The 115,343-nt window shown below is 42.0% G+C and carries 99 protein-coding genes (2 of these 99 cut by a window edge); 52 read left to right on the top strand and 47 right to left on the bottom strand.

Annotation, left to right across the window (positions count from 1 at the left end):
- The 13 genes from AC570H_RS15375 to AC570H_RS15315 all read left to right on the top strand — a co-directional run.
- Positions 1-131: the 3' portion of a cytochrome c oxidase subunit 3 gene (locus AC570H_RS15375; RefSeq protein ID WP_497356360.1), read on the top strand. Its footprint begins 577 nt before the window's first position; the window shows 131 of its 708 coding nt (coding positions 578-708); the start codon falls outside the window, past its left edge; the stop codon is at positions 129-131.
- Positions 132-153: 22 nt separating this feature from the next.
- Complete coding sequence (locus tag AC570H_RS15370; protein ID WP_497356358.1) at positions 154-519, top strand: cytochrome C oxidase subunit IV family protein; 366 nt, start codon at positions 154-156, stop codon at positions 517-519.
- 68 nt (positions 520-587) lie between these two features.
- Positions 588-1,292: an SCO family protein gene (locus tag AC570H_RS15365; RefSeq protein WP_497356356.1), complete on the top strand. Its 705-nt coding sequence runs from the start codon at positions 588-590 to the stop codon at positions 1,290-1,292.
- A gap of 30 nt (positions 1,293-1,322) precedes the next feature.
- On the top strand, positions 1,323-1,865 hold the full coding sequence (locus AC570H_RS15360; protein WP_497356354.1) for a DUF420 domain-containing protein: 543 nt from the start codon (positions 1,323-1,325) through the stop codon (positions 1,863-1,865).
- A gap of 73 nt (positions 1,866-1,938) precedes the next feature.
- A complete protein-coding gene (locus AC570H_RS15355; protein WP_497356352.1) occupies positions 1,939-2,535 on the top strand; it encodes an RNA polymerase sigma-70 factor in 597 nt (198 codons plus the stop codon).
- A 92-nt stretch (positions 2,536-2,627) separates the two neighbouring features.
- The gene (locus AC570H_RS15350) at positions 2,628-3,587 is read left to right on the top strand and encodes a FecR family protein (RefSeq protein WP_497356350.1); all 960 of its coding nucleotides are present in this window, start codon (positions 2,628-2,630) and stop codon (positions 3,585-3,587) included.
- A 38-nt stretch (positions 3,588-3,625) separates the two neighbouring features.
- A complete protein-coding gene (locus tag AC570H_RS15345; RefSeq protein ID WP_497356348.1) occupies positions 3,626-7,270 on the top strand; it encodes a SusC/RagA family TonB-linked outer membrane protein in 3,645 nt (1,214 codons plus the stop codon).
- 12 nt (positions 7,271-7,282) lie between these two features.
- On the top strand, positions 7,283-8,764 hold the full coding sequence (locus AC570H_RS15340; protein WP_497356346.1) for a RagB/SusD family nutrient uptake outer membrane protein: 1,482 nt from the start codon (positions 7,283-7,285) through the stop codon (positions 8,762-8,764).
- Between the two features lie 6 nt (positions 8,765-8,770).
- On the top strand, positions 8,771-10,189 hold the full coding sequence (locus tag AC570H_RS15335; RefSeq protein WP_497356344.1) for a substrate import-associated zinc metallohydrolase lipoprotein: 1,419 nt from the start codon (positions 8,771-8,773) through the stop codon (positions 10,187-10,189).
- 10 nt (positions 10,190-10,199) lie between these two features.
- On the top strand, positions 10,200-11,549 hold the full coding sequence (locus tag AC570H_RS15330) for a DUF4302 domain-containing protein (protein ID WP_497356342.1): 1,350 nt from the start codon (positions 10,200-10,202) through the stop codon (positions 11,547-11,549).
- Positions 11,550-11,662: 113 nt separating this feature from the next.
- On the top strand, positions 11,663-11,914 hold the full coding sequence (locus AC570H_RS15325) for a hypothetical protein (protein WP_497356340.1): 252 nt from the start codon (positions 11,663-11,665) through the stop codon (positions 11,912-11,914).
- A 160-nt stretch (positions 11,915-12,074) separates the two neighbouring features.
- On the top strand, positions 12,075-12,740 hold the full coding sequence (locus AC570H_RS15320) for a DUF2461 domain-containing protein (RefSeq protein WP_497356338.1): 666 nt from the start codon (positions 12,075-12,077) through the stop codon (positions 12,738-12,740).
- 104 nt (positions 12,741-12,844) lie between these two features.
- On the top strand, positions 12,845-13,687 hold the full coding sequence (locus AC570H_RS15315; protein WP_497356336.1) for an OmpA/MotB family protein: 843 nt from the start codon (positions 12,845-12,847) through the stop codon (positions 13,685-13,687).
- A 176-nt stretch (positions 13,688-13,863) separates the two neighbouring features.
- Here AC570H_RS15315 and rfbC read toward each other — a convergent pair whose 3' ends face one another.
- From rfbC to AC570H_RS15300, 3 genes are read right to left on the bottom strand one after another with little or no spacing between them, the layout of a single operon-like run.
- Positions 13,864-14,418 carry a dTDP-4-dehydrorhamnose 3,5-epimerase gene (rfbC, locus tag AC570H_RS15310; RefSeq protein WP_497356334.1) on the bottom strand — a complete coding sequence of 185 codons (555 nt, stop codon included), beginning with the start codon at positions 14,416-14,418 and terminating at the stop codon, positions 13,864-13,866.
- Complete coding sequence (locus tag AC570H_RS15305) at positions 14,419-14,721, bottom strand: DUF4286 family protein (protein ID WP_497356332.1); 303 nt, start codon at positions 14,719-14,721, stop codon at positions 14,419-14,421.
- 14 nt (positions 14,722-14,735) lie between these two features.
- Positions 14,736-16,544, bottom strand: a complete 1,809-nt coding sequence (locus tag AC570H_RS15300; RefSeq protein ID WP_497356330.1) for a tetratricopeptide repeat protein — start codon at positions 16,542-16,544, stop codon at positions 14,736-14,738.
- Positions 16,545-16,779: 235 nt separating this feature from the next.
- On the opposite strand from AC570H_RS15300, the gene AC570H_RS15295 reads away from it, so the two are divergent.
- The 3 genes from AC570H_RS15295 (at position 16,780) to AC570H_RS15285 (ending at position 21,130) form a co-directional block, all read left to right on the top strand.
- The gene (locus AC570H_RS15295) at positions 16,780-18,672 is read left to right on the top strand and encodes a S9 family peptidase (protein ID WP_497356328.1); all 1,893 of its coding nucleotides are present in this window, start codon (positions 16,780-16,782) and stop codon (positions 18,670-18,672) included.
- Positions 18,673-18,678: 6 nt separating this feature from the next.
- Positions 18,679-20,355 (top strand): sensor histidine kinase, encoded by a 1,677-nt coding sequence (locus tag AC570H_RS15290; RefSeq protein ID WP_497356326.1) that lies wholly within the window; start codon positions 18,679-18,681, stop codon positions 20,353-20,355.
- An 85-nt stretch (positions 20,356-20,440) separates the two neighbouring features.
- Positions 20,441-21,130, top strand: coding sequence for a response regulator transcription factor (locus AC570H_RS15285; RefSeq protein ID WP_497356324.1), 690 nt, complete (start codon positions 20,441-20,443; stop codon positions 21,128-21,130).
- Between the two features lie 425 nt (positions 21,131-21,555).
- On the opposite strand, the gene AC570H_RS15280 is transcribed toward AC570H_RS15285, so the two are convergent.
- The 9 genes from AC570H_RS15280 to AC570H_RS15240 form a co-directional block, all read right to left on the bottom strand.
- On the bottom strand, positions 21,556-22,446 hold the full coding sequence (locus tag AC570H_RS15280) for a UbiA prenyltransferase family protein (RefSeq protein ID WP_497356322.1): 891 nt from the start codon (positions 22,444-22,446) through the stop codon (positions 21,556-21,558).
- 89 nt (positions 22,447-22,535) lie between these two features.
- Positions 22,536-23,786, bottom strand: coding sequence for a metallophosphoesterase (locus tag AC570H_RS15275; protein WP_497356320.1), 1,251 nt, complete (start codon positions 23,784-23,786; stop codon positions 22,536-22,538).
- A 23-nt stretch (positions 23,787-23,809) separates the two neighbouring features.
- Positions 23,810-25,294 carry a P-loop NTPase family protein gene (locus AC570H_RS15270; RefSeq protein WP_497356318.1) on the bottom strand — a complete coding sequence of 495 codons (1,485 nt, stop codon included), beginning with the start codon at positions 25,292-25,294 and terminating at the stop codon, positions 23,810-23,812.
- 89 nt (positions 25,295-25,383) lie between these two features.
- Positions 25,384-26,475: a vWA domain-containing protein gene (locus tag AC570H_RS15265; RefSeq protein ID WP_497356316.1), complete on the bottom strand. Its 1,092-nt coding sequence runs from the start codon at positions 26,473-26,475 to the stop codon at positions 25,384-25,386.
- Between the two features lie 375 nt (positions 26,476-26,850).
- On the bottom strand, positions 26,851-27,744 hold the full coding sequence (locus AC570H_RS15260) for a CbrC family protein (protein WP_497356314.1): 894 nt from the start codon (positions 27,742-27,744) through the stop codon (positions 26,851-26,853).
- Between the two features lie 15 nt (positions 27,745-27,759).
- Positions 27,760-28,425, bottom strand: a complete 666-nt coding sequence (locus AC570H_RS15255; protein ID WP_497356312.1) for a suppressor of fused domain protein — start codon at positions 28,423-28,425, stop codon at positions 27,760-27,762.
- Between the two features lie 3 nt (positions 28,426-28,428).
- Positions 28,429-28,812 carry a ribosomal maturation YjgA family protein gene (locus AC570H_RS15250; RefSeq protein WP_497356310.1) on the bottom strand — a complete coding sequence of 128 codons (384 nt, stop codon included), beginning with the start codon at positions 28,810-28,812 and terminating at the stop codon, positions 28,429-28,431.
- Position 28,813: 1 nt separating this feature from the next.
- Complete coding sequence (locus AC570H_RS15245) at positions 28,814-29,776, bottom strand: XAC2610-related protein (protein WP_497356308.1); 963 nt, start codon at positions 29,774-29,776, stop codon at positions 28,814-28,816.
- Positions 29,773-30,573 (bottom strand): carboxypeptidase-like regulatory domain-containing protein, encoded by an 801-nt coding sequence (locus tag AC570H_RS15240; RefSeq protein ID WP_497356306.1) that lies wholly within the window; start codon positions 30,571-30,573, stop codon positions 29,773-29,775. The genes AC570H_RS15245 and AC570H_RS15240 overlap by 4 nt, the downstream gene beginning before the upstream one ends.
- Before the next feature lie 101 nt (positions 30,574-30,674).
- Between AC570H_RS15240 and AC570H_RS15235 the strand changes: the two genes are divergently transcribed.
- Together AC570H_RS15235 and AC570H_RS15230 are read left to right on the top strand one after the other, a co-directional pair.
- Positions 30,675-31,106, top strand: coding sequence for a YybH family protein (locus AC570H_RS15235; RefSeq protein WP_497356304.1), 432 nt, complete (start codon positions 30,675-30,677; stop codon positions 31,104-31,106).
- A 44-nt stretch (positions 31,107-31,150) separates the two neighbouring features.
- Positions 31,151-31,699, top strand: a complete 549-nt coding sequence (locus tag AC570H_RS15230; protein WP_497356302.1) for a hypothetical protein — start codon at positions 31,151-31,153, stop codon at positions 31,697-31,699.
- Between the two features lie 155 nt (positions 31,700-31,854).
- Here the strand turns inward: AC570H_RS15230 and AC570H_RS15225 are convergent, their stop codons facing one another.
- The 7 genes from AC570H_RS15225 to hemW all read right to left on the bottom strand — a co-directional run bounded on the left by AC570H_RS15225 (position 31,855) and on the right by hemW (position 37,715).
- Complete coding sequence (locus AC570H_RS15225; protein WP_497356300.1) at positions 31,855-32,472, bottom strand: sugar O-acetyltransferase; 618 nt, start codon at positions 32,470-32,472, stop codon at positions 31,855-31,857.
- Between the two features lie 60 nt (positions 32,473-32,532).
- Positions 32,533-33,177: a hypothetical protein gene (locus AC570H_RS15220; protein ID WP_497356298.1), complete on the bottom strand. Its 645-nt coding sequence runs from the start codon at positions 33,175-33,177 to the stop codon at positions 32,533-32,535.
- A 37-nt stretch (positions 33,178-33,214) separates the two neighbouring features.
- Positions 33,215-34,093: a cupin-like domain-containing protein gene (locus tag AC570H_RS15215; RefSeq protein WP_497356296.1), complete on the bottom strand. Its 879-nt coding sequence runs from the start codon at positions 34,091-34,093 to the stop codon at positions 33,215-33,217.
- A 198-nt stretch (positions 34,094-34,291) separates the two neighbouring features.
- Positions 34,292-34,843 (bottom strand): fasciclin domain-containing protein, encoded by a 552-nt coding sequence (locus tag AC570H_RS15210; RefSeq protein ID WP_497356294.1) that lies wholly within the window; start codon positions 34,841-34,843, stop codon positions 34,292-34,294.
- 113 nt (positions 34,844-34,956) lie between these two features.
- Positions 34,957-35,742 (bottom strand): SDR family oxidoreductase, encoded by a 786-nt coding sequence (locus AC570H_RS15205; RefSeq protein ID WP_497356292.1) that lies wholly within the window; start codon positions 35,740-35,742, stop codon positions 34,957-34,959.
- The gene (locus tag AC570H_RS15200; protein ID WP_497356290.1) at positions 35,732-36,529 is read right to left on the bottom strand and encodes a sterol desaturase family protein; all 798 of its coding nucleotides are present in this window, start codon (positions 36,527-36,529) and stop codon (positions 35,732-35,734) included. Before AC570H_RS15200 ends, AC570H_RS15205 begins: the two co-directional genes overlap by 11 nt.
- A gap of 52 nt (positions 36,530-36,581) precedes the next feature.
- Positions 36,582-37,715 (bottom strand): radical SAM family heme chaperone HemW, encoded by a 1,134-nt coding sequence (gene hemW, locus AC570H_RS15195; protein WP_497356288.1) that lies wholly within the window; start codon positions 37,713-37,715, stop codon positions 36,582-36,584.
- Positions 37,716-38,405: 690 nt separating this feature from the next.
- On the opposite strand from hemW, the gene AC570H_RS15190 reads away from it, so the two are divergent.
- Complete coding sequence (locus AC570H_RS15190) at positions 38,406-39,053, top strand: response regulator (RefSeq protein ID WP_497356286.1); 648 nt, start codon at positions 38,406-38,408, stop codon at positions 39,051-39,053.
- On the opposite strand, the gene AC570H_RS15185 is transcribed toward AC570H_RS15190, so the two are convergent.
- Entirely contained in the window at positions 39,050-42,010 is a 2,961-nt protein-coding gene (locus AC570H_RS15185) for a ligand-binding sensor domain-containing protein (protein ID WP_497356285.1), read from the bottom strand. The genes AC570H_RS15190 and AC570H_RS15185 overlap by 4 nt on opposite strands.
- Positions 42,011-42,310: 300 nt before the next feature.
- Between AC570H_RS15185 and AC570H_RS15180 the strand changes: the two genes are divergently transcribed.
- The 8 genes from AC570H_RS15180 to porN all read left to right on the top strand — a co-directional run bounded on the left by AC570H_RS15180 (position 42,311) and on the right by porN (position 62,439).
- Complete coding sequence (locus AC570H_RS15180) at positions 42,311-54,367, top strand: Calx-beta domain-containing protein (RefSeq protein WP_497356283.1); 12,057 nt, start codon at positions 42,311-42,313, stop codon at positions 54,365-54,367.
- Positions 54,368-54,379: 12 nt separating this feature from the next.
- Positions 54,380-55,297, top strand: a complete 918-nt coding sequence (locus AC570H_RS15175) for a PorP/SprF family type IX secretion system membrane protein (RefSeq protein ID WP_497356281.1) — start codon at positions 54,380-54,382, stop codon at positions 55,295-55,297.
- Between the two features lie 432 nt (positions 55,298-55,729).
- Complete coding sequence (locus AC570H_RS15170; protein ID WP_497356279.1) at positions 55,730-56,695, top strand: DUF4271 domain-containing protein; 966 nt, start codon at positions 55,730-55,732, stop codon at positions 56,693-56,695.
- Between the two features lie 15 nt (positions 56,696-56,710).
- Positions 56,711-57,481, top strand: coding sequence for a uroporphyrinogen-III synthase (locus AC570H_RS15165; RefSeq protein WP_497356277.1), 771 nt, complete (start codon positions 56,711-56,713; stop codon positions 57,479-57,481).
- A 275-nt stretch (positions 57,482-57,756) separates the two neighbouring features.
- Positions 57,757-59,091, top strand: coding sequence for a T9SS ring complex lipoprotein PorK/GldK (gene porK, locus AC570H_RS15160; protein ID WP_497356275.1), 1,335 nt, complete (start codon positions 57,757-57,759; stop codon positions 59,089-59,091).
- Positions 59,092-59,129: 38 nt separating this feature from the next.
- Positions 59,130-59,936 (top strand): type IX secretion system motor protein PorL/GldL, encoded by an 807-nt coding sequence (gene porL / locus AC570H_RS15155; protein ID WP_497356273.1) that lies wholly within the window; start codon positions 59,130-59,132, stop codon positions 59,934-59,936.
- 40 nt (positions 59,937-59,976) lie between these two features.
- On the top strand, positions 59,977-61,509 hold the full coding sequence (gene porM / locus AC570H_RS15150; protein WP_497356271.1) for a type IX secretion system motor protein PorM/GldM: 1,533 nt from the start codon (positions 59,977-59,979) through the stop codon (positions 61,507-61,509).
- 6 nt (positions 61,510-61,515) lie between these two features.
- Positions 61,516-62,439, top strand: a complete 924-nt coding sequence (porN, locus tag AC570H_RS15145) for a type IX secretion system ring subunit PorN/GldN (RefSeq protein ID WP_497356269.1) — start codon at positions 61,516-61,518, stop codon at positions 62,437-62,439.
- A 149-nt stretch (positions 62,440-62,588) separates the two neighbouring features.
- Here porN and uvrC read toward each other — a convergent pair whose 3' ends face one another.
- The gene (gene uvrC / locus AC570H_RS15140) at positions 62,589-64,388 is read right to left on the bottom strand and encodes an excinuclease ABC subunit UvrC (protein WP_497356267.1); all 1,800 of its coding nucleotides are present in this window, start codon (positions 64,386-64,388) and stop codon (positions 62,589-62,591) included.
- A gap of 269 nt (positions 64,389-64,657) precedes the next feature.
- Between uvrC and AC570H_RS15135 the strand changes: the two genes are divergently transcribed.
- A complete protein-coding gene (locus tag AC570H_RS15135) occupies positions 64,658-64,930 on the top strand; it encodes a hypothetical protein (RefSeq protein WP_497356265.1) in 273 nt (90 codons plus the stop codon).
- Positions 64,931-64,979: 49 nt separating this feature from the next.
- Here AC570H_RS15135 and AC570H_RS15130 read toward each other — a convergent pair whose 3' ends face one another.
- Together AC570H_RS15130 and porW are read right to left on the bottom strand one after the other, a co-directional pair.
- Complete coding sequence (locus AC570H_RS15130) at positions 64,980-67,202, bottom strand: transglycosylase domain-containing protein (protein ID WP_497356263.1); 2,223 nt, start codon at positions 67,200-67,202, stop codon at positions 64,980-64,982.
- A 99-nt stretch (positions 67,203-67,301) separates the two neighbouring features.
- Entirely contained in the window at positions 67,302-70,079 is a 2,778-nt protein-coding gene (porW, locus tag AC570H_RS15125; protein ID WP_497356261.1) for a type IX secretion system periplasmic lipoprotein PorW/SprE, read from the bottom strand.
- Positions 70,080-70,215: 136 nt separating this feature from the next.
- Here porW and AC570H_RS15120 point away from each other — a divergent pair, with 136 nt between their 5' ends.
- The 12 genes from AC570H_RS15120 (at position 70,216) to AC570H_RS15065 (ending at position 79,958) form a co-directional block, all read left to right on the top strand.
- Complete coding sequence (locus tag AC570H_RS15120; protein WP_497356259.1) at positions 70,216-70,443, top strand: AtpZ/AtpI family protein; 228 nt, start codon at positions 70,216-70,218, stop codon at positions 70,441-70,443.
- A gap of 394 nt (positions 70,444-70,837) precedes the next feature.
- On the top strand, positions 70,838-71,224 hold the full coding sequence (locus tag AC570H_RS15115; RefSeq protein ID WP_497356257.1) for a hypothetical protein: 387 nt from the start codon (positions 70,838-70,840) through the stop codon (positions 71,222-71,224).
- Between the two features lie 17 nt (positions 71,225-71,241).
- A complete protein-coding gene (gene atpB, locus AC570H_RS15110; protein WP_497356255.1) occupies positions 71,242-72,375 on the top strand; it encodes a F0F1 ATP synthase subunit A in 1,134 nt (377 codons plus the stop codon).
- Between the two features lie 39 nt (positions 72,376-72,414).
- Positions 72,415-72,615 (top strand): ATP synthase F0 subunit C, encoded by a 201-nt coding sequence (gene atpE, locus AC570H_RS15105; RefSeq protein ID WP_136876209.1) that lies wholly within the window; start codon positions 72,415-72,417, stop codon positions 72,613-72,615.
- 88 nt (positions 72,616-72,703) lie between these two features.
- On the top strand, positions 72,704-73,198 hold the full coding sequence (locus AC570H_RS15100; RefSeq protein ID WP_497356253.1) for a F0F1 ATP synthase subunit B: 495 nt from the start codon (positions 72,704-72,706) through the stop codon (positions 73,196-73,198).
- Between the two features lie 110 nt (positions 73,199-73,308).
- On the top strand, positions 73,309-73,854 hold the full coding sequence (gene atpH, locus AC570H_RS15095; RefSeq protein ID WP_497356251.1) for an ATP synthase F1 subunit delta: 546 nt from the start codon (positions 73,309-73,311) through the stop codon (positions 73,852-73,854).
- Positions 73,855-73,946: 92 nt separating this feature from the next.
- Positions 73,947-75,521 (top strand): F0F1 ATP synthase subunit alpha, encoded by a 1,575-nt coding sequence (atpA, locus tag AC570H_RS15090; RefSeq protein WP_497356249.1) that lies wholly within the window; start codon positions 73,947-73,949, stop codon positions 75,519-75,521.
- 78 nt (positions 75,522-75,599) lie between these two features.
- On the top strand, positions 75,600-76,493 hold the full coding sequence (atpG, locus tag AC570H_RS15085) for an ATP synthase F1 subunit gamma (protein ID WP_497356247.1): 894 nt from the start codon (positions 75,600-75,602) through the stop codon (positions 76,491-76,493).
- A 203-nt stretch (positions 76,494-76,696) separates the two neighbouring features.
- Positions 76,697-77,824, top strand: a complete 1,128-nt coding sequence (locus tag AC570H_RS15080) for an ATP-binding protein (protein ID WP_497356245.1) — start codon at positions 76,697-76,699, stop codon at positions 77,822-77,824.
- An 18-nt stretch (positions 77,825-77,842) separates the two neighbouring features.
- The gene (locus AC570H_RS15075) at positions 77,843-78,610 is read left to right on the top strand and encodes a 5'-nucleotidase, lipoprotein e(P4) family (RefSeq protein WP_497356243.1); all 768 of its coding nucleotides are present in this window, start codon (positions 77,843-77,845) and stop codon (positions 78,608-78,610) included.
- 57 nt (positions 78,611-78,667) lie between these two features.
- Positions 78,668-78,889, top strand: coding sequence for a hypothetical protein (locus AC570H_RS15070; RefSeq protein ID WP_497356241.1), 222 nt, complete (start codon positions 78,668-78,670; stop codon positions 78,887-78,889).
- A 223-nt stretch (positions 78,890-79,112) separates the two neighbouring features.
- Positions 79,113-79,958, top strand: coding sequence for a DUF4349 domain-containing protein (locus AC570H_RS15065; protein WP_497356239.1), 846 nt, complete (start codon positions 79,113-79,115; stop codon positions 79,956-79,958).
- A 44-nt stretch (positions 79,959-80,002) separates the two neighbouring features.
- On the opposite strand, the gene ruvC is transcribed toward AC570H_RS15065, so the two are convergent.
- Complete coding sequence (gene ruvC, locus AC570H_RS15060; protein ID WP_497356237.1) at positions 80,003-80,566, bottom strand: crossover junction endodeoxyribonuclease RuvC; 564 nt, start codon at positions 80,564-80,566, stop codon at positions 80,003-80,005.
- Between the two features lie 42 nt (positions 80,567-80,608).
- Here ruvC and AC570H_RS15055 point away from each other — a divergent pair, with 42 nt between their 5' ends.
- The 3 genes from AC570H_RS15055 to AC570H_RS15045 are packed head-to-tail and all read left to right on the top strand — an operon-like array spanning position 80,609 to position 83,855.
- Positions 80,609-81,586, top strand: coding sequence for a hypothetical protein (locus AC570H_RS15055; RefSeq protein ID WP_497356235.1), 978 nt, complete (start codon positions 80,609-80,611; stop codon positions 81,584-81,586).
- A complete protein-coding gene (locus tag AC570H_RS15050) occupies positions 81,564-82,706 on the top strand; it encodes a glycosyltransferase family 2 protein (RefSeq protein WP_497356233.1) in 1,143 nt (380 codons plus the stop codon). The genes AC570H_RS15055 and AC570H_RS15050 overlap by 23 nt, the downstream gene beginning before the upstream one ends.
- Positions 82,707-82,709: 3 nt before the next feature.
- Positions 82,710-83,855, top strand: a complete 1,146-nt coding sequence (locus tag AC570H_RS15045; protein ID WP_497356231.1) for an ABC transporter permease — start codon at positions 82,710-82,712, stop codon at positions 83,853-83,855.
- Between the two features lie 12 nt (positions 83,856-83,867).
- Here the strand turns inward: AC570H_RS15045 and AC570H_RS15040 are convergent, their stop codons facing one another.
- The 3 genes from AC570H_RS15040 to AC570H_RS15030 all read right to left on the bottom strand — a co-directional run bounded on the left by AC570H_RS15040 (position 83,868) and on the right by AC570H_RS15030 (position 86,591).
- Entirely contained in the window at positions 83,868-84,464 is a 597-nt protein-coding gene (locus AC570H_RS15040) for a carboxypeptidase-like regulatory domain-containing protein (RefSeq protein WP_497356229.1), read from the bottom strand.
- 51 nt (positions 84,465-84,515) lie between these two features.
- Positions 84,516-86,000, bottom strand: a complete 1,485-nt coding sequence (locus AC570H_RS15035; protein ID WP_497356227.1) for a collagen binding domain-containing protein — start codon at positions 85,998-86,000, stop codon at positions 84,516-84,518.
- 252 nt (positions 86,001-86,252) lie between these two features.
- Positions 86,253-86,591, bottom strand: coding sequence for a TfoX/Sxy family protein (locus AC570H_RS15030; protein WP_497356225.1), 339 nt, complete (start codon positions 86,589-86,591; stop codon positions 86,253-86,255).
- Positions 86,592-86,636: 45 nt separating this feature from the next.
- Between AC570H_RS15030 and rnhB the strand changes: the two genes are divergently transcribed.
- Together rnhB and AC570H_RS15020 are read left to right on the top strand one after the other, a co-directional pair.
- Positions 86,637-87,248: a ribonuclease HII gene (gene rnhB / locus AC570H_RS15025; RefSeq protein WP_497356223.1), complete on the top strand. Its 612-nt coding sequence runs from the start codon at positions 86,637-86,639 to the stop codon at positions 87,246-87,248.
- A 30-nt stretch (positions 87,249-87,278) separates the two neighbouring features.
- Positions 87,279-88,481 (top strand): glycosyltransferase family 4 protein, encoded by a 1,203-nt coding sequence (locus tag AC570H_RS15020; RefSeq protein ID WP_497356221.1) that lies wholly within the window; start codon positions 87,279-87,281, stop codon positions 88,479-88,481.
- 1 nt (position 88,482) lies between these two features.
- On the opposite strand, the gene AC570H_RS15015 is transcribed toward AC570H_RS15020, so the two are convergent.
- Positions 88,483-89,163, bottom strand: a complete 681-nt coding sequence (locus tag AC570H_RS15015; protein WP_497356219.1) for an aspartate/glutamate racemase family protein — start codon at positions 89,161-89,163, stop codon at positions 88,483-88,485.
- Positions 89,164-89,406: 243 nt separating this feature from the next.
- On the opposite strand from AC570H_RS15015, the gene gcvT reads away from it, so the two are divergent.
- Positions 89,407-90,486 (top strand): glycine cleavage system aminomethyltransferase GcvT, encoded by a 1,080-nt coding sequence (gcvT, locus tag AC570H_RS15010; protein ID WP_497356217.1) that lies wholly within the window; start codon positions 89,407-89,409, stop codon positions 90,484-90,486.
- A 96-nt stretch (positions 90,487-90,582) separates the two neighbouring features.
- A complete protein-coding gene (locus tag AC570H_RS15005) occupies positions 90,583-91,299 on the top strand; it encodes a 2-phosphosulfolactate phosphatase (protein WP_497356215.1) in 717 nt (238 codons plus the stop codon).
- Between the two features lie 169 nt (positions 91,300-91,468).
- Here the strand turns inward: AC570H_RS15005 and AC570H_RS15000 are convergent, their stop codons facing one another.
- The 3 genes from AC570H_RS15000 to gldB form a co-directional block, all read right to left on the bottom strand.
- Entirely contained in the window at positions 91,469-91,771 is a 303-nt protein-coding gene (locus AC570H_RS15000) for a GIY-YIG nuclease family protein (protein ID WP_497356213.1), read from the bottom strand.
- 126 nt (positions 91,772-91,897) lie between these two features.
- The gene (locus tag AC570H_RS14995) at positions 91,898-92,686 is read right to left on the bottom strand and encodes a patatin-like phospholipase family protein (protein ID WP_497356211.1); all 789 of its coding nucleotides are present in this window, start codon (positions 92,684-92,686) and stop codon (positions 91,898-91,900) included.
- Between the two features lie 98 nt (positions 92,687-92,784).
- Positions 92,785-93,822: a gliding motility lipoprotein GldB gene (gene gldB, locus AC570H_RS14990; protein ID WP_497356209.1), complete on the bottom strand. Its 1,038-nt coding sequence runs from the start codon at positions 93,820-93,822 to the stop codon at positions 92,785-92,787.
- 160 nt (positions 93,823-93,982) lie between these two features.
- Between gldB and AC570H_RS14985 the strand changes: the two genes are divergently transcribed.
- Both AC570H_RS14985 and AC570H_RS14980 read left to right on the top strand, forming a co-directional pair.
- A complete protein-coding gene (locus AC570H_RS14985) occupies positions 93,983-94,657 on the top strand; it encodes a porin family protein (RefSeq protein ID WP_497356207.1) in 675 nt (224 codons plus the stop codon).
- Positions 94,658-94,699: 42 nt separating this feature from the next.
- The gene (locus tag AC570H_RS14980; protein WP_497356205.1) at positions 94,700-96,340 is read left to right on the top strand and encodes an NAD+ synthase; all 1,641 of its coding nucleotides are present in this window, start codon (positions 94,700-94,702) and stop codon (positions 96,338-96,340) included.
- Positions 96,341-96,488: 148 nt separating this feature from the next.
- On the opposite strand, the gene AC570H_RS14975 is transcribed toward AC570H_RS14980, so the two are convergent.
- A complete protein-coding gene (locus AC570H_RS14975; RefSeq protein WP_497356203.1) occupies positions 96,489-98,690 on the bottom strand; it encodes an alpha-N-acetylglucosaminidase in 2,202 nt (733 codons plus the stop codon).
- 206 nt (positions 98,691-98,896) lie between these two features.
- Between AC570H_RS14975 and AC570H_RS14970 the strand changes: the two genes are divergently transcribed.
- A complete protein-coding gene (locus tag AC570H_RS14970; protein ID WP_497356201.1) occupies positions 98,897-99,481 on the top strand; it encodes a DUF4136 domain-containing protein in 585 nt (194 codons plus the stop codon).
- Positions 99,482-99,545: 64 nt separating this feature from the next.
- On the opposite strand, the gene lspA is transcribed toward AC570H_RS14970, so the two are convergent.
- The 5 genes from lspA to rsmI all read right to left on the bottom strand — a co-directional run bounded on the left by lspA (position 99,546) and on the right by rsmI (position 103,855).
- Positions 99,546-100,061: a signal peptidase II gene (gene lspA / locus AC570H_RS14965; protein WP_497356199.1), complete on the bottom strand. Its 516-nt coding sequence runs from the start codon at positions 100,059-100,061 to the stop codon at positions 99,546-99,548.
- An 8-nt stretch (positions 100,062-100,069) separates the two neighbouring features.
- Complete coding sequence (locus AC570H_RS14960) at positions 100,070-100,564, bottom strand: hypothetical protein (RefSeq protein WP_497356197.1); 495 nt, start codon at positions 100,562-100,564, stop codon at positions 100,070-100,072.
- A complete protein-coding gene (gene lnt, locus AC570H_RS14955; protein ID WP_497356195.1) occupies positions 100,549-102,171 on the bottom strand; it encodes an apolipoprotein N-acyltransferase in 1,623 nt (540 codons plus the stop codon). The genes AC570H_RS14960 and lnt overlap by 16 nt, the downstream gene beginning before the upstream one ends.
- 93 nt (positions 102,172-102,264) lie before the next feature.
- A complete protein-coding gene (locus AC570H_RS14950; protein WP_497356193.1) occupies positions 102,265-102,906 on the bottom strand; it encodes a PH domain-containing protein in 642 nt (213 codons plus the stop codon).
- Between the two features lie 235 nt (positions 102,907-103,141).
- Positions 103,142-103,855, bottom strand: a complete 714-nt coding sequence (gene rsmI / locus AC570H_RS14945) for a 16S rRNA (cytidine(1402)-2'-O)-methyltransferase (RefSeq protein ID WP_497356191.1) — start codon at positions 103,853-103,855, stop codon at positions 103,142-103,144.
- A gap of 102 nt (positions 103,856-103,957) precedes the next feature.
- Here rsmI and serS point away from each other — a divergent pair, with 102 nt between their 5' ends.
- Positions 103,958-105,229, top strand: a complete 1,272-nt coding sequence (gene serS / locus AC570H_RS14940; protein ID WP_497356189.1) for a serine--tRNA ligase — start codon at positions 103,958-103,960, stop codon at positions 105,227-105,229.
- Between the two features lie 143 nt (positions 105,230-105,372).
- Here serS and AC570H_RS14935 read toward each other — a convergent pair whose 3' ends face one another.
- The 7 genes from AC570H_RS14935 to ileS form a co-directional block, all read right to left on the bottom strand.
- The gene (locus tag AC570H_RS14935; RefSeq protein ID WP_497356187.1) at positions 105,373-105,684 is read right to left on the bottom strand and encodes a hypothetical protein; all 312 of its coding nucleotides are present in this window, start codon (positions 105,682-105,684) and stop codon (positions 105,373-105,375) included.
- 168 nt (positions 105,685-105,852) lie between these two features.
- Positions 105,853-106,563: an SIMPL domain-containing protein gene (locus AC570H_RS14930; RefSeq protein WP_497356185.1), complete on the bottom strand. Its 711-nt coding sequence runs from the start codon at positions 106,561-106,563 to the stop codon at positions 105,853-105,855.
- Positions 106,564-107,236: 673 nt separating this feature from the next.
- Positions 107,237-107,770, bottom strand: coding sequence for a GNAT family N-acetyltransferase (locus AC570H_RS14925; protein ID WP_497356183.1), 534 nt, complete (start codon positions 107,768-107,770; stop codon positions 107,237-107,239).
- A gap of 71 nt (positions 107,771-107,841) precedes the next feature.
- Positions 107,842-108,534, bottom strand: coding sequence for a 3-keto-disaccharide hydrolase (locus AC570H_RS14920; RefSeq protein ID WP_497356181.1), 693 nt, complete (start codon positions 108,532-108,534; stop codon positions 107,842-107,844).
- 125 nt (positions 108,535-108,659) lie between these two features.
- A complete protein-coding gene (locus AC570H_RS14915) occupies positions 108,660-109,262 on the bottom strand; it encodes a lipoprotein signal peptidase (protein WP_497356179.1) in 603 nt (200 codons plus the stop codon).
- The gene (locus AC570H_RS14910; RefSeq protein WP_330108271.1) at positions 109,262-109,645 is read right to left on the bottom strand and encodes a TraR/DksA family transcriptional regulator; all 384 of its coding nucleotides are present in this window, start codon (positions 109,643-109,645) and stop codon (positions 109,262-109,264) included. The genes AC570H_RS14915 and AC570H_RS14910 overlap by 1 nt, the downstream gene beginning before the upstream one ends.
- A gap of 91 nt (positions 109,646-109,736) precedes the next feature.
- On the bottom strand, positions 109,737-113,132 hold the full coding sequence (gene ileS / locus AC570H_RS14905) for an isoleucine--tRNA ligase (RefSeq protein WP_497356177.1): 3,396 nt from the start codon (positions 113,130-113,132) through the stop codon (positions 109,737-109,739).
- 276 nt (positions 113,133-113,408) lie between these two features.
- Between ileS and AC570H_RS14900 the strand changes: the two genes are divergently transcribed.
- Complete coding sequence (locus AC570H_RS14900; protein WP_497356175.1) at positions 113,409-113,669, top strand: isoleucyl-tRNA synthetase; 261 nt, start codon at positions 113,409-113,411, stop codon at positions 113,667-113,669.
- 205 nt (positions 113,670-113,874) lie between these two features.
- Here the strand turns inward: AC570H_RS14900 and AC570H_RS14895 are convergent, their stop codons facing one another.
- The 3 genes from AC570H_RS14895 to AC570H_RS14885 form a co-directional block, all read right to left on the bottom strand.
- Positions 113,875-114,357: a GNAT family N-acetyltransferase gene (locus AC570H_RS14895; RefSeq protein ID WP_497356173.1), complete on the bottom strand. Its 483-nt coding sequence runs from the start codon at positions 114,355-114,357 to the stop codon at positions 113,875-113,877.
- A 78-nt stretch (positions 114,358-114,435) separates the two neighbouring features.
- On the bottom strand, positions 114,436-114,960 hold the full coding sequence (locus AC570H_RS14890) for a DUF4269 domain-containing protein (protein ID WP_497356171.1): 525 nt from the start codon (positions 114,958-114,960) through the stop codon (positions 114,436-114,438).
- A 2-nt stretch (positions 114,961-114,962) separates the two neighbouring features.
- On the bottom strand, positions 114,963-115,343 hold the 3' portion of the coding sequence (locus AC570H_RS14885; RefSeq protein WP_497356169.1) for an efflux RND transporter permease subunit. 1,908 nt of this gene lie beyond the right edge of the window; the window shows 381 of its 2,289 coding nt (coding positions 1,909-2,289); its start codon lies off the right edge, out of view — the gene reads right to left on this strand; its stop codon occupies positions 114,963-114,965.

Below are 115,343 nucleotides of genomic sequence, written 5' to 3'. Positions count from 1 at the left end.
TTTTATGTATGACCATTAATGGTACTTTCGAAAGACGCGGCCATTATTTAATGGTAGAAAAAGTAGGTTTATACTGGCACTTTGTAGACTTGGTTTGGGTATTCGTATTTACTTTCTTCTATCTAGTTTAATTATCTTTTAAAATAAAATATTATGTCAGAGCACAACGAACATAACGTACATACTTCAGATGATCATGCACATGGCGAGCATGAGGGAATGACCAAAGGAAAGATTTGGAAGGTTTTTGGTATCCTTTTGTTGATCACTGTGATCGAGTTCATCATCGCTTTATGGGCAATCCCTAGCGGAAAGATGTCTCAGCATGTAGGCAATTATGTGTACATCTTTTTAACCTTGCTTAAAGCCTTTTATATCGTTTCTTATTTTATGCACTTAAAATTCGAGAAACTGGGCTTGCAGCTAGCACTTACGGTGTCATTTATTTTTATCATCTATTTTATTGTTTTGATGCTGATTGAGGGTGGTTATTTACACGCCCACATGCCACGAGTTTAACAAACGATTACTACACTTGTCCAGCAAGTTGTAATAAACGTTAAGCACAGTTCAAACGAAATAGACGGATGAAATACAATCCAATAAAAAAAATATTAATCCTGGTCACCATATTAGCGGTACCGGGATTTTTATATTATCTGCTACAGGAAAAGGGCAAAAACAGGTATAAGCCATTGGCGATCTACGGCCCTAAAAAAGTAGCCCCCACCTTCCACTCGGTAAGGGGAAAACAAATACCGGATACCATTTATCATATCATCCCCGATTTTAAACTGCTTAACCAGGCAGGGCAAACAGTAACCTGGGCAAATTATAAAGATAAAGTGGTGATCTTAAACCTCTTTTATACCAGGGGCACCAATGGGATAGATTTTGCCAATCGGGCAGTGCAGGCTTTTGACAAGACCTACGAACGAAATACCATGGTCCACTTTGTTGGCCTAAGCATGGACAGCGAGTATGATCAGCCACAAATTTTGGCTCCTTATGCCCAAAAGCTCGGTGCCAAAGCCGGCAAATGGGATTTGTTGACTGGCGACAGTACGCAAGTGAAACAATTGATTACAGCAGGCTTAAAGCTCGACGCGCTAAAAACGCTGGAGAACGGTGTGCCGAAATTTACTTTTAGCAATATGTTTGTGCTCATCGATTCCCAGCATCGCATCAGGGGATATTATGAAGCCACGAACCAAGAAGCGCTTTCAAAGCTGGATGATGAAATTAAGGTACTGATTGCCGAAGAATTAAGAAATGTGAAAGATGGGCGTTAAGCAACGCTTTAATTAAAAGGAATTCGAATAATGGAAAATAATCAAGTAGAACAGAAATACAACAAGTGGATCATATTGCTTTCGGTAGCTATACCGCTGGTAGTAGCCTTGCTGTTTGGCGTTAATTTGAGGAAACTGGGCTATGATGTAAAGCCTCTACATTTTTTGCCACCTATTTATGCTACAATTAACGGTATTACCGCGGTAGTATTGGTAACGGCAGTTTGGGCCATCAAAAACGGCAAAAGAAAGCTGCACGAGAACCTGATGAAATTTGCCATCTTTCTCTCGGCTTTGTTCTTGGCCATGTATGTAGCTTACCATATGACCTCAGATTCGACCAAATTTGGCGGCGAAGGCGCAATCAGGTATATCTATTACTTTATCCTGATTACCCATATCTGTTTATCGGTTATTATCATTCCTTTTGTTTTGGTCACTTATGTAAGAGCCTTGGCGCAGAAGTTCGACAGGCACAGAAAATTGGCCAGAATTACATTTCCAATGTGGCTATACGTAGCCGTTACCGGCGTAATCGTGTACCTGATGATCGCTCCTTATTACAATTTTTAAAACAATGTAAAAATAGCGTTGCGGTTTATTAACTAGATGTTTATCTTAGAAACTGAGAATAAGCATAGTTATAGTGGTTAATATAATTACGGGGCAGGATTTAGTTGATATCATACAGGAAGGCCAAGTGAAGGCTTTTACCCGTTTCTATACGCTTTTTTTTCAGAAGCTTTTGCTCGAAAGCGACAAATACGTAAAAGACATTTCTATTGCTGAAGAGCTTGTACAGGATGTTTTTATGAAAGTTTGGGAAAATCCGGGCAGCTTGGAAGACGTGAGATCGGTTAAGTCTTACCTCTATAAATCAGTGATCAACTCTTCTATTAATTACATCAACAGGCAGAAAAATATTGAGCAGCACCATCAAAAAATAGCAGCTGATTTTAGCGAAGAATACCTGATGGAACTGGATGAAGAGAACGAATTGGTGGTAATGTTGCGCCTTGAAATCGAAAAACTGCCTCCGCAATGCAAAAAAGTTTTCAAATTGAACCGGTTTGAAAAGATGAAATACAAAGAAATCGCAGAACTGCTGGAAATTTCAGAACGGACCGTCGAAAACCATATCGCCAACGCATTAAAAGTGCTCAGAGAAGCCTTGTTAAACAAAAAAGGCGTCGATAAAAACTCAAAAGAGTTTCAAAAAATCGTTACCCTCTATCTTTTTTAGGCCTTTTTTAATAAAAAGCATTTTTTTTTCATTTTTCACTAGGGGTTTTTTGTCAGTTGTTTGTCATAGCTTAAACCTACTAGACAAACTGTATGCCTAACCATCCTGAATCCTTGGTTCTTATTACCAGGTATTTGAATAATCCTATTGACGAAACTCTTCAGCAGGAAGTAGAAAGATTCCGTGCCGAATCCCCGGCAAATGAAGCTTATTTTCTCGAAACACAAAAATTATGGACACTTTCATCAAAAGCTGCCAGGCTTGAATATGTTAACGAGAAAAGGTCGGTTGGTGAATTAAAGGATTATCTAGAAAGGAGTAAGCCCAAGCGTACCTTAAAACTCGTATGGTTCAGGAACATCGCCGCCTCAATTTTGATATTGGGAACCGCTTACTGGTTATACCACCTCAACACCAAAATTACCTATCTAACAAAGCTGACAGGCAAGAACCAGGTTGATTCTGTAAAGCTGGCAGATGGTTCTGTAATTGTACTGGCCGAAAACAGCGAGCTTAAATATCCAGAGAAATTTGATGAGGTAAGGGAAATCTTCTTTCCAAAAGGACAGGCATTTTTCTATATCGCAAAAGATCCAACCCATCCCTTTAAAGTAGTGATGAACAAGTCTGATGTAACCGTTTTGGGTACCTCTTTCAATATCAAGGTATCGGCTACGCAAATAGATTTGAGCGTAAAAACCGGAAGAGTAATGTTCTCGCCATTCCAAAACAGCACCAAATCCATCCTTAGCGAAGGGCAAGCCATTACCTATAATAAAGAAAAGAGCGAAATTATAGCTAGAACTGCGCAAAATGCAGACGCCTGGCTAACCAAGGAACTCATTTTTGTGGATACGCCGCTAGAAGATGTTTGCAAACAATTGAGCACTTATTATAATGCGGATATCAGGTTGCAGAACAATAAGCGTAATAAAAAGCTCAATGCCACCTTTAAGAACCAAACATTAGAACAGGTTTTAGAAATATTGAACGAAACCTATAATATCAAAATCAAAAAAGAAAAAGACCAAATTACCCTAATAACACCTTAAACAACCCCTAAACAACCAATTAATTTAACTAACAAACTATGAAGAGAAATTTTTACAAAAGAAGAGTTGGAATAAGTCTCTGCCAAATGGCAATGCTTGTTTGCGCAATCTTTTGGACTTCGCTAGCCAAAGCCGATGCGCAACAAGGCAAATGGAAGCCTGAAAGATTGGAAAGCTATCTGAAGAAAGTGGAACAGGCTTATAAAGTAAGTTTTGTTTACGATGCAGCCGAGATTAGCAAATCATTAGTGCTTGATGTGCCAGAAAAAACCAGTACCATCCAAGAATCCCTAGAACCGCTAAGACAAAAGAACATCGGTTATAGGCTTGTGGGTACGCAGGTAATTTTAAAAGTGCAGCTGCCAACACCAGTAGAGCGGAGAGATGTGACCGTAAAAGGTGTTGTAAAAGACAAAAAAGACGGGAAGCCGGTTCCGGGAGTAAGCGTATTCGTAAAAGGCTCTGGACAAGTGGTATCTACCAACGAACAAGGAGAGTATTCGCTTACCATTAAAGATGAAAAAGCGATCTTGGTGTTCAGGTATCTCGGCTACAAAACGGTTGAAACCCCTTTAAACGGCAGGACTAAGATCGATGTCGAGTTAGAAGAAGATGCCAGCCAATTAAAAGAGGTAAACATCGTATCAACAGGATACCAAACCTTAGAAAAGAAAACATTTACTGGGGCAGCAGTTCTGGTAAAAGCATCAGATGCCGAAAGGGCAGGTGTTACCGATGTAAGTAGAATGCTCGAGGGACAGGTTGCCGGGGTAACCATCCAGAACGTTTCTGGTACATTTGGTGCAGCGCCTAAAATCCGTGTTCGTGGTGCAACATCTTTTTCTGGAGATAATAAGCCACTATGGGTTGTAGATGGTATTATTCTAGAAGACGTAGTTAATATTTCTAACGAAGCCCTAACCACTGGTGATGCCAGTACCTTGATCGGTTCATCTGTAGCAGGCTTAAACCCTGACGATATTGAAAGCTTTAATATCTTGAAAGATGCAGCGGCTACCGGTATGTATGGTGCCCGCGCGATGAACGGGGTAATCGTAGTAACAACCAAAAAAGGTAAGTTAACTGAAGGAGCTGCAAGAATCAGCTACAGAGGTAACTTTACCACCTATGCAAAACCAAGCTATTCTGATTTTGACATCCTTAACTCGGCCGACCAAATGGCGGTTTTGACTGAGATGCAAAATAAGGGATACTATCAGATTCCTGAAGCATCGAGAGGTGTAAGCGGAGGTCCTTTTTATAAAATGTACAACATGTTGTATAACTATGACCCAAACACCAAGACTTTTGCCCTAAAAAATACAAGTGCAGATAAGGTGGCTTTTCTTTCGAGGTATGCCAATGCCAACACCGATTGGTTTGATGTGTTGTTTAAAAACTCCTTGCAGCAAGAACACTCTTTGAGTATCAATTCGGGTACCGAGAAATTTAAAAGCTATGCTTCTACCTCTTTTACAAAAGACAATGGTGTAACTATTGGAAATAGCGTGAGCAGGTTTACAGGTAACTATCGTGCCAATTTTAACGTAACCGATAAGTTAAGTGCCGAATTGTTAAGTACAGGTTCTGTGCGTAACCAGCAGGCGCCGGGAGCTACTGCATTACAATCAGATCCGGTTTACGGCAACTATTTCCGCAACTTTGATATCAACCCTTATTCTTATGCCGTAAATACGAGTCGTATGCTTACTGCTTATGATCAAAACGGAAACTATGAATATTTTAGGCAAAATAGCGCACCTTTTAGTATCTTAAATGAATTGAATACCAACTATTTAAAGCTAGGTGTATTGGATTTTAAAGTACAGGGAAATTTAACCTATAAAATTATTCCAAGTTTAACTTACTCAGTTGACGGGGCTTATAGGTTTGTGAAGTCAGAGACCCAGATTTCTGTTTTGGAGAGCTCTAACATGGCCACTTCATTTAGAACAGTTGATGATGCAACTTCGTCTCAAGGCAATAACAACTTGTATACCGATCCTGATTTTCCAGGTAGCTTGCCGATTAGCGTATTGCCAAGCGGTGGATTTTATAAGACATCAACAGATAACCTGAAAAGTTATTACTTCAGACAAAACTTGTCGTTTAACAAAACTATTAACACCAAGCACAATATTGCTGCTTTTGGTGCCATGGAGGTACGTTATATCGATCGCCAAAGAGAAGCTTTTGATGGTGTGGGCTATCAGTTTGATAATGGTGGCTTGGTTACGCCATATTATAAATATTTTAAGGAAGGTGCTGAAGAAGGCAAGCCTTATTTTAGTATGGGCAACAATTACGAAAGATATACCGCTTTCTTCGCCAATGCATCTTATACCTACAATGAAAAATATACCTTAAGGTTATCAGGCCGTTATGATGGTTCAAACCTTTTAGGCAAAACTGCAACTGCCAGATGGTTGCCAACCTGGAACGTAGCTGCCAGCTGGAACATCAGTGATGAGGATTTCTGGCCAAAGAGCGATATCTTGACCGGAGCTAAATTGCGCGGATCATACGGTTTGGTAGCCAGCATTGGTAATGCAACCAACTCTGCAGCCGTATTTTATAACCAAGTTTCTAGAAGACCAAACTTAGGCGATCAGGAAGCACAGATCTTTATTTCAAACCTAGAAAACTCTGAGTTGACTTGGGAAAAAACCAAAGATTTAAATATTGGATTGGATTTAGCCTTGTTTAAAAACAGAATCAATTTCACAGTTGATTTATACAAGAGAAACATCTATGATTTGATTGGTGCAATCCAAACCTCAGGTATTGGTGGCGAGTATACTAAGATTGCCAACTATGGCGCAATGTCTGGAAGAGGTATTGAGTTGGCCATTACAGGTAAGGCAATAGATAATCCAAACTTTAAATGGACAACCAATTTTAACTTTGGCTACAATACCAACAAAGTAAAAGATTTGCAGGTTGATCCAAATATCTTCAGGTCAACCTCTAACAATGGTTCGGCAGTATTGGACTATCCGCAACGCAGCTTGTTCTCGGTACAATTTGCTGGCCTAAACCATGACTATGGCTATCCGATGTTTGTAGGCGTAGACGGAAGAGCAACCACTTACATCAATTTACAGGATGATAACCTGCTTAGACTGAAATACGAAGGACCGATTGACCCTACATTTGCCGGTGGTTTTTACAACCAGTTTAGCTATAAAAACTTTACTTTATCGGCTTTGCTTGGTTTCTCTGCAGGTAACGTAATTAGGTTAAACCCAAATATCAAACCTAACTTCAACGATATTTCTTCAATGAGTAGAGATATGCTCAACAGATGGGTAATGCCTGGCGACGAAAAATTTACGACCATACCGGCTATTTTAGATCCGCTTTCTGCATCTAAAATTGTAGATGCAAACGGAGCCTCGGTTGATGTTAGAAATGCCTACAATTTGTATAATTTTTCTACAGAAAGGGTAGCATTTGGAGATTACATCAAGCTTAGACAAGTTTCAATAAGCTATAACCTGCCTAAGAGCTTCTTCTCTAAATTGGGTATGTCTGCAGCCTCTGTATCTGTAGTTGGCAATAACTTATTGTTGCTGTACTCGGATAAAAGATTAAACGGCCAAGATCCAGAATTTTATAATACTGGTGGTGTTGCCTTACCAGTTTCCAGACAATATACCTTATCATTAAAAGTTGGATTTTAATTGACAAACGTTATGAAATTAAATAAAATAATAGTTGGCATTTGTGGCATTACATTGTTGTTTTCGATGCCATCATGCAAGAAATTTTTAGAGCAAACACCAGATAACCGAGCGGAGATCAACACAGTTGAAAAACTGGGTCAACTGGTGTCAACTGCTTACCCCTCGCGAGATTATATAGCCTTTACCGAGTCTTCATCAGATAATGCGGAAGATAAGGGCGAGGGTATTGGTACGCTAGCTGATTTTTTTGACCAGCCTTATGCTTGGCAAGATATCATCGGCGATGGTACAAATACATCAACGGCTTATTGGAATGCCTGTTATGAAGCCATCGCGGCGGCAAACCAGGCATTAGAATCAATAGAAACCAATAAGCTTGGTGCAGGTGCGCTTCCTTACAAAGGCGAGGCATTGGTATGTAGAGCTTATGCACACTTTATGTTGGTTAATTTATTTGCATCGCCCTATAAAAAAGATACACCAAATGATGCCCCAGGCATTCCTTATGTTGATAAGCCGGAAACCAAAGTAATCCAGCCTTATAGCAGAGGAACAGTGGCTAGTACATATGAAAGAATTAGAAAAGATCTGGAAGAAGGCTTGCCATTATTACAGGCATCAGCTTACTCGGTTCCGAAATATCATTTTACACCTGCAGCAGCACACGCTTTTGCTTCACGTTTTTATTTGTTTACGGGCGATTGGCAAAAAGTAGTAGATCATGCAACACTTGCGGTTCCGGGTGGCGATTTTGTGAATAACATGCGTCAGATTTCAACTACCCTTAGAACGATGACCTATGCAGACTTCTTAAACAACTTTATGGGAAGCCAGCAAAAATATAACTTGCTGTTGATCGGTGCTTATTCAACCTATTCTCGCTTCATCTGGACAGGTACTACCCCTCGCCATGGTTATGGGTCTAAAATGGCTAAAATGTTCTCAGCGGGCCAAAACGTAACCGGAAAGGCACTCGCTAACAATGTACTTTCGTATGGTGTACCTAATTATACAAGTTATAAGTTTAGGGAGAACTTTTTTAACACCACACCAGATACCGGCTTTCCATATATGACTTTCGCTGCGCTTACAGTAGATGAAACTTTAATGAACAGAGCCGAAGCCTATGCAGAATTGGGAAAAAATGATCTATCCTTAAAGGACATCAACGATTTTTATAGCGTAAGGATCGTAAATTATAATCCTACCAGTGATGCAGTTACCCTAGCTAAGATTGCAACTTTTTATCCTAGCATTACCGATCCTAAACAAGGCTTGATCAGGACAATATTAGACGCCAAAAAAGCAGAGTTTTTGCAAGAAGGCCTAAGGTGGTTTGATGTGATCCGTCGTGACATCACCGTAGTGCACAATACGATTGATATTACAGGGAAAGAAACTTTTGCTGAATTAAAACCTGGTGATAAGCATCGCATTTTCCAATTGCCGGTTGAAGTAAAATTGTCAGGTATAGAACTAAACCCAAGATAAATAGAGATGAAAAATATATTAAAAACAACAGCATTTTTGTTGCTAGCCCTTGGGTTATTTGGCTGTCGCAAAACAGAAAAGCTAAATGTGGATTATAGCACTTTTAATCCAGATGATCCTAGAACCAATACACCATTGGATCAATGGTTGAAAACCACTTTTTTAGATGAATATAACATTGATGTAATTTACAGATACAATAGGTATTATCATGGCAATACAGCTAATGTGGTGCCAAGTAAGCTAGAAAATATCCAGCCATCAATGCAAATGGTGTTGGATGGTTTCATTACGCCTTATCGCAAAATTGCCGGCGAAACCTTTACCAAAACTTACATGCCTAAGGAATGGGTTTTATTCGGATCATATGCTTATGCGAATACCTCAGACCCTGGTGTTGCTGGTACCGCTGCTGCAGGGAGGAGAATTACTTTGTATGGTGTAAACGAATATCAGCCATTGCCAGCTGGGCAGTTTTTTGCCTGGGATAGACAAAGGATTATGCACCACGAGTTTGGGCACATCTTAAATCAGATTATTCCTATTCCAACCGATTGGGAAGCCATTTCGAAAGGTTTTTATAAACAGCCTTATACAGACACTCCAACAGATACCGCACGTAGAAATGGTTTTGTAACCAGTTACGCCAGTGGTGTACCAACCGAAGATTATGCAGAAACCATTAGCTGGTTGCTCATCAACGGACAGGTTTGGTACGATGATTGGGCTAACTTTGCAAATGCGGCGGGTAAGGCACGTTTTATCCAAAAGGAGAATAACGTAATCAATTACTATAATAACCTGGGCATCGATTTTAAAAAGCTGCAAATGGAAGTGCAGCAATACATGATCGGTATTGGCCGCAACGAAACCAAATTTGCTTATTGGTTGAGCAAGGCTCGTACACCGCTTGTTACGCCAGTGCCAAATCCGGCCCCGGCGCCAGTTCCTACGTTCAAAACGCTTACCATTAACACCGGTGGAGATTATTATATCAAATACAAAGGTTCAGCAACTTTTGAAACCCTTTATACCTCGGTAAAAAACGCAATTGCGGCGCAAGGATATGCACTTAATTTTATTAGGCTGAATTTCACTTCGCCAACGGCAATGTATGTGGAGGCCAATTTTACTGCAGGTACAACAACGTATCAATCGTTTTATGCTTTTAACATGGCAACCACCGTTGCTTCTGGACAAGTAAAGTTTACTAATGGTACAGCCGGTGGCACATCAGCACCATGGGTTGGAAATGCGGCCTTTACAAAACCGTCTATGCAACCATTCTTAGATTATTTGACGAATAACACCTTTGTGGCAGATTGGATGCCAGTTAATGTGTTGCCTGATGATTATATGAAACTGGCTGGCTTTACCGTGTTGAACGCGCCAACTAACTATTTTTATGGACCATTGGCTTACTAAATTAACGATGATGAAAAAATTAATATACTTTATGGCAATCCTGTCGGTTTTGGCAGGTTGTACAAAAACATCTTATGTACCTGTTTTTGATAAAACGCCACAAGAAAGGGCTGCCGATCAGATCAATTTGGTATCAACTACCCTAACAGGTGCGCCTAATGGATGGATTGCTACCCTGCCAACTTTAACTGGTGGTGGCTATGGCTTTTATATCACTTTTGATAAGGAGCAAAATGTAACCATGTATGGCGATATGACAACTGATGCTGCATCTAAAGTGGGTAAATCATATTATAGGGTAAAACAAGATATAGGTACCGAACTGGTATTTGATACCTATAACTACATTTCAATGCTTGATGATCCTAATTCTGCAGTTCTAGGAGGAGTATCTAAAGTTGGCTTTAGTAGCGATATTGAATTCACTTATGATAGGATAAATGGAGATAGCATTATATTTATTGGTAAAAAATACAGGCAACCATTTAAATTGGTTAAAGCTACAGCAGCTCAGCAAGCAAGCTATGCAGCTGGAGCCTATAAAACTTCGATCGATAAAATCAATGCCTTTTTTACCACTAATAAATTCCCGTTTATTCAAATTCCATCTGGTGCAACAACATTGAAAATTTCTGTTAATCCAAATTTTACGAATAATTTGGCAAGTGGAAAAAGAATGGATTTGACTGGGGTACTGGCCGATGGGAAAACTATTGGAACAGGCTTTACCAAGATAGCACATACATTAGATGGCTTGTCGCTATTAAACGGAGGATTGGTTTTTCAAGGAATTACCTTTGTAAGGGTGGCCTGGAAAGATGCAAGCACTTTAGCTTTATATGATTCGACAGGCAAAGAATATATCATTAACGATAATGGTGTTCCTTTAGTAGATATCAATTTATTGTGGGGATCTAAATATACTGGTTTACGATCTGAGTTTAAACAGATCAACCAAGGTACAACCGCAGCTGGTGCCGATATCCTCAACTATTACCATAACAACCTCAACAACGCCGCATTGCTTGGTTTTTCTTTTAATTATGGAAGAATGGATCTTACGTGGAGCAGACCAAACAACCGATTAACCTTGGGTGGCTTTAGTAGTCAAAATGGTGGTACTAGTGGCTGGACAACTACCATTGTTTATACCTATACTGTTAATCCAGATGGATCTTATAAGTTTACTCAGTCTGCAGCGGCGGCTGATGGCTATGTGGCAAAGCTACTGATACCAATGGATACCTTTCTTAAAGGCAATGACGTGAAGTTTGATTATTACTCAGCCAACGGTGTAGTTTATGGCAAAATGTCAAGCGTACAGAATCCATTAATAGAGATGACATTTATTTTAAGGTAATCTAATAGTTAATAGTTAAAATTAATGCCTAAGCCTCCCAAGAAATTGGGAGGCTTTTTTTTGACGCTATTTTTATGCTCCTCAAAAGTAATAATCCTTATATTTGCAACATCATGAAAAAAGCCATTGTCTTCTTGTATATCTTAGCACTCGGTTTCGTTTTTACGCCCGAGGTAAAGGCACAGTGTTCGATGTGTACCATCAATGCAGAGCAAGGTTCTAAAAATGGCAATACCCAAACCAAGGGCATTAATGATGGCGTTGTCTATCTGCTTTCTATCCCTTACCTGCTTATTGCCGGTATAGGCTTCTTGTGGTATAAAAATTACCGCAAGAAAAATATTACGGCCCCTTCGGGTAGTTGATGACTTGCCAGTTCTTGGTTTCCAACTCATCGTCATTGCGAGAAACGCTAGTGTCGAAGCAATCTCTTTTTGAAGCAAATATCCAATCAGCTAATGGCCAATTAACCAGTGATATTAATGAACAAATATTTACTTTTGACCATCAACCATTGACCAGAAAATGTTAAGTAAAAAGACCTTCGATTTTATAAAAGACATTGCCAAAAACAATAACCGCGAATGGTTTGCCGTAAATAAGCAACGCTATGAAGAAGTAAAAGAAGACCTGTTTCCGTTTATTGCTCAGCTGATCAAGGAGCTGGCCGCCATTGATCCAGAATTTTCGGCCACTATGGAACCCAAAAAAGCATTGTTGCGCATCTATCGCGATGTCCGTTTTAGTCCAAACAAAGATCCCTATAAAAAACACTACGGAATTGCCTTCGATATCAAGGGCTATAGTGAAACCACACAAAGCTATTACTTGCATATCGAACCGGGAAACTGTTTTTTGGGTGCCGGGTTTTGGCAGCCAGAACCTCATATCCTGAAAATGGTGCGGGAAGAAATCGACTACAATAGTGCAGAATTTTTAGAAGTGGTTAATCGTGAAGACTTCAAGGGCATTTTTAAACTGACCGAAGAAGGCAAACTGAAAAAAGCACCAAAGGGTTATGATCCCAATCATCCACAGATCGAATGGCTTAAGCTCAAAAGCTTTGCTGCCATGTATCCTATAGCCGATTCGGAGTTTTTAAAGCCCGGCATCGTGGATAAGTTGAAAACTGCTTTGACAGCTATCCAACCATTTATTCTATTTTTGAGAAAAGCCGTAGATACGCAATAATTGCGTGGCTTAGGTTAATTGCATAAACCGTAGAATTGAGCATTACACGATTATACAATTAGCCAGTTAAGCAATTAAACATTAACCAAAACCCATTTCATATAATGAAGAATACTTTTCTGGCAATAGCCATTTTTTTAATCGCCTCATCCATCAGTTCTTGCGTTATCCTTTCGCCTAAAAAGTACAAATCCTTATTGGCCAGACAAGACTCGTTAAATACAGGCTGGACAGAATCGCAATTGAAGAACGAAAGCCTTGAGCAAAGAATAGCACGTTTAAAAGCCGATACAACAACGCTAAACGGTCAATTAGCCGATCTGAAAGCGAAATATAACGAGATGGATGGCAATTATGCCAAGCTCAGAAGCAACAGTTCTAGCGAGATCAATAAGCTATCTTCAGATTTAAAGAAACGCGAACAACGCCTCAAAGAAGTTGAAGAAATATTGCGCAAACGCGATGAAGCTACCAATCAGCTGAAAGCGAAACTACAGACGGCTTTACTGGGCTTTACCAAAAATGGCTTGACCGTAGAAATCAAGAACGGAAAGGTTTATGTTTCGCTAACCGACAAGTTGTTGTTTCCGTCGGGAAGTATCATTATCGATGAGAAAGGGAAACAGGCATTGACGCAACTGGCTACCGTTTTGAAACAGCAACCTGAAATCAACATTGCCGTAGAAGGCCATACCGACTCGCAAAAGATCAACAACCTGGGCCAGATTAAAGACAACTGGGACCTGAGCGTATTGCGTGCAACTTCGGTGGTGCGTTTCCTAACAGAAGAGCAAAAAGTAGAAAGCGTAAGGATGACCGCTACGGGCAAGGGAGAGTTTCAGCCTTTAGGCCCAAATACTTCGGCAGAAAACCGCAGCAAAAACCGTAGGATAGAAATCGTACTTTCTCCAAAATTAGACGAATTGTACGATCTGATTAAACAATAATCAACGGTTGGCATCGCCAATCGTTAACCTAACAAAGAAAGCCCTATTTGCATTTTGCAGATAGGGCTTTCTTTCTTTATCCCATATTTTTAAAAAAGGAAATTTGCCATTTCGAACAACGTGAGGAACTGTTAAACAGCTCTCCTTTGCTGTGCTCTTGATGACAAGTTTTTTTATTAGAAAGGACTTGCAAGAGACTTAAAGTCGGCAAGCAACAGATCTTTATCCGATAAAAGGATTTCGCTTGGTTCAAGCTGTGCACCCCAGTTTACATTGAGCGTAGGGTCGTTCCACATGATGCCGATTTCAGAATTTTTATCGTAGTAGTTGGTTACTTTGTACGTAAAAATGGTATTGTTTTCGAGCGTTAAGAAACCATGCAAAAAGCCAGGCGGCATCCACAATTGTTTATGGTTTTCGCCAGAAAGTTCGATGCTAAAATGCTGTCCATAGGTGGCCGAACCTTTTCTAATGTCAACCGCTACGTCCAATACGCTACCCTGAATTACCCTTACCAACTTGCCTTGGGCAAATGGAGGCGCTTGTGCATGTAGGCCACGTAGGGTGCCTTTTTGAGAAAAAGACTGATTATCCTGTACAAAAACGGCATTTATCCCAGCCTCTTCAAATGCTTTGGCATTATAGCTTTCATAAAAATAGCCTCTTGGATCTTTCCAAACTTTAGGTTCAATTACCAAAAGGTCTTTAATTGGGGTTTCTATGATGTTCATCTAGTCTACGTATTGCATTAAAGTTCTAAAAACTACTAATCTGTTTTCAAACCTGGTTTGTACCTTGGCCTGAAGCCCGGGCGCATCTTGAATTTGATAAGCTTCATAATCTGCCAGATTTTCGGCTATATATTGGACACAAAAAGTTTGGCCTTCATTTGGAGAATCCAGTACTTGGAGCAAACGGTTAGACACAAATCTGCCGGTGGCCATTACTTCTGGGATATGAATTTCCTTCATCCATTGCAACCATTCCTCGGCTGCCGAATCTTCGATGATTACGGTTACGTTATATAAAAGCATGTGCAAAGATAGGATTATGTACCTACATTATCGCCACGGATATTCCTAAAGCGCTTTCTGGCTTCGGCATTGAACATACTGCCGGGATAATCGTTCATGAGCTGCTGGTACAATTTCTTTGCCTCTTCTGGCTTGTCGAGTTTTTTGTCGTAAAGATCAGCCAAGGTAAAAAGCGCATCGTCAATCCAAATACTTTCGTTATGGGAGGCAATCAGTTCTTTGAGCATGTTTACCGCTTTGTCCAAATCGCTTGTTTTGATATAGATTTTGGCTTTTGCCATTAAGATATCATCGGTAAGGCTATTGTTCGGAAAAGCAATGTCAATGCTGTCTAACTTGGTTAGCGCTTCGGGAGAGCGGTTCATAAACTGCAGCATCTCAGCATCGGCATACATTTGGAGCGCCAAGCTGTCGTTTTTGCTCTGCAGGTTGTCGGAAATCAATAAACTTAAATTCAGTGCGTCGTTGGCAATGAGCTGCGAAGTAGAGGCTTTCAATACATCTGCCTGCGATTTGGCATAACTAAAATTGCCCTGATAGAATGACAATCTGGCCGAACGGTACCGGGCTTCGTTGCCCATGGGCTGGTTTTCAAATTGCTTGGCTACCTGTTCGTAAACCAAAATGGCTTCCCAAGGCTGTTTGGTGAGTACATAGATATCGCCCAAATCCATTTTCAGCTGCGCCAAATCAACGGGCGAAATCCGTGGAATCTTTAGGGCTTCTTCTAATGTAGCTTCTGCTTTTTTCAGATCCTTTAAGTAATAGGCCTGTAAATAGGCCAGCTTTTGCAAAGCATAAAGGCTTTGTGGCGTTTTGCCGTATTGGGTTAAAATCGATTCGTATTCATCAGCCAACGCCTGTATAGCTGGTTTTTCAAATTTGCCACTAATAGCCAATTGGTATTTGGCGTTGATCAACTCTATTTTTGCAGGCAAATAGAGATCTGTTCCTGGGCCTTTGGTTAAAATATACTCATAAGCCTTAATGGCTGTGGCATAGGCCTTGTTTGCCGTAAAAGTATTTGCCGTATTGTAAAGGAGCGAGCCATCGCCTTTGGTACGTTTGTCCTGCGCAATTAACTGCCTAAGGGCCATTTCGTACTCCTGTTGCTGTATGTATTGCCAAATGAGCAGTTCGGTATAAGCCTCTGTTTGCGGTTCTTTCTGTATTTTTTTGAGCAGCGCCGTTTGCAATAACTGGTAATCTGTATTGCTTTCGAAAACCGATGCCAAAACGCTCTGTGCCTGGGCCATGAGCTGCGGATTGCTTGCCAAGGCATTCACGTATTCCTGTATCAGTGCCTGCTTATCCTTTTTAAAGCGATAAACACTTAATATCTCGTACAAGAACATTTGTTCGTCGCCAAAGAGCTTACGGCCCTGTAAAAAGGCAGTAACGGCCATGTCATAGGCCTCAAAGCGATAAAAGTTATTGGCCAATTCCCTAAACTTGTTTTCGTCTTTAGGGGTGTTGGCAATGGCTTCCTGAAAAATCTTGTTGGCTTCGGCAGTACGGCCGTTTTCTTGGTAAACCCTGCCAAGTGCTACAGCGTATTGCGTTTTTTGTGGGTATTGCTTAATCAGTTTCTTCAACAGGCTTTCGGCTTCGCTGTATTTTTTGATTTTGATCAACGAATTAAAGTAAAGCTCAAAATAGCCGTCGTTCTTGGTTTTGTTGAACAATTTCTCTAATAATACCGAAGCTTTCTCGTAGTCTGCCTGCTGGTAATATTGATAGGCCAATGCCTCGTCAATATCGTCTTGCGCCATCAGCGTAAAAACCGAGCAGGAAAGAAAAAGGAGCAACATGAGTTTTTTCATCGAAGGCACTTTAGCATTAATAGCTAAAAATAATTATTTTGGGCACAATTTTAGCCTGTTTATTCAAATAACGAAAATAGTACACGAGTATTCTAAATGTTACTCACATTTTATTTGAATAAATTTCAATGTTGGCTACATTGAAAACATAAACCAGATCCCCTGAGTAAGTAACAATATTAACGGCAAATGCCATTGGGTTGCAGGTGTTCTGTATTTTTGAATTGAATTAAGTATGACAATAGCGAAGAGATATATTTTATTGATGCTGACGGCTGTGCTGTTTGCCTGTAACCAGGGCAATAAGGTGGCCGAAATTCCTGTGAACGATTTTTTTAAATCGCAAGACAGGGCATCTTATGGTATCTCTCCGGATGGCAAAAGCCTATCGTACCTGAAGCTGCAGGATAAAAAGCAAAACCTGTTTGTAGAAGATATTGAAACCGGTAAAATAACGCAGCTCACACACCTTCACGAGAAAAATATCAGCTTTTACTATTGGGTAAGCAACAATGAGCTTGTTTATTATAAAGAGAAGCATGGCAATCATTTTCAATCTGATTTGTTCATCATCAACAAGCAGGGCAAAGACGAGCGCCAACTGAACAGCAACGAAAAAATCAGGATGCGGGTGCTTGACGATCAGCTGATCGATGATAAATACCTGCTTATCCTTTCTAACCAGCGCGACTCTACGGTTTCTGATGTGTACCGCTTAAATGTACGCGACGGCAAAATGGAAATGGCCGCACAGAACCCAGGCAATATTACCAAATGGATGACGGATTCTAAGGGACAGCTGCGCATGGCGAAATCTAGCGATGGCGTAAACGAGAAGCTGCTGTATCGCGAAAACGAATCGCAAGAATTTAAAACCATCCTTACCAATAATTTCAAAACTACTTTGTATCCGGTAGCCTTTGCCGAAGACAAGCCCAATACCGTATATGCCATCTCTGATGTGAACCGAAATAACAGTGCGCTTGTAGAGCTCGACTGCTTGACCGGAAAAGAAAAAAGTGTCTTATTTTCTAACGATACCCTCAACGTAACAGAAGCCCAATATTCGAAGAAAAAACACAAAATGGCCTATGTGCTTTGCGAGACCTGGAAAAAGGAAAAACATTACCTCGACGAAGATTCGAAAGCACTTTACGAGAAGCTGGATAAGCTTTTGGCTAGGGCAGAAGTAAGGGTGATTGATCGCGATAAAAACGAGGAGGTATTTGTATTAAGAACATTTACCGATCGCAACCCTGGCTCTTACTATCTCTATAAGGCTAGTACGGGCACCTTAAAGAAGTTGAGCGATATCAATTCCTCCATTACAGAAGAGGACATGTGCGAAATGAAGCCGATCAGCTTTACTTCGAGAGATGGCCTAAAACTAAACGGCTACCTGACTTTACCTTTGCATGCAGAAGCCAAAAACCTGCCGATAGTGGTGATCCCACATAATGGTCCAGGCCAGCGTAATGGTTGGGGCTTTAACGCCGAAGTCCAGTTTTTTGCCAATAGGGGCTATGCCGTATTGCAAGTCAATTACCGTGGCTCAACCGGCTATGGCAAGAATTTTTATGCGGCAGGCTTTAAGCAATGGGGCGGAAAAATACAAGATGACATAGACGACGGCGTAAAATGGCTGATCCAAAAAAAGATTGCCAACCCGCAACGCATTGCTATTTATGGAAGTGGATTTGGAGGTTACATTGCCATAAACGCGGCGATAAAAAGCCCGAAGCTCTATAAATGCGCCGCTTCTAACTCTGGCGTGCTCAATCTATTTAGTTACCTTACCTCTATTCCTCCGTTTTTTAAGTCGAACCTGCAGATGTACTACGAAATCGTGGGCAATCCCGATACCGATGTTGATTACATGCGTCAGGCTTCGCCTATTTTCCATGCCGATAAAGTAGGTATTCCATTGTTTATTACGCAGAATGCCAAAGATCCTCGCATCAATACCAGCGATGCCATCCGTTTTGTAAAAGACCTCAAAAAGCGCAATGCGCCAGTTACTTATTTTGAGCGAGATGAGCAACCATTTGGAATGGGACGAGAAGAAAGCAGACAAAAGACCTATGCCGCACTCGAAAGTTTTTTGGAGAACAATTTGAAAAAGAAATAAGCTGAAATGGTTTCAGAAAAAGATACCGGATATCGCAAGAATTTTTCGCTGATCGTAACTTTTATTGTCTTGATTTCCATCTTGTTTGTGCTTTCCCTTTTTCTGGCATTTAACTACAGCAAAAAGAATATAGAAAACGACTTTGTTTCTGCCAAAGCCAACGTGTTGGAAGAAAGCATTAAGCCTTATAACGATTTCTTTTTGAACAAGCTGCCCGAAATTTCCTATTACAATGGATTTTTGGATTCGGCAACCGCCTCCAAATTTGTCGACACCATTTTGCTCCAATATCCTTTTGTATCGAAAGTAATTTTTTATGATACCGAGATAAGGAACGTAAAATATGAAGAAAACGGTCTCAATGCAGGTAATTTCTCCATTGGCATTAAAAGCGTGTATCAATTTGGGAGTTTGGTGCCCAAGGATTCGATCAAGTTGTTTAGCGAAAACGAAGGCAGAAATTATAGCGAAGCCGAAGATTTTAATGCCTCGGCCATAAAGCTCATCAACTTTGTGCAGAAACTGGATACGGCCAAAGTGCCCAGTCAAGATAAACTGTTCAGTAACTTTGCCAATATCAGGTCTAACAAGATCGATTATTTCAATATTCCAAGTCCGGAGCTGTTAAAAACCTACAAGAGAATGGTGTCTGAAAAATTGGATTCGGAACCTGTTTATCAGCAAGACCTGCTTTCTTTTGAACTCGACCCGAGCAAGATCACCATTAAAAATACCCGTCCGCTTTTATACCAGAACATCAGGATAGAGCCCATTACCTACGATCCTTTAGATGCATCTTCAGAATATGTGACCGGCGAAATTGCCCTGCCTGGTGCATTTTCTGAGTTTAAGCTTTTTTTCGTCTCTTCTAAATCTTTTGTCAAAAAGGAGATATTCAGCTATTTTTTGCCGATAGCGGCCCTTTTGCTTTTGTTTTATGGCGTGTTGGTATTGGTGGCTTTCCTCATTTACCGAAACCTGAACATCAACCATAAAATGTTTAAGTTGCAATATGATTTTCTGACCAATCTTACCCACGAGTTTAAGACCCCGGTGAGTGTCATCAAAATTGCTGGGAACAACATCAAAAGCGCCTCGAGCATTAGCGAGCGCGAACAAAAGCTGTACGGCAAAATATTGGATGAGGAAGCCGATAAGCTAAATGGCCTGATGAACAAGTTGCTGGCCTTTACCCAAATCGAAAACAAGGCCATTATCCTGAACAGGGATGAAATTAATATAGAGGAATTTATCGAAAGTACCGTTGATGTGCACTGCCTCAAGCATCCGGATTTCGATTTTACCTATGAAGTAGATGGCTTTAAGACTTTTATAACCGATCCGGTGCTATTAGGCAGCTTGTTTGATAACCTGGCCGAAAATGCCTACAAATACTCGCCGGCCAACCATAAAAAGCTGCACATTACCGCACGCCTTATTAAAGACCGCGTGGTGTTCAGGTTTAAAGATGCAGGCATTGGTATTCCATCCTCGGAAATAACTCATATCTTTAAAAAGTTTTATCGCGTTCAGAACCGCTATAACCAGAACGGAAGTGTAGGCCTGGGTTTGGCTTTTTGCAAAGAACTGGTTAACTTTATGGATGGCGAAATTTCTGTTAAGAGCGTAGTAGACAAAGGAACAGAATTTAAAATTGTATTACCATATAATAGTGAGTTGTAACGTTGAAAAGTTAAATGTTAGCATGTTGAATAATGTTGCAAAACTTTCCAACCTTTCAATATTCCAACCTTAAAATTTAAAAAAAATGTCTAAAGGAATTAAAATACTGATTGTTGAAGACGATGAAAATCTTCGCTTCTTGGTGGTGCACCGTTTACAGGCAGAAGGATACGAAGTGCTGGAAAACAGTGATGGCCTTGTAGCCATAGAAACCATCGTTAACGAAAAGCCCGATATTGTGCTGCTGGATTGGATGTTGCCGGGCAAAGAAGGTTCTGAGGTTTGCGAAGAAGTACGCAAGCAGGGCTATGAAGGCTTGGTGATTATGATGACCGCCAAGGCACAAGACGTAGACAAGATCGATGCCTATAATTTTGGCGCTTCAGACTATGTAACCAAACCTTTCAATATGGATGTTTTGGTGGCCATGCTCGATAGTAAAGTGAAGTTCCTGCTCAATAACGATCGTTCAGAAATTCATCGTTTTGGCAATATGGAGCATCATCCAAATATCCATACGCTGTTTCGCGATGGCAAAAAAATAGAGCTGACCATTTTAGAAAACAGAATTCTGCTTTATTTCTTGCGCAACCCTAATAAGGTCATCAACCGTGATGAACTGATGTTGGTGGTTTGGGGATACAACTCTGACGTAAATACTAGAACCCTCGATATGCACATCGTAAGGCTGCGTAAAAAGATAGAACTCAATCCAGATAACCCGCAGTTGCTGCAAACCGTTCGTGGCATCGGCTACCGCTTTAATGCCGGATAAAAATTTGATCCTGAATTACTGATTTCGACAAAGAGAAGGAGGAAGTTCAGGATTTTTTGTGCCTTAATGTTTGAGTACCGAAGCAATTCATCATCCCGGGCCTGATCAGAGATCTAACCAGAGAGCTAAGGCCTATTTGCACCAGCTGTTTTAAACGGAAAGCAGTGGCAGTATTTCATTTGAACATTAGTCCCGCTATCCTTCCAAGTCCTCGCCTCGTGCCTCGGCTTCGGGCTTTTCATCCTATCGGGTTTGAGAAACAACGGCCTCCGCTCCTTGCACTGGCCCAAGTCAAATAGCCCAGATTGAAGCGTCATCCTTTTTGCCACTGAGGCAAAAAGATACAGCGGAAAGCCGGACTGTCTTTAATCGTTGCTCAGGTACTGCGCTCCCAGAACAGTTGTCGGTTTGTGGCTATGTGTTTGTTAAAAAAGCTTGCCCAGCAGGCTGCAACCTAATAAGATGACGCATTGGAGCGCCATGGTGCCGTCCAGAAAAAAGAAGTAATAGTATTCGTTTCTTTTAAGGTGCGATTTGAAGATAAGCCAGCCCGTTAAGATGACGGTAAGGGCCAGTCCGATTACATCAAGGTTAATATCCTTGGTAAACAGCACCAGCAACACCAAGTAAAGTGCCAGTAGGGCCTGGCAAAAGATCCATGCCTTTTTCTCGCCCAGCATGACCGGAATGGTTTTAAGCTCGTACAATTTGTCCTGAAAAAGATCGCGGATATCAAAAGGAACGGTAATGGCGCAGATGAACAGAAAGCGTTTGGCTACGAGCAAAAACGTTTCGCTCATGGAAACAGAAATGCCATAAATGTTCTCCAGCTCTACAATAGGCAACAACACACAACTTACCGACCATACAAAGCCAATCAGGAACAATTTAATTCCAGGCAGGTTTCTTAGCCCGATTTTTTTATGGTTAATTGTTAAAAAGGGAAGGTTATAGGCAATGGCAATAAAGCCCACAAAGCCCATTAAAAGTTCTGCCTGAAAACTAAGGTACAACAAGCCCAAGGGAACGAGACAGAGGAAGGCAATCAATGTAATGGAGATAATCAGCCTATGGTGGGAGAAAATCCATCTTACCCTTTTAAAAGGCGATTTCTGAGGATCTGCAGGCTTAGATAAGAGCATGCTCAAATTATACACCAGCAAGGTAGAGAAAAACAGGAAAGCCAATACATAAGGCTGTGGAGGCAATTTTAAAAGCAAATAGGTAACCATGCCCTGGGCAACCGCACAAACTGCAATAAATAAATTGCTGAAAAGCAGAAAATCCAGAATTGAAAAAAGTGCTCTTTTGAACATGCGCATATAATGAGTGAATTACAGAATGATTGAAGGAAAGGGTGATTGAATGGAGACATTCGCTCATTCAAAATTCAATCATTAAATAATTAACCTCTGGTTAATTCAAATATCGTAATTTCTGGTAAAATTCCTACACGTCCTGGATAGCCCAAAAAGCCATAGCCTACGTTAACATACAATTGTTGCTGCTTTTCTCGGTAAAGTCCGGCCCATTCTTTATAAATGTATTGTACCGGGCTCCATTGGTATGCTGCAAGCCTTACGCCAAACTGCATTCCATGGGTATGGCCACTAAACATGGCATCAATTTGAGGATATTTTTCCAGCACTTCTCCACGCCAGTGCGAAGGGTCGTGCGAGAGCAATAACTTTACAGGCAGGTCGTCGGTGTTTTGAGTGGCCAATTCCATTTTTCCGTATTTAGGAAAACGGCCCATGCCCCAATTCTCAATACCTAAAATGCCGATTTCTTCTCCATCGACCTTTAGGCGACGATGTTCGTTCATCAACAAATCATAACCCATAATTTTGTGGGTGGTTATCATGTCTTGAAGGTTCTTAACCTTGGCAGGAGAACTTTCTCTGCCAAAATGATAATCGCCGTAATCATGGTTGCCCAGGGTAGAATAGACGCCCAAAGGTGCTTTTACCTTAGCAAAAATGTCTTGATAGTCTTTTACTTCGCTGGTCAGGTTATTCACCAAATCGCCGGTGAAAAATACAAAATCAGGCTTTTGGGCCATCAGCATTTCTACACCGCCCTTAACTGCTGTTTTATTGTAGAAACTGCCCGAGTGGATATCGGAAATCTGGGCCATGGTAATGCCGTCGAAAGCCTTGGGCAAATTGGGTAGTACCAATTTCACTTTTCTTACTTGGTAATCGTAGGCACCAGAAATAATGCCCCAGCTCAAAGAACTTAGCGGAATGGCTCCTGCTACCAATCCAGCTTTTACCAAAAAGGCCGAACGGCTAATAGGTTCACCGGCAATAGGCTCAACGGGCTCTGGTGTTTTCTTTTTCGTTCGTCGAAAAATACGCATCGAAAGCCTTCTCAGATCGTCTATCAACAAAAAAGGCAACATAAATACCTTGGCGGTAGACATCAAGAAAAAAGCCACTAAAATAATCGCCCTGATGGTTAAGAAGAGATTAAGATAGATGGCGCAAAATACACCGATAATCAACGAAATGCTAATGCCCCACCAGATATAGCTAAAAATGCGCCTGGTTTTGGCCGACCATTTTTTAAAAACGTTCAGTATTGCATAATAACAATAGAAATCTAGTGCGAGAACAACCAGACAAAGAATAGATAAAAAAAAGCTACGACCCATATATTGTTGCTGAAATGCTAAAATTACCTAAAATCTTCTTCATCCTCATCACTAAGGTCGGCATTGAACAAACTGTCGAACATATCGGCAAAGCCAAAACCACTGTTCAGGTAGTTTTTGTTCAGCTGAGAGAATTCTGCCAAGCCATGCAATACAAATTCCATGAGGAGCAGGGTTTGGTTTTCGCTTAGCTTGGGATGGAATTTTTGCACCATTTCATGCAGTCCATCTACACCCATTAAGGCTTTTTGGTATTCGGCTGTGCTCAGGTCATCGGCAATATCTATCGTATTTCCATCGGTAAACCACTCGGTTATTTTGGTATAAGGATTGGCAGTTCTGCTTTTTTTGGCCTTTTCTGGATCTGGAAAATAGCGGGCAAACAACTGTTTGATGGCTTTGCCAATCAAGGTATGCGCTACCTTGGCAGGTCCTTCCAATTCTCCCTCGTAAACCAATTCTATCTTTCCGGTAATGGCGGGAATAATGCCACTTAAATCCGATAAACGAACAAAGGTGCGTGGCTCATGGCTAATCAGCATCCTTCTTTCGGCAGTACTGATCAAATTCTCATAAGCAGAAATGGTTAAACGTGCCGACACGCCCGATTTTTGGTCGATATATTCGCTTTTGCGTGCTTCGAAAGCAATTTGCTCTACCAGATCCTTCACCAATCCGTCAGCTTCAATCAGCGTTTGCTGCTCTTCGGTTAACCGAGCTTCCTGAAAAGTGATTTTCCTCGAAATATCGATTGATTTAGGATAATGGGTTAAGATTTGGCTCTCAATACGGTCTTTTAACGGCGTAACAATGCTGCCACGATTGGTATAGTCTTCAGGGTTTGCGGTAAATACAAATTGAATATCCAATGGCAAACGTAATTTAAAACCCCTGATTTGGATGTCTTTCTCTTGCAGCATGTTAAAGAGCGCCACCTGGATACGCGCCTGCAGATCGGGCAGTTCATTGATGACGAAAATGCTACGGTGTGCCCTTGGGATCAGTCCGAAGTGGATTACGCGCTCATCGTTGTAGGTCAGTTTCAGCGTAGCGGCTTTAATCGGGTCAACATCGCCAATCAAATCGGCCACGGTTACATCTGGCGTAGCCAGTTTCTCGGTATAGCGCTCGCTGCGGTGCTGCCATAAAATCGGGGTATCGTCGCCTTTTTGGGCAATTTCATTTTTAGCATGCCAGGAAATAGGATTCAAGGGATCGTCAAAAATCTCGCTTCCGGCTACGTAAGGAATATATTCGTCGAGCAGATTAACCATTAAACGTGCAATACGGGTTTTGGCCTGTCCGCGTAAACCCAACAGCAAAATATTATGGCGGGATAAAATGGCGGTCTGCAACTCGGGAATTACGGTTTCGTCATAGCCTAAAATCCCTTCGAAGCCAGCTTCTTTGAGCTGCAGTTGTTTAATAAGGTTTTTTCTGAGCTCGTCTTTAACGCTGAGCGATTTATAGTTGGTGGCTTTGAGTTCGCCTAGGGTTTTTGCTTGCATCTTTTTGGAGTAAGGAACAAGGAACAACGAGCAAAGATTGAGTACTGTTTAGGGCTTTAATCTTTTATCCTTGTTCCTTGCTCTTTTGTCTATTTTACGGTTTTTCTTCTATTTTTTATGTAATCTTCAAAAATGTATTCGCCTAAGCCGGTTAATGAGCTGTAAAAAGCCCTGCCGCCGTTGATCTGCGTAAACTGCCTTACAAATTGCTGCAGGTAAGGATCCTGGGCAATCATAAAGGTAGTAATCGGAATATTTAGGCGTTTGCACTGGGCGGCCATATTTAATGTTTTGCCAATTACCTTGCGGTCTAAACCCATGCTGTTTTTATAGTAACGGCCGTTTTCCTTTAGGCAGGTGGGCTTGCCATCGGTAATCATAAAAATCTGTTTGTTGTGCGTTTTGCGCCTGCGCAAGAGGTCGGTTGCCAATTCTAAGCCCGCCAAGGTGTTGGTATGGTAGGGGCCAACCTGCAGGTAGGGCAGATCTTTGATGGTAATTGGCCAGGCATCGTTGCCAAAAACCACAATGTCTAAAGTGTCTTTTGGGTACTTGGTTTTAATGAGCTCTGCCAAAGCCATGGCCGTTTTTTTGGCCGGGGTTATGCGGTCTTCGCCGTATAAGATCATCGAGTGCGAAATATCAATCATCAGCACGGTAGAAGTAAGGGTTTTGTAGTCTTTCTCCTCTACCTCCAAATCGCGCTCGGTTAAGGTAAAATTGCCGATGCCATGGTTAATTTGCGCATTTTGGATGGAAGCCGTCATATCTATCTGATCCAGGCTGTCGCCAAAAGAATATTCCCTTCTGTCGGCATTTTTCTCTTCGCCTACCCCAGAAATATTGCTGTTGTGGTTGCCTTTGCCGGCTTTTTTAAGTTTGCCAAAAATTTCTTCCAATGCCGATTTACGGATGGTCTGTTCTGTTTTGGCCGTAATCTTTGCTTCGCCGTTTTCTTCTTTCAGGTAGCCTTTTTCCTTCAAGTCGTCAATAAAATCGCCCATGGCGTAGTCATTATTGGTAAACTTGTATTTTTTGTCGAGCTCGTTCATCCATGCCAATGCCTCGCCGGCATCGCCAGCGGTGTAGTTGAGCAGTTCGGTAAAAAGCTTGAGCATTTCATCGAAGCCCCCTTTGGGCAACTCGTTGGGCAGGAATTTAGAAAATTGGAAACCTCTCATGGACTATATAAACGGAATACCGAAGTTAAAAGTTTAGCCGAAGAGTATTTTAAGCCTGATGTCATTTTTGAGAGGCCTCAATTAATAGCCTTGGTTCATTGGCGTCATTAGTTCACTAGTCATTGATTTATTCATTTTGCTTCGGAGGCAAAAAAAGGATGCCGTTGCAATCAGGGCTATGAGTGTAGGCCAGTGCAACCGAACATAGGAGCAATAACCCTTGTTTCCTAAACCTGATTGAAACGGAAAGCCCGCAATCCCTATTTTACATCGGGAAGAGGACTTGTAGTGAAAAGCAGGGCTAACTGTTAAAATGAAACAACACACTTGCTTTTCTAAAAAATGAAAATTCGGGGGATGACGGTTCGTGGTATGCTAATCAAAATCGTAGTACAACCTGTACTTGTTGCAGCAGGTGCATTGAAAAAGATAGCCTTGGCAAGAGCCATTGTCTCGTAAATAGTTGGGCAGCTCGGCTAGTGTAATTCCGCCTGCCGAAGCAAGATCGCCTTCGAGATCTGCAAACTGATCGAGCTTGTCTTCAATTTCCTGCCAACCCACATAGCCTTTAAAAGCGCAATAATCATTGCAATGTGCCAGCCAATATTCTTGCTGCCAACCATTATAGCCCGGTGTCCGCTCGACCAGCTCCTTCAGCTTTTCTGGATCATCAACCTCATCTAAATTGGCATCGTCCTGAAAGGTTCCATCAAATTTTTGGGCAGCCTTTCCATCTTTGATACACCAAGGGCATAAGGCGTCAATATCAGCTACGCTAAAAAACGGATTGGTATAATAAATATCGGTAGGCTTGTTGCAGCAGTCGCAGGTTACAATGGTATCAGTTTCAAAAGCGCCGGTTAGCGTTGGTTCTGGATGGTATTTAAAAAAGGGAACTGCTCTTTTTGCTACTTCGCTTTTGGTTCTCTTAACTTTTGCCTTAGGCTTTGGCACATCTTTATGCTGAAGCAATTCCAGCAACTGAGTTTTGTCTTTTTGCTTGTTTTCTATAGCAATGGCTTTTTCCAGCGCCTCAATAGCTTCGCCAAAATCCATCATGTAAGTTTTAACGTTGCAGTACATGCGCCAAAAATTGGCGTCATTTGGATATTCCTTAAGGATAGCCCTTAGCTTGGCTTCTGCCTCTTCGAACAGGGGCATCGATAATTGGGAAGGCAAATTGTGCTCAAACCAAAACTTGTTGCTTTTGGAAATGGCCTTTCCGATCAGGATGTTGAGTTCTTTTAGCTTTTCGATTTGCTTTTCCATAATTTGCCGTTAAATTCAGTATAAAAGATTTGCTCTAGTGTTATTGAAGACCTCTTTGCCGTCTTTTTCTATGAGTTTGTCTAGCAGTGCATTATAGCCATTCTCAATTTTATACTCCATTTCGTTTTTATAGAGCGGGAAAACCGAATAGATATTTATGGTTGCTTCGTCGGCTTTAATTGTGGTAAAGTCATCGCCAAAAGTAACCGATGGCAAAATGACCACTCCCGTATAGTTGGTTTCTTCGCTATAGGGTTCCATTTCGGCCGTTGCTTGTAAAGTATGTCCAATTGCCAGCCACGTATCATGATGGTGTGGGAAACGGGCGGTTTCCTTGAGCATGGCAATAATCCAATCGTTTTTATGTTGGCCGGTTACCTGGCCAAACGCTATCGATTTTGGCAACAAAATCATCAGTTCTGCAAACTTGTACTGCTCCTTGTTTTCTACACGGTCTGGCACGCTCATTTCTAATAGGCTCATGCCTGAAGTAAGCAGTATATTAAAATTGTCTTTTGGCGAATTGATAAAGTAAACATCCAAGTGAAAATCGAAAGAGGCCATTTCATGGAAAACCGAAACTTCTTCAGACGGATAGAACTTGTCCAGGTGATTGGCAATGATTTCTGGATGCTCGTCAAAGTAATTTCTGTTGCTAAACTTTTCTAAAAATTCGTTCATATTTTACGGAGTTGACTTTATTTTAATGAAGTAGCCTTCTGCAATCAATACAATGGCTATGCCGATGGTATAGGCGAGCAAATCTGTCCACGCGAAGGAAGTACCCATAACTACACTGGCCCAATCGGAATCCTGCAGGCCGAACCATTTTGCATATTTAAAGTATTGGAGGATTTCGATGAGGTAGGAGAAAAGCAGTACGGCAATTGCAGTTGGAAGAACAGGCGTATCGATAAAGCTCTTGACGAAACAGTAGAGCAAGATGGCCACTAGCACATCGCCGATGTAGGGCCTAATGATGGCATCATGTACATAAAGGGCAATGAGCACTTCGACAATGAAGATGAGGATGGCAATAGAGAGGTACTTGAAATTAAAGCGGAGCATGTTAATAAGGGGATTTTACTTCGTAAGGATTTAAACCATTAAACTTAAAGGCAAGGAAATCCGATCGGTTGTCGGCACCTCTTTTTGATAAGATGAGGGTCTGTGTTTTTTCGTCAATATGGGAATAGTCTACCCTAAGGTTGTTAAAAGAGGAAGCGGGTTCATATTGTTTTGTAGCGGGATTGTAAAGCCAAAAAAGATCCTGGTCTTTGCCGTTTAAATGGGCGCCACTGTCTTTTCGCAGGCGCAGGTCAAACCAGCCGTCAAAATTAAGGTCTTCCAGAAAGAGATTTGCTACAAGAGGCCGGGCTATAAACCCATCGAGTACCTGAATTTGTGTCTTCGCCTCGTCTAGTACTTCTATCTTGCTGACATATAAATCGTGGTCTATTTCAACCGTAAACAAACGAAAGTTTAACCTGGGGTTCGGCTGATAGTTAATAGGCACAAACTTTACGGGTTCTTCACCTGAACCATCTTTATTCGTAATGATCCACGAGCCGGCTACCGAACCGCTATCGGTATTTAGGGTTCCTTTAAAATGGTAAAGCGGTTCGTAGGTGCTCTCGGGATTATAGCCCTTAAAGAAAAGATTTTTCCCTTTCTGAAAGCCATCAAAATTGGCGTAGTGTTCGGGTTCTCCGTCTTTGGCCGGTATAAGGTAATTGCCCCTGATGTTATAGATGGCGGTTGCTATATTTAAAAATGTGCCATCGGCAGTTTGAAGATGCCTCATGACCTCGGGGCGTACCGGTATAAATTTGCCGCTGTCGGCAAAGGCCTGTTTGGTTAGCTGAATCAGCTTCTGGTCAGCCAATTCATCTTGCCCAGGTTCCGTTAAAACAGTATCGACAACGACGGTCCCATCGGTTAAACCAGTAGTATCCGTGGCTTTTTTGCTGGAATCATTGCCATTGCAGGCACTTAAAAAAACAAGGATGTACAATAAGTAGCTAATCTTCATGGTTTCTGTTTGGTAAGCACAATAAAATCGCGGTCTAAGGTATCAACCTTGTAGCTGCTGTTGAGTTCGGGTACTTTAGCCGTAAAACGGACAACATTGCCCATGGTTTTGAAACGGCCTTTCACTTCAATGGTATCATTGAGTTTGGCACTGCTTTGATGTTGAGCGGTATACTGTACGGTTTTGGTGCAGGTAAAGGCATTATCGCCACATGGTTTCCATAGGTATTCCTTACGTACAAGACTGTCTGTTTTGTTAGAAGGTGCATAATAATAGGGATAACTGTTGCGCTGGTATTGCTGATGGATACCGTTTTTGTGAAAATCTAAAGCCATGTTTTGTTGCTTGGGCGACACTAGAAACAATGTATCGTTGGTTGGGTTAATGGCAAATTGCCATTGCTGCTGCATCAGTTTTTCGAGCTTAAGGTCCTCATTGGTTTTGCGCAGGTAAATGGTGTCGAGTTTAACCGTTGTGCCTTTTGCACTCGCACCACCAAAAGAACTAAAGCTGCTGAGCATCCGGGTTACATAGCCAGCTTTGGAAACCCTGACTTCAAAGTGGGAAGGTGGCGCTTCCATCTGAAAGATTTCGGTCAGGAAAAATGCCCTATACCTGAGTTCGGCTACTTTGAACCTGCCTTGGGAATCGGTAAAAATTCCGGAGTCGATCTGGCAGTTGACTAGTGGCTGTCCATCATAATCTACAACCGTACCCGTTAATCCCGGACTCCGCATGCGCGAAATACAGGACGAGAATAGGAGCAGCATTAAAAAATAAGGCAGTTTGTTTTTCATCGTTTGTTGGCTGTAAATGCTTGCACAAATGTCGAACCAGTTTTTGGTAGCTAGAAAATAATCCTATCTTCAAGTATCAATTGATTTAACCCGAACCAGCAATGATGAAGAAAATATTTATAGTTTGTTTGCTCTGTACCATTGGTATTGGCGCATTTGCGCAAAGCAAAGCCGATAGGCAAACCATTTTAGACCTGCTCGAAAAACAACGTGGCGATTGGAACAAAGGAGATATCGAAGCTTTTATGCAAGGTTATTGGAAAAGCGACAGCTTGCTTTTTGTGGGCAAAAGCGGACCAACTTACGGCTGGCAAAAAACGTTAGATAACTACAAAAAAGGCTATCCCAATAAAGCCGCAATGGGTTTGCTCACCTTTGGTATTAAAAAAGTAGATTTTTTAGCGAAAGACAAGGCCTTTGTATTGGGCAGTTGGCACGTAAAACAGGAGAAGGATGAACTTAAAGGTTACTTTACCTTGTTGTTGCGCAAAATTGATGGCCAATGGAAAGTAGTGGTAGACCATAGTTCCTAGTTTAAATATAGCCTGTCGAAATGAAAAACAAACCGAATAGACAGATGAAAAACTTAAAAAGTGCATTGTGCTTGTGTTTTGGTTTATTGTTGCTTGGGGCCTGCAATTACAAATCGGGCGCTGATAAAGAATACAAAAAGTACGTAAAGGACGGCTTAAGCATTAGCTTGCCAAAGTATTGGAAAGTAACCAAAGACAAGGCAGTTGAAGGTGTTGCCAATGGTAGGCTGATTTCTGCCAGCAATGAAGAACCTTTGAGCAAGGAAACCTATCTGGTTATTACAAAGGTGGAAAAAACGGATAGTCTAACCCAGATAATGGATACCTACATTAACAACTTGAGGGCTAGCCATAACAAGCGGAAAATAGAGTTTGGCCTGCTTGATAAGGTAACTAAAATTAAAATAGATACAATTACTGCATTAAGGGTCGAATTTGAAACCCGGATCGTCAATACGCGCAATTCGGGCAGCATTACTGTTTTTAATACCCAAAATCATACTTGTGCATTTGTTTTTAACGGCTCCGTAAAGGATAAAAAGGAGAATGCGAAGGTTTTGGATTCGGCATTAAAATCATTTAAGCTAGATTAAAGTTAGCCGGATTTAAGGCTCGTTTAAAATATTTTTATAGCAAAAGGTGGGTGTAGACGTCTACTTCTAGGGATGCCACTGACGGGTGTCCACACCCATCAGAATGTTCAAACAAATGAATCTAGAGGCGCTTAACTAAAGTGCTTTCTGAACTTTTAAAACTCATCCAGCTTGAAATTTTTGTAATAAAAGTCCTTATCTGCATCGGTAATCTCACGGATGACTTTGCAGGGATTGCCGGCGGCGAATACATTGTCTGGAATGGCTTTGGTAACCACGCTACCCGAACCGATTACCGTGTTGCTACCGATGGTAACACCTGGATTGATCACCACATTGCCCCCAATCCAAACATTATCGCCAATGCTTATCGGCTGTGCCCACTCAAATTCCTGGTTCCTTAAATGCGGATGTATCGGATGCCCTGCAGTATAAATGGCTACATTGGGCGCAATAAACACATTGCTGCCGATGCTTACCTTGGCGCAGTCTAAAATAACCAGGTTGAAATTCGCATAAAAATTATCACCAATCTCAATGTTGTAGCCATAATCGCACCTGAATGGTGGTTCTACATAAAACATCTTTTCGGTTTTGCCGAAGAGCCTTTTCAGCAATTCTTTGCGCTGCTTGATGAATTTTGGCGCCAGGCTGTTAAACTCAAAAACAATTTCCCTTGCCTTTAATCTTTCTTTGGATAATTCGGCATCGCCGGCTTGATAGGCTTTGCCACTCAGCATTTTTTGTTTTTCGGTAAGAGGAGTTTGTTCCATGGATTTATTCTGGTTTGAAATGTGGTTAAATTTAATGAAGCTTACTAGGTACGATCTGTTTTAGAACAGCGAAAACGCTACTTTATTGCCATCCCAATCCACTACTTCGATATTATTGAGTTGTGGATCATTCAAACCAATCAGGTAGGCCCTAATCTCTTCGAGAGAAGCAGATTCGTGAATACAAAGGCCCCATAAACTATCAAATGTGCAAGTGAACAATTGTTGCTTTATTTTTCGTTCTATCTCCGCCTTGTCTAACGTTGCCTTATAAATTTGAGTATTTTCTTCCAGTTGGGAAGTATCGCCATAAAGAACGTTAATATGTCGTTGTAAAATAGAAGCAATCTCGCCTAAATATTCGTCATGAAGCTGATCACGGACATTGGTAAAATTAAATGGATTGAAATTGGCATTGTATGCCGCAATAGTCTGATTGTTGAGGTCGAGCATTATGATGCCATAATTGTTCAGGCTGGCAGAGAAAGGAGTGGTTATCGATTCGAACGAAATATCAATCTCAACGTGTTTATTGGTACTGACAAAATGAAAATCACTCCGGGGGTTGTGAGTAGGCCGTTTTTGAGAAAAATCAGAAAACCCATGCTCCTTTAAAAAGGAGAAATGATTTTCGAACAGCGTTCTCATGTATAGATTCAAATCAAAGTCGGCCATGCGTGCTTTAAATGAAAAACGGGACTTCATTGCTGAGCGTCCCGTTTTGGTATTTTATATTTGGTTGTTATGGTCTGTTTTTGGCCAAAGCCCTTTCGGCAACTTTAACTGCTTTTTTCTCTCTCCAGTTGGCATATTTTTCTTTAAATGCCATTTTGATCAAGCTATCTACAGCACCGTGTCTAAACAAGCTCCAAACGCTGGCTACTTTTCTGCTGATCGACTGATCCCAAGCCCTTAAGCTTAAAGAGAACGAACCGTCTACATATTTCATCCAGTGCCACATTCCGGTAGGCATAAACAAGGTATCGCCATGCTCTAAAAATATTTCATAGCCTTCTACACCATTTAATGCAGGGAATTTTTCGAAATCGGGATTGTCTACTTTGTAATCTTCTAATGCATAGGTTGCATTTGGCAAGCAATATAAACGATCTTTCCATTTGTAGTCGAACAAGATGATGTGCTTACGGCCACCAAAATGGGTATGGAAGATATGTGGCAAATCGATGTCGTAGTGCAGGAAGGTTACCGAATTGGAGCCGCCAAAAAACATGGCCGGCATGCTCTCGATAAAGCCACCCATCAAATCTTTCGGAATTTTAATGTCGTTGATCAGGCTCGGAACTTTTTTGAAGAGGTTAAAGAAGAAAATCCTTAATTCCGTTGGTTCGCGCTTGATCAAATCCAGATAATCGCCAAATTTCATATGTGCAGTTGCCGCATTGATCGGTTTTGACGGATCTGCCTTCGAGTTGTCATAGAGGGGCACCTCTAGTTCTCCGGCAATTTCCTTTAAATATTCTGTTGTCCACTTTTCGCGGGCAGGCCAGTCTTTAGTTAATCCTTTGATTACCAATGGGCGTCTTGCATCAAGATAATTTTTCTTGAAATCTTCTCTGCTAATGTTTTCAACGGTATCAACCGGTTTTAAGATAAAGCTCATAGTGTGGCAATATTAGTCGTACGGGAGCAAGGATCTGTTCTTCCTCCAAACACAAAAATGTAAATTAAAATTTGAAAAGTATATGCTTTGTACATAAAATGTTAACACTATGATAATACAATGATTTTTGCAAAAGCCCATCAAACAAAAAAGCGCCACGAAAAATCGCGACGCTCTGGTTTTGGCATTAAGCTTTGCTTAGTTAGGCATTAAAACAGTATCAATTACATGGATTACCCCATTTTTTTGAAATACGTCTTTAATCGTCACTTTGGCTGTCCCTCCTTTTTCGTCCTTAAGCATCAGGTTTTTGCCTTCCATCCATGCCCATAGCTTGCCACCTTGTACGGTAGTTAACTCGGCTTTGCCACCGCCAGCTTTAATGGCTGCCGCAATTTCTTTGCTGCCCATTTTGCCAGCAACTACGTGGTAGGTTAAAATTTTGGTCAATGTAGCTTTGTTCTCTGGTTTAACCAATGTGCCAACGGTACCTGCAGGCAATTTGTCAAATGCTTCATTGGTTGGTGCAAATACCGTAAACGGTCCTGCGCTTTTTAAGGTTTCTACCAAGCCGGCAGCCTTAACCGCAGCTACCAAAGTTGTGTGGTCTTTAGAGTTAACCGCATTGTCCACAATATCTTTGGTTGGGTACATAGCTGCACCACCTACCATAGGATTATTTTGGGCTTTGACTTGGGTTGAGCATGCCATAGCTACTACGACAACTGCAAATAGGAATATTCTTTTCATGTTTCTGATTTTGATTTGAAAAGAGATACGCAACACAGGAATATCCGGATTTTTACAAGCAGAAAATATTTTTAAATTAACTGATTATCAGGATATTGAATTTTTAAAGAGGCCTAGGTAACCTTGGCCTTGCGAATAATTTTAGAGAATAGCCTAGGAAAGAAGCGCTTGAGCAATACGCCTTTGGTTTCTTTTCCGCCAATATAAACTTCTTCTTTTTTGTGCTCGATGGCTTTGATGATGGCCTGTGCGCAAACTTCGGGCAACATGCCGTTTTCTTGTGCGCTGTCCATGGTGCCTTGTGCCGAGCCGTTGGCCGTAAGGGCGTTAATGGTTACCTTAGTTTTGATAAAGCCGGGACAGGCCAAGAGTACCTGGATATTGGGATTGTCTATTTCAATGCGAAGGGAGTCGAAATAGCCGTGTAGTGCATGCTTAGACGCTGAATAGGCCGAGCGAAACCTGGTGCCGAACTTGCCTACCAAGCTGCTTACCGCTACAATGCTGCCGTTGCCTCTGGCTAGCATCTGTGGCAAAATTGCTTTGCTAAGGATTACGGTTCCCCAAAAATTAACGGTCATGAGTCTTTGCTCGGTAGCCAAATCTGTTTCCAGTGCCAAACCCCGCTGACTAATCCCACCGCTGTTGATGAGGATATCCACCCTGCCATAAATGCGCAAGGCGTCTGCGGCTTTTGCAGGCAATGAATCAGTATCGGCCAAATCAAGCGATAAAACATGCACATCGATCTGAGCCTTGCAATTTGATTTTACGCGGTACAATTCATCCCGGTTTCGAGATGAGATGATGAGTTTGGCACCCAATGCATTAAAGGCATAAACCAAAGCTTCGCCAATGCCTGAGGAGGCGCCCGTAATCCAAACTATTTTATCCTTCATTTGAGGTCTCTGCTAAGTCTTGTGGCTTGGCGGATTTAGCTGCGGTTGCCTTTTCGTATTTCTCATCATATTCAGGTCTCAAAGTGCCCATCCACCTATCCCAAAATAAGAAATATAAACCATAATTGCCCTTAAAATATTGATGGTGCATGTTGTGCGCCACAGAAGTACTTACCCATTTGCCTACCCAGGTTTTGTGAAAGCGTTTTGGAAAGAGCTCATAGCCCAAATGTCCATATACATTGTACACGAACATAATGAAAAAGAAAACCGCCAAATGGAGCTCATGAACAGGCATGATAAAGATGATGATCACAAAAATGCCTGTTTCTACAACGGCTTCCAAAGGATGAAAGGAATAGGCAGTCCATGGTGTAGGACTGGTAGATTTATGATGCACCAAATGAAAAAGCTTAAAAAGTTTAGGATGGTGCATGATCCGGTGGGTCCAGTAGAAATAAGTATCGTGGATGAGGAACATGAGCGGGAAGGCCAAAAAGAAATAGACCCAGCCATAATCGCTAATGTTTTGGTAAAGTTGCGTATAGGGCCTTACGGCATCATTGGTTAAAAATATGACCGGCAAGGCGCCAAAAATCAAAATGGTAATAACCGAATAGAAAATATCTCGCCTATGGTCAGACATTTTTGGCATTTTGGTCTGAATCCTTCGGCCGCTGAATCGTTCCTTAAATAAGATGTAAAAGATCAGGAAAGCAAGGCCAGCAATAAAGAAATAACGAGTACCTACCTGAAAAGAAAATTTAAAAAGATTTTCCCAAGTCATAAATATTGAAAATAGAGGATGATTACAAAATTACGGAAAATGCTTCAGATTACTACTCTTCGTCGCCTGTAAAAAGCGATGCAGCAATACCATCGGCAAATAGCTTGCCTTCATTGGTCAGCTTGGCTTTTTGAGCTTCTAAAACCACCTGTCCCTTTTCAATAAAAGGTTGTAGTTGCGCAATGGTTTCGCTGGCCAGGTGCGTGCCGAAGTCTTGCGTAATTTTTTGCAAGTCGGTACCCCACATCGTGCGAAGCGAAGTCATGATGTATTCGTTAAAACGATCTGTAGCCGTAAGCTCTTCTACGGTTTCGGCCAGTTGTTTAGTGCCGAGTTGGGCCAGGTATTTGGCATTGTTGGCGATGTTGATGTAACGCGTTTGTCCGTCAAATCCGTGTGCAGATGGCCCGATGCCCAAATAGGGGATGCCTCGCCAATAGTTGGTGTTGTGTACGGCATATTTTCCAGGTAGGCTGTAATTGGAAATTTCGTAATGTTCAAATCCCGCCTTTTGCAATTCTTCGGTCAGCATTAAGAACTGATGGGCACTTTGCTCATCGCTGAGCCTGCTTTGCTTGCCTTTTTGGATGGCATTGGCCAAAGCCGTACGTTCTTCTACAGTTAAAGAGTAAGCCGAAATATGTGGTGTCTGCAATTCGATGGCTTTGTTGATATTGGCCTGCCATTTGGTATCGGTTAGTAGGGGATAGCCATAAATCAAATCGATGCTCAGGTTTTCAAAGCCTGAATCCTGGCTTCTTTTGATGCAGTTTTCGGCTTCTTCGGCATGATGGGCACGGTTCATCCACAGCAAGTCTTCTTCAAAAAAAGACTGGATGCCAATGCTGAAACGGTTAATGGGCAACTGTCTCAATTCCTTGAGCTTCTGTGCGCTCAGGTCATCCGGATTAGCTTCTAGTGTAATTTCTGCATCGCTTGCTATGGCGAAATTATGGTTTAGCTTATCGAATATTTTTTGGAGCGAGGCCATGGGCAATACCGATGGAGTGCCGCCACCAAAATAAATGCTGCCTATCTGTTCGTTGATCCGGTCTTTTTTAAGGTCGAGTTCTGTACAGATGGCATCGGTCATTTCATCAACCTGCTTTAAAGAAGTAGTAAAATGAAAATCGCAATAGGTACAAGCCTTTTTGCAGAAGGGGATATGGATGTAAATGCCGGCCATTATTTATGATTTATTGTTACCCCTGTGTTACTTGGATCAAATTTGGATCAACAAAAGTAACAAAAAACAAACCTGATTAGGTGATGAGCAAAATCAAATATGTAATCAAGAAACGCGGTCTCGATTAGCATGTATCATAGCGTAAGAAAAAGAAAGCCAGTTAAAGATAGGATTATACAGATCAGGTACGGTATCTACTGGGATCTTACGGCTTTTCAAGCGGCCATAAAAACGAAGAAGAGCAACCGTGAATAAAAAAAGCGCAAATAGATTTGCCTAGGATCATCATAAAAAAACCAGGTTAAAAGCCAGATATCTTTCAAGTGCTTGTTAAAAATAAGTGAATTTTAGTTAGTTGGATGAAACGCTATAACTATTCTTTTATTGTAAAGCGCATTTTCTGAACAAAGTCTGAGCGTATTGAATATGCTTGCATGTATTTAACTGAAAGTTAAATACTTATCTGTTTTAGGTAATTTTTTGGCGAACCTTAGGTATTTTTTTTAAGAGATAATTGCCCTGATCTGCAATAAAAAAAGTAAAATTGTATAGGTAATCACTGGATCAGTACGTTCTTTTTTGTTCATTTTGTTCACGCTTGTTCAGCGATGCCAAACTGTTTAAATTTCTACCCTATTGTTGCCGGCTATGATGAGAATCAATCCTACCCATCGCTTTCCCAAATTCTAAATGAGCGGTTTATTTGCTTCTAACCTCCGTGTGTTAATCACTGATGATCATTTGGTCATTCAGCAAGGCCTTGGCTATATCATCAAGGAATCTTTTCCCCAAACAGCTATTGCCTACTCGGGGTCATTGAATGCTACGCTGGTTTTGCTTGAAAAACAGAAGTTTGATCTCCTGATCCTTGATATCAATATACCTGGTGGAAACGATTTTCACATGGTGGAGAAGATAAAATCCATTCAACAGGACATTAAAATCCTAATTTTCTCTTCCTATGAAGAAACCATTTACGCCCTAAGGTATTTAAAAGCCGGTGTAAACGGTTATTTGGAGAAAAGTGCTTCTGAAGAACAGATCATCAATGCCATTACTAGCATTTGCACGAGAGGAAAATATGTAAGTGACCAGGTGAAGGAGCAATTGCTAGACAGCCTTAATCATGATAACATGCCCGTTAGCCATGGGGTGTTAACTAACCGTGAGATGGAAATTGCCAAATTTGTTGCAGAAGGAAACAGCACCAATGCCATTAGTGCAAAAATGAACCTGCAAGCCTCGACCATTAGTACGCATAAGAAAAATATATTCGAAAAACTCAAGATTTCCAATGTGGCCCAACTCATCGAAATCTTTAGGATGAATCAATATTAAGGCATTTGAGCAAACTGTAAGTCAAAGCGGGTACCCTTAGCTAAGCGTTCTGCTTTAATGTTCACCTTTATTTTTGGCGCCAGTTCTTTAATCATTTTTAACCCAAGGCCGTTAGACACTTCGTTACCTTTCGAAAAGTTAAGCCAATCGGCAATCTCAGGCGGCAAGCCCGAACCTTCATCGGTAATGATAAGGGTAATGCCATTTGCCGTTTTTAAGGTGCTGAAAACCACTTCGCCATTTGCACTAAATTTCACCGCATTATCTAAAAGGTTATGAATAATCACTGATAAAATCAGACCATCGGTAAGAACCAAGGTTCCCTTTTCAACCTCATTCTTAAAGGTAATGTTATGGTATACGCCTGCTTCCGAAAAAATATCCATTTTTCTGGCAACCAGATGATATAAATCGAGCGGGGTAAAATCCAATTGAACATCATTAACGAAGAGCTTGCTGTAATTGAGGAGGTTTTCTGTAAAGTAAAACATGCCTCTGGAAGACAGATAAATCGCTCGTGCTACTTCTTTTAAGTTGGGATTTTGTTCGGGGTTGATGTAAAGCTGCTTGCCGCTGATCATCATGTATTTCAAAGGACTTTTAATGTCGTGCGTAATGGCGGCCAATAGTCTTTTTTGAAAATTAGATTGTGCTTCAAGCTGATTTTGCGAATCTTTTAAACTTTGAATGTTATTGGCCAGTTCCTGTGTCCTGCGGTGCACAAGCTCCTCCAACATTTTATTGCGCTTTAATATTCTGGAAGTTCTTTGCCTAAAAACTAGCATCATGAGCAATAAGATAAAAGCGACAGTAAGCAACTTGAACCACCAGGTTTCGTAAAACCTAGGCAATACCTTAATCACAAAGCTTTTGTAGGTGTAGCTTTGGCCAAAACCAGCGGCCTTTCTAATTAACAATTCATGCGTGCCCGAAGAAAGGGTGGAAAACGTAATGGCCGCATTAGGCTCCAGTGGGATCCAGTTGTTCTCATCCTTCAGTTTATACTCAAACTGCAGGTTATGTCTGTCTCCAAAGTAAGGCGTAGAAATCATGATATTGAGCCTTTCGAAATCAGGGTTGATATTTAACGTGTTCGAAAGCTTTACTTCTTGGTTATCACGAAGAATTTTGTCAATATAAATCGGTTCGTTGGGTAATTCCGTTTGCACCAGGTTAGGATCAAACATAACCGAACCCACTAAGGAAGGAAAAACCAAGTTTCCATCATTTAAGGCCACTCCGCAAGGCTGACAACCGCCATTAAACTCGTTGATGTTGAAGCCATAATCCTGATTAAAGTAGTTATAGTACACCTCATCTTTAGCGCCCCGATGAAAAGCAAGCAAGTCTTTAATAGCTACCTGAAACATGCCCTTATTGGTTGTTATCCAAAAAAAGCCCCGTTGATCTGCCACCAAACAGTGGGAAGAATTGAGATACCTGTTTTTATCCAAAGGCATCTTTTTTAATAGCTCATTCTTATACAGATAAAAGCCATCACCATAAGTACAAATCCATGCCTCATCCTGTCTCACTAAAATATCCCTGATATGGAAATCAGACATTTTAGGGATGGCCGATAATTTCTTTTGTTTTAAATGATACCTGAAAAGCCCTTTATGCGTACCCACCCATAAATAATCGCCCTGCTCTCTTAAAACGCTGACATTTTTTAATTTCAATACCTCCTGCGGGCCCGCTTTAGGGTTTTCCGCCTCAAGAGTATAAATGGCACCCAGTGTACCAATCCACAGTAGCCCATCGTTGCCCATGTACAGGCAAGAGGCACTAGCTGGAAAAGTATATTTTGCTAACTGTTTACGGCCATCCGCTGATAATTTAAAAATGGACGAATCCTTTTGTACCCAAATATGGCTTTGCCCATCTATCGTGATGGAGAAGTTATTGCTATATTGATGAAGCAGAGGCAAACGGGATTCTTTCCCATCCGTTTGGAGCAGGCTGCCATTGGCAAACAATACCGTGTGCTGGTTATAAGGAAAAAGCGCATACTTGATACTTTTGTCAAACTGCTCCTTTGCCATTTTCGAATTAAATACAGAAAGCTGGATCACATAAAGCCCCTGTGTTAAACTACCTAAAAAGAACTTTTTCGATGAATCATTGTAATAAATGGTGATGATGTTTTTCTCCGTAAGATCGAACCCTTTTAACAATCGTTTACTGCTAAGTACCTTCCCGTTGTATTGAAGCTGGTAAACAGATTTGTTGACGTAGACAAATGCCTGATCAGTGGCATTGCTCCAAAATACTTTCAACCTACTTTCCGAAGCGCTTTTCTCCAGGGTCAAGTCGCCAGTGATGGCGACCTGAGTAATGCCTTTTTCATCAATTAAATCGGCGCTGCTATTGGTGTTGATATGGAATAGCTGTTTTTGGGAAACAAAGAAAAGCGAGGTATTACGGTATGGATAGGAGAGTTCCTTTGTCTTTTTTCCTTGGTAATAAACCACTTTGTTTTGCCTGATTTCGCATCGCTCACTCCCAGAAAGCTGAACTTTAAATACGGGGGTATTTTCAAACCTTAGGGGCGATTCTTCCATCAAAGAACCAGAACTATTAGAATGAGGGAAAAGAAATTTAAAGGGCACAAGTTGAGGTGAAGTGTTGCCCTTTTTGATGGGGATAAACTCATGGTATTCGGTCTCCGCATATAAGATTCCTGTTTTTAAATCACGTTTTAAGCTGTTGATCCTGTTAGAGCGATGATGTGTGTTAAAGTTATCATATACTAAAAATTGATGACCATCATATCGGGTTAAACCACCTTCGGTAGCTAGCCATAAATACCCTCTTTCATCAGGGGCAATAGATTTGATACTATTCTGGGGAAGGCCATCGATATCGGAATAGGTTTTTACGCTATAATTCTCCTGGCTTTGAACATAAAACGAAAAGAAAAGAAGAATTAGAAATATAGAGGTTGAACGGCGCATATCCTATTTATCGGCAAGTTATCTGCCTACGAATCTATTGAATTTTCGGCCGCTAACCTATCTTTTGATCCCTTGTTTACCAAGTGTTTTAAAAATATTACTAGTAGGTATAGAATTAATTCTATTTCCGGGCAGAATAGTTTCTAAATACATTTCAAAAACTACAATTTAATTTTGATAGCAGAATCAATCCCTAACGAATCTGCTCTATATTATGCCTCAATCTAATTGTCATCTCACGGCTATTTGTCAAAACTATAGGCAAAATAAAACATCAGACTTCCTTTTAAACTTAGTTAAATGAAAAAAACTCTACTCATTTGTCTTCTTGTGCTTTTTGCTTTCCAGCTTCGTGCTGCCGACTACTATTGGGTAGGCGGTGCGGGTAGCTGGACCGACCTTAACCATTGGGCCTCCACTTCTGGTGGGGTAGCCAACAAGTCTATTGTACCTGGTACAGGCGACGATGTTTATTTCGACGCCAATAGTGGCTTGGCCAACAATACCTTGATCACATTGCCCACTTCTGGTCATGCAGTTTGTCGTAACATGTCGTGGAATGGCGTGACCACGGCAGCTATTTTTAGGAACACAGGCAGTTTCCAATTGCAAGTTTATGGTAACTTAGAATTAGCCGCTTCCGTACGTTACGCCATCATGTCCCTCAACTTTGTGGGTAGTGCTAATGCTACGTTTCGAACCAACGGTGCAGCTAGGATTAACCAAGCAGGTTACTACAATTCATTTGCGGTTAACAAAACAGGAGGTGCATCAGTTAAACTGTTAGATGCCATTTCAGGTGACTTAGCGGTGCAAAATATTAACCTTATTACAGGTCTCTTGGATTTATCAGGAAACACTCACACCATTACCAATCTAAATGCAGCAGGAGCTACAGTGAGAAGCTTGAACATTAGCAATGCCAATATTGCAGTAGGAGGTACCTGGGATACCAGGGGATCAAATATGACCCTTACGGCAACAGGGTCTACCATTACCACTGATATGTTCCACGCTACTGGTTTAACTTTTGCAAAAGTGACTGCAACGAGGAATAATCCAGACATGGAGATCAATAGCAATACCTTTAATGAGTTGATATTAGCGGCTGAAGTAGCGCCAATAGGTACACAAAGGATAGGCGCAAGCAATACCATTAACCGTTTAGAGTTTAAAGGTGGAGGTCGTATTGCTGGTGCTGGCAACGTGATTGGCACCATGGTATTGGCCCCAGGAAAAGGCTATATCTTTCATGGCAATAACACCATTACCACGGCATTGCAAGGCAACACGCCAGATTGTGATGCTCTGGGCGAATTGAGGGGAGCAGATGCCAACGCTAAATTAACTTTTAATGCAGGCGCAACAGCAGATATCCGAAATGCTTTAATTTCGAGCCTTACAGTGGTGGGTAGCATTACACCTATTGCGGTAGTGGGTGAAGACGGAGGCGGCAATATTGGTTTTAACATTACGCCAAGAACTGGTGGTAACGCTACCCTATATTGGGTAGGTGGCGGTGGCGACTGGAACGATAAAGCACATTGGAGCTACACCAGTGGTGGCGCAGGTGGTGCTTGCGTACCCTTTACTACTGATAATGTAGTGTTTGACGCCAATAGTGGTTTTACCGCTGCCAACAAAACCGTAACAGGTACCAGTACCATTAGATGTCATGACATGACATGGACCAATGTAACGAACTCGCCGATATTAGACATTGGTGCTTATACCATGGAAATATATGGTTCTATTGAATTAGACCCAACACTTACCCTTGCTTCTGCAAATACACAGTATGTAAGAGGCATGATCCAATTAAAAGGTACCGAAGCCTCTACCTTTAAATCAAAAGGCGCAAGCTTAGGTAACCCTTTATTCAATATTGATAAAACAGGTGTTAATGGTGGAATGACCATTTTAGATGACCTGACCTTTCCCGCATGTAGTTTAAGAGTGGCCAGCGGTAAGTTGTTAATGCCTGGTCGTATCATCAACATTGCAGAGATCAGAAGTCAATCGACCTTGGTGCGTACCATAGATTTTAGCAACAGTACCATTACCGTAAATGACTGGGCTAACGACTCCAGAAACTGTACGTTTGTAAACAATGCGGCAGGTTCTTTCATCACTGCTCAGGTTTTCTTTATTTCAAATGGATTAACTTATCCAAAAGTACACCTGAACACCATTTTAAATGCCGTTAACATTACGGGTACCACGATTAATGAGTTGGTATTTACCAACACCAGTCCTACCTCGTCGCTATTTGCGTTAAGCGGTGCAGGTGGTAATACCATTGGCACCTTAGATATAAGGAGTGGTGGTGTCACCATTATGGGGAACAATACCATTACTAACTTATTATTAACCCCAGCACGTACCTATAATTTCCGTAACAGACAAACCATTAACGGACTTTTTCGTTTCAATAATCCTGATTGCGAAGGTTTAGGCGAAATGAGAGGTTTTGAGGGCACCTCGCCAACCTTAAACTTTGGCCCAGCAGCCACATTAGATGTTAACAATGTGTATGTACAAAACATGGCGGCTACAGGTAGTGGTGTACCCATCACTGTAGCAGGTGCCGACGCAGGTGGTAACACAGGCTTTGTATTTACTTCTTCTACAGGAGGTGCACGTTATTGGGTAGGTGGCGCTGGCGATTGGAATGACTCTGCACATTGGAGTACCACCAGCGGCGGTGCAGGCGGGGCTTGTGTACCCACCGTAAGCAACGATGTATTTTTTAATGCCAATAGCTTTACCGCAGGGAGCAATGCTGTCACCATTTCGCAAGGTAACGCCTATTGCCGTAACATGGATTGGACAGGGGTAACCAATGCCCCTACTTTTACCAAACCTGGAACGCTTACTTTAGAAATTTGGGGCAACTTGGTGTTAAGTCCTGCATTAAATCCTAACATTAGGGTAGCTTTTATGGGACCTGCTAATGCCACCTTTACCCCTGCTAATGCCACCTTGGGTACCTTTAGCATGGATATTATTAAACCTATTGGCAGTAGCTTAACGTTTACACAAGACTATAACAACCCTAACGCAGTAATTGTATTGAACAGTGGGGAGCTTAACCTCAATGGTCGTACCATTACCGCATCGGTAATTACCGATAACTCAGGTACACAAGCCACCAGTCTCGACGTTAGAAATGCCAATATTAATGCCAACTGGCAATATACAGGCACCAGCAAAACCTTACAGGCCACAGGTTCAAATATCAAGGCAGGTATTTTTAGGGTAAATGCGGGTACTTACGACAAAGTAGAAGTGCTTGCCACAAGTTCTAGCAATGTGGCCATCTTAAATACCACCATTGCTGACCTTTTGTTTAGCAATGCCGCAGGAACCTCACAAGCTTATATTGGCGCCAACAACACCATCGGTCGCTTAGAGTTTAAAGGAAAAGGTGCCATTAGTGGCACCGGAAATACCATCGAAACCTTGATTTTTGCCCCAGGTAAAGTATATACTTTCCTAAGTGGATCTACTACCACCATTACTAAAGATTGGTTTGGTAGCGGTACCCCTTGTAACCTTACCGAAATCAACAGTTCTACTACAGGCGCATTTACCGTAAACAAAACCACGGGCACTGTAGAGTTTGATTATGTTAGGTTACGCAACATTACTGCCACAGGCACTACGCCATTTAAAGCTTTAGAGCACTCTGAAGATTTAGGTGGCAATACCAATTGGTCTATTTTACCTTATAACAATACCACACCTATCCTTGGCTTAGGTACCGATAAAACTTTATGTGCCGATGCCTTTCCTTATACCATTAAGACTGACGGTTTCTTCGCCTCGCCAATGGCCACTTTCGCTTGGGGCGATGGCAGTACAGGGTCAACTTTGGTGGCAGCAGGGCCAGGTACTTATACCGTAACGGTAAGCTATCCTGATGGTTGCTCACGTACCGACGAAATTGTATTGACCAAAAGCGATGTGGTGATTGCACCTATTACCGGTACGGCTAACGTATGTGCCACAGCGACCACTACCTTAAGCTCGGCCACTACCGGTGGCGTATGGAGCAGCAGCAATACCGCTGTAGCTACCGTAAGTACTACAGGCGTAGTTACTGGTGTTACTGCAGGTACAGCTGATATTATTTATACCGTAACCAATGGCAATGGCTGCGTAGGCACCATACAACAAACCGTGACGGTAAATGCCATGCCAGTAGTAGCCACTACTACAGGCGCAAGCTCGCTATTTGTTGGCGACAACATCACTTTAGCCAACACTACACCAGGTGGGGTATGGAGCAGCAGCAATACCGCTATTGCTACCGTTGATGTAAACGGCATAGTGACAGGGGTAGCAGCAGGTACGGCCAACATTATTTATACCGTAACAGGTACTGGAAACTGTGTAGCAACCAACACACATGCCATTACCGTTGACGCTTTTGATCCCGCAAAACGTGTATTAAGCGTGACCAAAACCACTGATGCCGCAGAACCAATTACGAACGGTGCTTTTGCCATCAGCTTACCAACAGGGGTAAATGCCCTTGAAAATATTACCGTTACCTATGCCGTAACAGGTACGGCTACCGCAGGCAGTGATTATACTGCCTTAACAGGCACGGCCACCATTTTGGCGGGCCAAAACAGTGTATCGGTTCCAGTAAATGTAGTGGACGATTCACAGATAGAACCTACAGAAACGGTGATTTTAACCTTATCTGCGGGAACCTCTACCACCTATACCTACACCCTTAGCCCTACGGCAAACAACGCTACGCTAAACATTAGCGATGATGATGACTTGCCAGCTAACCGTGTGTTAAGCGTAACCGCACAACTAAATGCCAACGAGCCTAATAACACTGGTACCTTTACCGTGGCTTTGCCAACAGGCGTATTGGCCCCTGAAAACATTACGGTAGCTTACACGCTAAGCGGTAGTGCAGTAAATGGTACCGATTACCAAAACCTTACCGGTACAGCTACCATTTTAGCGGGTCAAAACAATGTAGTGATCGACGTAACCGCTATTGATGACCAAATTATTGAACAAACCAAAGACATTATATTAACGCTTACAGGCGGTACCACCACCAGTTCGGGAACCTTTGGAGTGCATGCAACCGATGGCGTGGCTACCCTTTTGCAAGCAGATAACGATTACACGGCAGCTACCAGATTATTGGCGGTAACCAGCAATGGCAATGCGGCAGAGCCTGGTACGCATAGCGGCTTTACCATTAGCTTGCCTACTGGTTACGTAAGTGCATTGCCAATTACGGTAACTTACGCCTTGAGTGGTACGGCTACTTACGGTGCCGACTACAGTAGCGGTTCGGCCACTACGGTGACCTTGCCTGCGGGGCAAAACAGCGTAAACGTTCCGATCAATGTCATCAACGATGGAATTATTGAACCTACGGAAACGGTTACCCTAACCATTACCAGTGGGGTGGCTATGCAAGGCGCTACGACCGTGTTTAGCTTTACACCTAACCCAACGGCACCTAATGCCAGCATGAACATTGCGGATGATGACAACACGGCAAGCAACAGAACCTTATCGGTAAGCGCACAAAACGGTGCCGAACCAGCCGCCAACGGCCGCTTTACCGTGAGCTTGCCTACTGGCATTACAGCAACAGAAAACATCAACCTTACTTATAACCTGAGCGGTACCGCTACTTCAGCAACTGACTATAAAGCGATTGCAGGTGCCATTGTGATCCCAGCAGGACAAAACAGTGTAGAAGTACCGCTGATTGTTATTGATGATAAGGTGATAGAAGGTACGGAAACGGCGATCTTTAACCTGACCAGCGGTACTTCGACCAACTTTAACTTTACGGCATCCGCTTCGGCAAATAGCGCCACTGCGCAAATTGCAGACGATGACGCGGCGGCAAATACCACCGTGGTTTTGTTAACCAAAGTATCAGATGCGGTAGAAGGTGGTGCGGCAGGACAGTATAGAATTTCATTGCCTCCTGGCGTAACCAGTGCCGAAGCCATTACCATTAACTATACCACCGCAGGTACGGCGACTACTCCTGCCGACTATAGCTTAGGAAATGTAACGGGTAACCAAGTGATCATCCCAGCGGGAGATAATGAAGTATTTGTGAATGTAAATGCGCTTGCTGATGCAGTGGTGGAAGGTCCTGAAACAGTGATCTTAAACCTTACCTCGGCATCCTCGCCATCAACTGCTTATACCATTGATCCAACAGGTAATGGTGCAGTAGTAACCATTGTAGACATGACCAGCACGAGCAGTACGGCATTACAGTTAACTGCTGCGGTGAATGGTGCCGAGCCAGCAGCTAATGGCAGCTTTACCATTAGTTTAGTTGGAGGTGCAACCTCAACCTTCCCTATTACGGTAGGCTATAGCTTATCGGGCAATGCCATTGCAGGACAAGATTATAAGAACTTTGGCACCATCACCATTCCTGCCAATCAAAATAGTGTGACCATTCCTGTAGAAATTTTGGACGACAAGATCATCGAGGGTACGGAAACCATGACGTTCACCATCCTATCGGGCAGTGCCATTAATGGTGGTACCGCTTATACTTTCCCAGCGGCTTCGGCATTGGGCATCGCCGTGACGATTACCGATGATGATACAGCAGCTGGCAACCGCGTATTGGCCGTAGCCAAAACAGCAGATGCGGCCGAGCCTGATCAAGCAGGTAGCTTTACCGTTAGTTTGCCTACAGGTTATACCTCAAGTAGCAACATTACCCTTAGCTACACCATGAGCGGTACGGCCACTCGCAATACCGATTATACCATTGCTACCGTAACCCTACCTGCAAACACCAATAGCCTAACCCTGCCTGTGTTGGTAATTGATGATCAATTATTAGAACCTACAGAAACGGTAACCTTGACCTTGAATAACTCGGCAGACGGAAACGGATTTACGTATACACCAGCTTCAGGCGCAAATGCAGCTACCTTGAACATTGCCGATGATGATAACACGCCAGCCAACAGAATGTTGAGCGTTACAGCCAATGCCAACGCCACTGAAGGCGGTACCGCAGGAAGCTTTATCATTAAATTACCAGCAGGCATTAACGCCGCCAGCAACACGACCGTGAACTATACCGTAGGAGGTACGGCAACCGGCGTGCTTGATTATGCGGCACTTACTGGAACCGCCACCATCCTTGCGGGTCAAAATAGCGTATCTGTAACGGTTACGCCAGTAGATGATAATGTTATAGAACCTACGGAAACCGTGACCTTAACCATTACGGGCGGTACAGATGGCACAAACGCTTATACCGCTGCCGTAGGTAGCGAAACGGCTTCGATAGACATTATTGATAATGATGCGAACGTAGACGCGAAGCGGACCTTGGCCATTGTAAGAACCGCACATGCCGCAGAGCCAGCAACCAATGGTGGCTTTAGAGTTCAGTTGCCTACAGGCATCACTTCGGCTGAAGACGTAACGGTGAACTATACCGTAGCAGGAACCGCTACGGCAGGAGCCGATTATAAAGCCTTAACGGGTACTATTGTATTGCCAGCGGGACAAAACCAAGTGGCCTTGCCCGTAGAGGTAATTGATGACCAGGTGATGGAGGTCATTAACGAAACCGTTATTGTGACCTTAACCGATGGGGCTTCACCTAGCTTTGCTTTCCCAATTACTGCAGTAGCGGCACAAAAATCAACCAGTTTAAATATTACGGATGATGACAATACAGCGGCCAACAGAACACTAACCCTGACTAAAATAGCCGACGCAGCTGAACCAAGCACCAACGGAATGTTCCGCGTGAGCCTTCCGCCTAATGTCCTTTGTGCAGTAAACGTCAACATCACTCAATTTACGAATGGAAGCACAGCTACAGCAGGTACAGATTACCAAGGAATAAGCCCCGTGGTTCTCCTAGCGGGCCAAAACTATGTAGATATTCCCGTTAAGGTGATTGATGATAAAATCATTGAAAATACAGAAACGGTAAGAATGGCCCTTTCAGGAACAGGTACTGCTGGCTTCCCTTACACCTTCACTTTGAATACTACACCAGTAGTGATGAACCTTACGGATGATGATAACATCCCAGCAAATAGGATCGTGAATGCTAGCGTAAACCGTAATGGTGCAGAAGGTGGCAGTGGCTTGAGGTTCGATTTCACCTTGCCTCCAGGCATCAGTTTATCAGAACAGGCAACCATTAACTTTACCGTTACGGGTAGTGCCACGAAAGGGGTAGATTATACGCCGTTAGCGTCGCAGTTTGATGGTGTGGTGAATATCTCGCCTAATTCTACTGGCGGTGCCGCTATTGTTGCCAATGTGGTAGACGACGCGATCATCGAAGGAATGGAAGATGTGATCATTACCATTAACAGCGTAACCAGCCCTAGCTTTAACTTCACCTTTGGAGGTCCAGCTACAGGTACCATTACAGATAACGATAATTTGCCTGCCAATTTAGTTTTGGCGGCAACTAAAACCGCTGATGCGGTGGAAGGGGGTGCCAATGGCGAATTTACCATTAGTCTACCAGGTACTGCTGCCACAGCAACCGAAGCCATTACCGTGAATTATACCTTAACCGGTACCGCAAACAATGGCACTGACTATACCGCCTTAACAGGTTCGGTAGTGATCCCAGCAGGTGACCACGAAGTGAAGATCCCAATAAGTGCAAACTTGGATCAAATTATTGAAGGGAACGAAACGGTGATCTTGACCATTACAGGTGGCAACTCAACCAGTTTTGCCTTCACCCCAAGTACCACCAGTGCAAGTGCTACGGTGAACATTACCGATGCCACCAACACGCCTGCTAACCGTACCTTGAGCATTGCCAAGTTAAATGATGCTGCCGAACCAGGTACTTCGGGCCGTGTAAGCATTGCCTTGCCAACAGGCATTACCGCTACCGAAAACATCAGCGTAAGCTACACCGTAGGTGGTACCGCCACTGCGGGAACAGATTATGCGGCCTTATCTGGTACGGCAACCATCTTGGCAGGACAAAATGGGGTAATTGTTCCAATTAGTGTGATCGACGATCAATTGATCGAGCAAACAGAAACCGTGAGCTTAACGCTCGTTAGCGGTACCAGCACTAACTTTGCCTTTACCGCTGCGGGCAACGTAACGGTAAACATTGCCGATGACGATAACATCCCAGCTAACCTGGTATTAAATGTGACCAAAACGGCAGATGCCGCAGAACCTTCAACACCTGGTAATTTCAATATTGCCTTGCCGGCGGGCATTACAGTGCCTACAGACATTACAGTGAACTATACCGTAACGGGTACAGCTGCCGCAGGATCAGATTATACTGCCTTTACCGGTGTGGCTACCATCCCTGCGGGAAGTAACAGCGTAGACCTCGCCTTAAACGTAATTGATGACCAAGAAGTAGAAGGTGCCGAGACCGTAACCCTTACGGTAACTTCGGGTACAGCAACAGGCTTGGTATTTACCGCAGGTACCAGCGAAACCATAGACCTTGCGGATGACGATAACATTCCTGCAAACTTGGTCGTGACCATTGCCAAAGCAACAGATGCGACAGAGCCAGCAACCGATGGCCGTTTCAGCGTGAGCTTACCAGCAGGTGTTACCCTGTCGGAAGACATTACAGTAAATTACACCGTAGCAGGTACGGCAACCGCAGGAACAGATTATACTGCGCTTTCGGGTACGGTAACCATTCCGGCAGGACAAAACTCGGTGAATGTACCGGTACTTATCATCGATGATCAAACCATTGAAGGTACCGAAACGGTAAGCGCCACCTTAACCAGTGCTACTTCAACCAGCTTTAGCCTATCGGCTAGTGGTAGTGCTACGGTAAACATTGTAGATGACGAAAACACCGTTGCCAACAGAACGTTAACCATTGCCAAAACTGCTGATGCTGCGGAGCCTACAAGCAATGGCAACTTCGCCATCAGCTTGCCAACAGGCATTACCGCTAACGAAAACATCACGGTGAACTATACCGTGGGCGGTACGGCTGTCGCAGGCACTGATTACACCGCGCTTTCGGGTACGGCAACCATTTTAGCAGGCCAAAATTCGGTAGCTATTACGGTAACGCCAAGCGACGACAGCATCATTGAGGGAGACGAAACAGTGATTGCTGCCTTAACCGGAGCTGCGTCGACTAGTTTTACCTTTACGGCTGCTAGCAATGCCACGGTAACCATCGCAGATGACGACAATAGCCCGGCCAACCGTGTAGTGAGCATCAGCAAAACAGCAGACGCCACAGAACCTGCAAGCAATGGCAACTTTGCCATCAGCCTGCCTGCTGGAATTACGGCAACGGAGAATATCACCGTAAACTATAGCGTAGCTGGAACTGCTACTGCCGGAACAGATTATACGGCGCTTTCGGGCAGTGCCACCATTTTAGCAGGCCAAAATTCGGTAGCTATTACGGTAACGCCAAGCGATGACAGCATCATTGAAGGAAATGAAACAGTTATTGCTACCTTAACCGGAGCTACATCGACTAGTTTTGCCTTCACGGCTGCTGGCAACGCGACGGTAACCATCGCAGATGACGACAATAGCCCGGCCAACCGTGTAGTGAGCATCACTAAAACAGCAGATGCGGCAGAGCCTGCCACCAACGGCAGTTTCGCCATCAGCTTGCCTGCTGGAATTACGGCAACAGAAAATATTACCGTAAACTATACTGTAGCAGGTAGTGCCACAGCCGGAACAGATTATACCGCGCTGTCGGGCAGTGCAACCATCTTAGCAGGCCAAAATTCGGTAGCTATTACGGTAACGCCAAGCGACGACAGCATCATTGAAGGAAATGAAACAGTGATTGCCACCTTAACTGGAGCTACGTCGACTAGTCTTGCTTTCACGGCTACTGGCAACGCGACGGTAACTATCGCAGATGATGACAATACAACTGTCAACCGCATCTTGAGCATCACTAAAACAGCCGATGCGGCAGAGCCTGCCACCAATGGCAGCTTCGCCATCAGCTTGCCTGCTGGAGTTACAGCAACAGAAAACATTACCGTAAACTATAGCGTAGCCGGAACTGCTACGGCAGGAACAGATTATACTGCTTTGAGCGGATCAGCTGTGATCTCTAGAGGTCAGAATTCGGTAGCTGTTCCATTATTGGTAATAGATGATAACATTTATGAAGTAGCCAAAACGGTGAGCCTAACCTTAACTGGGGCAACATCGTCGAGCTTTACTTTTACAGTTTCGGCAAGCAATGCTACGGCAAGTGCTACGATTACCGATGATGACAAGATGGATCAGGCGATCACCTTCGCTGCTTTGCCTGTTAAGATTTTGGGCGATCCAACCTTTACCTTAAATGCAGCTGGTGGTGCTTCAGGAAATCCGGTAACCTATACCAGTTCAAATCCTGCAGTAGCAACTATTGTTGGCAATGTAGTGACCATTGTAGGCGTAGGCAATACCACGATTACGGCTTCGCAGGCTGGCAATGCAATTTATCATGCCGCAACCGATGTAGCACAGGTATTAACGGTTATACCGCCACTCAATACGGCACCAACATTGGCTACGATTAACAATCAGCAGCTTTGTTTAACGGCCACGCCACAAACACTGGCCCTAACTGGCATTACCGCCGGAACTGAGACCAGCCAAACCACTACCTTAAGTGTAAGCAGCAACAATCCGACCTTGTTTACCACGCTTTCGGTAACGCCAACAACTGCAGGAAATGCTTCACTAAACTATACTTTAAACGGTAAGGCAGGTACAGCAACCATCACGGTAACTGTTAAAGACAATGGGGGTACCTTAAACGGCGGTCAAGATACCTTTACCCGTACCTTTACCCTAACCGTTTCGCCATTGCCACAAGTAAGCATTACGGCGGCGCCTGGAACAAGCGTGAGCAAAGGCCAAACCATTGCATTAACCGCCGACGGTGCTTCAACCTATGTTTGGGCAAATGCGGCCGGTATCATCAGTGGTCAAAACTCGGCTACCTTAACCGTACGTCCGGCGCAAACCACCACTTATACCGTAACAGGAACCAGCGCAGCTGGCTGTACTAGCACCGCCACCATTACCATTACGGTAAATGAGGATTATAACCTGGTGGCCAACAACGTGCTTACGCCAAACGGCGACGGCAAAAACGACTTCTTTGTGGTTAAAAACATCGATATGTATCCTAACAACGAGGTGCGCATCATCGACCGTGCAGGAAGGGCAGTGTACACCAAAAAAGGTTATACCAATGATTGGGACGGTACCTTAAACGGCAAGCGCCTTGATGAGAATACCTATTACTACATCATCGACCTTGGAAACGGAGTGAAGCCGATCAAAGGATTTATCACAATTGTTAGAAATAATTAATACATCGCAACAATGAAGACAATTAAAAGGAATATAGGAAAGACAATGTTCAGATGGGTTGCCATACTGATCATGTTGATAGCTAGCTCTGTAGCAAGCCAGGCTCAGCTCAATCCAATGAGCATGGGCTACTTTCAAAACCAATACCTGAACAACCCGGCCATGGCCGGACTGCAGCAAAGATTAGTACTGAATGCCGGCTTGCGCCAGCAGTTCAGTACCTTGCCAGGCTTGCCTTTTACACAATTTATAACTGCCGACTACGGGTTTGCAGGCAAGAGTGCATTTGGCTTACAGGTGAATAACGATAAAGCCGGACTGTTGAAGCGCACCCGCGCAGTAGCTAGCTATGCTTATCACTTGCCATTGAATGAGGGGAGCCGCCACTTGAGCTTTGGCCTTTCAGTGTCATTTGCCGACGATAACATCAACCTTGATGCGCTTAAAGGGGATAGCGACGATCAGGAAGTGTATAACGTAAACCAGCGCGAAACTTATCTGGATGCAGATTTTGGGGTGGCTTACCGTTCTGATGGGCTCCAGGTTCAGGGCGTAGTGACCAATTTAAAGCGTGTATTGAAAAAAGACGATTACAAAACCGCCGATCTGCCCTTGTTTTTTACTTCGGTAAGCTACCGCATTCCTGCCGGTTTTGCAATGCTAGAGCCTAAGGTGGTTTATAGAGGCGTAAAAGGCTTTGATAACCTGCTCGATGCGGGAGTAAGCCTCGAATTCAATTCGCCGGCCGTGAACAAGCTGAATGCGCTTGTGCTTTATCATAATGCAGGCAGCGTTACTTTTGGAGTAGGCATCAATTGGAACAACAAACTGGCCATCAATACCATGTACACCACCAATACCTCGCCATTGCAGGGTTATACTGCTGGCGATTATGAGCTGGGCATCAGCTACAGTTTGTTTAACAAATAAAGCCCTTAGCTACTAAGCATAGCTTAACCCCTGGTTGCATAAGGCAACCGGGGGTTTCTTAGTAACGATTTTCAGGAAAACGCAGTTGTGAAACGCAATTGCCAAGAAAACCAGGCTTTCTGTTAACACAGTAAAAAACCACCATCCATAGACCCCGCCAGCCAAAATAATATTCTTCATATTTAGATGAAGGTGAGGCCATTATCACAAGCAAACTGGTAAAAGGGGTCAGCATACTCCTTCGGACTGTTTTTAACAGCGTTTTAGGTTACTCCTTTGTTACTTTGCTTTTGTAAGCAATTGGGTTAAAATTCAGTATTCTATTCCGGCCATTTTGCAAAGATGGTTTAAAAATTTAGGCAAGCACTAGGATTAGGAAAACAAAGGAATAAAGCCGTAATTTGCAGCATAAAGACCCTTGTTAGCTTGAGCATGTACAAAAAGATTTTAGGATTGATTTGCCTCTTTTGCCTTTGCGCATTATTGCCCGCGAAGGCGCAGCAAGTTCCTTTAAATACCGACAGCCTGCAACAAACACTGTTTACAGACAGCCTGGATTCTGCTTCCCTGCAGGTTGTAATGCCTGATACCCTTACGCCTAAAATCCTAATGCCACTGGATTCTCTAACCAAGGCATCGATTATAGACAGCTTGAGCAAAGGCTATGGATTTCCCAAGCTTGATTTTGAAGCTTTGAGAAAAGATTTCCTCTTGCGTTCTGTAAACAAGGATCCGCGCCAGCGGGGAGATGTGCTACAAAAAGGGGAGTTATGGATTTTAGGGGTGATTGCCTTGTTGCTGATCGCATTTGCAGGTTTAAAGTATGCCTTTTCTAAACAGCTTGCAGCTATTGTACAATCGTTTTTTAGCAATAGGATCTTAGGCAACCTCAACAAAGAAGACAACCTTTTTACCTCTTGGCCCTTTTTGCTGCTTTTTGTGCAGTTTGGATTCACTATTGGAATGTTCTTTTATTTGGCAGCCCAATACCAGGGCCTTAACTATGTGGCCAATGGCTTCCAGTTTTTTGTAACCATTTCTGTGGTGGTTATTGTGCTGTATGTGCTTAAAATTTTATTACTGCGCTTGTTAGGCTATGTCTTTAATATCCAAAAACCGGTTAGCGAATACGTATCTATATTATATTTAAGTTATTTTAATGCATCTTTATTGTTTATCCCTTTGGTGATTGCTTTTGCGCTTTCTCCCTTGAAATATGGGGCCTACTATATTGCCATAGCCATAATTTTGTTGGTGATAGTGTTTGTCTTTCAGTTTATAAGAGCCGGCGTAAATATTTTATCTCATTATAGGTTTTCTAAAATGTATTTATTTTTGTACTTTTGCACCCTCGAAATTTGCCCTATACTAATATTAATCAAGGCAATAGGATTCTAAGAGGTAAAATTTAAAATGCAGGAAAAGAAAGACGAAAGATTACGCAAGGTAAAAAGTATTCTGATCACTTTACCGAAGCCCGAAACAGAAAAATCACCCTATTTTGATCTGGCCAAGAAGTATAACTTGAAAATTGATTTCAGGTCGTTTATTCATGTAGAAGGCGTACCGGCAAGAGATTTTAGAAAAGATAAGATCAACTTGGCCGATTTTAGTGCGGTGGTGTTTACCAGCCGTAACGCGGTTGACCATTTCTTCAGGATTTGCGAAGAAATGAGGTATGAAGTGCCTGCAGACCTGAAATACTTCTGTATTTCTGAATCAACGGCTTTATATCTTCAAAAATACATCCAATACAGAAAACGCAAGATTTTCTTTGGCAAGCAAACAGCGGCCGATTTGGCCGAAGTGCTGAAAAAACATGCCGGAGAGAAATTTTTATATCCATGTTCTGACGTTGCAACGGAAGATACCATGAACTTTTTGCAAAAGAACGGCTACAATTTTACACCGGCTGTGCTTTTCAAAACCGTAGTGAGTGACCTATCTGATTTGGCCGACGTTTTTTATGATGTAATTGCCTTCTTCAGTCCCTCAAGTATCCAATCGCTCTACATTAATTTCCCCGATTTTAAGCAGAACAATACCCGTATCGCGGCTTTTGGCTCTAATACCAATAAGGCAGCAACAGAAGCGGGTCAGATTGTAGATATTGCGGCTCCATCTCCTGAAGCACCATCTATGATTATGGCAATAGAAAATTATATTAAAAAATCTAACAAGTAATAATCTACTATTTTTGTCGTTTAGTACTCTGACTTAAGAATTTTATTGCACAAAAGACAGGTACTGTATAGGTAATTAAATAATTTGATTTCAATAACTTAAGGTTAAAAATTTGCCTATAACGAAACCATTGATAAAATTAGGTGAGGTTAACACATTGTTTATTGCTTGTTTATTTTTGAATTATTCCTGATTTATTTACGTTAAATATTGTTTATATCAAGGATAATCGATAAAATTGCTATTAAAATTATTACAATCGCATAACTGATTTTATGAGGAAAATTTACCTTTTTAGTTTTTTCATCGTTTGTGCCTTTCTCGCCAGTTGCTCTGGAGGTAACCAAGGAGAGCTGGTAGGTGCATACAATAAAAAGTTCAGCAATAGGACTATTCCACTTGGAATGGTGTTTATTCCGCCAGGAAGAACTTTGATTGGTATGACTGATGAAGACATCAGTTTTTATGATGGTACAAGGAGTCGAATGACTTCTTTTTCTGCGTTTTATATGGACCAAACAGAGATTACCAACGCCGAATATAGGCAGTTTGTAAACTGGGTTCGCGATTCTGTAGCTATTTCTTCTTTGGGTACTTCTGGTGCCCCAACCCTTTATAAGGCTTTGCCACAAGCGGCCAATGGTGCAGGTACTATTCCTGGTGCGCAAAATATTGATTGGAAAAAGGTAGGCAACGGCAGCGTGTTATGGGGCAGAAATAGCCAATACAAAGCCAAATTGCAAAATATGTACTATGCCGGCAACGATGCTTTGCCTGGCAAAAATGAAATTGACGTTAGAAAATTGAGGTATGCTTATAGCTACCTGAGCCTAGACTTGGCTGCCGCGGGCAGAAACGACCCTACCAAAAGCAGACAGGATTTCATCGAAACTTATACAGACAATCCTACACCTGGAAAGGCAAACGAGCATCCTTCGATCAGCGTTTATCCTGATACCATGGTTTGGAAATTAGATTATTCTTACTCGCAAAACGATCCAATGGTTGAGGCTTATTTCAATCACCCGTCTTACGACCGTTATCCGGTAGTTGGCGTAAATTGGGATCAGGCGAATGCCTTCTGTAACTGGAGAACCGTTTTGTATTCGAATGTAGCTTCGGCCAGAAAATTGCCGCCAAACGGCAGGTTGAAATACAGGCTTCCAACAGAACAAGAATTTGAATATGCCGCTCGTGGTGGCAGAACACAAACCAAATATCCTTGGGGCGGTCCTTATATCAAAAACACCAAAGGCTGTTTACAGGCCAACTTTAAAGTGGGCAGAGGTAACTACACAGACGACGGTGGCTTATACACTGTTGATGCAAGAGCTTATTTGCCAAACGATTATGGCTTGTACAACATGGCAGGCAACGTAGCCGAATGGACCATTACTGCTTATAACAGATCGGCTACCAGCTTATTGCTAGATTTTAACCCTAACTACGTAAATACCGCCAAGGGCGCCAAAGTGGTAAGGGGTGGTTCATGGAAAGACATGGGCTTCTTCTTGCAGAACTCTGTTGGTACCTATGAATACCAAGACAAGGCGAGATCTTATATCGGCTTCCGTTGTGTATCTGATTTCCCTGGAAACGCACTAAACTAATTCAACTCTAAAAACTAAAACGAAACTTATTTAAGATTATGGCAGCAAAGAAACAACCAGGTTGGTTACACATTGCAATTTCCTGGGGCGCGAGTATAGTAATTATCGGAGCATTGGCTAAAATCCTTCACTTGGGTGGTTCAATGGCTAATTATTTGATTGGAGCTGGATTGGGTATTGAGGCCCTCTTGTTTTTCTTAACCGGATTTTTTCCTCCAGAACCAGAATTGCCTTGGGAGCGTGTATATCCAGAATTGGCGCCAGGTTACAATGGCGAATTGCCAAAAGCAACTGTTAGACCCGTTGCTACTTCAGGTTTCTCATCAAGCGCTGCTTTAGATAAGATGTTGGAAGATGCCAAAGTTGGTCCAGAATTAATCGAAAGCCTTGGCAATGGCCTGCGCACCTTTAGCGATAAAGTATCAACCATTTCTAATGTGGCTGATACGGTAGTGGCGACCAACGAATTCACTGGAAAAGTAAAAACTGCTTCTGCAAGTTTCGACAATTTGAGCACTGCTTTTGATAAGGCTACTGCACAATTGGTAGAAATGGGCAACAGCAATGCAGATACCAAAGCTTACCACGAACAAGTAAACAACTTAGCCAAAAACCTATCGGCTTTAAACGCGGTTTACGAACTGGAATTGCAAGGTTCAAGCGCGCACTTAAAATCGATGAACAAGTTTTACGAAAACCTGTCGTTAACGATGGGCAACTTCAACGATTCGATGGAAGATTCGAAACAGTTCAAGGATGAAGTAGGTAAATTAGCTAAAAACTTGGCTTCATTGAACGCTATCTACGGTAACATGCTTACCGCGATGAACCAACCACGTGTATAATCATTCATTCATTTTAATCGATCACTAAATCTAATTAAACATGGCTGGAGGAAAAGAAACGACAAGGCAGAAGATGATCAATATCATGTATTTGGTATTGTTGGCTATGCTTGCCTTAAACGTTTCAGACACAATCTTAAATGCTTTTAAGAATATTAACGATAGTTTGGATGCCTCTAAAACCAATGTAAGCGCAAGCTTAGATCAGCTTTTTACCGCATTCGAAAACACGGAACTTAAAAATAAACCTGAGCGTGCGAAACGACTTTGGGATAATGCCAATAAGGCAAAGGAGTATGCAGATGACCTGAACAAGGACCTGCAGCGTTTAAAAGATGAGTTTAAGAGTAAAGGCGAAGGGATCAATCCTGAAACCGGCGACTTGATGCTTCGTGATAACATGGACATCGCACAAGATGTGATGATCAATAAAAAAGAAGGCGAAAAGCTGAAAGCCAAAATCAACGATACCAGGGCAAAACTCATTGCCTTGTTAGGACCAGGGTCATCTATATCTGCTACATTAGAAGCCAAAGATCCTGCTAAAGCTGTAAACGGAAAGACCAAGTGGGAAGACATCAACTTTGGTGAAGGAACGCCTTTAACGGCAGCCAATACCATTTTGACCAAGATCCAGGCCGACTTAAAAAATGCCGAGATTGAGGTGGTAAGAAAGATTTTTGGCCAAATGAGTGAAACCAAAATGACTTTCGACAATTTTAAGGCAGTAGCCGTTCCTTCGAGCAGCTATGTTATACAAGGACAGCCTTACAAAGCCGATGTGTTCTTAACGGCAAGCGATTCGAAATCTAACCCTGAAATCTCGGTAGGTGGAAGCTCACTGAATGTAAAAGACGGAGTAGGAACTTATACTGGCGGTACTGGAAGCGTAGGCGTATTTAAATGGAAAGGAACCATTAGGGTTAAACAGACTGATGGTACGGTTAAAGATTATGTAACACCAGAAATGACCTATCAAGTAGCCAAACCATCAGCTACGGTATCTTCTACCAACCTGAACGTAATTTATGCAGGTATTCCAAATCCGTTCTCTATTTCGGCACCAGGTTTCCCGTTAGAAAGCGTTAAAGCGACTATCACAGGCGGTTCAATTTCTGGTGGAGCTGGTAAATTCGTGATCAATGTACCGGGAAGCTATGTGGGTAAAGATGTAACCATTGGTGTAACAGGAACCAGCGATGGCAAGAGCATTAATTTGGGTAATAATGTATTCAGGGTAAAACCGGTACCAAATCCGGTAGCCAAATTTGCCGGTAAAATGGGCGGTATCATCTCTGGAAACAAAATGGCCAGCGAAAACGAAGTAACTGCTACCATCGAAAACTTCGAATTCGATGTAAAAGTAAGAGTGACCAAATTCAATATCACGATAGTTAAACCAAGACAGGAAGCACAGATTATTTATTGCCAAGGCGATAATTTGAATGCACAGGCAAAATCGGCGCTTGCTAATCTGCCATTCAAGTCGGTGGTTTATATTGATAATGTTCAGGTACAATTGCCTGATGGACGTACGCCTACAGTAAATTCTATGGTATTTACCGTAAACTAAAAAATTATGAAAAGAGTATTTTTTCTAACCTTATTTCTTTTGACAACGGCTTTCGCCTTTGCCCAAACAACGCCTCCGCCAAAAGTAGACTCGACTAAAACGGTTAAGCCTAAGAAAAAGTTGCCGAAGAAAGACGGCTATGTGTACAGAGAGGAAAGCGTTGCTGATACGGTAGTGCCTTACTCTGTGGTAAACAAAGAAGATGTAGCCTTTACCAAAAGGGTGTGGCGCGAGATCGATCTTCGCGATCGTGGAAATTCGGTGTTGGCCTCGCCTAAAATCAATTTGATTGGGGTAATTTACGATGCGCTGAAAAATGGTGAATTGGATATGTATGCCAACGACGATGAAGATTTTCAAAAAGATCCGATCAGCAGCAAAAAAGCCAGCGATGCTCCAGGTACCTATTCTGCAGCCGATACCACTTTTTTAGGAGTTAATCCAGGAACCAACGAGGTAAACAGGGCCAATAACGAGTTTTTTGCAGCCAGTTATCCTATCGTAAGGATTAAAGAAGACTGGATCTTGGATATCAAACGCGGTATCTTCGAACCTCGCATTATTGGATTGGCATTGGTGCGTTTAGATGTGAAAACACAGGTTGACAACAACGGTAATCCGGTACTTGATCCAACTACCAATACGGCTAGGGCCGATACTTTAAAAAGCGCTACAGGTTGGTTCTATTTTGACGACCTGCGCGAAATCTTGGTGAAGAAAAAGGTAGCCAATAATTTTAACGATAACTCTGGAATTAACTTCGATGATGTATTTACCCGTCGATTGTTCTTCAGTAATATTGTAAAGCAGTCTAGCGCCTCGGATAATCGAATTGAAGATTACATCAGCAACTCGAAAGACCGATTGTTGGAATCAGAAAAAATTAAGAAAGCACTGGCCGACTTTGAACAGGGCCTCTGGGAATATTAAGATAAAAGCCTCGATGAAAATCGGGGCTTTTATCTTTTAATGCATTAGTCATTAGGTAATTGGTTCATTGACTAGAAGCAGGTCATTGCGAGGAGGAATGCAGGGTAATCTTTTTGTAACTATTGAGAACTGTGAATTGCCAACTGATATCAACTCTTAAAATACTCGTTCAATGCCATGATCTGTTTCTTGGTCAGCACCTGTTCTAATTCTTCTTGTGTGGCTTCTTTGATCTTTTTTACCGATTTGAATTTAACCAGAAGTTTATCAGCAGTGGTTTTTCCAATTCCCGGAATAACTTCCAGTTCGGTTTTGAGCGTGCCCTGATCGCGTTTTTTGCGGTGAAAGGTAATGCCAAATCGGTGGGCCTCGTCGCGCAGCTGCTGAATGATTTTCAGGGTTTCAGATTTCTTGTCGAGATACAGGGGCAGGCTGTCGCCAGGGTAGTATAATTCCTCCAATCTTTTCGCAATACCGATTACAGTTACCTTCTTGTCGATACCCAGCTTCCTTAAACTGGTCAATGCCGACGATAACTGGCCCTTTCCGCCATCGATGATGATCAACTGAGGCAAAGTCTGTTCTTCTTCCAACATGCGCTTATATCGCCTGTAAACGGCCTCTTCCATGGTGGCAAAATCATTTGGTCCCTCTACGGTTTTTACGTTAAAGTGGCGATAGTCTTTTTTGCTCGGTTTGGCGTCCTTAAAAACAACGATAGCCGAAACCGGATATTTGCCCTGAAAGTTCGAGTTATCAAAGCACTCGATGTGTTGAGGCAATTGGGTGAGCCTTAGATCATGTTTCATCTGGCTCAATATGCGGTCTGTTCTAAGGTCGGGATTTAGCTTCTCGTACTGGTTCAGTTTTTCGCGCTTAAAGAACAATACGTTCTTCTCCGATAGTTCCAACAGCTTCTTTTTCTCGCCCAATTTGGGTACGGTAAATTTAAGACTTGGATCTATTAACGGAATGGAGAAGGGAACGATGATTTCTTTCGAGGTACTTTTAAACTTGGTACGGAACTCTGTAATGGCAATGGTGAGCAGTTCTTCATCCGTTTCGTCCAAACGCTTTTTGATTTCGATGGTTTGGGTCTGGATAATGCTGCCGTTCATTACCTTCAGGTAGTTTACAAAGGCATAGCGCTCATCTGATGCAATGCTCACCACATCAATATTGGTAATGGCGCTGTTTACTACCGTAGATTTGCTCTGGTATTTTTCTAGCACCGCCAATTTCTTTTGATAGGCATGGGCAAGCTCAAAATTAAGGTCTTCTACCGCTTTTTTGATAACTTGTTTTACCTCGCGGATTACATTGCCGATTTTGCCATTTAAAATATCCTTGATCTCTTCGATGTTATGATCATAATCTTCTTGGCTCTGGAAATTTTGGCAAGGTCCCTTGCAGTTCCCGATCTGGTATTCGAGACAAACCTTAAACTTGCCCTCGCTAATGTTTTGCGGGGTAAGGGGCAGGTTGCAGGTACGCAGGGTATAGGTTTCCTTAATCAGGTCTAAAATGGTATGCATCATGCCCACCGAAGCATAAGGGCCAAAATAGGTGGAGCCGTCTTTGATGTACTTGCGGGTCCAATAAATGCGTGGAAAAGCTTCTTTTTTGATGATGATCCAAGGATAGGTCTTGTCATCCTTGAGCATGATGTTGTAGCGGGGCTGATGCTTTTTGATCAGGCTGTTTTCCAAGAGCCAGGCATCGATCTCCGTATCAACTATGGTAAAGGTTATTTTTCTGATCTTCGAAACCAGCACCCTTGTTTTGCCGTTGATCTGGCTTTTGTCCTGGTTAAAATAAGAGCCCACCCGATTGCGCAGGTCTTTAGCCTTGCCTATGTAAATAAGCGTTCCTTCTACATCAAAATACTGGTAAACGCCAGGTTTGTGCGGAATATCGGCCAATGCCATTTTATGATCGAAAGCACTCATTTTTATTTCGCTGAGCTAAACTATAAAAATTAGGCACAAACATACAGTTTTTACAGGTTGGATTTTGCTAAAAAACTGCGGTTATGTTGTTTTTTAATGATCCAATGACATCATAAGCCACAGCTTTGGACCTATTGTTTAGGGCATTTGAAGTTTGTATTAAATAAAGTTTAAACCTTTCAAGAATATCGATTTAAATTTTAACTTTAACTGCCTGTTGTGTGGCATTCGGATAACCTAATATCCGAAAATAATAAAATGGTAGAGCTATGAAAAAAATAGTCTTAAAAGGACTGGCATTTGCAAGCGCAACAATGCTGGATAGAAACCAATTGAGAAAAGTAAGGGGCGGACAAAGCGAGGATGAACCCAGTGGTACAAGGTGTGCAAATACTGGTGCCGTATGCTGGTTTGATGGGTCAGGCGGAGATAGCGTGGTGGGCAAGTGCGAAGAGATGGGAACTGGCCAATGCCGCTGCGTAGTGAGGGATAAAGGCGGAGAGGCAACAGAAAGCGTACCTTTTCAGGAGTGCCTGGGCTAAAAGCAACAAACCTCTCCTTAGGTAAGAAGAGGTTTGCTGATGAATTGGTTTAGAAGCCTAGTTTTTTGTCCAGCTCCGTGGTTCCCTGTTCTTGCTGCTCTTGGTATTGGTTGCAATCGAATACGATCGAAACCCCACCTTTTGGAGGCTCAAAATCAGCCTTGCTTATTTTAATGTTCGGATTGGCATATACCCTTTTGATAAAGCCCGCATAAATCGGCAGGGCCGAATTGGCGCCCTCACCATCCCTGGTGCTAGTGAAATGGAAGGCACGGTCTTCGCAACCTGTCCACACTCCGGTTACCAAATCTGGAGTAATAGACATAAACCAACCATCTGAGTTATTTTGGGTTGTGCCGGTTTTTCCACCGGTTGGTGCATTAACGCCATATTTGCCTATCAATCTGTATCCTGTTCCTCCGGTTACCACGCCTCTCAGCATACGGGTCATTACGTAGGCAACCTCCTCGTTCATGGCTACTTTGATAATCGGTTTGCTATCATAAAGCACTACTCCGTTTTTATCTTCAATTTTTAAAATATAGGTCGGTTGCGTCCACACGCCTTTATTGGCAAAAACGCCATAGGCACCTACCATGTCGTAAATAGATGAATCGAAAGAACCCAAACAAATAGAAGGTACTACCGGTACATCAGAGGTGATGCCCATTTTTTTGATCTCGGTTGCAACTGCTGTTGGCCCCACCTGTTTCATCAGATAGGCGGCAATATAGTTCTGCGAATAGGCCAATGCCTTTTGCAGGGTAATTGGACCAGGGATAGTGCCCGAACTTCTTGGCGTATAGGGTTTGCCATAACCTTCAATAGTAACTGGCTCATTAGGCACGGTAAGGCAAGGTGAATAGCCGTTTTCGATAGCCACGGCATAGGTAAATGGCTTGGCTGTGGAACCTACCTGACGAGTACCCATTTTTACCTGATCGTATTTGAAGTGTTCGAAGTTGATGCCACCTACCCAGGCTTTGATATAGCCCGTTTTAGGATCCATAGACATCATGGCGTTTCTCAACAGCAGCTTATAGTATTTTACCGAATCAATAGGCTTCATCAAGGTATCTACATTACCTTTCCAGGTAAAGATGGTCAGCCTGCTAGGGGTATTGAAATCGGTTTTGATTTCTTCATCCGATTTGCCTTCCAGTTTTAGGGCTTTATAGCGATCGGAGCGTTTAATGCCCTGGTCAATCTGCAGTTCCATCCCTCTAAACGGATTACGGCCTTTCCAGCTGGCTACAAACTGTGCCTGCAACTGCTTCATGTATTCTTTTTGTGCCTGTTCGGCATACACCTGCATATCGTAGTTGAGCGTGGTGGTAATTTTTAATCCATCTCTATCCAGGTCGTATGGGACACCGTTTTTGGTGATCGAACGCTCATCCAATATTTTTTTAACCTCGGCCTTAAGTACAGCCCTGAAGTAGGGCGCCACACCATCGTTATTGGTGGCCGCGGTAAAGTGCAGGTTAAGGGCCTTGTCCTTTTCTTGGTCAAACTGATCTTGGGTTAGCAGATCGGCCTTTACCATGAGCGCCATTACCGTATTTCTTCTGTTTAAGGCTCTTTCTGGGTTTTTGGTAGGCGAGTAGCGGGTGATGCCTCGCTGTATGCCAACGAGTACTGCCGCTTGCGGTACGGTTAGCTTATCGGGTGTGGTATTGAAATATACCCTTGCAGCAGATTTGATGCCGTAGGCCTGGTTACCGAAATCAACCGTGTTGAGGTACATGGTAATGATTTCCTCCTTGGTATAGTTGCGCTCCAATTTAACCGCAATTACCCATTCCTGAAATTTTTGGATAATCCTCTTCAGGTAGTTTTTCTGCCTGCCTTCTTCCGAAAACAAGTTGAGGGCCAGCTGTTGGGTAATGGTACTGCCCCCTTGCTTTTTGCCAACCATGGCATACAAGAAGATGGTAAACGTTCTTTTAAAATCGATGCCCGAGTGCGAACGGAAACGCACATCCTCCGTAGCAATCAAAGCATTGATTACATTGGGCGAAATCTGGTTATAGTTAACGTTAGAACGGTTTTTTACAAAATAAGTGCCCAAAATCTTTCCGTCTTCAGATAAAATCTCTGTAGCTTCATTGCTTTTGGGGTGTTCAATGGCCCTGAAAGATGGAATATCGCCGAAAATACCAAAGCTAATGGCTACAATAAACAATGCAAAAAGCACCAGGCCACCAATCAGCACTTTCCAAATTCTTCGGTTGTATTTCTTAATATCTTCTTGACTTAGGGGTTTTTTCATTCTTTTATTGGGTATTGTTGTTGTAGGATATAAGGCTTGAGGCATAAGGTTTAAGAAAACTAACCTTCCGCCCTCCACCTCCTAACCTCTCACCTTTATTTAATAGTTGTTCTTGAAAAACTCAAGGTATCTGTTTAACGTATCTCTGTTCTTAATCTTATCAAAATTTTCCTTGCTAATGAAAAAACCTTTGTAGGTATTTGCTGGAACCTTCATGATCCTAGGCAACAACGGTGTAATGCCCGTGGCATATTCTTTTACATCTTCTAGGCTTTCAAAGCTGCCAACATAAATCAATTGGTCTTCCTCCAGCTCTAATAGCTGATGTTTTAAACCGTCGCCTACATAATTGGCCCGGTTAAATTGGCCAATGCCAAAACGTGAAGAACTTACGCTTACGGTCATGTCGGCCACATCTACTACATAATAATAGACTTTTGATTCGGCCTTGCTAAAAAAGTCATCCACTACAGGGGCGGCTACCACAGGCTTGTTTTCCGGCTCTGTTTTTACCGAAGGTTTAGGGTCTGGAGATTTAGGCTGGATAACCGGAGGGGTTATTTTAAGCTCTGGTTGCGTAACAGGATTTTTTGTCGGCTCGCTAACGGGCTGCTGGGCTATTGCAGTATTGGTTTCTTGCTGTGCAATAAAGCGCGGCTCGGTAGGATCAAAATCAATCAAAGCGATCTTTCTGGCCTTAAACGAATCCATATGTGCGTTGATATAGGCAATATGGTCTTTGACCAATGGCGTAATAATCGGATCGTTGGGATACTTGGCAATGATCCCGTTAAAGGCAGTCAATAAACTGTCTACATTTTGCGTACGGCCAATTGCGATTGATTTCAGGTAATCGTTTTGCGATTGTAGGCTGTTGCCCGGAAAACGCTGATTGGTTTCATCTACGCCAGTAATTACCGTTGGAAAATCTTTCTTCTCATAGTTGGCAAAAACAACATTGTAAGCCTTGTTCACTTCGGCATCAAGTGCGTTTTGTTTTGCAGAGAAGTTCGGATCCAAGATCGTTTTGGCATAAACTGAATTAGGGAACTCGGCCAGTACCTTGTTTTTGTAGTTTTCAGACTTGGCCTTGTCGGTATCGGCGTAAGCCAGGTACAAACTATAATAAGCCGCATCGCGATGGTTGTTTTGCGGATAGCGGGCCAATAGCTGTTCGTATACTTTGATGGCCTCGGCCTGGTCTTCGATCACCTGCTGATAAAAGCCTGCAATTTCAAAATAGGCATCTATAATCTGCTGGTCCGATTTGCGCAACAGTTCTGGGGTAAGTGGCAATAACGCAGTATATTCTTTAATACGTGCCGCCTTATCTAAAACAGGGGCATTTTTTGCGCTGTCTGTAGTAGGAGCGTTGTTGCCAATGGCCGCGGTTTGGTTTTGCTGTGTAACCTGTTGCGATGATTTGACGCTCTGTCTCCAGTTGTCTTCTAAAATACGGTTACCCCAACGTCTTTTAAAGTCGGTAAAGCCCTTGCTAACGGCGTTTGAGTTGCTAAAATAAAAAGTGCCACCACTTTGTTGACGCGCATTAGGCTGATCTGGACGATAGGTTCCAAAGTCGTTCGCCTTGCCTGTTGCTGCGTTTGCAACTTCCTTTTTAGGCTCGAACATTTCATTGAGCTTCTTGTCACGGGCTTCCTGTGGCAAACGCGCCAAAGCCTGGAGGGTGTCCTGTTCAGCAATGAGTTGATAGCGTTGGGTAAGGTATTCGAGATTTTGCCCCTTTTTGAGAATTGATTCGTAATTTGGGTAGTTCTTTGGCAATACGCTTAAAGCGCTGTCATAGTAAAGCTTGGCATTTACATAATTGCTCAGGTTTTTAAAGTTAAGATCGGCCAGCTTAAGGTACGATAAGCCTTTTTGGTAGTTGTTTCGGCTGCTTTTTTGGGCTGAAAGCTTATAATATTCGGTGGCTTTGTCATAGTTCTTGTCGCCCATGTAATCTTCGGCCACTTCATAATAGATCTGATCGGTATAGTCGAAATTCTTATCGTCTTTCAAGAGTTTGAGCAATGCGGTTTTGCGGTCTGAGCTCTGATCGTTCAAAACATCGTTGATACGGATTTTGCTCAACTTGGCATTAAAATACATCTCAAACGGCGAATTGCTGTTTTCTACCTTGGTGTAATTGCGCAAGCTCGATTCGAATTGTTTGTCATGCTCGTACAATTGCGCCAAAATATAGGGCCATCGGGTGCGGGCCTGCATGTGGTTGCTTTCTTTGATGGCATGTTCCAGATAGCCAATCGCTTTTTTATAATCGTGTTGCTTAATGCTCATTTGGGCCAAAGTAGCCAAAGCCTCGGCTTTGTTGCGTTTCGCCGAATCGAGGTCCAACAAAACGGTATCAAGTACTTCGCGGGCCTGGATGTTGCTGTTCAGTTGCATCAGGCTTCGGGCCTTCCAGTTTAAGGCGGCAAGATGGGTGTTTTTGTCTTTTCTATAAGCCTTGGCCGTATAATCAAAATATTCGGTTGCGATGAAAAAATTGCCCTTATAGAAATTAGCCTTGCCCAAAAGCATGTAGGCCTCATCTATATAGTTGCTCAGGCTTTTTTCGCTGATAATGGTCTGGGCCTTTTGGATGATTTCGTCCAATGCCTTGGTATCGCCTGAAGCATTCGAAGTGCCGCTAAGGTAATCGATCGGCTCTGGAGCGATGTAAACGCTCAGAAAGTCGTCATAGTTATCCTTATAAGTTTGCGCCAGGTCTTCCTGATAGGTATCTAACAAGACGTTAGAATTGTAAATGTAATTATAGCGGGCAGAAAGATTTTGCAGGCTCCTGTTGGCAGCGTTGTCCTTTTGCGTTGAGCAACTATAAAGAAAAACGATGCTTAGGCCAAGCATGATCATCTTTATACTCAATTTTGCGTGGTTGTTCAAGGATTTATGGTTGTGAGTGTTAATGGCAATATAATAATATGTATGCAAAAATATTTTATTCGGCAATATATTCTTCATATTTAGTATAATTTTATTGTGTCTAAACATGGAAGATCTAGAAAACAGCCCTAAAGGAAACAAAGCGCGCAATTTTGCCAAGTATACCGGCATTGCCTTTCAGATGCTGGCCACCATTGGCCTGTTTGCATTTATTGGTTACCAGATAGACCAGCGCCGTACCGGCAAGAAGCCGATTTTTATGGCTTTGCTGGGTCTTGTGGGGGTTGTGTTTTCCCTTTATCAAGTGGTGCGTTCGGTTACTAAGGATAAATAGTTCATTAGCTGATTAGTCATGGTATATTATTAACTGTAAACTGGAGATTGACTGATTGGTCATTGTTGCAGTTTTTGTGTTGTTAATTGAGAACTGTGAATTGCTCATTGCTATGATTGTTAACTGTAAACTGGTAATTAGTTCATCACATCAAGCCATCATCTCAACACTTTTGTCATTCCGAGCGCAAGGAGGAAACTGGCTCGAGGATAGATCCTTCACTTCGTTCTGGATGACAAGTTTGTTGTTGTAGATAGAAAACCCTAATCCATCTTACCTATAAATAAACGCCAAACTTCCATCTTCCATTTTACCTCTTCCATTTTCCATTAACAATCGACTAGGGACTCTCGACTTAGGACTTTCTTTTATACCTTTGTAAAAAAATACAGATTTGGGCATACAACGTTTTACTTTATATTATATTATCTACACGGCGGTGTTGGCAGGGATAGCCATTGCGCTTCCTCATGCATTTCCGGGCGTTCAGGTATTGATCCATAAATTTTGGCTCGTATTTGGCTTTTTGGCTGGACTTACTTTTATCGCCTATATCGTAGCATTTTTGGGCATCAAACGCAACCCCGAAAGTGGCATTATGGCCATTATGGGTTCTATTGCAATAAAGATGTTGTTTTCTATGGCTTTTGTGCTGATTTACAGCCTGAACAATAAGGAAAAAAGCATTGTGTTTGCCCTCAATTTTTTTTCTTTATATTTATTGTTTACCTTCTTTGAAATATACTGTTTGTTACGTAACTTGCGCCACCAAAATAAATAGTAAAAATCTGCGAGTAAATGGATTGTAGCCACGTTTTTGAATTCAAGTTTAAGAGGTTAATTGTTGTTTTTGCGCTTTTTTCGGCGTTTTTGTTGTCGTCTGTTGCTGTAAAAGCTCAGGCCGATACTGCGCATGCAGCAGAAAAATCACATGAAATCCCTGCCGAAAAAGAAAAATTTAATATAGGTAAATTTGCTTTGCACCACGTAGCCGACTCGCATAGCTGGCACGTAATTGGTGATACTTATGTAGGCCTTCCGATAATTTTGTATGCCAATGGCAAAGTGGTTACTTTTAACAATAGCGAGTTTGACGATGATGATGATGCCAAAACAGTAGTTGAAAAAGACGGCCAGCGTTTTGTTAAAATGCACGACAAAATCTATTTCGCTTCTGATGTTGCTAACGAGCATGGCCAATTCATTGAGCTAAATGCCGAGCATCATGCTAAAAACGCACGTCCTTTGGATTTCTCGATTACTAAAAATACTTGCACCTTGTTTCTTTCGATCATTATTATGTTGATCGTATTCTTAAGTGTAGCAAGAAACTATAAAAAACGCCAAGGCAAATCGCCGAAAGGCTTGGCTTCTTGGTTAGAACCAGTTATTCTTTTTGTAAGAGACGATATTGCCAAGCCAAACTTGGGCCATAAATACGAGCGTTTCATGCCGTACTTGTTAACCGTTTTCTTCTTTATCTGGTTCAATAACATGTTGGGCTTAGTGCCTTTCCTGCCAGGTGGTGCAAACTTAACAGGTAACATTGCGGTAACTATGGTTTTGGCTGTGTTTACCTTGTTGCTTACCATTTTTAACGGTAACAAGCATTATTGGCAACATATTTTCTGGATGCCTAACGTGCCAGTTCCAATTAAGATCTTTTTAATTCCATTAGAGCTGATCGGTGTATTGACAAAGCCAATCGCCTTAATGATCCGTTTGTTTGCGAACATTACCGCAGGTCACATCTTGGTATTGTCGCTGATCTGTTTGATTTTCGTATTCAACAGTTTATGGGTTTCTGCCGCTTCAATTCCTTTCGCCATGTTCATTGGTGCAATCGAGCTGATGGTAGCATTTATCCAAGCCTTTATATTTACCATCCTATCAGCCTTGTTTATTGGCATGGCGATAGAAGAACACCATTAATTAGCATAATTTTAAAAACAATTAATATATAAAATCATGATTACAGGAAGTATTGCTGCAGTAGGTGCAGGATTAGCTGCGATTGGCGCTGGTCTAGGTATCGGTCGTATTGGTGGTTCTGCTATGGACGGTATTGCTCGTCAACCAGAAGCTGCCTCAAAAATTCAAACTGCGATGTTGATCGCTGCTGCCTTCGTTGAGGCGGTTGCTTTGTTCGCGGTAGTAGTTGCATTAGTGTAACTCACCTTAAATGTTTTGCAGAAGATTGTTCTGCAAAACATTTATTATAAAAACGAAATAAGAAAGATATAATAAAATATATACAGAAATGGATTTATTACTACCTGAAGTTGGTTTAGTTGTTTTTCAAACGATAGCATTTTTGCTTTTGCTTCTCATCTTGGCCAAGTTTGCCTGGAAACCAGTATTGAGCGCTATTAAAGAACGTGAGCAGTCTATTGACGATGCTTTGAACAAAGCTGAATTGGCCAAACAAGAAATGGCCCGTTTAACTTCTCAAAACGAAGAGTTGATGAAACAGGCACGTTCGGAACGCGATCAGATCTTGAAAGAAGCCAAAACTTTAAAAGACAATATCGTTAACGAAGCTAAAACCCAGGCACAAACCGAAGGTGCAAAACTGATCGAAAAAGCCCGTATCGAGATTGAAAATCAGAAAAAGGCAGCTTTGGCAGAATTGAAAGGCCAAGTATCTGCTTTGTCTTTGGATATCGCAGAGCGTGTATTGCGTAGCCAGTTAGATGATAAAGCTAAACAACAGGACTTGGTAAACAGCCTGTTAAAAGATGTTGAGTTAAATTAAGTTATAAGTATTACGTTATAAGTTTTAAGTATTGAGTTTGAGTTTTGAGATTTTCTAATCAACGGCTTACAACTTACCACTTACCACTTACAACTTACAACTAGAAATATATGTCAAGTAAAGCAGCAGCCAGATACGCGAAATCATTAATCGACCTTTCTATTGAGCAAAATGCCTTAGAAGCGTTGAAAAATGATATGGTGCTATTTGAGGAAGTTGTAGATAGCAATAGCGAACTAGAAGCCATCTTGAAAAATCCGATTATTCCATTGGATAAAAAAGCAGGAATTTTAAGTCAGCTTTTTGCAGGTAAAGTAAATCCAATTACCGAGCACTTTTTTAAGCTGGTGGTGAGCAAAGGCCGTTCAGGAATTTTGTTCGATGCTTCAAAGCAGTTCATCAGCCAATATCAGGCATTGAAAGGTATCGTGACTGCAGAAGTAACCACTGCAACTGCATTAACCAATGCGAATAAGGCAGAGATTGTGAGCTTGGTTAAGAAAGAACTGGGTGCCAACGAAGTAATCATCAAAGAGAAAGTTGAAGAGAAACTAATTGGTGGCTTTATCTTAAAAGTAGGCGATAAGCAATTTGATGCGAGCATTGCCAGCGGTTTGAAAAAACTGAAGAAAGAATTTGCACAAGGTGTAGCCTAAGCAAGCCTTGAAAATAGAGCCGATGAGAGATCGGTAAACAAAATAAACACAGTACAAGATTTACATTAGAAAAAGAAATCAAAAATAAAATTATGGTAGAGGTAAGACCAGACGAAGTTTCGGCAATTATCAGACAACAATTGTCAGGCTTCAAATCAGAAGCTGAGCTTGAAGAAGTGGGTACCGTATTACAAGTGGGTGATGGTATTGCCCGTGTTTACGGACTAACTAAAGTTCAAAGTGGCGAGTTAGTTGAGTTTGCCAACGGTTTGCAAGGTATTGTTTTAAACCTTGAAGAAGATAACGTAGGTGTGGTATTGTTAGGCCCATCAGACGAGATCAAAGAAGGTGATACCATTAAACGTACTAAAAAAATTGCCTCTATTAAAGTTGGTGAAGGTATGTTGGGTCGTGTAGTAAACACGCTTGGCGAGCCTATCGACGGTAAAGGACCAATTTTGGGCGAAACTTATGAGATGCCTTTGGAGCGTAAAGCACCAGGTGTAATCTATCGTCAGCCAGTAAACGAGCCTTTACAAACAGGTATCAAAGCTATCGACGGAATGATTCCAATCGGTCGTGGCCAGCGTGAGTTGGTAATCGGCGATCGTCAGATTGGTAAAACTGCTGTTTGTATCGATACCATTATCAATCAAAAAGAATTTTACGAAGCAGGTAATCCTGTATTCTGTATCTACGTAGCTTGTGGACAAAAAGCAAGTACCGTAGCTAATATCGTTCGTACCTTAGAAGAAAACGGTGCAATGCCTTACACTGTAGTAGTTTCGGCTTCTGCAGCTGAGCCTGCTCCATTGCAGTTCTACTCTCCATTTGCTGGTGCAGCTATTGGCGAGTTCTTCCGCGATACAGGTAGACCAGCTTTAATTGTTTATGATGATTTGTCTAAACAAGCTGTAGCTTACCGTGAGGTATCTTTGTTATTGCGTCGTCCACCGGGCCGTGAAGCTTATCCAGGCGACGTTTTCTACCTACACAGCCGTTTGTTGGAAAGAGCTGCAAAGATCAATGCCAACGACGAGATCGCACAAGCAATGAACGATTTGCCAGATTCATTGAAAGGTATCGTTAAAGGTGGTGGTTCATTAACCGCTTTGCCAATTATCGAAACCCAAGCTGGTGACGTTTCCGCCTATATCCCAACCAACGTAATTTCAATTACCGATGGCCAGATCTTCTTGGAGTCGAACTTGTTCAACTCAGGTATCCGTCCGGCTATCAACGTAGGTATCTCGGTATCACGTGTGGGTGGTAACGCGCAAATCAAGTCGATGAAAAAAGTAGCTGGTACCTTAAAATTAGACCAGGCACAATACCGCGAGCTAGAGGCTTTCTCTAAATTCGGTTCAGACTTAGATGCAGCTACCAAATCGGTATTAGATAAAGGTGCACGTAACGTAGAGATGTTGAAACAAGCACAGTTCTCTCCACTAACAGTTGAGAAACAAGTTGCCATCATCTATGTAGGTACTAAAAACCTAATGCGTTCTGTACCGGTAAATAAAGTAAAAGAATTTGAAGCTGAATATCTTCAGTCATTAGAATTGCGTCATCCTGATACCTTAAAAGCTTTAAAAGCTGGTAAATTTGATGATGAAATTACTGGTGTATTAGATACAGTTGCAAAAGAGATTTCAAGTAAATATTAATTAGATACAAGTAGCGAGTATCAGGTATCAAGATTTTATCTCGATACTTGATACTTGTTTCTCGATACTAAAACAAGAATGGCCAATTTAAAAGAAGTAAGAAATCGTATATCGTCGGTACAATCAACGCAACAGATTACCAAAGCAATGAAAATGGTATCTGCGGCAAAGTTGAAACGTGCTACCAATGCTATTATACAATTACGTCCGTACGCTACCAAACTGAAAGAGATCTTAGGAAACCTTTCGGCCAGTTTAGAAGGAACTTCCTCACCTTTTATCCAAGAGCGCGAGCCTAACAAAGTGTTAATTGTAGCTGTATCATCAAACCGTGGTTTGGCAGGTGCATTTAACATGAATGTAATTAAGACCACCAATAATTTAATTGCCGAGAAATATAGCGAGCAATTGAAAAAAGGTAATGTAAGCATTGTTGCCATCGGTAAAAAAACACAGGATTTCTACGAGAAACGTAACTACAACATTATTGGCAACAATAATGACGTATACTCGAACCTTACTTTCGAAAATGTAACCAAAATTACCGAAGCCATTATGGCTGGTTTTGAAAAAGGCGAATTCGATAGGGTAGAAGTGGTTTACAACCGTTTCAGAAACGCGGCCGTACAAATTTTAACTACTGAGCAGTTATTGCCTTTAGCTAAAACAGAAGAAGCTACTCCACAAGCTACAAAAGGCGTTACAACCAATGTAGATTATATCTTAGAGCCAAGCCAAGACGAAATCGTATCACAGCTGATCCCTAAATCAATTAAGATCCAATTGTACAAAGCTGTGCTTGATTCTCATGCTTCAGAGCATGGTGCACGTATGACTTCGATGGACAAGGCTACAGAAAATGCCGGCGACTTGTTGAAGAGCCTGAAATTGGCTTACAACCAAGCCCGTCAAGCAGCCATCACAACCGAGCTGACCGAGATCGTAAGTGGCGCAGCTGCGTTGAACGGCTAATCAGCTTAGAGTTTGCAGTTCTCAGTTTACAGTACTGTTGCTTAAAATATTAAACCCTCATCAATTTGGTGAGGGTTTTTTGTTGGTATTAATGTCTGAAATCCATAATTATTATATTTATTATGGATTATAATCCAAAATTATTATATTTATTATGGATTGTATTCCAAAATTATTATACTTTTATGTAATAATTTACTGTTATGATTATCAGAGAACAATTAAACTATGCCTTAGAAAGATTGTTTAAAGGCAAAGCATTTATCATATTTGGACCAAGACAAACAGGTAAAACAACGTTCGTAGAACAACTGTTGGCAAAAGTTAATAGAAAGACGCTCCATCTTAATGGCGATGATGCAGACGTTCGCGATAGTTTAGTCAAACCCAATGTAGCTCAATTGAAGCTTTTATTGGCCGATTATGAAGTTCTTTTTATTGATGAAGCCCAAAGAATAAATGAAGTAGGCTTATTAATCAAAATAATTGTAGATCAGTTTAAAAACATTCAGGTCATTGCAACTGGCTCATCGGCTTTTGAGCTTTCTGGTAAAATTAACGAGCCCTTAACAGGAAGAAAGTACGAAATGATGCTGTTGCCTTTTTCTTATACAGAATTGATAGAACATACAGATTTTTTAACCGAAGAACGTAGCCTTGAACAAAGATTGATTTATGGTTCTTATCCAGAAATTATAAATGATCCCATCAATGCAGAAGAGCATCTGAAATTATTAGCAGACAGCTACCTTTATAAAGATTTGTTTGCTTTGGAGGATGTTAAAAGACCTTTGCTGTTCGAAAAAATTGTAAAGGCATTGGCATTGCAGATTGGAAGCGAAGTTAATTTTTCTGAATTAGGGCAATTAATTAAGGCCGATTATAAAACTGTAGAAAAATATATAGGCTTGCTCGAAAAAGCATTTGTTGTATTCACCTTATCATCATTTTCTGGAAATGTTCGTAACGAGATCAAAAAGAACAAGAAAGTCTATTTTTATGATACCGGAATAGTCAATGCGATTACCAGGAATTTTAATCCTTTAGCTAACAGAAATGATGTAGGTGCTTTATTCGAAAATTATATGATCGCAGAACGAAGAAAATACCTACAACAGCATCAGCTTGATGCAGAGCAGTTTTTTTGGAGGACAACACAACAACAGGAGATAGATTATGTGGAGCAAAGGAACAAAAAGTTATTGGCTGTGGAATTCAAATGGAAAGAACAAAGCAAAGCAAAAATTCCTTTGACATTTACCAAGGCATATCCTCATGCAGAAATGTTAATTTTGTCTCCGTCAGAAAGACACAGTTTTCTTAGCGATTAATAAAATGAATTTAAAAAGATGAAAAAAGCTATATTTTGGCTATTGAGCCTGATGCCTGTTTTAGCCATTGCCCAAAGCCCGGCAAGAGATTATACCAATGCTATTTTATGGCAGCAGTACAGTGGCGAGTACAGGGCATTATCATTTCAGGCCTATAATTTTGCCCGTTTATCGTTAAAGGAAGCCTTGTGGAACCAGGCTAATGGCAAACCTAATTGTGTAATCGTAGATGCCGATGAAACTATTTTAGACAATTCTGCTTTTCAGGGTACCGAAGTAAAAAAAGGCGTGAGCTATGTACAGGCCGACTGGACCAAATGGACCAGCTTGGGAGCTGCCGATACCGTGCCTGGCGCTTTGGCTTTTTTGAAGTTTGCAGCGAGCAAAAAAGTAGAGACTTTTTACGTAACCAATCGCGATGAAGCCGACCGTGCGGGTACGATAAAGAACCTGCAAAAATTCGGATTTCCTTATGCAGACGAAGCCCATCTGCTGTTAAAAACCACTACTTCAGACAAAGAGCCCCGCCGGCAAAAAATTGCGGAACAGTACAATATCCTATTGCTTTGCGGCGATAACCTGAGCGATTTTTCCAATGTTTTTTATCGAGAAGGAAAAGACACCAAAGCACAAGTTGACGCCATGCAGCAACAATTCGGCACCCGTTTTATCGTACTACCCAACCCCATGTATGGCGACTGGGAGAAATTATTGTACAAAGGCGATAAATTGAATGAAGAAGACAGGGGAAAGCAGCGATTGGAGAAGCTAAAAATTATTAATTGATTGTTTTGTAAGCAATAAATATTATTTTTGTCGTATAATTTTTTAACCCAAAAAATCATGGATCAAAAACAGGCACAAGAAAGAGAACAAAGCATGGAAACTGCAAATCAATCAAGTATTTACAAATTGATATTAGTAGGTGTGGTTGTAAGCATTATAGGTGTTTATTTACGTTTCGCTTTTGATGCTACTTGGCTTTCAATTTTATCTTGGGTAATCCTTTTTATAGGTTCATTCATCTGCTGCAAAGCGGTTTTCAAGATTTTAGACGCAAAATAAGTCAACATAATTTAATGAGAAAGTCTACATTGGTTTTTACCGATGTAGACTTTCTTGTTTTGTAGCATTTCTGTTACTGATAAAAATAGCTGGTTACCTTATGCACATTCGGGCATTAATGGATACCTAAGCAGCTGAACCAGGTAAATAAAAAATGGCATGGCCCCAAATGAGTACTCAAGGCTTTTGCTTGTTTCCTAACCATTTAAAAACCATAGGTTCTATGAAGAAATATTTAGTTTGTATAGCCATCATCGGATTGATGTTCGGCTGTAACGCTGACAGAAAAAACAGCTTATCTAGAGAAAGCGTAGCCACTCTCGATTCTGCAGCAATGGCCAGCGACACTACCGCTGCTGCCAAAATCATCAAAACTGCCGACATGCGCTTCAGAGTGAAAGACGTGCAGCAAACCAAAGAGCAATTAAGTGCAACCATCAAGGCGCAGGGCGGAACAGTAGCCGAATTCTCTATTCAAAGTCAAATACAAGAAAGCGACAAAGTTAAATACAGCAGCGATTCGCTTAAAGAAATAACTTCCTACCGAAAAGAAGGCTTATTGGTTGCCAAAGTGCCCTCAGAAAAGCTGGATGAATTTACCAATACGGTTGCCAGAATGGCGGTTTTTGTAGATCAGCAATCGATGAAAATGGACGACCAAAGCATTGCCTATCTGGCCAACAGACTGAAAGCCCAGAATAGGCAGAAAGTAATCAAGCAATTGGATAAAAGCAAGAAAAGCAAAGATGTCGAAACCTCCTTTTACATCAGCGATGATTATGTTGACAAGAGGATAGAAAACATCAGCATCGATAATCGGGTTAAATTCAGCACCATTACCCTTAACTTTTATCAAGACAATACGGTAAGTACGTGGATTGTAGGCAATGATAACCTGTATAGCTATCGCCCGGGCTTTTTTCAGCGCTTAGGCTTAAACATAGCCGATGGATGGACCTTCTTTAAAGAGTTTTTATTAGGCCTTTCTAAATTATGGGCATTGATTGTTTTTGCCTTGGTGTTATTCTTCGGCATCAGAGCCTACTTAAGAAAGACTAAAAAAGCATAAACTTATCGCTCGTGATTGCTTGTTCGCTACAGGCAGTCACGACTTTATTTAACCCGTTTTTTATTGTCGGTTACAAAGGCTTCCCAGCCAGAATAGGATTTCCCTGTAGCTGCCGCACCCACTCGCTGAAACGAATGGCAAACCGCAACCGCCAAGCCATCAGTAGCATCTAAAAATTCTGGCGTTTCTTTAAAATTCAACAGCCTTTGCAACATGGCGGCCACCTGTTCCTTACTCGCAGTACCTTTGCCTGTTATCGATTGCTTGATTTTACGTGGGGCATATTCGGTAACAGAAATATCTCTAGATAAAGCTGCTGCCATCGCTATGCCTTGAGCCCTTCCCAATTTGAGCATTACCTGGATGTTTTTCCCATAAAATGGGGCTTCAATAGCTAAAGTATCGGGCTTAAATTCTTCAATAAGGGCAATGGTTTTTGCGAAAATGCGTTGTAGTTTCAGGAAGTGGTCGCCTAAATGGCCCATCTTTACAACACCCATGCTCAGCAGTTCAATTTTGTTTCCTTTTTCTAAGATTACACCATAGCCCATGATTGCCGTTCCGGGGTCGATGCCCATGATGATCCGTTCCTTTTTTTCAACCAACATACAACAATATTAAGCATATTTGCACAGACAAAAGGGAAAAACTTGACGGCACGTTACAAAAAAATATTTTCTATCCTCCTCAAAATTGCGATCGTAGTTTTTGCGTTTTGGTTCATCTATGTCAAACTCATTGCCAGCAACGATCTTAAGGAATTTGTAGCTATTCTTAAAACCTTGCCAGTTAGGCAAATCTATACCGTACTTTCTGTCATCGTTTTATTGATGCTCCTCAATTGGGGCCTCGAGGCCGTGAAATGGAAGCGCCTGATTAAGCAGGTAGAGCCGATCAGCCTTTGGAAATCAATCGAATCCGTTTTTTGTGGCTTAACCTGGGCCGTATTTACACCAAATAGGCTTGGCGAGTATGGAGGTCGCGTATTTTTTCTCTCGCCCAAAAGGCGCATTGTTGGCGTTGTTGCCATGGCGGTAGGCAATATTGGCCAGCTGGTGCTCACCAACGTATTCGGCGCGATTGCCATTTGTATATTCGTTTATCGTTTTACACCCATAGATCATCGTTTGTTTTTGGCTTTATGTGCCATTGGCATAGCCTTCTGCTTGTTTTTCGTGATTTTCTATTTTAACATCAGGTGGCTAAACGGTATTTTGCTATCTATGCGTTTTACGCGCAAATACAAAAAATTCTATACCATTTTGGCCAGGTACAAAAAGGCCGAATTGCTCAAAATACTCTTGCTGTGTTTGGCCAGATATGCAGTATTCAGTACCCAATATTTTATCATGTTGTTATGGCTGATTCCAAGCCTCCACTTTACAGATGTGCTGATGCTGGTTTGCATCTTGTTCTTTGTACAATCTTCTTTGCCATCGCTGGATTTGCTGGATATCGGAATCAGAAGCGTAACCGCCCTGTTTTTCTTTAAGTATATAACCGATCAAAACACAGCAGTTGTGGCTTGTATCGCCAGTATTTGGCTAACCAATATTATTATTCCTGCTATATTAGGATCTTATTTCGTTTTTAAACTCAATTTCTTTGGAAGTACTCAACGCAATTAACTATTTCTCTATTTTTCTGGCACTGATCTACATAGCAGTGGTAGGTATTTTTATACGTGGCTGGGCCAAGATCTTGCCCTTTAAACGCAATGCGATGAGACCAAAAACCAAGGTTTCTATACTCATTGCCGCACGTAACGAAGAAGAAAAGATCGGCCTGACTTTAAATGATATCCTGACACAGGATTACGATTCCGATTTGACCGAAATCATTGTAATTGACGACCATTCTACAGACCAAACCGCATCAATTATTCGGAGCTATGCAGATCGAGGTGTTAAACTTATTCAGCTGAACGAATCAAATGCGTTGAATTCTTATAAGAAGAAAGCTATTCAAACAGCTATTGGCCAATCAACCGGCGAATTGATGATTACAACTGATGCGGACTGCCGAATGGGTCCGAGCTGGCTAAGTACAGTGGTTGATTATTATGAAACCAAAGACTATAAAATGATCTCGTCGCCAGTGGCTTATTTTGAAGAAAAGAGCTTCTTCGAGAGACTACAGTCCTTAGAGTTTGCCTACCTGATCGGATTGGGCGCATCTACTATCGGCAACAATAATCCGAGCACCTGCAACGGCGCCAACCTAGCTTATGAAAAAGAAGCCTTTTTTGAGGTTGGGGGTTTTACGGGAATAGATGACTTGGCTTCGGGAGATGACGAACTATTGCTGCATAAAATGGCAGCCATTTACGAAGGGAAAATCGGGTTCCTCAAAAACAGCGATGCCATCGTATATACACATGCCAAGCCAACTTTGCGTGAATTTATACAGCAACGCAAACGATGGGCTTCTAAAAGTACGCGCTACAAAGACAAAGCGGTAATTATTTTGGGGCTGAGCATTTGGCTGTTTAACTTCAGTATCATCGTTAACACCTTACTGGCCATCGTTTTCCCGCAAAGCGATAGTATCTGGTTTTTGGCTATCCAGCTGTTAAGTAAAATATTTGTCGAATTTGTATTCTTGGCCAGTGTAACCAGTTTCTTTAAAAGAAAACAATTGTTAGTTTTACTGCCTATACTTAATCCTTTTCACATCCTCTACTTTATTTACATTGGCATTGCCGGGAATAGCGGAAAGTACAATTGGAAAGACCGTATGGTTAAATAGCAAATGAGCAACAATAGCCCTTCAAAGAAGATATGGAACCGGTTTAAGCGCAATAAAATGGCTTACGGCGGACTTATTTTTATTCTCGTGCTTCTTGTTATGGGAATTTTGGGTTATTTGATTACGCCAGACCAAACACCGTATGCCAATACGATCAATTTGGCACTGAACAAGAAAAAACCTGGACGCTCATTTCAGTTTTTAATTATCAGCAAGAACAAAAATATTAAGGAAGTAGGCTTTTTCGAGAAAATGCTTTATGGTCAGCAGGCCAATTTCAAAAGTATTCCGATTAGCGCTTACCGCTTGGATAAAGATCAGGTTTTTGTACAGGAATACATCGGCGATGACGAAAAGCCGAAGGAAACGGTTTATCAGCTAAAGGATTTATGTGAAACCTGCACCTTGCCATCCAAGCTGGGGACACCAGCAACTTTATTTGCACAACAAAATATTTATAAGCAGACTTTTTATTTGGGAACCGATCCTTATGGTCGCGATTTGTTGAGCAGGTTGATTTTGGGTATCCGTGTATCGCTTTCGGTAGGGTTAATGGCTGTGCTCATCTCTCTGTTTATTGGGGTTGGTTTGGGTGCCATTGCGGGCTATTTTGGTGGCAAGGTTGATGCGGGCATCAGTTGGTTTATGAACGTCATTTGGTCTTTGCCATCGCTGTTGCTGGTTATTGCCATTTCTTTTGCGTTGGGCAAAGGGTTTTGGCAGATTTTTATCGCTGTTGGGCTTTCTACCTGGGTAGATGTAGCTCGTTTGGTACGTGGCCAGGTAATGGCTTTAAAGGAAGTAGAATTTGTAGAAGCGTCGAAGGCCTTGGGCTTTTCTACTACCCGAACCATTGTTAAGCACATCTTGCCTAATATTGCCGGACCTATTTTGGTGGTGGCTTCGGCCAATTTTGCTTCAGCCATTCTGCTCGAAAGCGGATTGAGCTTTTTAGGTTTTGGTGCCCAGCCACCCATGCCGAGCTGGGGCACGATGATCAAAGAACATTACGGCTATATCATTATGGATGCGGCTTATCTTGCCGTATTACCCGGATTGGCCATTATGCTCACCGTTTATGCCTTTAACCTGTTGGCCATTGGCCTGCGCGATGCCTTTGATGTAAAAGGCCAGAATGTGAGCGTATAGTAGGCCAAATGATCAGTTGCCCTTAAAGTTTGGATTAAAATTCTCTAAAAAGTACGATCGATACAAAGGACTGATCCGCTCTGCATCGGTAGGTGAGGTGATAACAAGTTTATAATCGCCGGCTTCAAGATGCCCTAACTGCACGTCTCCATTTGCATTGCTGATCATGCCAAAGTTCGGCCTGGTAGCTTTCTTTCCAATGCTTAAAATAGCACCGCCAATTGGCCGTCCGGCAAATTCAGATTTCGGGTTGGTAAACGGTAGCATCAGTTTGAAATTGTAATTGCCCTGTGGCAAGTTGTCGAGTGCAATTTCTCCTTTTTCATTGGGGGTTAAACTCAGGCTGTCGGTGCCGTTTTTTTCCATTTTAACCAAGATGCCGGCGATGGGCTGGCCAATGGCAAATTCTACCCTGCCCGTTCTTGTATTTATTTTTGCTTTGCTTGCCTTGAGCACACAGGGAAAATGCGAATCGGGAAAATCAGCTTTGCAATAGTCGCAATATTGTTCTTTGAGGTCAGTACCTGAATGTTTAGAATGGATTGCTTTTCCATTTTCAATTGCTACCATAGCAAATAAAAAAGCGGTTGCGAGGAGCATACTTTTCATAGCCATAAATTAAGTATCTACAATATAATGAATTGTGGATACTTAATCGTCTTAGTTTTTTCTTGATTTGGTACTCGAAACACCTTTTGTACTAATGCTTTTGCCTTGTGGATTTTCAGGAGCTACAATAGTAAACTTATAATTTCCGGCCTCTAGGTTATTTAATTCAAATTCGCCTTTCTCGTTGGCAGTTACTGTCATAAAACTTCCTCCCGGATTTTTGCCTCCTTTTACAATAAGGCCTCCAATTGGGTTGCCCGCAGCCAAGGCCAAGCCTTGATTTACTTTTTCGCCAAACGAGGAACCCTGTGTTTGTTTAGCATCAGGTGTAGTAGTTTCGTTTTTGCGACCACCGGTATAAGTTCTTGTATCGTTTGAAACGGCTTCGGTTCTCTTAATTTCTTTTTCATTGATGCTTTTGCCTTGAGGCTCGTCGGGATTGGAAACCGAAAATTTGTAGTTCCCTGCTTCTTGTGCATTAAATTCGAACTCACCTTTATCGTTGGTAATTACTGTCATCAAGTTTCCACCAGGGTTTTTGCCTCCCTTTACCACTATGCCGCCAATAGGTGAACCGGCTGCCAGGGCCACGCCTTGATTTACTTTATGTCCAAAAGAAGTATTTGGGGTTTGCCTTGAAGCAGCTTCATTTTTACGGCCTCCTGTATAAGTTCTTCCGGGCTGTCTTGAAACGGTATGGCCTATGGCAAAGCTTAATCCAATATTTACGCCCAAACCATTGTATTTAGTGCTTTGGCTTACATTTTGCCTACTACCTGCAATCATTTGGTCTTGGCTGTAAAAACCATCGGCATTGGGATCGCCCTGAGGCTTAAACAGCATCGCCTCGTTGTTGATGGTTGGTCCACTGGTATAATTTCCTTCTACATAAAATCCCAGTTTACCAGGGAAATAGGCCACACGCAATTTGGGAACAAACGCAAAGCCAGTTGTTTGAGCAGCTTCTTTGGTATAGATTTCTTTGGCATAGGTTTTTCCATTTACCGAACCACTTTGTGTTACATTAAGTGCCTTTTGCTGTAAGCTAAAATAACCTGCATTTACGATAGGCGAGAGGGTGATTTTGCCAAAAGAAAAATTGGCTTGGGCACCAGCTTCAATCTTAAAGCCGTTCTGTTTGTTTTGGTTAGTACTCAGAGCGATACTTGGCGTGGCACTCTGACCGGTAACCTGATAAGATGGCAAGTTGTTTAAATCATAATTTTTGCTGCCTGAAAAATACTCGCCTCCGGCATTAAAACCAATGGTAAAAAAATGACTGGTATGGCCTGCCAAATTTCCATTGTCGCCTTTGGCAAATAGAGGTACATATACGTTGGCATTAAATGCATAACCATTAGCTAGGTTTGCATTGCTGCTGCTTGGGTTGTTTATACCTCCGCCCAGCGAAACTAAAGCATTGCCGCCGGGATTTATACCTCCCTTAACGATAAGGCCTTTAATTGGTTGGCCAGGTGCTTGGGCGTGCGACAAAAGATATAAAGATGAGAATAGAATTGTAAAGAGCTTTTTCATGTTGAATTTTGTTTGATTTAATGGTAGATCAACTCAACAGAAAAAATGTTACCCCCTTCGGAAATTAGTTCATTAGTGTCATTGGTTCATTAGGGGATTAGTCATTAGCTAATTGATAAATGTTAGAAGATTTGATATACTGTACGCTAAATCTTTTTGAATATGACTAATAGATTTTCTGACTTCTATGTGTCTATGTGGTTTCGAAACTTAGAACTCGTAACTGGCAACTGAAAGTTGCTAACTGAAAACTTACTTCTTCTTCGCCGCTTTAGCCAGTGGGTTATAAGCAATGGCCAGGTCGGTCCAGAAATCAAATTCATGTGGACGCTGTAGTTCTCCAATTTCTACAAAGAAATAACCTTTCATTACCTTTCCACCATGGATCATTTGCCGGCAACCGTTTTTTTCGGCAACTGCATCGGCATCGTTGGGATTGATCCTCAACATCAATTCATCTTCTTTAACACCGATGCACATTTTGCCATCAACCATAAAAGTTAGCCCGTTAAACATTGGCTTTTCTTCTACGTTGTTTAGGTGCATCAGCTTTTCGCGCACCCTGTTGGCTAATATTTCATTATAAGGCATTTACTAAAATAAAGAATTTAGGGCCTAAATCATTAACTTTGTGTAGTGTTACTCAATAGTTATCAGATCGATTTAATAGAAGCAGGATGCGATGAAGCGGGCCGTGGTTGTTTGGCAGGGCCGGTTTTTGCAGCGGCTGTTATTTTGCCACGCGATTTCTATTTGGAAGGATTAAATGATTCGAAGCAACTGAACCACCAGCAACGAGATGAGCTGAGGCCGGTTATTGAAAAGGAAGCCTTGGCATGGGCAGTAGCAGCCGTAGATCACGAAGAAATTGACCGCATCAACATTTTGAATGCGTCTTTTTTGGCCATGCACCGGGCCATTGAACAGCTGCACCTACAGCCCGAATATTTGGTGATAGATGGCAATCGCTTTAAGGCTTATCCCAAAATTCCGCACAGCTGTATTGTAAAAGGCGACGGAAAATACCTCAATATTGCAGCCGCCTCTATCTTGGCCAAAACACACCGCGACGAATTTATGGCCAAAATTGCGATCGATTATCCCGCCTACAATTGGCACCAGAACAAAGGCTATCCAACCATTGCCCACCGCAAAGCGGTAATAGAGATTGGCCTATCGCCATTTCACCGTAAAACTTTTAATGTGAGCGACCCGCAATTGCGTATCCCTTTTGAAGAAGAAGGATAATTCGTAATTTCATAACGTGAACATAAAGAGATGAAAGTCCTTATTTTAAGTTACCGGGTTCCCTTTCCGCCTAATAGCGGTTATCCCATTGTGGTGTACAATACCATAAAGGGCCTGTTAAAATTGGATGCAAAAATCACTTTGTTCAGCATTAACGGTTCCAAAAACAAGGTTGATATCGATGATATCTACGATCCGGTGTTTGAGCAGATCGATTTTCACTCTTTTAATATCGATACAGAAGTAAATGTTTGGGGCGCTTTTTTCAATATTTTCTCCAATCAATCCTACAATGTTTCGCGTTTTTACGATGATGATGCGGCCAAGCTTTTAGAAAATGTACTTCGCGAACAAGAATTTGATGTTATCCAGTTTGAAGGACTTTATGTAGTGCCTTATTTAGACACGGTTAAAGAGAACAGCAAGGCTAAGCTCATTTACAGGGCACACAATATTGAATTTGATGTTTGGGAGCGATTGGCCGCCAGAGAGCAGTTCAGGCCTAGGCGCAAATACCTTGAATTTTTATCGAGGAGGCTGAAGGTTTACGAAACAGAACAGCTCAACCGCTTTCATCAGGTTTTTGCCATTAGCCATCCCGATAGGCAACAGATTTTGTTAATGGGCTGCCAAACCCGTTTAGATGTATTTCCGGTAGCCTTGGATTTCGAAAAATACCACGTCAATTTAGAGAAAACCAGTTTTCCGACCCTGTTCCATTTAGGGGCGATGGATTGGCGACCAAACAAGGAGGGGCTAGAATGGTTTTTGGACGAGATTTGGCCCGACATAGAAACGCTAAGTGGCGAATTGCGCTTTTATATTGCCGGCAAGAATATGCAAAAACAGTTTTTTGAATATGATTCGGAAAACCTGATTGTAGAAAGTGAAGTATTCGATGCCATTGAATTCATGAATTCGAAAGCCATCATGATTGTTCCTTTACTATCGGGTAGCGGCATGCGGGTGAAGATTATCGAAGGCATGGCTATGCAGAAATGTATCATAGCCACTACCATGGCGGCAGAAGGCATCAATTGCGAGCATGGGAAAGATATCTTGATTGCCGATACGCCAGACGAATTTTACCGCTCTATCCTGCAATGTGTTACACAACCCAACCGTTGGCGGGAAATTGGCAAAAATGCCCGTAAAACCGTGGAACGCGACCATGAAGTTTACTCGAACGCCAAACGGATGCTCGAGATCTATCAAACTTTAGTCAGCCTTTAATTTAGCTTAACATATACTCCACAATAGCTTCCGAATGTATTTTCGTGGTATCGAATACGGGAATGGCGAAATCTGCTTGGCTAATGAGCAAAGGAATTTCTGTACAGCCCAGTATAATTCCCTGCGCCCCTTGATCCACCAGGTCTTGTACAATTGCTAAAAAGCGGGCCTTGGTATCAGCTTTGATTATACCCACGCCTAGTTCGTCTTTTACCACATATTGGATATAATCTCTTGTTTCTTCACTGGCTGGAGTTAAAACTTCTAGGCCATGTGCTTCCAGTTGCTGTCTGTAAAAATCCATTTCCATGGTGAATTTGGTGCCCAACAGGCCAACTTTGGTCAAGGCCTGGCTTTTAATGGCATTGGCTGTTGCCGTTCCGATATGGATGAGCGGGAGATGAACTGCCTCCTGAAGCCTGTCTGCAAATAAATGGGCAGTATTGGCGCATAGCGCAATGGCATCAGCACCGCTTCTTTTTAAGCTTTCGCAACCAGCCAGTAAAAGCTCAAAGGAATTTACCCAGCCTTTGCTATGAATATCGCCATGGTTCAAAGAATGGATGATGCATTCGGCAAAATTATGGCCACCTAATTGACCGTTGATACCTTCGTTGATAAACCTGTAATAATCTATGGTAGATACCCAGCTCATGCCACCTAGCAGTCCGATTTTTTTCATGATTGTGTGATAGTTTGTTAAAAATTGATTGGGCAAGCTACAGAGCCGATCCTGTATATACAAGACGGATTTGCATTAATTTGGTCATAAAATAGGCTTTTTGAATAGGAGAGGGCAATATTTGAAATCGAAAGCCAGAAATTATGACAGTGTAAAATGTAACTGGTTTTAATCTGATTTCGCATATAAACATTGGTCTTTTCTTAGTATTTTTGGCCACCAAATATTAGAGCATATCATAAGATGAAAAATACCGCGTTAACCGAAAAACATATCTCGTTAGGTGCCAAAATGGTGCCGTTTGCTGGCTATAACATGCCGGTGCAGTACGAAGGAATAAATGCCGAACATGCTACCGTTAGAAATGGCGTTGGTGTTTTTGATGTGAGCCATATGGGCGAGTTTATCCTGAAGGGCGAAAATGCCTTAGACCTGATCCAAAGAGTAACCAGCAATGATGCTGCTAAATTATATGATGGCAAAGTGCAATATTCTTGCCTGCCTAATACCGAGGGTGGTATTGTAGACGATTTATTGGTTTATCGCATCGACGAAAAAACCTACATGTTGGTGGTGAATGCTTCTAACATTGAAAAAGACTGGAATTGGATCCAACAATTCAATACGGCCAATGTAGAGATGCACAATATTTCTGACCAGACATCGCTTTTAGCCATTCAAGGGCCTAAAGCTGCCGATGCTTTGCAAAGCCTAACCGATATCGATTTGGCATCAATGGAATACTACAGCTTTAAAAAAGGCACTTTTGCCGGAGTAGATAACGTAGTAGTTTCGGCCACTGGCTATACAGGTGCTGGTGGTTTTGAAATCTATTTTGAAAACAAATATGCCGATCAGATCTGGAATGCTATTTTCGAGGCGGGTGCAACTTACGGCATTAAGCCAATTGGTTTAGGTGCTCGTGATACCTTGCGCTTAGAAATGGGCTTCTGTTTGTATGGCAACGATATTGACGATACAACTTCGCCAATTGAGGCAGGTTTGGGCTGGATTACCAAATTCACCAAACCATTCACCAATTCAGAAGCTTTGTTGGCCCAAAAAGAAGCGGGTGTACAACGTAAGCTGATTGGTTTTGAAATGATCGATCGCGGTATTCCTCGTCATGATTACCCAATTGTTGATGCTTTGGGCAATGTAATTGGCAAAGTAACTTCTGGAACACAGTCGCCATCATTGCAAAAAGCAATCGGCATGGGCTATGTAAATAAAGATTTGGCTAAAGAAGGAACCGAAATTTTCATCGATATCAGAAATAGCAAGATCAAAGCTAAAATTGTTAAGTTTCCATTTTATAAATAATAGTATCGAGTAGCTAGTATCAAGTATCGAGATGGTTTTTTGGAAGATGCTATCTTTGTACTTGATACTCGATACTAGATACTTGATTCTCTCCACATGTCCAGAACCATAGAAGTTTGCCTTACGCCTGCCTTGCTCAACCTTTACGATATTGAAAACAGCATTGTAGTCGTCATTGATATTTTGAGGGCAACATCTTCCATCATTTATGGTATCGAAAATGGTGCTACGGCCATTATTCCGGTTGCACAAGTTGAAGATTGCCTGGCTTATGCCGATAAAGGATACCTATTGGCCGCAGAGCGAAATGGCGAAGTAGTTGAAGGCTATGATTTTGGCAACTCGCCGTTTTCTTATACTGCCGAAAAAGTGGCAGGCAAAACCATCGTACTCACCACTACCAATGGCACCAAGGCCATGCACATGGCGCATGCGCGGGCCCATCAGGTGGTAGTAGGCTCTTTTCTCAACCTTAGCGCATTAACAGAATGGCTAAAAGTACAAGATAAAGATGTGTTGTTGCTTTGTGCAGGCTGGAAAGACAAATTTAACTTAGAGGATACTTTGTTTGCTGGGGCGGTGGTTCATAAGCTTCGCAAGGATTTTGTACATTTTGACGATGCCTGTGTAGTGGCCGAAGACATGTACTTGATGGCTAAAGACGACCTCAGAACCTATTTGCATAAATCATCGCATAGCCACCGCTTGGCACAGCTGAACATAGAAGATGATGTTCGGTTCTGTTTAAAGGTTGATATTTGTCAGGCTATCCCAGTACTGGTTGGGGAGAAGTTATTGCCACTAAAATATTAATTAAAGAGTTGTCATTCTGAGCAAAGCGAAGAATCTAGTTAGGTAAATCTTCTCGAGATAGATCCTGAATCAAGTTCAGGATGACGTATCATTAGGAGGTGTCGTTATGCCGAATCGAAATTTCGTCATGCCGGACCTGATCCGGCATCTTCTTTGAGATGGAGTTGCATTACAATTCAAAGTCCAACTCGTCAAACAAGTCTTTCCAATTAGGATTGTTTAATTCAATCAATCCAATTTTCCATTTTCTCTTCCAATTTTTTAATTGTTTTTCTCGAGCAATTGCCTCATCAATAGTGTTGAATGGTTCGTAATAAACCAATTTGCAACAATTGTATTTTGCTGTAAATGATTGAGGATAAGCTTTTTCTTTATGCTCTCTTATCCTGAAGTATAAGTTGGAGGTTACACCAATGTATAAGACAAGATTTGATAAATTGGTCATGATGTAAACGCATCCTCCCCTGATCATAATTGAAGTATTTAATAATTATAATTCGTCATACCGAACTTGGTCCGATATCTTTTGTGGGATGATTTTGTCTATAACAGATCCTGAATCGGAGTTCAGGATGACGTATTGTTAGGGGGATGACACTCAGTTTTTCTGTTGCCCAATCAGTTCCTGAACCAGTTCACTTTGTTTAATCGCTTTTAAAGCCTCTTCGTGGGCAACCCAATAAATACTCTCCGCTTTTTTCATGTCAAAAGTGCTGATTTCGCCCATACCTTTAGGTTCGATCAGCAAGTCGCAGAACTTGGCCTTGCGCTCCATATCATGGTTGATAGACATAATGCCTGCCCTTTGCATCAGCTGTGCTATTTTGGTAATCTTTTCTACCGGCTTTAAGTGGTTGCAGGAAGAGCCGATAATGTAATCGCAGTTGTTGAGTAGGGGTTCTACCGGAAAATTATTCAAAATTCCGCCATCTACATACATCTGGTTATCGATCATAATCGGCCTAAAAATCCCAGGGATGCAACTTGATGCCTGGATGGCCTTAATCAATGGACCTTCGGTAAAATACCTGGGCACTCCCTCACTAAAATTGGTGGCACAAATGGTTAATGGAATTTTAAGGTCTTCTATTCTATCATGTGGAAAATACTCCTTAAGCATTTCGGCCGTATTTTCGATATTGATTAGTCCCAAAGAACCTATTGCCGGACGGATGAAACGCAGCAATTTGGTTTTGATAAATATGTTAAGGCCTTCTTCTGGATCGATGCCCGCTGCATAAAAAGCCCCGGCAATGGAGCCCGCACTTGTGCCACTTACCATGCTAAAGTGGATGCCCACATTCATAAAGGCCTTAAGGATGCCCAAATGCGCTATCCCCCTAATGCCACCTCCTGATAAGACTATGCCTATTTTCATATCGTTCATTATTGTAATGTTGGAAAGTTGAAATGCTGAAAAGTTTGTTATTCCATCTTTTTATCTTTTCGGTATTCCTGTAAACTCTACTGCTAACTGTCAACTGCCTACTGATTCTCCTTCGGCTTGTACTTCGATTTCGTTAAGATCAGCTGCGGATCGGTTTCTGCCATCAGTTGCTGCAAAGTTACCTGAGGATTTTCGGCCATGTATTTTTTTACAATCTGCCAGCCAATCCATACACCCAATTTTGGAGCCGACGATCTTTTCTCTCCCAATCCTGGCGTAAATGGTCCGTCACTTAAATAAACCTGTATCTTTGCATAATCGCTTTCGAATAAGAGGTTGTTTTCCAACAAATAGCCCCAAACATTGCCTTCATATTGCTGGCTCCAGTTCATTTGTTGCGTAGTATAGCCTATTTTAACAGAATCTGGAGTGGTTTCTGGCAATACCTGATCCATAAAATAAAGGATTTTGCCATTATAGATGATTTTGGCCAACAAATTCCGGTCTTCGTCCCTTTCTTTAAAAAGCTCCTCGTGCGCAAATACTTCGGTTACCCTAGGTACAATGTACTGTGGCTCGAAACGCTTCGATTGGTAAAGCGGAATGCTCTCGATCAAAGCACCATAAAATTTGCTGTTCTTCCCCAAAAACATATCCAGTCCGATTCCCATGTAATCGTCTCCCAATGGTATTTGATAGGAAAATCCTGATAAGAAAGACACAAAACGAGGTGTTTTAACTTTTGGATAGTAATATTTGATGTATTTGAAAGCTTGGGTGAGGTCTTTTTCTACCTTGTTCAAGTTAGGGAAAACACTGTCGACCTCCTTGTTCAGGTCGGTGTAGGCCTGATCTACATAAAGTCCGTTGAGCACCTCTGGGGCTTTCATCGAAGGATTGCCCACCATGCGATGGATAAAGTCATCGTAGAAATAACCATACTTCTTTTGAAGCATCAAATCTGTCTGATTAACGTCTTTATTTTTCCCTTGGTAAAGATCTTGGTCAAAACGTTGTATTTTTATATCCAGCTTAATGTGGCTTACATCTGGCCTATTACTTGTTTTGCACGAAAAAAATGCAATTGTACACAGAAAAAATAGATAGATTTGAAGGTGTTTTACGTTATAGCTCATTACTAACAAATATAACTCCCAAATAATATGAAACCAGCATAATTTACAAATCTTCTCTTAAAGGCTTACAAAATTAGGCAAGCTTCATTACCTTTAAAAATCAAACAGAGCCTGTGAGTTCATTAATACCATTAAAAACTTTATTAATAATTATATACTGATGAAAAAAACTGCATTAGCAATTCTAGTTGTACTTTTCGCCCTTAACCTCAGCGCACAGCAAAATGGCTCTCCTTATTATGGTTTTAGGTTGGGCTTAACCGCGCACCCTACATTTGGCTTTATGAAAGCCGAAAATGGAAAAGGAAATGGTTTAAGCCTGGGCTTTTCTTATGGCTTAATGGGCGATTTTAACTTTGCCGAGAACTATAGTTTTGCTACCGGAATTACGGTAACTACTATTAACGGCAAAACTACGCAAATCAACGCAATGCCCTATCATATGTCTATAAGTAGCACCAATCCGGTGGCTTACGACCTTAAATATAAAATGCAATACATAGAAGTGCCTCTAACCGTGAAATTGAAAACGGCTAAAATTGGCGATCTTCGCTGGTACGGCCAGTTTGGCTTGTCTAACGATTTTAGAATTAGCGCCAAACAAGATGCCGAATTAGGTGGAACGGGAGTGGCAAATAATCAAAACGTAAAAGACTGGACCAATTTTTACCGTGCCGGACTGATTGTTGGTGGCGGTGCAGAATTTGATTTGGATGGCAAAACCAGTTTAATGATGGGACTGACCTTGAACAACGGCTTTACAAACGTGGTTTCTTATGGCGATAATTCGGTGAAAAATCATTACGTAGGTATTAATGTTGGTGTATTTTTTTAAGCCATAACCTGTCTCGAATCTCAATACTCAAATCTCATAAACATGAAAATAGCACTGGCCCAACTTAACTATCATATTGGTAATTTTGAGCAGAATACCCAAAAGATCATCGAAAACATAAACTTGGCCAAAGCCAAGGGTGCCGATTTGGTGGTATTTGCCGAACTGGCCATTTGTGGTTACCCGCCTCGCGATTTTTTGGAGTTTACAGATTTTGTAGCGCTTTGCGATAAAGCCGCACAAGAAATTACTTCGCATTGCCAAGGGATTGCCTGTATACTGGGTTTGCCTATTAAAAACGAAGTTTTGGAAGGAAAAGACCTTTACAACGCCGCTTATTTTATTGAAGAAGGCAAAGTAAAAGCAATTACCAGGAAAGCCTTGTTGCCTACTTATGATGTGTTTGACGAATACCGTTATTTTGAACCAAACACCAAATTTGAATGTATCGACTTTAAAGGCAAAAAAATAGCTTTGACCATTTGTGAAGACCTTTGGAATATTAATGATAATCCTCTGTATGTGTCTTGTCCGATGGATGAATTGATCAAAGAATCACCCGATTTGATGATCAACATTGCCGCTTCTCCATTTAATTATCGCCATGATGAAGACCGGATCCAAATATTGGCAGATAATGCCAAAAAATACAAATTGCCACTTTTTTATGTGAACCAGGTTGGGGCGCAAACCGAGATTATTTTTGATGGAGGTTCGCTGGTTTTTGACGAAACGGGAGAGGTAAAGGCAGAGATGAAGTACTTTGAACAAGATCTGCAGGTTTTTGATTTGGATGAAATACAAAATGTGAAGAACAAATATCCGCAGGCAGAAAGGGCAAGCGATATCATGCAGATCCACGATGCCTTGGTGATGGGAATTCAGGATTACTTCTGGAAATCGGGCTTTAAAAAAGCGGTTTTGGGCCTTTCGGGAGGCATCGATTCGGCTGTAGTTTGTGCTTTGGCTTGTCGCGCACTTGGCCCCGAAAATGTAATGGCTGTGTTAATGCCTTCTAAATATTCTTCCGATCATTCGGTTAAAGATGCATTGGATTTAGTGAAAAACATTGACTGTAAGCACGAAATTGTAGAAATAAAAGAAGCTGCGGAGGCCTTCGACAGCATGTTGGCCAAGCCTTTTGCTGGTTTGCCTTTTAACCTGACCGAAGAAAACATTCAGGCGCGTTGCAGGGGCATAGTATTGATGGCCATGTCAAACAAATTTGGCTATGTATTGCTCAATACCTCGAATAAAAGCGAATGTGCCGTAGGCTACGGTACTTTGTATGGAGACATGTGCGGTGCCATTGGCGTAATAGGTGACGTATATAAAACCCAGATTTTTGAGCTGGCCCGTTACATTAACAAGGATGGAGAGATCATTCCAGAAAATACCATCGTAAAACCGCCATCGGCAGAATTAAGGCCCGATCAAAAGGACTCCGATTCATTGCCTGATTATGGTATTTTGGATCAGGTTTTGTTTCAGCATATCGAAATGCAAAAAGGATCCCAAGCCATCATTGCACAAGGTTTTGACGAAGCTTTAGTTAAGCGCGTACTTAAAATGGTAAACCTGGCCGAATTTAAACGCTATCAAACGCCACCCATCTTGCGGGTATCACCAAAAGCATTCGGTATGGGTCGCAGAATGCCAATTGTAGGCAAGTATATGGACTAGCTCTGTTGGCAGTTCGCAGCTAACAGTTTTCAGTTTAATCGCAAAGGCCAAGAGTTTGCGCAAACAACAGAAGCTTAGTTGGCCTACGCCTCCCTTTCTTTGCCGTAAACATTTAGCAGTTACAAACAATTAACCAGCTAATCTACTATCAATTAGCATTTGTGATGGCACTTGCATACTTCTGGTATAATTCTTTACTGATCGCAAAACTATCGCCTTTTGGCTGAGCAGGGTATTTATTGGTTTGAGCTACCCACTTGTCTTCAAAATCGTAGGTCTGTTGCTTGAATTCTTTTTCATCGAAAGTTTTGTTTTGCTGAACATCGGCAATTACTTTGTCTAAAAACAATTTCCATCGGCCTTTATAGAAATCGCCGGTTAAGCCAGCCCACGAGCGGTTTGCATAATCGTTTAACGAACGCTGTTTTCCACCCCAAACTGTTAAAAGCATCCTTGCATCTTTCTCATAATAGTTTTTCTCCTGTGCGTTTTTGCCGATTGCCCTTGCGTCTTCTATCCATTTGCCTAATAACATAGAAGATTGGGTGGCTAATAGCCTATCCAAGTCATCAATTAAAGCCAGCATTTGCTCCCTTTTGGCTTGCATGGTTTTAATGTCTTTTTGTTCGTAGGCCTTTGTAAAACCGTCTCTCAGCTTGGCAAAATAATTGCCCAAAACCTGTCTCCCGATATTGGTTACGTCATAATTGAAGGCTTCGGTAGGTTTAGATTCGATGGAAAGCAATTGTCCCCAAGTTTTTAAAAGATCGATATTGTTGTAGCCAATCTTTGGATTTGTAGTCCAGTTGCCATTGCCCTTAAGTGTAGGTTTGGCATTTACCAAAACTCCTTGGCCTAATTGTGGTGTGGCATTGTACACATTTTTCAATAGGGAATTCCAACCGTTTTGGACATTTGTGTTAGCTTGACCAAGTCTGCGGTCAGCCCAATTGCTTACCCATTTCGCCACATCGGTTTGGCCATTACTCCATGCTTTTTCAAATACATAATCATACATAATTGGATTTACATCAAATGCTTCTAAGGTTGAACCGATGCCAGATAGGTTTTTGCCACCATTGTTCAGGGCATTTTCCATCCTTTTTTCTACTTCTTCCAAGTTGCCAACTAACATTGTATTTCCGCCAAAATTACCTAGGTAGCACCATAAATAAGGTTGGCCAAAAAACGATTCAGTGAGCTTCCATACTTCTGTGTTTTCGCAATAGTAATCCAAAAGCATCATTTTATCTTGGGGTACTGCCCTTACAAAAGCCTGAATGCGTTCATTTGTCCATTCTTTTCTCATGAAATAAAATACCCAGGTCATTTGTAGCCAAGATGCTTTAGGATCTACGCTTTTCATCGAGTTATAGATCACATCGGCGGCACTTGCTAAGTACTTCGGCTCCCAACTTGGAGGTGTAACTTCGTTAAAAGGGTCTGTTCCGTAAATATGGTCTGTTCCGAATTGTTTGGTTTGTTCTTCTAAAAAGCTTTTTTGGATTTGTTGAAATAACGGATCGAAAGGATCTAGGAAATGGCTATAATATTCTTCGCTAAATCCGCCCCAAGTGCCTAAGTCGGTAATTTTAGCATTCGGAAATTTGGTTTTGATTGCCTCGGGAACGTGGCCGGCAAATGCGGGCAAAATAGGAGTCATGTTCAGTTCGCGCTCTCGCTTAACAATTTGCTTTTGCAGCGCGAGCTGGTTATCCAGCCATGATTTTGGCAAGGGTCCATCCCAATGGTCAATATTTGCCATCCGGTGCCAAGGGAGGTAGGCCGGTCCTGTAAAATAACTTCGGATTTGCTCGTCGCTGAGCCCCATTTTTTGCCATACTTTATACCAAATGGCTTCTTGGCCGGTAATAGAAAGAGGCATATTGATGCCGTTTAAGGCCATCCAGTCAATCAATCTCTCCCAATCTTCCCATTTCCACCAAGGCATGGTATAGCCAAAAGTGCAATAGTTTAAGAAAAACCTGTTTTTTACCCTTGCTTCTTGCCTTACTTTTTGTGCAAGTATGGGCATTTGGCTGGGCAGGTCGATCTTGTCGTTCTTATACCAAGAAACAGAGGTTTTGCAATAATATTTAAGGTAATGATTAAGCCCAAAGGCCATTGAATTATAGCTGTTTCCCTTCACAATGAGCTTGCCGTTTTTGCTTTCCAGTTCAAAAACATCTTTTTGGTCATTGGTACTCAAAGTTTCAAAAACAATAGACTGAGCGTAAGGTGCGAGTATTCTTTTGGTTAAATTCTCAATTGGAGTTTGCGGGCTGGCCTTGCTTAAGAAGCCATAAAAAACGAATAACCCCAATAATAGAGGCTTTATTATTTTTTTCATAGGTTTAATTAGATTAAACTAAGTTAACAAAAAAATGATTTCTGCCTGAAAAGGGGAAATGTTTTTTCTTGATTGCGCTTGCTGCTGCAAAGTAAAATGAACCGATTTTAGCCTTAAAAACCTAAAACTATGCACAAACCGGACTGTTTTAGTTAAACCTTAATGTAAATCAAAGGGTCTATAAATTAAGAATTTAAATAGTTCAAATGATGAAAAGAATATTGATTTTCTTGGGCATGATCGTTGGATTGACCTCATGTTCGAGCTATGATTATTATTCGGTGAGCAATAAACCTGTTAATTCAACCAAATATAAAACCTATGCTTGGTTGCCAGAATCAAGGTCTAAAGCTTCTTCCACTTACGATAATGATATCGCAACGGATAAAATTGTAGATGCAGCGAGCGAAGAGCTCAACAAAAGAGGATTAACGCTCCGAAACAGCAGCCCAGATTTGCTGATTAAATATACCGCAGTGGTAAACAAGGAAACCAAGGTTTACGATGAGCCGATGTACTATAACCCGCCACCAAGACTTTCGCCAAGGGTTGGCTATTACAGAGGCAGGGCAGTTTATTATTATGCCTATACAGATCCATTTCCGGTTTATGTGGGCAGCAGGGCGAGAAAGATGCAGGTTAAGGCCGGTAGTATCATGATTGATATCATCGAACGCAAAAGCTCTAAGCTTATTTGGCGTGGTTGGGCAGAAGGAGAGGTGAACGATCCGCAAAAGGCCATCAATGATATTCCAACGGTTGTTGCCAATATCTTTAAGAAATTGCCTTAAGCAAGGTTATAGCCACAGATTGACAGGTTCTTGATCTAAGCCGTTAATCTGTGGCTAAATTATATTAATTAGATGTGTCGCTAGCTGGTTTAACTACCTTATGCTTGAGCGAATGAATAAAGAGAATCGCTATCCCAGTCATGATCGAAAGATCAGCTACATTAAACACACCCGTTCTAAAAATCACGAAATCCATATGCATAAAGTCGGTTACCGAGCCATGCACAATACGGTCGTACACATTTCCAATACCGCCTCCAATTAAAAAAGAAAGTCCGATTTGCATCATTTTGGGCAGGTCTTTCTTTGCGATGAGGTAATAAAGGCCATAGCCTAATACGGCCAATGGCAGCAGCGTAAGCAAGGTAAAACGAATTGGACTTGGCAGTTCATTGCCGGCACTCAGAAACGCCCCAGTATTCTCTACTTTTGTTAAAATAAAATAGTGCTTAACCAAACTGATGGTTTCGCCATACTCAATCCTTTGTCTTACGATGCTTTTCGATGCTTGATCGCAACCGATATTCAATGCGATGATAAAGAGCAGGATTATCCATTTCAAATTCTTTCTTTGTGGCATGGCTTTGCTTAATTAAACTTTGCCTGTGGAACTACCAATTTCTTGTCCATCTCAGGTACGATTTTTCTTAGCTTTTCAGGTTCTTTAGCATCTATAAAATACCATTTTTTGCCTTGATCATAAGAAATGGCTAACAAGTAACTGGTAATGTGCATCGTTTGTTGCATCATTTCTGCATCCAAAACTTGCGGTACAATGCATTGAATGTTGGCTTTTGATGCGATAGTTTGGGTAGCCTTTCCAATGGTGGCTTTCTTAAACTTGAAACCGCCCTCCTTCATTTTGTCTACGCCTTGTTTGATAGTAGTGATCGCCTTTTGCTCGCCTCCCAGCATTTTTACTAGCGCTGGATGAGTATATTTGATCAAAGCTGCGTAATCGCCCTTAATGGTGGCAGTCGCCATTTCATTGGCCTGTTTGTACATATTGTCTAAATAGGCTTGGGCTTGGCTGTTTACATATGCTGTTGCCAGTATCAACAATAAGATTATTTTTTTACCCATCTTTTAAAAGGAATGATAAGTGCCAAGGCAATGCCCAATATGCTTGCAATTTGTGCAATCAGGTCGCCGCTGTTTACATAAGGCGTAATGGCGTCGTTTAAATTAATATCGGCCTTAATTGCCGTTCTTGTCCACCAGGTTGATTGTTTAACTACATCGCCTCTTTGGTTGATGAAGCCCGAAATGCCTGTATTGGCCGATCGTACAACCCAGCGACGGGTTTCGATGGCCCTTAATTTGGCATAGAGCAGGTGCTGGTCTTTGCCCGAAGTATTGCCCCACCAGCCATCGTTGGTAATTATGGCAATAAACTGTGCACCGTTTTTAACCGATTTGCCCACCCAGCTGCCCCAAATGGATTCGTAGCAGATGACAGGGGCCACACCGATGCCGCTGTAGGAATAAAAAACTTCGGGTTCGTCTTGCCATCCCCAACTGGATACGCTGCCACCCAAGCCTGCAAAAACAGGAGTTAAGAACGAAAATACTTTAGGGAAAGGCATTTTTTCAGCTCCCGGAACCAATTTCGATTTATGGTAAAACTCAACCGTTGCCGAATTTTCTACCTGTATGGCGGCATTAAAATGATCAAAAAACATACCGCTCGAATGTTCTTGAGCCGAAATGGTTTTCTTGGTATTGTACCATTTTACACTTTCGATGCCTGTAATTAAAGTGCCGTTTTTGTATTTGTTTAAAAAACTCTGCATGCTCAGAAAATCAGGGTTGTCGCGCACCTTATCCTCATCAACGTAATTTGGGATGGCCGTTTCTGGCCAAACAAAATATTCTGTATTTACCTGGGCAACAGAATCTGATAAACGGGTTAAGATTTGAAGTTGCTCATTGGCAGAGATCGTCTCGTATTTTTGATAAGGATCGATATTCGGCTGTACCGTTACCACATTAACAGGCGATGATTTTTCCTTGTAACTGTTATAGGTGTAAAGCGAAAAGGCAATAGGCAGGATAAGTACTGCCAACCAAAGCAGAGCAGGTTTGAGTACTTTTTTATCAGAGGCTCTCCAGCTTTTATAAGCTTCAAAAGCCAGAATGTTGCTTAGCAAAATCCACAGCGAGCCACCATAAACCCCGGTGTACTCATACCATTGGGCCAGTTGATGCATTCCCGCAAAACCATTGCCCAAGGTCATCCATGGAAAAGCCAGGTCCCAGCTTTCATGCAGGTATTCTAAGGCAATATAAAAACAAATCAATCCCACATAGGCCAATACGGCATTTATCCTTAGGCTTAAACGGTAGTAGAGCCAAAAAGCGAAGGTCATCAGCAAGGCACCCAAGCCATAAGGAATGAGTGAAACGAGAAAAGACACAACTGTGCCGCTAAACCCCGTGTTAAATGCGCTGATGGCGTTGAAAACCCAATAAATGGAAGCCGTATTCCAAACCAGAAAGGCTAAGCCTGCCGTTAAAAAAATACGTTTGCCTGTCTTTTTGCTCTGCTCTGCCTTAATTCGGTCTAAAGCTATCATTAAGGGCACAAGCCCGATCAATAGGAGCGGTGCAAACCAAGTATGGGGAGGCCAAGCCAGCCACATTAAAAAGGAGCTGCATAGCGCCAGCAGATAGTTTTTGTTTAATTTCATTACTTATAGTCGCGTCATGCTGGACCTGATCCAGCATCTCTCTCGAGTTAGACCCTGAATCGGGGTTCAGGGTGACAACTTGTTTTATTTTTTTTACAGACTATCCAAAATAGCCGATTTCTTGCTTTCGTATTCCTCTTGGGTAATCAGCTGTTTATCGTAAAGCGTTTTCAGCTTTCTCAATTTCAATGTAGTTTCATCCTCTGGCTGCTCAATTTGTGGTGGCGGAATAACTTCTGCTTCTTCAATTGGCAGTTCGATGGTTTGGCTTTGTGGCGGAACTGGAATGTTTACTGTTGAAGCCGAAGCCCTGTTTTCTTCCAATACTTGTTGCCTCAGCATTTCTTTGTATTGCTCCAATTGCTCGTTGGCGGCCTGGTGCAATTTTCTGGCCTGTACTTTTGGAATAAATTCGGTTACGATATTCTCTCCATGCTGCGGTACACAAATGAATTTCGAGCCAAAAAACTCTTCTTTAAACGAAACCTCTTTTACGTTTTTCCAAGAGATGTCCTTAAAGTTCATGGTGAGGCCCAAATTGCCCGGTTCGCAATAAAAAATGCGTTTGTTGCTAATGGCAATGCTGTCAGGCAACAAGTTTACGGCCGGTTTTTTCTGTACGGCAAGGTATAAAATTTCTTCTCCGCTGGTTAGCAAATCGTTCAGCTTTCCAATTACTTTTTCTACTGCTTTTGGATCTTGTTCGTCGCTTAAAAATCTATCTATTGCAATCATTATTTTTCTATTGATTAAAATTATTAATGGTAGTTCATTGCTTTTTAATGGCATTAATGAGCTCGTAAACTCGGTTTGTTTTTTAGACACAGGATAACTTGTAAGGTTACTTGGCCATTATTATTTCCATCACACAAATTACGGATTCTACTTTTAAAATATTGTTCTAACTATGTGATTTTATTTGAGGCATGCTTTGATAAATGGTTAAAGCTCTTTTCAATATGCCGATGAGTTAGTCTTCGATATCTTCATACTTGTTTTTGCGCTGTGCGATAGGTTTGCCGGCCACACACATCACAAATTCTCCTTTAAGGATGTTGTTTTCGAAATGCGATTTGATCTCCATTAAGGTGCCGCGAACGGTTTCTTCATACATTTTGGTCAATTCCCTGCTTACCGAAGCTTGCCTGTCTTCGCCCAAATGTTCGGCAAATTCGGCAAGGGTTTTTAACAGGCGGTGCGGACTTTCATAAAAGATCATCGTGCGTTCTTCTTGTGCCAACAGTTTTAATCGGGTTTGCCTTCCTTTTTTTACAGGCAGAAATCCCTCAAACACAAACTGATCGCTTGGCAAACCAGAGTTGACCAAGGCCGGAACAAAAGCGGTGGCACCAGGCAAGCAATTTACTTCTATATCGTTTTTAAGCGCTTCCCTCACCAAAAAAAAGCCAGGATCTGAAATAGCAGGTGTTCCGGCATCTGAAATGAGCGCTATATTTTGCCCTTGGCCCAGAAATTTGATGATCTCTGAGGTGGCCTTGTGCTCATTATGCTGGTGATGGGAATACACCTTTTTATCAATGCCAAAATGCTTGAGCATGGGTGCACTGGTTCGGGTATCTTCGGCCAAAATAAGGTCAACCTCTTTTAGCACCCTGATGGCCCTAAAAGTCATGTCTTCTAAATTGCCGATGGGCGTAGGTACGAGAAATAGTTTGCCACTCATGATTTACGATTTTAGATTGGAGATTTACGAGTGGCCATTAAAAATCTTAAATCGGCAGTCGTAATTCGTAATTCAATCTTATCTTTGTAAAAAAATTAAATAATGCTGCAAGTTAACTATATCCGCGAAAATAGAGAGAAAGTTTTAGCGCGTCTTCAAGTGCGTAATTTTAAACAGCCCGAATTGGTAGACCAAATCATTTCCATTGATGAAGAACGTCGCCAAACTCAAACTTCGTTGGATAGTATTTCGGCAGAAGCCAATGCAGCGGCCAAACAAATTGGCGATTTGATGCGTGCAGGAAAAAAAGAAGAAGCAGAAACGATCAAAACGCAAACGGCTTCTCATAAAGAAAACATCAAAAACCTGACCGAGAAGCTAAATACCCTAGAAACCAACCAGTTTAATTTATTGGTTCAGTTGCCTAATTTGCCACATGATTTGGTGAAGCCTGGTACAACGCCTGAAGAAAACGAAGTTGTTTTGGTGCATGGAGAACCGGCTAAATTACCAGCCAATGCCAAACCACACTGGGAACTGGCCGCCAAATACGATATTATAGACTTTGAATTGGGCGTAAAAATAACGGGTGCAGGTTTTCCGGTTTACAAAGGAAAAGGTGCAAGGCTGCAACGCGCCCTGATCAATTTCTTTTTAGACCAGGCCATTGCCGCAGGTTACAACGAAGTACAAGTGCCACATTTGGTAAATGCCGCTTCTGGTTTCGGAACTGGCCAATTGCCAGACAAAGAGGGGCAAATGTACCACTCTACAGTTGACGATTTGTATTTGATTCCAACTGCCGAAGTTCCGGTAACCAATTTATACCGCGACGTAATTTTAAAGGAAGAAGAACTGCCCATCAAGAATACAGCTTATACGCCTTGCTTCAGGAGAGAAGCGGGTTCTTATGGTTCACATGTTCGTGGCTTAAACCGTTTGCACCAGTTTGATAAGGTTGAATTGGTACAGATTACGCATCCAGACCACTCTTACCAAACATTGGAAGACATGAGCTCGTATGTACAAACTTTATTGCAAAAACTAGGTTTGCATTACCGTGTTTTGCGCCTTTGTGGTGGCGATATGGGCTTTGGCTCTGCCATGACTTATGATATGGAGGCTTGGAGTGCAGCACAGGAACGCTGGTTAGAAGTATCTTCGGTTTCTAATGTGGAAACTTTCCAAAGCAACCGTTCAAAAATCCGTTTCAAAGGCAAAGAAGGCAAAACGCAGTTGGTACACACCTTAAACGGAAGCGCCTTGGCTTTGCCTCGTATTGTGGCTTCTATTTTAGAAAACTACCAAACCGAAGACGGAATTCTGATCCCAGAGGCATTGCGCCCATATACTGGTTTTGATAAAATCGACTAGATAAAGTAACTGTCATCCCGAACTTGATTTCCTCGAGGTAGATTCTTCGCGTTGCTCAGAATGACAGATCATTTTAAAATAAAAAATCCCTCCTGAAGTTACTTCGGGAGGGATTTCTCTTTTTATAGGATTGATGTGAATGCTTATAGAATGATGATCAACAATAAAATGATGATGATAATTGCACCTACAGAAAGATAAACGCCACGATCAAGTACACGGGCTTGTTCCTTCATTTCTCTCAGCTCTTTTCTCAGTGCTTTTTTCTCTGCCCTGGTGAGGTTAGACTTATCCATTTGGCGGATTTCCTCTACACGGCTTACAATTTTGTCTAATTGCGCTTTTTGCTCTGCGGTTAATTCTGTCTTTGGTTTTTTGTTCTCGCTTGCCGAAACTGTATTTGCACTAATTCCCAAAGTAAATACCAACATTAGCGCGTAAATGATTTTTTTCATGACGAAATTAATTTAAGGTTAAATTTGTACCAGCTATATAACAAAAAACCTACCATATTGATTGGTAGGTTTTCTTTTTTTTAAAATTAGCTAATTATGTGCTAAAAATGCCCTTTTTAAGGTTTTTGCTTTCACTAGCTGATTAAAAGCTGTATACTGAAATAGGCATTATTTGATTTCGAAAATGGTATTCACTTGGTAGTTGAGCTTAATTTTCTTGAAATCAAGGTCTGCTGCAGGTGCACCGCCCATGGCATCTGCACTTTCGGCTTTCATCATCATTACGTTGGCCCTGTACATTGGCTGTGGGTAGGCTTCGTTGTTGATTTCTTGGATATCAATTACGCCACCCAATTTTTCGCCTAACGCTTCAACCATGTAGGCTGCTTTGGCTTTGGCCGCTTGGAGCGCTTTGATTTTAAGTTCTTTTTTCAAACTCTCGATTTTTGAGTAGTCATAGCTTTCGATATTGGTATAAGCTACGCCTTTGGCATCAACCGCACTGATGATCTCATTCCATTTGTTCAGGTCGCTTACTTTTAAACGGTACTGCTTGCTGGCCAGAAAATCTGGATTTTTCTTTTTCTCGGTGGCATAGTTAAAGCTCGAAACGTTGTTGATCATTATATCTTCTTTGGCGATACCGGCTTTAAGTACGGCATTGTAAAGCTGGTTCTCCAATTCGGTAATGTCTACTCTTTTTTTGCTGTTATTGTCTTTAAGATATTCTTTTAGCGAAATGCCAATGTAGATGATATCTGGAGTTACTTCGGCTTCGGCCGATCCGCTTACGTTGATCTTCTTTCTTAAGTCTACTTGCTGCGCCATGGCACTCATACTAAATAAGGCAACAAAGGCTAGGGCTACTAATTTTTTCATGTTATATATGTTTTTGTGTGTATTTATAAATGAGATGTCAACGGGGCCACAATTCCATAGCCAAAAATCTATTTTCCTGAAATATTTATTGTAAATATCAAATTATCAGCTGATTATATTTTAAATAAATTAATGATAGGCAACTGTTTCGAAGCGCAATGTCCTTGCAACAGGTTAAAGGCAGTGCAGCTTTCCATGGCTTTTGTTGGTGTTATTCAACAACAAGCAAACTGGATCGGTAGCTATTCTTTTGAAGCGCTAAGCCCTTGGTGCGGTTAAAGCAAGTCCTGCTTTCCGCTGTATCTTTTTTGTCTTGAACTACAAAAAAGGATGCCGCTTCAATCTGGGCTATTTGCGTTTGGGTATTGCCACAGCATGTTTTTCTTTTCCTCCCCCTGCCCCCTCCAAAGGGGGATAGCGAAGTGCATAAGGGATTTAAGCTAAAGCTAATGTGATAGAATTTATTGCCTTATGGCCGTTTACACGTTTGTGCCTAAACAAAGTTCCTCATGCTATTACAAGGAAAGCACTATCTCGACTGCCCTAAACCTGATTGACAGCGGTATTTTTAAGCGAAGAGAAAAAATTTAGCAGAAAGCAGGGCCGACGATCAAATGGAATGCTGACCTTGCTTTTTAAATAAGTCATTAAAACTTCGTAAGTGTAATCATCGTTAAGCTTCCCAGTCTTCTTTAGCTACGCGATAAACAAAATTCAATTTAACAGGCTCCCCATAATAGGCTACTTCGAACTCGTCTATTTTTTTGGCGCCTAGTTTTTCGATGGCCTTTTGCGAGCGAAAGTTGGTGGCGCCAATATGCAGGATTATATTGTTTACAAATTGAAAGGCATGATCGAACATCAGTTTTTTTAATGCCTTGTTATGGCCTTTGCCCCAATAATCCCGATCAATAAAAGTATAGCCTACGGCAACGGTATTGCTGGCTTCATCAAAATCATAATACCTCGAACTGCCCACTACGTTGCCCGTTTCTTGCTCATACACGATAAAAGCGCCTTTAGATTGGATGGCGCCCTCAAAAAAGTTTTGGAATACTTCTCTTTTATAACGGTCTTTGTTCGGGTGCTGCTCCCAAACCAAGGGGTCTGAGGCCACGGCGTAAAGTGCTTCAAAATCTTCTTCTTTTAGGGGAACCAATTTAATCAGCTCGTTTGCTAATGTTGTTGGCTGCAGGTTAAAGCTCATGCGGGGATAATGCTATTGTCTTCAGAATACGATTAAAACGCCTATCGCTAGTCGCTAAACGCAGAACTTGATTATTTGCTTAGTTTTTTGATAGGTGTGAGATCCAGCTTTCTGAATTCTACTTCAGAGCCTTCTGCTTGTAGCGCAATTTGGCCTTTATCTGCTGTGCAATTGGTGCCTTCGTTTACCAAAACACCATTTACCCAAACTTTTACCGAATTTTTATAGCACTCGATTACCATTTTGTTCCATTCGCCAACAGGCTTTTCGCTGCCATCGGTCAGGTTTTTAATTCTGCGCAGCTTGTTGCCGTTCACGCCCCAATTTTCTTTCGGGCCGCGTCTGGTTTCCATATCGGGTACGGTAATGTCTTCTTCTATGCACCAGAAATCGCCAGCATCCTGGCTTTGCATTTGTACTTCTAGCGATTTGGGGAACATGCCATATAAAGCCCTTGGCGTAGAAGCATGAACGAGCACGCCACAATTGCCGGGTTTGCCTGCAAAGCGATATTCCACTTCCAGGCGATAATCTTGATAAACTTTATCGGTAATCAAATGCCCGCCTGGTGTGCCCAAGCTTACCAAATTGCCATCCCTCACCACAAAAGGATTTTTGGCATTGGCATTCTTGTCCATTTCTGGAACATCTACATGCCAACCGGCAAGCGATTTTCCATCAAACAGGCTTTTCTGTGCGAATGCAGAGATTGAAAGGGCCAAAGTGGCAAAGAATAGCGTAAGGCGTAAAGCGGTTTTTTTCATAGGTTTATAGTTTTGGTTTTCCAAGGGTTGATATTGGTTCTGCTCAAATATAATTAACCCAAATGAAAAAGCCACCTGATTTTTCAGATGGCTTCTTATTTAATGTTTTTTTAAGCGACTAAGGATTAATCTTCTACGCTTTCGTTGTTAATGCCGATCTCGTCTTTGATCTCTTCCTTAAAATATCTTTTTTGGAAGATCAGGATGGCAATTACGCCAACAGAAATAGCGGCATCGGCCAGGTTAAATACCGGACGGAAGAATTCGAAAGCTTCTCCGCCCCAAACAGGTACCCACGAAGGGAAAGTCCCGCGCAATATCGGAAAGTACAGCATATCTACTACACGGCCATGAAAAAGACTTTCGTATTTATAAATGACCCCATAAAATACCGAGTCGATAATATTTCCCAAGGCTCCGGCAAAAATAAGCGCTACGTTTAGGATCAGTCCGCGGTGGTATTTGCGTTTAATTAGCCAGTAGAGGCCATAACCGATACCTGCAACGGCTAGAATCCTAAAAAGAGAAAGTGCCAGTTTGCCAAATTCACCACCAAACTCGAGGCCAAAAGCCATACCGTTGTTTTCGGTAAAGTGGATGATGAACCAGTTGCCAATGATTTTATACTCCTGCTGCAGGTACATGTGGGTTTTGATCCACGTTTTTAACGCCTGATCGGCAATCAGTACCAGCAAGATAACAATTAATGGTTTTGTAAAGCCTTTCATTAACCCTGCTTCAATTTAGCCTCCATGCTTAACGTAGCGTGCGGAACTGCACGTAAACGTTCTTTTTGGATCAGTTTTCCTGTTTCACGACAAATACCATAGGTTTTGTTTTCAATGCGGACAAGCGCCGCCTCCAGATTGTCGATAAATTTTTTCTGGCGGGCTGCCAATTGGTTGATCTGCTCTTTCTCTAAGGTTGCAGAACCATCTTCTAATGTTTTATAAGCACCAGAGGTGTCTTCAGTACCATTTGAATTCGGATTGCTCAATGAGGAAGTCAACGAAAGCAACTCCTCCCTTGAACTTTTTAACTTGTCAAGGATCAGCTCTTTAAACTCTTGTAGTTCGCTATCAGAATAGCGGGTTTTTTCAGTTTTTTCCATTTGGTTTATCTTATTTTTAATGGTAATGGAGCCATCATCAACTGTAGATCGCTATGTTTAAAATGTCAGTTGATGAGGGTTCCATATTCTATTATTGTTTAGCAATCAAAATTTGTAACTCAACATCTTCGATTACGATTTTGTTTCCGCCGTTTACATTTTCCGACAGAATAATTTCATCTGCTAAGATTTCTGCGCAAATATAGGCCTTGTTCTGTTGTACAGCCTCGGCAATGATAGGTGCATTTTGTAAACTTACGTTAATTCGATCGGTAACTTCAAAATTTAATTCTTTTCTTAGGTTTTGTATACGGTTGATCAATTCGCGCGATAAACCTTCTTGTTTAAGCTCTGGAGTGATATTTACATCTAGCGCTACGGTTAAACTACCCATATTGGTTACCTGCCAGCCTGGGATATCTTCGGCAATGATTTCGACGTCGGAAAGGAGTATGGCGTATGGCGTATTGCGTATGGCGATAGTACCATCCTTTTCGAACTGGGCCAAGTCTTCTTGAGAAAGATTGGCGATTGCCTCGGTTACCAATTTCATGTCTTTGCCAACTTTGGCACCTAATGCCTTGAAGTTTGGCTTTACTTTTTTCTTGATAAATCCGGCCGTGTCTTTGATGAAATCAACCGCTTTGATATTGGTTTCTGACAAAATAAGGTCTTTCACCAATTCTACCTTCACCTGGAAATTGTCGTCCAATACCGGAATGAGCACTTTTGCCAATGGCTGACGCACATTGATGCCCATTTTCTTGCGTAGCGACAAGACCATCGATGAGATGTTCTGCGCCAATTCCATGCGCTCGTTCAGGTCGTAGTCGATCAAAGTGCTATCCACCTCGTTCCAAATGGTTAAATGCACCGATTTGGTCACATGTTGACTTGGATTGGCAGCGGTTAGGTTTCTGTACAGCCAATCGGCAAAGAAAGGGGCTATTGGCGACATCATTTGCGAAACGCTCATCAAGCAGGTGTACAAAGTTTCGTAAGCCGCTTTTTTGTCTTCGGTCATTTCGCCTTTCCAGAAACGGCGGCGAGATAAACGGATGTACCAGTTGCTCAAATGCTCATCAACAAAAGTTTGGATGGCACGCGCCGCTTTGGTTGGTTCGTAGCTGTTATAGCTTTCGTCAACTTCGGCAATTAAGGTCTGCAATAAAGATAAGATCCAACGGTCAAGCTCGCTGCGTTCGGCAATAGGCGTTTGCTTGTCGAGGTTGATTTCAAACTTATCGATATTGGCATATAAAGCAAAGAAAGAGTAGGTGTTGTACAAAGTGCCGAAGAATTTGCGGCGTACTTCATCCAGTCCTTCCAGGTTAAATTTAAGGTTGTCCCATGGAGAGGCATTGCTGATCATGTACCAGCGGGTTGCATCTGCGCTGTAGGTATCGATGGTACTGAACGGATCAACGGCATTGCCCAAACGTTTAGACATTTTGTTGCCGTTTTTATCCAATACCAGTCCGTTTGATACCACGTTTTTAAAAGCAATACCCGGATTGTTCACCATTTGGTTAATGGCTTTGATTTCTTCGCTGCTTTCGCTGAGCATTACCGCAATGGCGTGCAAAGTAAAAAACCAGCCACGGGTTTGGTCAACACCTTCTGCGATGAAATCGGCAGGGTAAGCATTTTCAAATTCTGCCTTATTTTCGAATGGAAAGTGCCATTGCGCATAAGGCATGGCGCCACTGTCAAACCAAACATCGATCAAATCCAACTCGCGCACCATTTTTTCGCCTTTGTCTGATACCAAGATCACATCGTCAACATAAGGACGGTGCATGTCTTTCAGCTCAAAACCGGCAGGCATGAAACCAGCGTCGATTGCTTTTTTGATTTCGGCATTCAGCTCTGCAATAGAACCGATGCATTTTTCTTCCAAACCATCTTCAGTACGCCAAATAGGCAATGGTGTGCCCCAATAACGCGAACGCGAAAGGTTCCAGTCAACCAGGTTTTCTAGCCAGTTGCCAAAACGGCCAGTGCCGGTAGCTTCAGGTTTCCAGTTGATGGTTTTGTTCAAGTCGGCCATCTTTTCTTTTAAGGCAGTGGTTTTGATGAACCAGCTATCCAAAGGATAATATAAAACCGGCTTATCTGTACGCCAGCAATGCGGGTAGCTGTGTACGTATTTCTCTACTTTAAAAGCTTTATTTTCTTCTTTTAACAAGATGGCAATTTCTACATCTACAGATCTTTCTGGAGCTTCGCCATCATTGTAATATTCGTTTTTAACGTATTTGCCACCTAAATCGCCACCCAAAGTAGCAATAAACTGGCCATGAAGGTCTACCAAAGGAACAGGATTGCCCTTTTCGTCTAACACCAACATTGGAGGTACTTCTGGCGTAGCCGCTTTGGCTACACGCGCATCGTCGGCACCAAAAGTAGGTGCAGTGTGTACGATACCTGTACCATCTTCTGTGGTTACAAAATCGCCACTGATTACCCTAAATGCGTTTTCGGCATTTTGGTAAGGCGTAGCCCAAGGCAATAGCTGCTCGTATTTGATACCTACCAAATCGGTACCAATAAACTCGGCCAGGATGGTATAAGGTATTTTTTTGTCTTCGGCTTTGTAATTGGCCAAATCGGCATCGCTCTCGGCCAAGAAATACTTGCCGGCAAATTGCTTGCCTACCAATGCTTTGGCCAAAATTACCTGAATAGGCTCGAAGGTATACTGGTTAAAAGTTTTAACTAGAACGTAATCTATTTTAGGGCCTACAGTTAAGGCGGTATTGCTAGGCAAGGTCCAAGGTGTTGTGGTCCATGCCAAGAAACTCAACTCGCCAAAACCATTTAAAAAGGCAGGCAGGGTTGAAGCGATCGCCTTAAACTGGGCAACAATAGTCGTGTCGCTCACATCGCGGTAAGTGCCTGGCTGGTTGAGCTCGTGCGAGCTTAAGCCAGTGCCGGCAGCCGGCGAATAAGGTTGTACGGTATAGCCTTTGTATAATAATCCTTTGTTGTAGAACGATTTTAAGATCCACCAAAGGGTTTCGATATATTCGTTGTGGTAGGTCACATAAGGGTTTTGCAGGTCTACCCAATAGCCCATTTTTTCGGTCAGGTCGTTCCATACGTCGGTATAGCGCATTACCTCTTCCTTACAGGCCGAGTTGTAGGCTTCTACAGAAATTTTCTTGCCGATATCGTCTTTGGTAATGCCGAGTTTTTTCTCAACGGCCAACTCAATAGGCAGTCCGTGGGTATCCCATCCGCCTTTGCGTTTTACCTGGTATCCTTTTAGGGTTTTGTAACGGCAAAAGATATCTTTTATGGCACGGGCCATCACATGGTGAATGCCGGGCATGCCATTGGCCGAAGGCGGGCCTTCGTAAAAGGTGAATGGTTTGGCTTTAGCGCGTGTGCTTATGCTTTTTTCAAAGATGTTTTCCGCTTTCCAAAATTCGAGTATCTCTTTACCTATTTTAGCTAGTTCTAATTGTTTAAATTCCCTATACATCAATCAAGTATCTCCAAAAATTAAAGGATGCAAAGCTACAGTTTTAGAATGAATTATGGTAGTTTTGTGCGAATTGTTTTATGGATAGATTGTTAAAAAATGGATTGCTTTGCATGCTGGCTGCAGTTGTGTTCATGCCTATTGCTTTTTTAGTAGGGGCAGGCCACAAGCCCTTGCTCACGGGTGCCCTTGCTTTTGCCATGCTTTTAGAACTTATTGGTTTAATATTTGTTGTTATAAGCATAATTAAACGCCGAAAGTCTAAAGGTCTAGGTCATGATTAAGTTTTTAAAATTACAGAAAGCCATATATGCCATCCTGCTTGGCGTTGCAGCATTAATCGCCGCCCAGGTAATGAGCAGCAATAGGGTAGCGGGAAGCAGTGTTGTACTTGCCATCTCTGGCGTGCTCTTGATTTTGGGTGCGTTTATGTTTCTTTATCCTATCCTTTTTGCCAAGAAAGTAGATAAGGAAGGAGACGATGTAGCACTGAAGCCTATTAGTGCCGAGCCCATTGAAGAGGAAAAGACTAATTAGCTTATTGGCTGATTAGAGGGCTAGCCGATTGGTCATTAGTTGACACCCTACGGGCACCCTTCACAGGAGGGGAATTAGGTTTTGTCGTTTCAAATGTAATGAGAAGTCTATTTTAGGTAATTTTTCTTAATAGATTTCCGTTTTGCACGACACTTTTCCATCTTCCATTGCCAACCGTGAACTGCCAACTGAAAACCGTGAACAGCTAACTTTCTCTTAGCCATTCTGCCTTGCTCATTTCGAACTTGATTTCCTTCCCATGCATTCCCGTAGCCTTCCAGCCTGCTTTTTTGTAGAATGTTTCTGCCCTTGTGCCTGGCGAAGTGCTGAGCCAAACGGATAATGGGCCCTGCGCAAAATACCATTCGAGCATGAGCTGGTGAAGATGTTTGCCTATACCTCGCTTTTCAAACCTGGGATCGATAAATAAGGCCCAGATATTTTGCTCTTTGAGATCGGCAATGGCAAAACCTACAATTTGTTGGTCGAGTTCGCATACCCAGCCTTTGCCCCTTTGGTTAATGAATACTTCACAATCGGCGTCGCTTACCAAACTAGGATCGGAAAGCATATTTTCTTTTACTGAGTTTCGAACTACCTGAATTTGCTTGATGTCGTTGGTGGTGGCTTCGCGGAAAATCATTGGATAAATATACTGTCTTTTTGATTGCTTTGTCCCCTTTGTCATTCCTAGTGTAAAGAGGAATCTATTTTGAAGGCTTATCTTATAGCTCCTGCACTACGTTCTGGATGACACTTACCCATTTTACATTTGAAAACCGAGCAAGGCTTGATATGGATCGCCTTCCAATCCCAACAATTTGGCAAAAGCAGGCTCGGTTTTATAGCCCTGGTTTTTTAAATCGATGATTTGTTGCCTGAACGATTCTCCTTTTGCAGTTAAAATCTGATGCTCGATGAGCATGTGCCGATAGGCGTTTTGTTCTGGGGTAGGTATAGATTGTCCAAATACTTCGAGTTCCAATCCGTCGATCTTAAAATTAGCGATGATGGTTTCTTGGCCGTTTATGATTGCTTCGCGCAGTTCGAAATCCTTTTCGCTGGCAAAATGATCCAATAACATTTGCTTAAAAGTTGCGCTAACAAGCCAATAACAAATAATATCTAGGTCGCTGTTGGCAATGGCAATATCAATCGGGATGGTGCCCGTTAAAATCGGCTGAAAAACAGCTAGCTTCTCGAAAACCTGATGATCGCTTAATAACTGGTAAGCCTTTTGTTGCAGGGCATTGCCATCTTTAAGGTAATCGAGTTTTTCGAAATCGATCATGATTAATGGTCAAATTGCGCTTCGTTTTTGGCTACTTCGTCTTCTGGAATGAGCTTGCGGGCCTTTTTCTTGTCTAGCCAAAGCATTAATGCGGGTAGCAAAGTAAGGTTAAATACCAATGCCACAATCAAAGTGATAGACAGCAATAAGCCCAAAACAACCGTGCCCCCAAAGGTAGAAGCCGTAAAAATTCCAAAGCCAAAGAAAAGGATCAATGCAATGTGCGTCATACTCACCCCGGTTTCGCGGATGGTATCTGAAATGACCTTGCTTACGCTATAGTTGGTGAGGGTGAGCTCTTGCTGGTATCGCGTTAGGAAATAAATGGTCTGATCGGAAGCCAAGCCAAAGGCGATGGTAAAAATCAAGATGGTTGATGGTTT

It is taken from the genome of Pedobacter sp. B4419, assembly GCF_059693725.1.
This window is presented reverse-complemented; position numbering and strand designations above follow the sequence as displayed.

What these genes read in the sequence shown, in the direction of transcription:
- AC570H_RS15370 (WP_497356358.1), top strand. Translation starts at nt 154, where the DNA reads ATGTCAGAGCACAACGAACATAACGTACATACTTCAGATGATCATGCA.
- AC570H_RS15365 (WP_497356356.1), top strand. Translation starts at nt 588, where the DNA reads ATGAAATACAATCCAATAAAAAAAATATTAATCCTGGTCACCATATTA.
- AC570H_RS15360 (WP_497356354.1), top strand. Translation starts at nt 1,323, where the DNA reads ATGGAAAATAATCAAGTAGAACAGAAATACAACAAGTGGATCATATTG.
- AC570H_RS15350 (WP_497356350.1), top strand. Translation starts at nt 2,628, where the DNA reads ATGCCTAACCATCCTGAATCCTTGGTTCTTATTACCAGGTATTTGAAT.
- AC570H_RS15345 (WP_497356348.1), top strand. Translation starts at nt 3,626, where the DNA reads ATGAAGAGAAATTTTTACAAAAGAAGAGTTGGAATAAGTCTCTGCCAA.
- AC570H_RS15340 (WP_497356346.1), top strand. Translation starts at nt 7,283, where the DNA reads ATGAAATTAAATAAAATAATAGTTGGCATTTGTGGCATTACATTGTTG.
- AC570H_RS15335 (WP_497356344.1), top strand. Translation starts at nt 8,771, where the DNA reads ATGAAAAATATATTAAAAACAACAGCATTTTTGTTGCTAGCCCTTGGG.
- AC570H_RS15330 (WP_497356342.1), top strand. Translation starts at nt 10,200, where the DNA reads ATGAAAAAATTAATATACTTTATGGCAATCCTGTCGGTTTTGGCAGGT.
- AC570H_RS15325 (WP_497356340.1), top strand. Translation starts at nt 11,663, where the DNA reads ATGAAAAAAGCCATTGTCTTCTTGTATATCTTAGCACTCGGTTTCGTT.
- AC570H_RS15320 (WP_497356338.1), top strand. Translation starts at nt 12,075, where the DNA reads ATGTTAAGTAAAAAGACCTTCGATTTTATAAAAGACATTGCCAAAAAC.
- AC570H_RS15315 (WP_497356336.1), top strand. Translation starts at nt 12,845, where the DNA reads ATGAAGAATACTTTTCTGGCAATAGCCATTTTTTTAATCGCCTCATCC.
- rfbC (WP_497356334.1), bottom strand. Translation starts at nt 14,418, where the DNA reads ATGAACATCATAGAAACCCCAATTAAAGACCTTTTGGTAATTGAACCT.
- AC570H_RS15305 (WP_497356332.1), bottom strand. Translation starts at nt 14,721, where the DNA reads ATGCTTTTATATAACGTAACCGTAATCATCGAAGATTCGGCAGCCGAG.
- AC570H_RS15300 (WP_497356330.1), bottom strand. Translation starts at nt 16,544, where the DNA reads ATGAAAAAACTCATGTTGCTCCTTTTTCTTTCCTGCTCGGTTTTTACG.
- AC570H_RS15295 (WP_497356328.1), top strand. Translation starts at nt 16,780, where the DNA reads ATGACAATAGCGAAGAGATATATTTTATTGATGCTGACGGCTGTGCTG.
- AC570H_RS15290 (WP_497356326.1), top strand. Translation starts at nt 18,679, where the DNA reads ATGGTTTCAGAAAAAGATACCGGATATCGCAAGAATTTTTCGCTGATC.
- AC570H_RS15285 (WP_497356324.1), top strand. Translation starts at nt 20,441, where the DNA reads ATGTCTAAAGGAATTAAAATACTGATTGTTGAAGACGATGAAAATCTT.
- AC570H_RS15280 (WP_497356322.1), bottom strand. Translation starts at nt 22,446, where the DNA reads ATGTTCAAAAGAGCACTTTTTTCAATTCTGGATTTTCTGCTTTTCAGC.
- AC570H_RS15275 (WP_497356320.1), bottom strand. Translation starts at nt 23,786, where the DNA reads ATGGGTCGTAGCTTTTTTTTATCTATTCTTTGTCTGGTTGTTCTCGCA.
- AC570H_RS15270 (WP_497356318.1), bottom strand. Translation starts at nt 25,294, where the DNA reads ATGCAAGCAAAAACCCTAGGCGAACTCAAAGCCACCAACTATAAATCG.
- AC570H_RS15265 (WP_497356316.1), bottom strand. Translation starts at nt 26,475, where the DNA reads ATGAGAGGTTTCCAATTTTCTAAATTCCTGCCCAACGAGTTGCCCAAA.
- AC570H_RS15260 (WP_497356314.1), bottom strand. Translation starts at nt 27,744, where the DNA reads ATGGAAAAGCAAATCGAAAAGCTAAAAGAACTCAACATCCTGATCGGA.
- AC570H_RS15255 (WP_497356312.1), bottom strand. Translation starts at nt 28,425, where the DNA reads ATGAACGAATTTTTAGAAAAGTTTAGCAACAGAAATTACTTTGACGAG.
- AC570H_RS15250 (WP_497356310.1), bottom strand. Translation starts at nt 28,812, where the DNA reads ATGCTCCGCTTTAATTTCAAGTACCTCTCTATTGCCATCCTCATCTTC.
- AC570H_RS15245 (WP_497356308.1), bottom strand. Translation starts at nt 29,776, where the DNA reads ATGAAGATTAGCTACTTATTGTACATCCTTGTTTTTTTAAGTGCCTGC.
- AC570H_RS15240 (WP_497356306.1), bottom strand. Translation starts at nt 30,573, where the DNA reads ATGAAAAACAAACTGCCTTATTTTTTAATGCTGCTCCTATTCTCGTCC.
- AC570H_RS15235 (WP_497356304.1), top strand. Translation starts at nt 30,675, where the DNA reads ATGATGAAGAAAATATTTATAGTTTGTTTGCTCTGTACCATTGGTATT.
- AC570H_RS15230 (WP_497356302.1), top strand. Translation starts at nt 31,151, where the DNA reads ATGAAAAACTTAAAAAGTGCATTGTGCTTGTGTTTTGGTTTATTGTTG.
- AC570H_RS15225 (WP_497356300.1), bottom strand. Translation starts at nt 32,472, where the DNA reads ATGGAACAAACTCCTCTTACCGAAAAACAAAAAATGCTGAGTGGCAAA.
- AC570H_RS15220 (WP_497356298.1), bottom strand. Translation starts at nt 33,177, where the DNA reads ATGAAGTCCCGTTTTTCATTTAAAGCACGCATGGCCGACTTTGATTTG.
- AC570H_RS15215 (WP_497356296.1), bottom strand. Translation starts at nt 34,093, where the DNA reads ATGAGCTTTATCTTAAAACCGGTTGATACCGTTGAAAACATTAGCAGA.
- AC570H_RS15210 (WP_497356294.1), bottom strand. Translation starts at nt 34,843, where the DNA reads ATGAAAAGAATATTCCTATTTGCAGTTGTCGTAGTAGCTATGGCATGC.
- AC570H_RS15205 (WP_497356292.1), bottom strand. Translation starts at nt 35,742, where the DNA reads ATGAAGGATAAAATAGTTTGGATTACGGGCGCCTCCTCAGGCATTGGC.
- AC570H_RS15200 (WP_497356290.1), bottom strand. Translation starts at nt 36,529, where the DNA reads ATGACTTGGGAAAATCTTTTTAAATTTTCTTTTCAGGTAGGTACTCGT.
- hemW (WP_497356288.1), bottom strand. Translation starts at nt 37,715, where the DNA reads ATGGCCGGCATTTACATCCATATCCCCTTCTGCAAAAAGGCTTGTACC.
- AC570H_RS15190 (WP_497356286.1), top strand. Translation starts at nt 38,406, where the DNA reads ATGAGCGGTTTATTTGCTTCTAACCTCCGTGTGTTAATCACTGATGAT.
- AC570H_RS15185 (WP_497356285.1), bottom strand. Translation starts at nt 42,010, where the DNA reads ATGCGCCGTTCAACCTCTATATTTCTAATTCTTCTTTTCTTTTCGTTT.
- AC570H_RS15180 (WP_497356283.1), top strand. Translation starts at nt 42,311, where the DNA reads ATGAAAAAAACTCTACTCATTTGTCTTCTTGTGCTTTTTGCTTTCCAG.
- AC570H_RS15175 (WP_497356281.1), top strand. Translation starts at nt 54,380, where the DNA reads ATGAAGACAATTAAAAGGAATATAGGAAAGACAATGTTCAGATGGGTT.
- AC570H_RS15170 (WP_497356279.1), top strand. Translation starts at nt 55,730, where the DNA reads ATGTACAAAAAGATTTTAGGATTGATTTGCCTCTTTTGCCTTTGCGCA.
- AC570H_RS15165 (WP_497356277.1), top strand. Translation starts at nt 56,711, where the DNA reads ATGCAGGAAAAGAAAGACGAAAGATTACGCAAGGTAAAAAGTATTCTG.
- porK (WP_497356275.1), top strand. Translation starts at nt 57,757, where the DNA reads ATGAGGAAAATTTACCTTTTTAGTTTTTTCATCGTTTGTGCCTTTCTC.
- porL (WP_497356273.1), top strand. Translation starts at nt 59,130, where the DNA reads ATGGCAGCAAAGAAACAACCAGGTTGGTTACACATTGCAATTTCCTGG.
- porM (WP_497356271.1), top strand. Translation starts at nt 59,977, where the DNA reads ATGGCTGGAGGAAAAGAAACGACAAGGCAGAAGATGATCAATATCATG.
- porN (WP_497356269.1), top strand. Translation starts at nt 61,516, where the DNA reads ATGAAAAGAGTATTTTTTCTAACCTTATTTCTTTTGACAACGGCTTTC.
- uvrC (WP_497356267.1), bottom strand. Translation starts at nt 64,388, where the DNA reads ATGAGTGCTTTCGATCATAAAATGGCATTGGCCGATATTCCGCACAAA.
- AC570H_RS15135 (WP_497356265.1), top strand. Translation starts at nt 64,658, where the DNA reads ATGAAAAAAATAGTCTTAAAAGGACTGGCATTTGCAAGCGCAACAATG.
- AC570H_RS15130 (WP_497356263.1), bottom strand. Translation starts at nt 67,202, where the DNA reads ATGAAAAAACCCCTAAGTCAAGAAGATATTAAGAAATACAACCGAAGA.
- porW (WP_497356261.1), bottom strand. Translation starts at nt 70,079, where the DNA reads ATGATCATGCTTGGCCTAAGCATCGTTTTTCTTTATAGTTGCTCAACG.
- AC570H_RS15120 (WP_497356259.1), top strand. Translation starts at nt 70,216, where the DNA reads ATGGAAGATCTAGAAAACAGCCCTAAAGGAAACAAAGCGCGCAATTTT.
- atpB (WP_497356255.1), top strand. Translation starts at nt 71,242, where the DNA reads ATGGATTGTAGCCACGTTTTTGAATTCAAGTTTAAGAGGTTAATTGTT.
- AC570H_RS15100 (WP_497356253.1), top strand. Translation starts at nt 72,704, where the DNA reads ATGGATTTATTACTACCTGAAGTTGGTTTAGTTGTTTTTCAAACGATA.
- atpH (WP_497356251.1), top strand. Translation starts at nt 73,309, where the DNA reads ATGTCAAGTAAAGCAGCAGCCAGATACGCGAAATCATTAATCGACCTT.
- atpA (WP_497356249.1), top strand. Translation starts at nt 73,947, where the DNA reads ATGGTAGAGGTAAGACCAGACGAAGTTTCGGCAATTATCAGACAACAA.
- atpG (WP_497356247.1), top strand. Translation starts at nt 75,600, where the DNA reads ATGGCCAATTTAAAAGAAGTAAGAAATCGTATATCGTCGGTACAATCA.
- AC570H_RS15080 (WP_497356245.1), top strand. Translation starts at nt 76,697, where the DNA reads ATGATTATCAGAGAACAATTAAACTATGCCTTAGAAAGATTGTTTAAA.
- AC570H_RS15075 (WP_497356243.1), top strand. Translation starts at nt 77,843, where the DNA reads ATGAAAAAAGCTATATTTTGGCTATTGAGCCTGATGCCTGTTTTAGCC.
- AC570H_RS15070 (WP_497356241.1), top strand. Translation starts at nt 78,668, where the DNA reads ATGGATCAAAAACAGGCACAAGAAAGAGAACAAAGCATGGAAACTGCA.
- AC570H_RS15065 (WP_497356239.1), top strand. Translation starts at nt 79,113, where the DNA reads ATGAAGAAATATTTAGTTTGTATAGCCATCATCGGATTGATGTTCGGC.
- ruvC (WP_497356237.1), bottom strand. Translation starts at nt 80,566, where the DNA reads ATGTTGGTTGAAAAAAAGGAACGGATCATCATGGGCATCGACCCCGGA.
- AC570H_RS15045 (WP_497356231.1), top strand. Translation starts at nt 82,710, where the DNA reads ATGAGCAACAATAGCCCTTCAAAGAAGATATGGAACCGGTTTAAGCGC.
- AC570H_RS15040 (WP_497356229.1), bottom strand. Translation starts at nt 84,464, where the DNA reads ATGAAAAGTATGCTCCTCGCAACCGCTTTTTTATTTGCTATGGTAGCA.
- AC570H_RS15035 (WP_497356227.1), bottom strand. Translation starts at nt 86,000, where the DNA reads ATGAAAAAGCTCTTTACAATTCTATTCTCATCTTTATATCTTTTGTCG.
- AC570H_RS15030 (WP_497356225.1), bottom strand. Translation starts at nt 86,591, where the DNA reads ATGCCTTATAATGAAATATTAGCCAACAGGGTGCGCGAAAAGCTGATG.
- AC570H_RS15020 (WP_497356221.1), top strand. Translation starts at nt 87,279, where the DNA reads ATGAAAGTCCTTATTTTAAGTTACCGGGTTCCCTTTCCGCCTAATAGC.
- AC570H_RS15015 (WP_497356219.1), bottom strand. Translation starts at nt 89,163, where the DNA reads ATGAAAAAAATCGGACTGCTAGGTGGCATGAGCTGGGTATCTACCATA.
- gcvT (WP_497356217.1), top strand. Translation starts at nt 89,407, where the DNA reads ATGAAAAATACCGCGTTAACCGAAAAACATATCTCGTTAGGTGCCAAA.
- AC570H_RS15005 (WP_497356215.1), top strand. Translation starts at nt 90,583, where the DNA reads ATGTCCAGAACCATAGAAGTTTGCCTTACGCCTGCCTTGCTCAACCTT.
- AC570H_RS15000 (WP_497356213.1), bottom strand. Translation starts at nt 91,771, where the DNA reads ATGATCAGGGGAGGATGCGTTTACATCATGACCAATTTATCAAATCTT.
- AC570H_RS14995 (WP_497356211.1), bottom strand. Translation starts at nt 92,686, where the DNA reads ATGAACGATATGAAAATAGGCATAGTCTTATCAGGAGGTGGCATTAGG.
- gldB (WP_497356209.1), bottom strand. Translation starts at nt 93,822, where the DNA reads ATGAGCTATAACGTAAAACACCTTCAAATCTATCTATTTTTTCTGTGT.
- AC570H_RS14985 (WP_497356207.1), top strand. Translation starts at nt 93,983, where the DNA reads ATGAAAAAAACTGCATTAGCAATTCTAGTTGTACTTTTCGCCCTTAAC.
- AC570H_RS14980 (WP_497356205.1), top strand. Translation starts at nt 94,700, where the DNA reads ATGAAAATAGCACTGGCCCAACTTAACTATCATATTGGTAATTTTGAG.
- AC570H_RS14975 (WP_497356203.1), bottom strand. Translation starts at nt 98,690, where the DNA reads ATGAAAAAAATAATAAAGCCTCTATTATTGGGGTTATTCGTTTTTTAT.
- AC570H_RS14970 (WP_497356201.1), top strand. Translation starts at nt 98,897, where the DNA reads ATGATGAAAAGAATATTGATTTTCTTGGGCATGATCGTTGGATTGACC.
- lspA (WP_497356199.1), bottom strand. Translation starts at nt 100,061, where the DNA reads ATGCCACAAAGAAAGAATTTGAAATGGATAATCCTGCTCTTTATCATC.
- AC570H_RS14960 (WP_497356197.1), bottom strand. Translation starts at nt 100,564, where the DNA reads ATGGGTAAAAAAATAATCTTATTGTTGATACTGGCAACAGCATATGTA.
- lnt (WP_497356195.1), bottom strand. Translation starts at nt 102,171, where the DNA reads ATGAAATTAAACAAAAACTATCTGCTGGCGCTATGCAGCTCCTTTTTA.
- AC570H_RS14950 (WP_497356193.1), bottom strand. Translation starts at nt 102,906, where the DNA reads ATGATTGCAATAGATAGATTTTTAAGCGACGAACAAGATCCAAAAGCA.
- rsmI (WP_497356191.1), bottom strand. Translation starts at nt 103,855, where the DNA reads ATGAGTGGCAAACTATTTCTCGTACCTACGCCCATCGGCAATTTAGAA.
- serS (WP_497356189.1), top strand. Translation starts at nt 103,958, where the DNA reads ATGCTGCAAGTTAACTATATCCGCGAAAATAGAGAGAAAGTTTTAGCG.
- AC570H_RS14935 (WP_497356187.1), bottom strand. Translation starts at nt 105,684, where the DNA reads ATGAAAAAAATCATTTACGCGCTAATGTTGGTATTTACTTTGGGAATT.
- AC570H_RS14930 (WP_497356185.1), bottom strand. Translation starts at nt 106,563, where the DNA reads ATGAAAAAATTAGTAGCCCTAGCCTTTGTTGCCTTATTTAGTATGAGT.
- AC570H_RS14925 (WP_497356183.1), bottom strand. Translation starts at nt 107,770, where the DNA reads ATGAGCTTTAACCTGCAGCCAACAACATTAGCAAACGAGCTGATTAAA.
- AC570H_RS14920 (WP_497356181.1), bottom strand. Translation starts at nt 108,534, where the DNA reads ATGAAAAAAACCGCTTTACGCCTTACGCTATTCTTTGCCACTTTGGCC.
- AC570H_RS14915 (WP_497356179.1), bottom strand. Translation starts at nt 109,262, where the DNA reads ATGAAAGGCTTTACAAAACCATTAATTGTTATCTTGCTGGTACTGATT.
- AC570H_RS14910 (WP_330108271.1), bottom strand. Translation starts at nt 109,645, where the DNA reads ATGGAAAAAACTGAAAAAACCCGCTATTCTGATAGCGAACTACAAGAG.
- ileS (WP_497356177.1), bottom strand. Translation starts at nt 113,132, where the DNA reads ATGTATAGGGAATTTAAACAATTAGAACTAGCTAAAATAGGTAAAGAG.
- AC570H_RS14900 (WP_497356175.1), top strand. Translation starts at nt 113,409, where the DNA reads ATGATTAAGTTTTTAAAATTACAGAAAGCCATATATGCCATCCTGCTT.
- AC570H_RS14895 (WP_497356173.1), bottom strand. Translation starts at nt 114,357, where the DNA reads ATGACAAAGGGGACAAAGCAATCAAAAAGACAGTATATTTATCCAATG.
- AC570H_RS14890 (WP_497356171.1), bottom strand. Translation starts at nt 114,960, where the DNA reads ATGATCGATTTCGAAAAACTCGATTACCTTAAAGATGGCAATGCCCTG.